This is a genomic window from Acinetobacter sp. NBRC 110496, from assembly GCF_000876115.1.
In the GTDB taxonomy this organism is placed as follows: domain Bacteria; phylum Pseudomonadota; class Gammaproteobacteria; order Pseudomonadales; family Moraxellaceae; genus Acinetobacter.
Genome location: NZ_BBTF01000013.1, coordinates 1 through 89,076 on the forward strand (window position 1 = coordinate 1; position 89,076 = coordinate 89,076).

Annotated in this window: 99 protein-coding genes, 3 tRNA genes and 3 pseudogenes; 36 read left to right on the forward strand and 69 right to left on the reverse strand. The window is 42.4% G+C overall.

What is annotated here, in order from left to right:
• Positions 1 to 421 (forward strand): annotated as a pseudogene (locus Aba26S_RS21110) (hypothetical protein); the annotation flags it as partial.
• 121 nt (positions 422 to 542) lie between these two features.
• Here Aba26S_RS21110 and Aba26S_RS08445 read toward each other — a convergent pair.
• The 3 genes from Aba26S_RS08445 to Aba26S_RS08455 all read right to left on the reverse strand — a co-directional run bounded on the left by Aba26S_RS08445 (position 543) and on the right by Aba26S_RS08455 (position 843).
• Positions 543 to 619: transfer RNA gene (locus tag Aba26S_RS08445), tRNA-Arg, on the reverse strand.
• 46 nt (positions 620 to 665) lie between these two features.
• Positions 666 to 742 (reverse strand) — tRNA-Arg (locus Aba26S_RS08450).
• 11 nt (positions 743 to 753) lie between these two features.
• A tRNA-Ser gene (locus Aba26S_RS08455) sits at positions 754 to 843 on the reverse strand.
• A gap of 260 nt (positions 844 to 1,103) precedes the next feature.
• On the opposite strand from Aba26S_RS08455, the gene rnr reads away from it, so the two are divergent.
• The 5 genes from rnr to Aba26S_RS08480 all read left to right on the forward strand — a co-directional run bounded on the left by rnr (position 1,104) and on the right by Aba26S_RS08480 (position 7,038).
• Positions 1,104 to 3,539 carry a ribonuclease R gene (rnr, locus tag Aba26S_RS08460; RefSeq protein ID WP_043971352.1) on the forward strand — a complete coding sequence of 812 codons (2,436 nt, stop codon included), beginning with the start codon at positions 1,104 to 1,106 and terminating at the stop codon, positions 3,537 to 3,539.
• An 87-nt stretch (positions 3,540 to 3,626) separates the two neighbouring features.
• Entirely contained in the window at positions 3,627 to 4,214 is a 588-nt protein-coding gene (locus Aba26S_RS08465; protein WP_043971356.1) for a hypothetical protein, read from the forward strand.
• A gap of 76 nt (positions 4,215 to 4,290) precedes the next feature.
• A complete protein-coding gene (locus Aba26S_RS08470; protein ID WP_043971463.1) occupies positions 4,291 to 6,330 on the forward strand; it encodes a M3 family metallopeptidase in 2,040 nt (679 codons plus the stop codon).
• A 38-nt stretch (positions 6,331 to 6,368) separates the two neighbouring features.
• Entirely contained in the window at positions 6,369 to 6,575 is a 207-nt protein-coding gene (locus Aba26S_RS08475; RefSeq protein ID WP_043971358.1) for a YheV family putative metal-binding protein, read from the forward strand.
• 10 nt (positions 6,576 to 6,585) lie between these two features.
• Complete coding sequence (locus Aba26S_RS08480) at positions 6,586 to 7,038, forward strand: hypothetical protein (RefSeq protein ID WP_096911390.1); 453 nt, start codon at positions 6,586 to 6,588, stop codon at positions 7,036 to 7,038.
• A gap of 48 nt (positions 7,039 to 7,086) precedes the next feature.
• Here Aba26S_RS08480 and Aba26S_RS08485 read toward each other — a convergent pair whose 3' ends face one another.
• Positions 7,087 to 8,001, reverse strand: a complete 915-nt coding sequence (locus Aba26S_RS08485) for a DMT family transporter (RefSeq protein WP_043971364.1) — start codon at positions 7,999 to 8,001, stop codon at positions 7,087 to 7,089.
• Between the two features lie 119 nt (positions 8,002 to 8,120).
• Between Aba26S_RS08485 and Aba26S_RS08490 the strand changes: the two genes are divergently transcribed.
• Complete coding sequence (locus tag Aba26S_RS08490) at positions 8,121 to 8,900, forward strand: helix-turn-helix domain-containing protein (protein ID WP_043971367.1); 780 nt, start codon at positions 8,121 to 8,123, stop codon at positions 8,898 to 8,900.
• 91 nt (positions 8,901 to 8,991) lie between these two features.
• On the forward strand, positions 8,992 to 9,873 hold the full coding sequence (locus Aba26S_RS08495; protein ID WP_043971370.1) for a DMT family transporter: 882 nt from the start codon (positions 8,992 to 8,994) through the stop codon (positions 9,871 to 9,873).
• A 2-nt stretch (positions 9,874 to 9,875) separates the two neighbouring features.
• On the opposite strand, the gene Aba26S_RS08500 is transcribed toward Aba26S_RS08495, so the two are convergent.
• From Aba26S_RS08500 to Aba26S_RS08530, 9 genes and pseudogenes are all read right to left on the reverse strand, one after another.
• Positions 9,876 to 10,184: a hypothetical protein gene (locus tag Aba26S_RS08500; protein WP_043971373.1), complete on the reverse strand. Its 309-nt coding sequence runs from the start codon at positions 10,182 to 10,184 to the stop codon at positions 9,876 to 9,878.
• Between the two features lie 64 nt (positions 10,185 to 10,248).
• Complete coding sequence (locus Aba26S_RS08505; RefSeq protein WP_005238586.1) at positions 10,249 to 12,453, reverse strand: TRAP transporter large permease subunit; 2,205 nt, start codon at positions 12,451 to 12,453, stop codon at positions 10,249 to 10,251.
• A gap of 485 nt (positions 12,454 to 12,938) precedes the next feature.
• A pseudogene (locus tag Aba26S_RS21640) lies at positions 12,939 to 13,133 on the reverse strand (hypothetical protein); the annotation flags it as partial.
• A pseudogene (locus Aba26S_RS21645) lies at positions 13,123 to 13,293 on the reverse strand (hypothetical protein); the annotation flags it as partial. The pseudogenes Aba26S_RS21640 and Aba26S_RS21645, both read right to left, overlap by 11 nt.
• 148 nt (positions 13,294 to 13,441) lie before the next feature.
• On the reverse strand, positions 13,442 to 14,017 hold the full coding sequence (gene rrtA, locus Aba26S_RS08515) for a rhombosortase (RefSeq protein ID WP_043971375.1): 576 nt from the start codon (positions 14,015 to 14,017) through the stop codon (positions 13,442 to 13,444).
• A gap of 76 nt (positions 14,018 to 14,093) precedes the next feature.
• Positions 14,094 to 15,209: a hypothetical protein gene (locus tag Aba26S_RS08520; RefSeq protein ID WP_005238578.1), complete on the reverse strand. Its 1,116-nt coding sequence runs from the start codon at positions 15,207 to 15,209 to the stop codon at positions 14,094 to 14,096.
• A 359-nt stretch (positions 15,210 to 15,568) separates the two neighbouring features.
• The gene (locus tag Aba26S_RS08525) at positions 15,569 to 15,778 is read right to left on the reverse strand and encodes a hypothetical protein (protein ID WP_005238575.1); all 210 of its coding nucleotides are present in this window, start codon (positions 15,776 to 15,778) and stop codon (positions 15,569 to 15,571) included.
• A 207-nt stretch (positions 15,779 to 15,985) separates the two neighbouring features.
• On the reverse strand, positions 15,986 to 16,375 hold the full coding sequence (locus Aba26S_RS21385) for a hypothetical protein (protein WP_005238574.1): 390 nt from the start codon (positions 16,373 to 16,375) through the stop codon (positions 15,986 to 15,988).
• Positions 16,368 to 16,625: a succinate dehydrogenase assembly factor 2 gene (locus Aba26S_RS08530; protein ID WP_005238573.1), complete on the reverse strand. Its 258-nt coding sequence runs from the start codon at positions 16,623 to 16,625 to the stop codon at positions 16,368 to 16,370. Before Aba26S_RS08530 ends, Aba26S_RS21385 begins: the two co-directional genes overlap by 8 nt.
• A 187-nt stretch (positions 16,626 to 16,812) precedes the next feature.
• Between Aba26S_RS08530 and Aba26S_RS08535 the strand changes: the two genes are divergently transcribed.
• The gene (locus tag Aba26S_RS08535) at positions 16,813 to 17,985 is read left to right on the forward strand and encodes an acyl-CoA dehydrogenase family protein (protein WP_005238572.1); all 1,173 of its coding nucleotides are present in this window, start codon (positions 16,813 to 16,815) and stop codon (positions 17,983 to 17,985) included.
• A 59-nt stretch (positions 17,986 to 18,044) separates the two neighbouring features.
• Here Aba26S_RS08535 and Aba26S_RS08540 read toward each other — a convergent pair whose 3' ends face one another.
• The 32 genes from Aba26S_RS08540 to Aba26S_RS08695 form a co-directional block, all read right to left on the reverse strand.
• Positions 18,045 to 18,545 (reverse strand): DUF2059 domain-containing protein, encoded by a 501-nt coding sequence (locus tag Aba26S_RS08540; RefSeq protein ID WP_043971380.1) that lies wholly within the window; start codon positions 18,543 to 18,545, stop codon positions 18,045 to 18,047.
• Between the two features lie 126 nt (positions 18,546 to 18,671).
• A complete protein-coding gene (locus Aba26S_RS08545) occupies positions 18,672 to 20,162 on the reverse strand; it encodes an NAD(P)/FAD-dependent oxidoreductase (RefSeq protein WP_043971382.1) in 1,491 nt (496 codons plus the stop codon).
• Between the two features lie 254 nt (positions 20,163 to 20,416).
• Entirely contained in the window at positions 20,417 to 20,914 is a 498-nt protein-coding gene (locus tag Aba26S_RS08550; RefSeq protein ID WP_043971384.1) for a GNAT family N-acetyltransferase, read from the reverse strand.
• A gap of 195 nt (positions 20,915 to 21,109) precedes the next feature.
• Positions 21,110 to 21,475 carry a 50S ribosomal protein L17 gene (gene rplQ, locus Aba26S_RS08555; protein ID WP_004641032.1) on the reverse strand — a complete coding sequence of 122 codons (366 nt, stop codon included), beginning with the start codon at positions 21,473 to 21,475 and terminating at the stop codon, positions 21,110 to 21,112.
• 18 nt (positions 21,476 to 21,493) lie between these two features.
• Positions 21,494 to 22,501, reverse strand: coding sequence for a DNA-directed RNA polymerase subunit alpha (gene rpoA, locus Aba26S_RS08560; protein WP_004657700.1), 1,008 nt, complete (start codon positions 22,499 to 22,501; stop codon positions 21,494 to 21,496).
• A gap of 18 nt (positions 22,502 to 22,519) precedes the next feature.
• Positions 22,520 to 23,146: a 30S ribosomal protein S4 gene (rpsD, locus tag Aba26S_RS08565; RefSeq protein WP_005238565.1), complete on the reverse strand. Its 627-nt coding sequence runs from the start codon at positions 23,144 to 23,146 to the stop codon at positions 22,520 to 22,522.
• A gap of 12 nt (positions 23,147 to 23,158) precedes the next feature.
• On the reverse strand, positions 23,159 to 23,545 hold the full coding sequence (gene rpsK / locus Aba26S_RS08570) for a 30S ribosomal protein S11 (RefSeq protein WP_004281491.1): 387 nt from the start codon (positions 23,543 to 23,545) through the stop codon (positions 23,159 to 23,161).
• A 19-nt stretch (positions 23,546 to 23,564) separates the two neighbouring features.
• A complete protein-coding gene (gene rpsM, locus Aba26S_RS08575; RefSeq protein ID WP_004657696.1) occupies positions 23,565 to 23,921 on the reverse strand; it encodes a 30S ribosomal protein S13 in 357 nt (118 codons plus the stop codon).
• A 107-nt stretch (positions 23,922 to 24,028) separates the two neighbouring features.
• Positions 24,029 to 24,145 (reverse strand): 50S ribosomal protein L36, encoded by a 117-nt coding sequence (rpmJ, locus tag Aba26S_RS08580; protein WP_000867907.1) that lies wholly within the window; start codon positions 24,143 to 24,145, stop codon positions 24,029 to 24,031.
• Positions 24,146 to 24,166: 21 nt separating this feature from the next.
• Positions 24,167 to 25,486, reverse strand: coding sequence for a preprotein translocase subunit SecY (gene secY / locus Aba26S_RS08585; protein ID WP_171067087.1), 1,320 nt, complete (start codon positions 25,484 to 25,486; stop codon positions 24,167 to 24,169).
• Between the two features lie 45 nt (positions 25,487 to 25,531).
• Positions 25,532 to 25,972 carry a 50S ribosomal protein L15 gene (gene rplO / locus Aba26S_RS08590; RefSeq protein WP_005238561.1) on the reverse strand — a complete coding sequence of 147 codons (441 nt, stop codon included), beginning with the start codon at positions 25,970 to 25,972 and terminating at the stop codon, positions 25,532 to 25,534.
• Positions 25,973 to 25,975: 3 nt separating this feature from the next.
• The gene (rpmD, locus tag Aba26S_RS08595) at positions 25,976 to 26,152 is read right to left on the reverse strand and encodes a 50S ribosomal protein L30 (protein WP_000849088.1); all 177 of its coding nucleotides are present in this window, start codon (positions 26,150 to 26,152) and stop codon (positions 25,976 to 25,978) included.
• 6 nt (positions 26,153 to 26,158) lie between these two features.
• Positions 26,159 to 26,656, reverse strand: coding sequence for a 30S ribosomal protein S5 (gene rpsE, locus Aba26S_RS08600; protein WP_004657688.1), 498 nt, complete (start codon positions 26,654 to 26,656; stop codon positions 26,159 to 26,161).
• Between the two features lie 2 nt (positions 26,657 to 26,658).
• Complete coding sequence (rplR, locus tag Aba26S_RS08605) at positions 26,659 to 27,009, reverse strand: 50S ribosomal protein L18 (protein ID WP_005147119.1); 351 nt, start codon at positions 27,007 to 27,009, stop codon at positions 26,659 to 26,661.
• A 14-nt stretch (positions 27,010 to 27,023) separates the two neighbouring features.
• Positions 27,024 to 27,557 (reverse strand): 50S ribosomal protein L6, encoded by a 534-nt coding sequence (rplF, locus tag Aba26S_RS08610; RefSeq protein ID WP_005238560.1) that lies wholly within the window; start codon positions 27,555 to 27,557, stop codon positions 27,024 to 27,026.
• A gap of 13 nt (positions 27,558 to 27,570) precedes the next feature.
• Positions 27,571 to 27,966, reverse strand: a complete 396-nt coding sequence (gene rpsH / locus Aba26S_RS08615) for a 30S ribosomal protein S8 (protein WP_004775883.1) — start codon at positions 27,964 to 27,966, stop codon at positions 27,571 to 27,573.
• A gap of 11 nt (positions 27,967 to 27,977) precedes the next feature.
• A complete protein-coding gene (gene rpsN, locus Aba26S_RS08620; protein ID WP_004641050.1) occupies positions 27,978 to 28,283 on the reverse strand; it encodes a 30S ribosomal protein S14 in 306 nt (101 codons plus the stop codon).
• A gap of 9 nt (positions 28,284 to 28,292) precedes the next feature.
• Complete coding sequence (gene rplE, locus Aba26S_RS08625; RefSeq protein ID WP_004657683.1) at positions 28,293 to 28,829, reverse strand: 50S ribosomal protein L5; 537 nt, start codon at positions 28,827 to 28,829, stop codon at positions 28,293 to 28,295.
• 15 nt (positions 28,830 to 28,844) lie between these two features.
• The gene (gene rplX / locus Aba26S_RS08630) at positions 28,845 to 29,162 is read right to left on the reverse strand and encodes a 50S ribosomal protein L24 (protein WP_004641054.1); all 318 of its coding nucleotides are present in this window, start codon (positions 29,160 to 29,162) and stop codon (positions 28,845 to 28,847) included.
• Between the two features lie 9 nt (positions 29,163 to 29,171).
• Positions 29,172 to 29,540: a 50S ribosomal protein L14 gene (rplN, locus tag Aba26S_RS08635; RefSeq protein ID WP_004657680.1), complete on the reverse strand. Its 369-nt coding sequence runs from the start codon at positions 29,538 to 29,540 to the stop codon at positions 29,172 to 29,174.
• Positions 29,541 to 29,632: 92 nt separating this feature from the next.
• Positions 29,633 to 29,890, reverse strand: coding sequence for a 30S ribosomal protein S17 (gene rpsQ, locus Aba26S_RS08640; RefSeq protein WP_004657679.1), 258 nt, complete (start codon positions 29,888 to 29,890; stop codon positions 29,633 to 29,635).
• Positions 29,887 to 30,084 (reverse strand): 50S ribosomal protein L29, encoded by a 198-nt coding sequence (gene rpmC / locus Aba26S_RS08645; protein WP_000849927.1) that lies wholly within the window; start codon positions 30,082 to 30,084, stop codon positions 29,887 to 29,889. The genes rpsQ and rpmC overlap by 4 nt, the downstream gene beginning before the upstream one ends.
• The gene (rplP, locus tag Aba26S_RS08650; RefSeq protein WP_004657678.1) at positions 30,084 to 30,497 is read right to left on the reverse strand and encodes a 50S ribosomal protein L16; all 414 of its coding nucleotides are present in this window, start codon (positions 30,495 to 30,497) and stop codon (positions 30,084 to 30,086) included. The genes rpmC and rplP overlap by 1 nt, the downstream gene beginning before the upstream one ends.
• A 3-nt stretch (positions 30,498 to 30,500) precedes the next feature.
• The gene (gene rpsC, locus Aba26S_RS08655) at positions 30,501 to 31,253 is read right to left on the reverse strand and encodes a 30S ribosomal protein S3 (RefSeq protein WP_004657677.1); all 753 of its coding nucleotides are present in this window, start codon (positions 31,251 to 31,253) and stop codon (positions 30,501 to 30,503) included.
• Position 31,254: 1 nt separating this feature from the next.
• Complete coding sequence (gene rplV / locus Aba26S_RS08660; protein WP_005238559.1) at positions 31,255 to 31,584, reverse strand: 50S ribosomal protein L22; 330 nt, start codon at positions 31,582 to 31,584, stop codon at positions 31,255 to 31,257.
• An 11-nt stretch (positions 31,585 to 31,595) separates the two neighbouring features.
• Complete coding sequence (rpsS, locus tag Aba26S_RS08665; protein WP_004775885.1) at positions 31,596 to 31,871, reverse strand: 30S ribosomal protein S19; 276 nt, start codon at positions 31,869 to 31,871, stop codon at positions 31,596 to 31,598.
• A 13-nt stretch (positions 31,872 to 31,884) separates the two neighbouring features.
• Positions 31,885 to 32,709, reverse strand: coding sequence for a 50S ribosomal protein L2 (gene rplB / locus Aba26S_RS08670; RefSeq protein WP_004657675.1), 825 nt, complete (start codon positions 32,707 to 32,709; stop codon positions 31,885 to 31,887).
• A gap of 11 nt (positions 32,710 to 32,720) precedes the next feature.
• Positions 32,721 to 33,041, reverse strand: coding sequence for a 50S ribosomal protein L23 (gene rplW, locus Aba26S_RS08675; RefSeq protein ID WP_004641070.1), 321 nt, complete (start codon positions 33,039 to 33,041; stop codon positions 32,721 to 32,723).
• Positions 33,038 to 33,640 carry a 50S ribosomal protein L4 gene (rplD, locus tag Aba26S_RS08680; RefSeq protein WP_004804113.1) on the reverse strand — a complete coding sequence of 201 codons (603 nt, stop codon included), beginning with the start codon at positions 33,638 to 33,640 and terminating at the stop codon, positions 33,038 to 33,040. The genes rplW and rplD overlap by 4 nt, the downstream gene beginning before the upstream one ends.
• Before the next feature lie 11 nt (positions 33,641 to 33,651).
• Positions 33,652 to 34,290 carry a 50S ribosomal protein L3 gene (gene rplC, locus Aba26S_RS08685; protein WP_004657674.1) on the reverse strand — a complete coding sequence of 213 codons (639 nt, stop codon included), beginning with the start codon at positions 34,288 to 34,290 and terminating at the stop codon, positions 33,652 to 33,654.
• A 58-nt stretch (positions 34,291 to 34,348) separates the two neighbouring features.
• Positions 34,349 to 34,660, reverse strand: a complete 312-nt coding sequence (gene rpsJ / locus Aba26S_RS08690) for a 30S ribosomal protein S10 (protein WP_000070912.1) — start codon at positions 34,658 to 34,660, stop codon at positions 34,349 to 34,351.
• A gap of 226 nt (positions 34,661 to 34,886) precedes the next feature.
• Entirely contained in the window at positions 34,887 to 35,615 is a 729-nt protein-coding gene (locus tag Aba26S_RS08695) for a type 1 glutamine amidotransferase (protein ID WP_005238558.1), read from the reverse strand.
• A gap of 167 nt (positions 35,616 to 35,782) precedes the next feature.
• Between Aba26S_RS08695 and Aba26S_RS08700 the strand changes: the two genes are divergently transcribed.
• From Aba26S_RS08700 to Aba26S_RS08725, 6 genes are all read left to right on the forward strand, one after another.
• A complete protein-coding gene (locus Aba26S_RS08700; RefSeq protein ID WP_043971397.1) occupies positions 35,783 to 36,976 on the forward strand; it encodes a PLP-dependent transferase in 1,194 nt (397 codons plus the stop codon).
• Between the two features lie 19 nt (positions 36,977 to 36,995).
• Positions 36,996 to 38,543: a helicase HerA-like domain-containing protein gene (locus tag Aba26S_RS08705; RefSeq protein WP_043971400.1), complete on the forward strand. Its 1,548-nt coding sequence runs from the start codon at positions 36,996 to 36,998 to the stop codon at positions 38,541 to 38,543.
• A 142-nt stretch (positions 38,544 to 38,685) separates the two neighbouring features.
• The gene (hmpA, locus tag Aba26S_RS08710) at positions 38,686 to 39,897 is read left to right on the forward strand and encodes an NO-inducible flavohemoprotein (protein ID WP_043971402.1); all 1,212 of its coding nucleotides are present in this window, start codon (positions 38,686 to 38,688) and stop codon (positions 39,895 to 39,897) included.
• 79 nt (positions 39,898 to 39,976) lie between these two features.
• Positions 39,977 to 40,429: an Rrf2 family transcriptional regulator gene (locus Aba26S_RS08715; protein ID WP_005238554.1), complete on the forward strand. Its 453-nt coding sequence runs from the start codon at positions 39,977 to 39,979 to the stop codon at positions 40,427 to 40,429.
• An 84-nt stretch (positions 40,430 to 40,513) separates the two neighbouring features.
• Entirely contained in the window at positions 40,514 to 41,290 is a 777-nt protein-coding gene (gene yihA, locus Aba26S_RS08720; protein ID WP_005238553.1) for a ribosome biogenesis GTP-binding protein YihA/YsxC, read from the forward strand.
• Between the two features lie 132 nt (positions 41,291 to 41,422).
• Positions 41,423 to 42,367 carry a metal-dependent hydrolase gene (locus tag Aba26S_RS08725; protein WP_005238552.1) on the forward strand — a complete coding sequence of 315 codons (945 nt, stop codon included), beginning with the start codon at positions 41,423 to 41,425 and terminating at the stop codon, positions 42,365 to 42,367.
• A gap of 55 nt (positions 42,368 to 42,422) precedes the next feature.
• On the opposite strand, the gene Aba26S_RS08730 is transcribed toward Aba26S_RS08725, so the two are convergent.
• A complete protein-coding gene (locus Aba26S_RS08730) occupies positions 42,423 to 43,664 on the reverse strand; it encodes a dicarboxylate/amino acid:cation symporter (protein WP_043971405.1) in 1,242 nt (413 codons plus the stop codon).
• A 130-nt stretch (positions 43,665 to 43,794) separates the two neighbouring features.
• On the reverse strand, positions 43,795 to 44,667 hold the full coding sequence (locus Aba26S_RS08735; RefSeq protein ID WP_005238548.1) for an acyl-CoA thioesterase II: 873 nt from the start codon (positions 44,665 to 44,667) through the stop codon (positions 43,795 to 43,797).
• Between the two features lie 299 nt (positions 44,668 to 44,966).
• Between Aba26S_RS08735 and plsB the strand changes: the two genes are divergently transcribed.
• Positions 44,967 to 47,513 carry a glycerol-3-phosphate 1-O-acyltransferase PlsB gene (gene plsB / locus Aba26S_RS08740; RefSeq protein WP_005238546.1) on the forward strand — a complete coding sequence of 849 codons (2,547 nt, stop codon included), beginning with the start codon at positions 44,967 to 44,969 and terminating at the stop codon, positions 47,511 to 47,513.
• A gap of 40 nt (positions 47,514 to 47,553) precedes the next feature.
• Here the strand turns inward: plsB and Aba26S_RS08745 are convergent, their stop codons facing one another.
• Both Aba26S_RS08745 and Aba26S_RS08750 read right to left on the reverse strand, forming a co-directional pair.
• Positions 47,554 to 48,537 (reverse strand): putative solute-binding protein, encoded by a 984-nt coding sequence (locus Aba26S_RS08745; RefSeq protein ID WP_043971408.1) that lies wholly within the window; start codon positions 48,535 to 48,537, stop codon positions 47,554 to 47,556.
• A 125-nt stretch (positions 48,538 to 48,662) separates the two neighbouring features.
• Positions 48,663 to 49,481 (reverse strand): NAD-dependent epimerase/dehydratase family protein, encoded by an 819-nt coding sequence (locus Aba26S_RS08750; protein WP_005238542.1) that lies wholly within the window; start codon positions 49,479 to 49,481, stop codon positions 48,663 to 48,665.
• An 18-nt stretch (positions 49,482 to 49,499) separates the two neighbouring features.
• On the opposite strand from Aba26S_RS08750, the gene recG reads away from it, so the two are divergent.
• The gene (gene recG / locus Aba26S_RS08755; RefSeq protein WP_043971411.1) at positions 49,500 to 51,545 is read left to right on the forward strand and encodes an ATP-dependent DNA helicase RecG; all 2,046 of its coding nucleotides are present in this window, start codon (positions 49,500 to 49,502) and stop codon (positions 51,543 to 51,545) included.
• Positions 51,538 to 52,221: a ComF family protein gene (locus tag Aba26S_RS08760; protein ID WP_005238539.1), complete on the forward strand. Its 684-nt coding sequence runs from the start codon at positions 51,538 to 51,540 to the stop codon at positions 52,219 to 52,221. Before recG ends, Aba26S_RS08760 begins: the two co-directional genes overlap by 8 nt.
• Here Aba26S_RS08760 and Aba26S_RS08765 read toward each other — a convergent pair.
• Together Aba26S_RS08765 and Aba26S_RS08770 are read right to left on the reverse strand one after the other, a co-directional pair.
• A complete protein-coding gene (locus Aba26S_RS08765) occupies positions 52,166 to 52,570 on the reverse strand; it encodes an NUDIX domain-containing protein (protein ID WP_005238538.1) in 405 nt (134 codons plus the stop codon). The two genes, Aba26S_RS08760 and Aba26S_RS08765, sit on opposite strands and share 56 nt — an antisense overlap.
• A gap of 10 nt (positions 52,571 to 52,580) precedes the next feature.
• Positions 52,581 to 53,165 carry a TIGR00730 family Rossman fold protein gene (locus tag Aba26S_RS08770; protein ID WP_043971415.1) on the reverse strand — a complete coding sequence of 195 codons (585 nt, stop codon included), beginning with the start codon at positions 53,163 to 53,165 and terminating at the stop codon, positions 52,581 to 52,583.
• Between the two features lie 167 nt (positions 53,166 to 53,332).
• On the opposite strand from Aba26S_RS08770, the gene Aba26S_RS08775 reads away from it, so the two are divergent.
• Positions 53,333 to 54,349, forward strand: a complete 1,017-nt coding sequence (locus Aba26S_RS08775) for a CorA family divalent cation transporter (protein ID WP_005238533.1) — start codon at positions 53,333 to 53,335, stop codon at positions 54,347 to 54,349.
• Between the two features lie 47 nt (positions 54,350 to 54,396).
• Here the strand turns inward: Aba26S_RS08775 and Aba26S_RS08780 are convergent, their stop codons facing one another.
• The 8 genes from Aba26S_RS08780 to dxs form a co-directional block, all read right to left on the reverse strand.
• Positions 54,397 to 54,684: a lipid asymmetry maintenance protein MlaB gene (locus Aba26S_RS08780; protein WP_005238532.1), complete on the reverse strand. Its 288-nt coding sequence runs from the start codon at positions 54,682 to 54,684 to the stop codon at positions 54,397 to 54,399.
• 11 nt (positions 54,685 to 54,695) lie between these two features.
• The gene (locus Aba26S_RS08785) at positions 54,696 to 55,328 is read right to left on the reverse strand and encodes a phospholipid-binding protein MlaC (RefSeq protein WP_005238531.1); all 633 of its coding nucleotides are present in this window, start codon (positions 55,326 to 55,328) and stop codon (positions 54,696 to 54,698) included.
• Positions 55,329 to 55,347: 19 nt separating this feature from the next.
• Positions 55,348 to 56,025 (reverse strand): outer membrane lipid asymmetry maintenance protein MlaD, encoded by a 678-nt coding sequence (locus Aba26S_RS08790; protein ID WP_005238530.1) that lies wholly within the window; start codon positions 56,023 to 56,025, stop codon positions 55,348 to 55,350.
• A complete protein-coding gene (gene mlaE, locus Aba26S_RS08795; RefSeq protein WP_005238529.1) occupies positions 56,025 to 56,804 on the reverse strand; it encodes a lipid asymmetry maintenance ABC transporter permease subunit MlaE in 780 nt (259 codons plus the stop codon). Before mlaE ends, Aba26S_RS08790 begins: the two co-directional genes overlap by 1 nt.
• The gene (locus Aba26S_RS08800; protein WP_005238527.1) at positions 56,801 to 57,619 is read right to left on the reverse strand and encodes an ABC transporter ATP-binding protein; all 819 of its coding nucleotides are present in this window, start codon (positions 57,617 to 57,619) and stop codon (positions 56,801 to 56,803) included. The genes mlaE and Aba26S_RS08800 overlap by 4 nt, the downstream gene beginning before the upstream one ends.
• A gap of 418 nt (positions 57,620 to 58,037) precedes the next feature.
• The gene (locus tag Aba26S_RS08805; protein WP_043971418.1) at positions 58,038 to 59,954 is read right to left on the reverse strand and encodes a DEAD/DEAH box helicase; all 1,917 of its coding nucleotides are present in this window, start codon (positions 59,952 to 59,954) and stop codon (positions 58,038 to 58,040) included.
• Between the two features lie 585 nt (positions 59,955 to 60,539).
• Positions 60,540 to 61,370, reverse strand: a complete 831-nt coding sequence (locus Aba26S_RS08810; protein WP_005238523.1) for an inositol monophosphatase family protein — start codon at positions 61,368 to 61,370, stop codon at positions 60,540 to 60,542.
• Between the two features lie 133 nt (positions 61,371 to 61,503).
• Positions 61,504 to 63,399, reverse strand: coding sequence for a 1-deoxy-D-xylulose-5-phosphate synthase (dxs, locus tag Aba26S_RS08815; RefSeq protein ID WP_043971422.1), 1,896 nt, complete (start codon positions 63,397 to 63,399; stop codon positions 61,504 to 61,506).
• A 304-nt stretch (positions 63,400 to 63,703) separates the two neighbouring features.
• Between dxs and ribA the strand changes: the two genes are divergently transcribed.
• From ribA to aroE, 5 genes are all read left to right on the forward strand, one after another.
• Positions 63,704 to 64,306, forward strand: a complete 603-nt coding sequence (gene ribA, locus Aba26S_RS08820) for a GTP cyclohydrolase II (protein WP_043971465.1) — start codon at positions 63,704 to 63,706, stop codon at positions 64,304 to 64,306.
• 131 nt (positions 64,307 to 64,437) lie between these two features.
• Complete coding sequence (gene hemF / locus Aba26S_RS08825; RefSeq protein ID WP_043971425.1) at positions 64,438 to 65,379, forward strand: oxygen-dependent coproporphyrinogen oxidase; 942 nt, start codon at positions 64,438 to 64,440, stop codon at positions 65,377 to 65,379.
• Between the two features lie 107 nt (positions 65,380 to 65,486).
• Positions 65,487 to 65,759, forward strand: coding sequence for a type II toxin-antitoxin system Phd/YefM family antitoxin (locus Aba26S_RS08830; protein WP_005238519.1), 273 nt, complete (start codon positions 65,487 to 65,489; stop codon positions 65,757 to 65,759).
• The gene (locus Aba26S_RS08835) at positions 65,753 to 66,190 is read left to right on the forward strand and encodes a type II toxin-antitoxin system VapC family toxin (RefSeq protein WP_043971428.1); all 438 of its coding nucleotides are present in this window, start codon (positions 65,753 to 65,755) and stop codon (positions 66,188 to 66,190) included. Before Aba26S_RS08830 ends, Aba26S_RS08835 begins: the two co-directional genes overlap by 7 nt.
• Positions 66,191 to 66,239: 49 nt before the next feature.
• Positions 66,240 to 67,028: a shikimate dehydrogenase gene (gene aroE / locus Aba26S_RS08840; RefSeq protein WP_005238517.1), complete on the forward strand. Its 789-nt coding sequence runs from the start codon at positions 66,240 to 66,242 to the stop codon at positions 67,026 to 67,028.
• Positions 67,029 to 67,092: 64 nt separating this feature from the next.
• Here aroE and Aba26S_RS08845 read toward each other — a convergent pair whose 3' ends face one another.
• Positions 67,093 to 69,399, reverse strand: a complete 2,307-nt coding sequence (locus tag Aba26S_RS08845; RefSeq protein ID WP_043971468.1) for a hypothetical protein — start codon at positions 69,397 to 69,399, stop codon at positions 67,093 to 67,095.
• Between the two features lie 239 nt (positions 69,400 to 69,638).
• On the opposite strand from Aba26S_RS08845, the gene Aba26S_RS08850 reads away from it, so the two are divergent.
• Positions 69,639 to 71,462 carry an acyl-CoA dehydrogenase C-terminal domain-containing protein gene (locus Aba26S_RS08850; RefSeq protein ID WP_043971431.1) on the forward strand — a complete coding sequence of 608 codons (1,824 nt, stop codon included), beginning with the start codon at positions 69,639 to 69,641 and terminating at the stop codon, positions 71,460 to 71,462.
• Between the two features lie 55 nt (positions 71,463 to 71,517).
• On the opposite strand, the gene Aba26S_RS08855 is transcribed toward Aba26S_RS08850, so the two are convergent.
• Complete coding sequence (locus Aba26S_RS08855) at positions 71,518 to 72,189, reverse strand: hypothetical protein (RefSeq protein WP_043971433.1); 672 nt, start codon at positions 72,187 to 72,189, stop codon at positions 71,518 to 71,520.
• Positions 72,190 to 72,532: 343 nt separating this feature from the next.
• On the opposite strand from Aba26S_RS08855, the gene Aba26S_RS08860 reads away from it, so the two are divergent.
• The gene (locus Aba26S_RS08860; protein ID WP_043971435.1) at positions 72,533 to 72,802 is read left to right on the forward strand and encodes a PspC domain-containing protein; all 270 of its coding nucleotides are present in this window, start codon (positions 72,533 to 72,535) and stop codon (positions 72,800 to 72,802) included.
• Positions 72,803 to 72,874: 72 nt separating this feature from the next.
• Here the strand turns inward: Aba26S_RS08860 and Aba26S_RS08865 are convergent, their stop codons facing one another.
• From Aba26S_RS08865 to Aba26S_RS08880, 4 genes are all read right to left on the reverse strand, one after another.
• Positions 72,875 to 73,975 carry an HPP family protein gene (locus tag Aba26S_RS08865; RefSeq protein WP_043971438.1) on the reverse strand — a complete coding sequence of 367 codons (1,101 nt, stop codon included), beginning with the start codon at positions 73,973 to 73,975 and terminating at the stop codon, positions 72,875 to 72,877.
• A 121-nt stretch (positions 73,976 to 74,096) separates the two neighbouring features.
• Positions 74,097 to 74,513, reverse strand: a complete 417-nt coding sequence (locus tag Aba26S_RS08870) for a lysozyme inhibitor LprI family protein (protein WP_043971440.1) — start codon at positions 74,511 to 74,513, stop codon at positions 74,097 to 74,099.
• 130 nt (positions 74,514 to 74,643) lie between these two features.
• Positions 74,644 to 75,435: a TIGR03915 family putative DNA repair protein gene (locus Aba26S_RS08875; RefSeq protein ID WP_043971442.1), complete on the reverse strand. Its 792-nt coding sequence runs from the start codon at positions 75,433 to 75,435 to the stop codon at positions 74,644 to 74,646.
• A gap of 2 nt (positions 75,436 to 75,437) precedes the next feature.
• Positions 75,438 to 76,700: a putative DNA modification/repair radical SAM protein gene (locus Aba26S_RS08880; RefSeq protein ID WP_005238500.1), complete on the reverse strand. Its 1,263-nt coding sequence runs from the start codon at positions 76,698 to 76,700 to the stop codon at positions 75,438 to 75,440.
• Positions 76,701 to 76,891: 191 nt separating this feature from the next.
• Between Aba26S_RS08880 and Aba26S_RS08885 the strand changes: the two genes are divergently transcribed.
• The 7 genes from Aba26S_RS08885 (at position 76,892) to Aba26S_RS08915 (ending at position 82,652) form a co-directional block, all read left to right on the forward strand.
• The gene (locus Aba26S_RS08885) at positions 76,892 to 77,302 is read left to right on the forward strand and encodes a hypothetical protein (protein ID WP_043971444.1); all 411 of its coding nucleotides are present in this window, start codon (positions 76,892 to 76,894) and stop codon (positions 77,300 to 77,302) included.
• A gap of 112 nt (positions 77,303 to 77,414) precedes the next feature.
• The gene (gene glyQ / locus Aba26S_RS08890; RefSeq protein WP_004657598.1) at positions 77,415 to 78,392 is read left to right on the forward strand and encodes a glycine--tRNA ligase subunit alpha; all 978 of its coding nucleotides are present in this window, start codon (positions 77,415 to 77,417) and stop codon (positions 78,390 to 78,392) included.
• Positions 78,393 to 78,405: 13 nt separating this feature from the next.
• Positions 78,406 to 78,882, forward strand: a complete 477-nt coding sequence (locus Aba26S_RS08895; RefSeq protein WP_005238496.1) for a DUF6678 family protein — start codon at positions 78,406 to 78,408, stop codon at positions 78,880 to 78,882.
• Positions 78,879 to 80,945 carry a glycine--tRNA ligase subunit beta gene (gene glyS, locus Aba26S_RS08900; RefSeq protein ID WP_043971446.1) on the forward strand — a complete coding sequence of 689 codons (2,067 nt, stop codon included), beginning with the start codon at positions 78,879 to 78,881 and terminating at the stop codon, positions 80,943 to 80,945. The genes Aba26S_RS08895 and glyS overlap by 4 nt, the downstream gene beginning before the upstream one ends.
• A gap of 73 nt (positions 80,946 to 81,018) precedes the next feature.
• Complete coding sequence (locus tag Aba26S_RS08905; protein ID WP_005238492.1) at positions 81,019 to 81,492, forward strand: hypothetical protein; 474 nt, start codon at positions 81,019 to 81,021, stop codon at positions 81,490 to 81,492.
• Positions 81,493 to 81,597: 105 nt separating this feature from the next.
• Positions 81,598 to 82,020, forward strand: a complete 423-nt coding sequence (locus tag Aba26S_RS08910; RefSeq protein WP_043971449.1) for a hypothetical protein — start codon at positions 81,598 to 81,600, stop codon at positions 82,018 to 82,020.
• A gap of 221 nt (positions 82,021 to 82,241) precedes the next feature.
• Positions 82,242 to 82,652, forward strand: coding sequence for a hypothetical protein (locus Aba26S_RS08915; protein ID WP_043971451.1), 411 nt, complete (start codon positions 82,242 to 82,244; stop codon positions 82,650 to 82,652).
• 88 nt (positions 82,653 to 82,740) lie between these two features.
• On the opposite strand, the gene Aba26S_RS08920 is transcribed toward Aba26S_RS08915, so the two are convergent.
• The gene (locus Aba26S_RS08920) at positions 82,741 to 84,096 is read right to left on the reverse strand and encodes a S8 family serine peptidase (RefSeq protein WP_043971454.1); all 1,356 of its coding nucleotides are present in this window, start codon (positions 84,094 to 84,096) and stop codon (positions 82,741 to 82,743) included.
• A gap of 74 nt (positions 84,097 to 84,170) precedes the next feature.
• On the reverse strand, positions 84,171 to 84,482 hold the full coding sequence (locus Aba26S_RS08925) for a hypothetical protein (protein WP_005238483.1): 312 nt from the start codon (positions 84,480 to 84,482) through the stop codon (positions 84,171 to 84,173).
• A gap of 613 nt (positions 84,483 to 85,095) precedes the next feature.
• On the opposite strand from Aba26S_RS08925, the gene Aba26S_RS08930 reads away from it, so the two are divergent.
• On the forward strand, positions 85,096 to 85,710 hold the full coding sequence (locus Aba26S_RS08930) for a hypothetical protein (protein WP_005238481.1): 615 nt from the start codon (positions 85,096 to 85,098) through the stop codon (positions 85,708 to 85,710).
• Positions 85,711 to 85,773: 63 nt separating this feature from the next.
• Here the strand turns inward: Aba26S_RS08930 and Aba26S_RS08935 are convergent, their stop codons facing one another.
• Positions 85,774 to 87,045, reverse strand: coding sequence for a hypothetical protein (locus Aba26S_RS08935; RefSeq protein WP_043971456.1), 1,272 nt, complete (start codon positions 87,043 to 87,045; stop codon positions 85,774 to 85,776).
• A gap of 121 nt (positions 87,046 to 87,166) precedes the next feature.
• Here Aba26S_RS08935 and Aba26S_RS08940 point away from each other — a divergent pair, with 121 nt between their 5' ends.
• Positions 87,167 to 87,946, forward strand: a complete 780-nt coding sequence (locus Aba26S_RS08940) for a class I SAM-dependent methyltransferase (RefSeq protein WP_043971459.1) — start codon at positions 87,167 to 87,169, stop codon at positions 87,944 to 87,946.
• Positions 87,947 to 87,965: 19 nt separating this feature from the next.
• A complete protein-coding gene (locus tag Aba26S_RS08945) occupies positions 87,966 to 88,538 on the forward strand; it encodes a hypothetical protein (protein WP_043971461.1) in 573 nt (190 codons plus the stop codon).
• A 52-nt stretch (positions 88,539 to 88,590) separates the two neighbouring features.
• Here Aba26S_RS08945 and Aba26S_RS08950 read toward each other — a convergent pair.
• Positions 88,591 to 89,076, reverse strand: a 486-nt coding sequence (locus Aba26S_RS08950) for a hypothetical protein (RefSeq protein ID WP_052500215.1), incomplete at its 5' end; no start/stop codon positions are given.

Here is an 89,076-nt window from a genome sequence, read left to right on the forward strand (position 1 = left end):
CACTGGCGGTATTACAGGTGGTGGTAGCAATCATCTTGGCTCAATTACAGATATTCTGGGTACGCTTAACCATGGTGTAAATAGCGCAGATGTGATTTCAGGTATTGCTCAACCGATCCAAACCGTCATTAGTAATGGTAATATCGCGATTGATGCGCTTCAAAATCATGTAGGCCACTTAGCCAGCGATGGATCACTAGATAGTCTCAATAATCTAATCAATATTAGTGTTGGACATGGCGATTACAATGCACATGGAAGCATAGATGGAATTTTAGATGCGTTGACAGGAACAGTGGCTTCAGGCATTGCTGTTGGCGAACCACATCCAAATGGTGGTTCTTTAACAGATCTTGTGTCACTTCAATCACCATTAAATTCACTTACAGATCATCTATTAAGTTCAGTGAATCATTTCTAAATCAATTCATAAAAAAAGCCGCTGTCATCAGCGGCTTTTTTATATTTATGCGATTACTCACATGCGGTTCACAAATATCAGGCGCAAAAAAACCGCAATTAAGCGGTTTCTTTTATTAAGTTGGTGCGCTCAGAGAGATTCGAACTCCCGACCCCTTAGTTCGTAGCCAAGTGCTCTATCCAGCTGAGCTATGAGCGCATTACTTATGTTGCCAATGAGGCATGTGTTACTTTAAATCTTTACTTGGTGCGCTCAGAGAGATTCGAACTCCCGACCCCTTAGTTCGTAGCCAAGTGCTCTATCCAGCTGAGCTATGAGCGCTTTAAGTAAAGTGGCGGTGAGAGAGGGATTCGAACCCTCGATACAGTTACCCGTATGCATCCTTAGCAGGGATGTGGTTTCAGCCACTCACCCATCTCACCGTAACACGAGCGTAATAATACAAACTAAAACCACATTACACAAGGGATGTTCCTGTTTTTTTCTTCTTTTTCAGTTCAATCAAATACTTTTTAATCAATTTTCGCATTTTTTCAGCATTTTTTAGCGCCGTGCTTGTTAATATAGGCTTATCTCCTTTATTTGGATCGGGGCAATAAACAGAATCTTGCAATCTTTGACGTGCAGTTAGAGTTTGAATGACTTATGCTAAACCGATCTGCCAGATGTGAAATGAAACGATATGACTAAAAATTGGGCCGATCCCGAAGCAAAAGCAGAAGCGCAACGTTACGATAATCCTATTCCTAGCCGAACTCTTATTTTAACTACATTAGAACAACTAAAAACTGCACAGTCTCATGCAGAGCTTGTCGACCACTTTAATATCCCCGATCAAAAAAGTATCGATGCCTTGAATCATCGTTTAAGTGCGATGGTCCGTGACGGACAATTGATGAAGGATGGATTTAAATACCAGCCTGCAACCGATTTACCAAGCCACGAAGCAACGGTCTATATTAATAGTAAAGGTTTGGGGACTGCCAACATTGCGGGACAGAATGATGTACTGCTGCCTGAACGTGAGTTACGTTTGGTCTTTAATGGCGATCGAGTTAAGGTCCGTCAGACCTCAGTTGACCGTAAAGGTAAAGCATGGGGCTTTATTACCGAAGTGGTGCAACGTCGCGTCAAACAAATTATTGGTAAAGTGTCTGAGCATGAAGGTGAATACTTTATTCAACCAAGTAATCCGAATCAGCATCAACCGATTACCCTTGAAAAAGAATTGATTCAACACGCCAATGCCAAAGTGGGTGATATGCTGCGTGTCGCGATTGATGACTACCCGACCCGTGAAGAGCTGGCGACAGGTCACATTGTTCAATCGATGTCAGATAAAGCCGATACCGAGATTATTATTCCGCAAACCATTCTAGAGTTTGGTCTACCTTATGAATTCCCGGAAGCGGTGATTAAAGAAGCAGAGAGTTTTAAAGAACCTTCGGCAAAAGATCTTAAAGGTCGTGTTGATTTACGAGATCTACCACTGGTCACCATTGATGGCGAAGATGCACGCGACTTTGACGATGCCGTTTTTGCAGAAAAACGTGCAGGTGGTGGTTACCGAGTTGTGGTTGCGATTGCAGATGTCAGTCACTATGTTCGTTTAGACTCACCTTTAAATGAAGAAGCTGAAGAACGTGGAACCTCTGTTTATTTCCCACATTTCGTGCTGCCGATGCTGCCAGAAGCATTATCCAATGGCCTCTGTTCTTTAAATCCACATGTTGACCGTTTATGTATGGTCTGCGATTTAAAACTGTCTCGTGCAGGTAAAGTCACAGGTTATGAGTTCTACCCTGCAGTAATGCATTCCAAAGCCCGTTTGACCTATACCCAAGTTGGTCAATATTTTGAAGGGGCAACAGATGCAATTCTTGAAGACAAGACCATTCATAAATCACTAAATACCTTATTCCAGCTCTATCAAACATTGAAAGAGTTACGGGCCAAACGTCATGCAATGGAATTTGAAACCGTTGAAACCTACATGACCTTTGATGAGTTAGGCGGCATCAAAGAAATCTTGCCACGTACCCGTAATGATGCGCATAAACTGATTGAAGAATGTATGTTGTTGGCCAACGTTGCTGCAGCTGAATACTCTTTAGAACATGATATTCCAATGTTATATCGTGTGCATGAGGCACCTGAATTCTCACGTATTCAAAAAGTACGTGATTTTGTCAAATTGCTCGGTTTGCCATTCCCAGAACAACCTACTCAAGCCGATTATCAAGCGGTGATTGAAGCGACCAAAGATCGTTTAGATGCGCCAAGTATCCATGCGGTGCTGTTACGTTCAATGATGCAAGCCTATTATGGTGCAAACAATGCCGGACATTACGGTCTTGCTTATGAAGCCTATACGCATTTCACTTCACCAATTCGTCGTTACCCAGATTTATTGTTACACCGTGCCATTAAAGCCTATCTCGCTAAGAAACCTTACCCATTGTCTGGTGCTGCTTTAGATGATGCGGGCGAGCATTTCTCACAAACTGAACGTCGTGCCGATGAAGCTTCACGCAGCGTGACGACTTGGTTGAAGTGCCATTATATGCAACAGCATTTAGGTGATGAGTTTGTTGGTATCATTAGTGCGGTGACAGAATTTGGTCTATTCGTAACGCTCAAAGATTTATATGTCGATGGCATGATTCATGTCAGCCAATTGGGTGAAGACTTCTTCCTGTATGATCAGGCCAGCCAAAGCTTAATCGGTCAGAATCGAGGTCAATCGTTTAGCCTCGGCGATGAAGTCAAGATTCAAGTGGCTGGTGTAAATCTGGAAGAACGTAAAATTGACTTCCAACTGGTCCAGCAGCTGACGCATTTAGGCCGTGTAATTCGCCAGAAAGCCCCTCGTACTGCGAATCCTTCTAGCTCAAATCGTACTTCAACAACTGAAGAAGTCTTTGGCAAACCGGCATCTACGAAGTCTAAAGTCAGTGAAGATGGTGAGAAGCCTGTACGTAAGAAAAAGGATAAGAACAAACCAAGCTCTTATAGCAAAAAGCCAGCTAAAAAAGCGTCTGCTAAACCAGAAATCAAAGAAAAGGCCAAAAAGAAAGTGAAAAAGAAAAAGTCGAACGCGAAAACAAAGGCTGAATAATTTTGAAAAGACAAGGGAGCTTCGGCTCTCTTATTTTTTGTTATATAATGAATAGATAGACTATTTCTAAATATAAATAAAATCCGAATGACTCACTACCGTATCACAAAATATTATTATCACCATTACTTTTCTATCCTCTTTTTCTTTCTCACAATCGGTGCTGCTATTTCTGTATTTTGGAGTGATTTTTCACCTAACTTTACGGTAGAAATTGTCGCCTTAATCATTGCTTGTTTCCTCTATGCCTTACTCCTTATTTATTTTCTCTATTTGAAAAAAAGACAGGAATGGGTGATTCCTAGACAATGGGAAAAAGTACAAAAACAACCTAAACGTTATGCTTTATTTATTTTCCCTTTATTCATTATTCCCGTACTCTGGCTCAACTTAGCCGGTACGCTTCCAATGATCTGGACGTATATCACTGGAGATTTGCAAATAATAGAGGCGTCAGCGATTGTCGAAAAAAAGCACACCAGACAGGGAACTATCTATTTTTTTAAAACAGCTTATTCCAACATACCGATCTTTAGAATGACCTCGACTGAATATCAGGTGTATAAAAACCATCAACTCAAATTGGAGTTATCGACACGTCAAAGTTATTTTGGTACCTATGTGCTATCGATTGATAAAATCCAGGTCGCAACGCAAAACCCAACGAATAAATAATCAATCAACCTTGATTTCCTCCCCACTAAGCCCTACATCTATAACTATGTTTAAAGATGAATATGGCAAAAATACAATGACACTCCAACAAGCAACGCTTCCCGTTCCTCAATTTAATCAAATTCAACTTGCCGATTTAAAACAACAGATTGAACAGACCATTCAAAACGGTCAAAACTTCTTAAACCAACTCAATGAAGTTCCGCAAAGCCCTGAAGCCCAACTGGCAACCTTGGCAGAAGTCGACCAACTTGAAAATAACATGAGTGAATCGTGGGGCATTTTGTCGCATCTGAATGCGGTCATGAACAATGCTGAAACCCGTGAAGTGTATCAAGCGCTGTTACCGAGTTTAAGTGAGTACTATACGCAGCTTGGACAACATACGGCGTTGTATCAAACCTATCAACAGATCCATGACAGCGCCGTATTTCAAACGCTGAGCGAAGCACAACAAAGCGCGATCAAACTCGCGTTACGTGACTTTAAACTGTCAGGTGTTGCACTCCAAGGTGAAGCCAAAAAGCGTTACGCTGAAATCTCGGCTCGTTTATCCCAACTGTCTTCAGACTTTTCCAATCATGTCCTCGATGCAACCCAAGCTTACTTTAAACCTTTAACGGAAGCACAACTCAAAGGCCTGCCGCAAAGCAGTGTTGAATTGTTAAAACAATACGGACAACAACGTGAGCTTGAACAAGCCGTTGCCACACTCGACTTCCCTGCTTATTTTGCAATTATGACCTATGCGGATGATCGTGAATTAAGAGAAGAGTTGTATAAGGCCTATGTCACCCGCGCCTCAGAACAATCTGATAAGACTGAATTTGACAATACCCCGGTGATGGAGGAAATCCTGAGCTTACGCCAAGAAATGGCGCAACTGCTTGGTTTCAACAACTTCGCTGAATATTCCCTTGCCAGCAAAATGGCACCTGATGTGGAAACGGTGAATCAATTCTTGGTTGATCTGGCAGAACATGCGCGTACCCCAGCGCTTGCCGAAATTGCAGAACTGAAAGCGATTGCACAACAAGATGGCATTGCAGAGTTAAAACCGTGGGATGCAACCTACTATTCTGAGAAGTTGAAACAACAACAGTTCAATCTTTCTCAAGAAGCATTGAAACCCTATTTCCCTGCACCCAAAGTGGTACAAGGTTTATTCCAGATCGTACAACGCCTTTACGGCATCCAGATCGTTGAGCGCCAAGCCCCTGTCTGGCAAGATGATGTCCGTTATTTCGAAATTGAAGATCAAGGCCAAGTGGTCGGCGGTTTCTACTTCGATTTATATGCCCGTAACGGAAAACGTGGTGGTGCATGGATGAGCGGTTTCCGTTCTCGTGTACAAACCGCCAAGGGTCTACAAAAACCGATTTGCTATATGGTGTGTAACTTCACCCCACCGATTGGCGACCAACCTGCGCTCCTCACCCACGATGAAGTGATTACTTTATTCCATGAGTTTGGTCATGGCTTACATCATATGCTCACCGAAGTGGATAATATCTCGGTAGCAGGTACTCACGGCGTGGCGTGGGATGCAGTGGAGTTACCAAGCCAGTTTATGGAATTCTGGGCATGGGACAATGAAAGTTTGGATGTACTCAGTGAGCACACCGAAACTAAACAGACTTTACCGCAAGAATTGCTATCTGCATTGTTGAATGCACGTTTCTTCCAGTCTGGTATGCAAACCTTGCGTCAGATTGAATTTGCATTGTTTGATCTCAGCATTCACCGCCAAGCACCAGCCTTAAACAGTCAGCAAATCCAAACGACATTGGACGATATCCGTGATCAATTTGCCGTGGTTCCCACGGTAGCTTATAACCGTTTCCAGCACAGCTTTAGTCATATTTTTGCAGGTGGTTATGCGGCAGGTTACTACTCTTATAAATGGGCAGAAGTTTTAGCCAGTGATGCCTTCGATCGTTTCGAAAGCGAAGGTATTTTTAATACCGAGACTGGAAAAGAGTTTAGAAAGTTTATTCTAGCAGTTGGCGGAAAAGATACAGCACTTGATGCGTTTCGCAATTTCCGAAAAAGAGAACCGAAAATAGATGCATTATTACGCCATCAAGGTTGGACGAACACCGATAAAACCGCTTAAACTACGTCATTATTGTTCACAGGGTGTAATTAACTGACATGAAAAGACAGTTCATCGCGGGCGCAAAATGCCCAAAATGTGGAGCCTTAGATCGTGTGGTTAAGATCATCACTGTGGATGACGAGTGGATTGAATGTATCGAATGTGCTTATAGCGAAAAGCGCCCGACCCACGTGGAACCGGCGCAATCCGCTGAGCCAGATGAAATTGGGGTGATACAGTTCAAACCTCGTCATTTTGACTAGAAGGTTTAAAGTGATGTCCGCATACCAAACAGAAAATTCCAAATTATTATGGATAATAATTGGTGGAATGAGTGTTGTTGTGGTGCTGTTCCTTGCTGTCCAATGGTTTCTAGCACAAAAAGACCAGCAATCAACCGTGTCCACATCTGCACAGCCTGTTGCAGAAAAAACCGTTGCTCCTGCGCAAGCAGAAGCTGCCACGTCTGATGAGGTGAGCACCGCAACAAGTGATGTTGCTGCTCCAATCCAATTGGTTGAAGAATCGATTGTGAAAGACCCCTTGCCTGTAAATGATAGTTTGGCAAAAGAAGAAATTGCCAAACTGGATGATATTCATCAACAATTGCAAGACCAGCAGCATGAATTAAAGCAGCAACATAACGATGTTGATACTCTGCTGAAATTGAAAGAAGATCAAATCAAACTGCTAGAAGCCCAAATTGCGGCACAAAGTAAATCTTGATAAATAAAAGCATTAACAGCAGTTAATGCTTTTTCATATCATCGCCCTTTAATCTAAAATTTGCTTGGTACCCTGTTTAAACTGAATTGGCTTTTGAATCGTCTGTGCAATTAGAATGCCCAGCAAAGTTAAACCACCGCCAATGTAGTGGAACATCTGTAAATGCTCCCCCAACAAGGCCACCGCAATCAACGCAGTAAATAAAGGTAAAAGGTTCATAAAAATACTGTTTCGATTTGGCCCTAAATGTCTTACTCCTTCGATCCATAAATACGACAACAGTACTGACGAAAAAATACTGGCATAGACAATTAAGGGAATAGTCTGTTGGTTCAATTGCATTTGCGAAGCAGGCAAGAAGATAAAGAAAGGCAATACATAGACAATCGCAAAACAGGATTGTACAAAATTCGATTGCCATGCAGGAATTGGCATTTTCCAACGCTTTAATAGCACCCCATATAGGGCATAACCAGCCGCAGCAATCAGCATCAAACCATCACCCAAATGCACTCCTTGCTTCCAGATATCTGTAATTGAACCATGACTCAGCAAATACAAGATGCCATAAAAAGATAAGGCACCGCCAAACAACATGCCGTAACTTAGCCGATCTTTCAGCATCACACTACTTAAAATCATGGTCAGCAAAGGAATCAATGCCGTTACAATCGCCATATTGGTCGCCGTCGTGGTCGATGCCGCCTGATAAGACAAAAACTGGAAGAGAGACACGGACAGAAAGCCACCTAATGCCAATTGTTTCCAGTACTGCTGAATGGTTTTGCGATTTCTCCAGACTGGAATCAGCACAAAGGTACTCATCACGGCGAGTGCCAGCACCAGACGATAAAACGTAATCGCCACAGGCGAAATAGCATGGCTGGCCATTTTCGACACCACCACATTGCCCGCCCAAAACAAAATGGCCAATAAGGGATAAAAATACGCTTTCTGGATCATGATCTAGATACCTATACATTGCAGTACCAGTCATGCTAAAAAATAATCAATGCACTGTTCCTCGATAATAAGACGACTACTATCGAAAAACAGACAATCTATTCAGGATATCTGCCAAGATGGGAAAAAATTTTCAACATGGATTTATGGATTATCCCGTTTATGCTTTTTCGGAAAACTATCCGCATGGGCATATCGAGGATTGGCATAGTCATGACCGAATTCAATTGATTCATACTCTTTCTGGCGTGATTCGGGTACAAACGCATGAGGGGATTTGGATTACCCCGCCTGGACGTGGGGTCTGGATTCCAGCGCATAAACCACATGCCCTACTCAGTAGCGGTGATGTCAAAGCCCGAGGGATTTTTATAGAAACCTCAGCACAAACGCATCTGAGTTCAGAATGCCGTGTGGTTGCCATTCCTGCTTTACTACGAGAGCTAATGAGTAGCGCAATGCAGATCAAAACAGCCATCCAGCCGAATAGTCGTGATGAAAGACTGCTGCAACTCATTCTGGACGAAGTGCGCTTATTACCTGCTTTGGCCTTTAACTTACCCGACCCTCAAAGCCCCAAGCTTTTGCAACTGTGCCAAAGAATTAAAGACAATTTGGCCTTGGACTGGGGGCTCGAAGAGACAGCACAGCAACTGCATATCAGCAGTAAAACTCTGGCACGGCATTTCCAGAATGAAACTGGTCTGCATTTTTCTCACTGGGTACGCCAAGCCAAACTGATGCAAGCCATGATTGATTTGTCTCTGAACAAACCCGTTTTAAATGTTGCCTTGGACTTGGGCTATGACAGTCCAAGTGCCTTTAGTGCCATGTTTAAGCGTGAAACCAGCATGACACCCAGTGATTATCTGAAACAATTTTCTGACACATTGAGTTAAGTGTCCTGAGCATAGATTGGGTGAAGAATCTCATTCCTTTCATCCTTACAGCAGCATAAAATAAGCGCAATCTTCCAATACCCGAATCGCTATGGATGCTCAACACACCAATCGCAACCTGATGATGGCGATTGGTTGCCTTACCCTTTCTGCGCTGCTTTTTTCTGTAATGGGCATTTGTATTCGTTATGCTTCACATAGCGTCGATAACTACACCATTGTATTTTTCCGCAATGTGGTTGGGTTGATCCTGTTTTTGCCTTTTATATTTAAACAAGGAACTAGTTTTGTAAAAACAGAAAAACTGTGGATGCATACTTGGCGTAGCATTGTCGGGCTTGCTGCCATGTATGGCTTTTTCTATGCGATTGCGCATTTAAAACTTTCCAATGCCATGGTGTTTACCTACTCATCTCCGATTTTTATTCCGCTGATTGCTTGGCTGTTTCTCAAAGAAAAAGTCACGACGGCGATGCTAGTTGCTGCAACACTCGGCTTTATCGGGGTGTTCTGTGTGGCCAAGCCTGATCAAGGCTTATTCAACTGGATTTCTGTTGTCGGGATCAGCTCCAGCCTGTTGGCCTCGATGGCCTTTGTCACAGTACGTGCCCTGACTCAAACCGAACCGCCTGAACGTATTGTGTTTTATTTCTGCTTGATTGGTTCTTTATTGTCTGTCATTCCGATGTTTTGGGTATGGCGCCCTTATCATTTACAAGAATTATTGTTTTTGATTGGTGCAGGTGTACTGGCCAATGTCAGCCAGATATTTATGTCACATGCCTACCGTCTGGCCCCTGCTGGGCAGATTGCGCCAGTCAACTATATTGCAATTATCTTTGCAGGACTTTGGGGCTTTTTACTGTGGAATGAAGTGCCTGACTTATATAGCGTGATTGGTTTTGGCATTATTCTCTCAGCGATTTTGTTATGTAGCCCTTTAATACAAAGGTCAAAAAAGTCAGTATTGTAAGTTCATGACTTTGGATCAGGGTGTAAATCCAGTACATAGTGACCTAGAATTTCCCGTTTCGGCTTATCAACAACGACCACAAGATAGGTATTATCTAAGGGTACTGGGATATTAATATGCTGGAATTGCCCATCTTGAGTTTCATAAATATGTTTCACATACCATTCCCAAGCCGTACAGGAATGATACCACTGTTCAATCACAAGATCAGCATAGCCCCATAAATCTACAATTTCCTCGGCACTCTCCGTAACATCTAACATGGGAGGGAAAAAGGTTGCCTGATATTCTTTCTGGCTCAATGCTTTCATAGATTAGCCTATTCAATAAAATAACAATAAAAAAGCACCCGAAGGTGCTTTTTAGGTTCAACGCTTAATGTTTATACCAACCAAACATCTGGAAGACATATGGTGCATAAGTCACCAATACCAAAGATGAGAACAATACGATAATCGGCAATAACCAACGCTCATAACGGAAGTAGAAACTGGTGTATTTTTCTTTTGCTTCCCGATCGGCGGCCGAGACCTCTTCATCCCCGACGGAGAGTCGCGTCAGCAAGTGATTCAAGGCAACAGGTGGTGTTACATAACCAAATTCGAATGCCACCAATACGATCATCCAGAAGTGGATCGGATGGATACCATTTTCGTAAGCCACTGGTGCAACCGTCGCAGCAACTAGAATCACCGCACCAAATGGATCAGTGGTCATTCCAATAATTGCAAGAAGCAGTGCAATAAAGGCAAGTGAAATATAGATATTACCCAGATGAGTTGGCAATAACTCCACCACTTCAGCCCGTTCGATTAATCCTCCCACACTCGCAGACAAGGCCATCAGCAAGATTAAAGCGCCGATATGCCCCACCGTTTCTGAAGTTGCAAAACGTAGTGCTCCACCAAAACCAAGGCTTTTGCTGCCATGTGGATCATGTGATTTCAGGAACTCAGATTTTTTCTCGTGTTCACGAACCAAGGCTTCATGCTGAACATCAACCACTGGAGCAGGTGCAAGTTTCGATGCAAATAACTTGTCAAACAAGATCATGGCAATCAACACCAATGGCAAAATCATTGGTGCGGTAAATTCATTGATTGAGGTATCTAAAGCTAGCTTGTAGAACATCACCACCGCAAAACCAATGACCACATAAGGAATCACGGGTACGCAGGCACGCAACATGCCAGGAACCGCAATTTTAGGCGAGTTCACACGGAATTTTTCTTCAGCAAGAATCAGAGAAACTCCGAGGAAGATGAATGCAGTTAACCAGAAGACATAGATACCATGATCAAATAATTCAGTCGATGTGACATGACGGCTATCCAGCATTGAAATCAGGATGACCAATAAACATGGACGAATCACCACCCCCAAAGAGCCCGACATCGCTGAGACCGCTAAGGCATATTGACGACGTGCACCCGAGTTCCACACTTCTTTATAAATGATCGCACCCGCTGCAATAACGAAAATCCCTGAAGCCCCTGTATAGGCTGTCGGAATCGCGGCTGCAATCAAGATCAACCAAGTTAAGGTCTCTGGTGCCAAGTTCCAAGGACGCAAGATGTTTAAGAATAAATCCATGACACGGGTTTGGGTCAGCAACATACCAGCCCAGATGAACAATGCCAGATTTAAGAAAATACCCGAGAACTCAACCAGAATACCTAAGTAGATCCCTTGCCCCATTGGATAATCCATGAAGAAGGTAAATACAATCCCTGTTACCAGAGACATGAAGGCATACAGCGGAACACTCAATACTGCCAAACCAAAGTTTCCATTCGGTTGGGCAGACTTTGGAATAAAAATGAACTGGAAGATACTAATGATGGTGAGAGATACAAATAAGGTGATCCACAAGCAGTACAATACCGTCGTTTTGCCTGCAACCTCTACACCCGAGTTTAATACTGAATGATATTGACTCAATACTGAATAACTGAGCAATGCATTACCCGCAACCATCAACGCAGAATAGACACGGAAATCAATCTTGGTTTTAGGTGCACGTAAACTAATATGGTGATAACGTAAAGATGCCGTAATAGAAGCAAACAACACCATAATCAATAAAATAACTGTTTGATTTTCAGTACCGTATTTAAAGATACCGAAGAAAGTCGTTTCAACCTTACGATAAGTACGAATACTTGGATGCTCTTCCAAGTGCTTCATCGCTTTATCATAGAACTGATATTTTTCTTCACATTGTTGTTGTGCCGCTAATAGCGAGGCACGAACATCAGATTCAGAGGCAGCCCCAAACATACTCGCAAACTCATCAGCAGCATTCGCTTTCATCTGCGCTTGAACTTGTGCATCAATGTTTGGATGCCGATCACAAGATGGTTTTTCAGGTTCCGCACGTAAAAACGAATATTGCATCCCCGTTGTTTGATCACCATAAAGACGCTCCCCCATACGAAGCATCTGACCGTGAATCATTTCGCCTGTACCAATAAGCAAAGTCATTAGCAACAAGGCAAGAATAATGAAGGTTGATATCCAATCATTCCAGATAGTGCCTAACCGGGCTAATCCAGACTTATTCTCTTGATCATTTTGCATGTCTATTCCAATTTATTGTTATCAACATCCATCCGAAGATGTTGAATCATGCGATGTCCATGGTTGATGGATAAATGCATTTACCCATCGAATCACCAGTCCTTTTTTAACAGCTTAAATTTGCAGCAAACTTCTAGAAAAAAGAATGACTGCAATCACTTTTTTATTGGTTGTTTTTATCAATTTATATGTACTCTCTCGACTACCCTCGCATTTCATCCTTATTTTGATTACAAATTTAACAGCCTAAATAAACTTTTACCGTTGTTCAAACGGTCAGAGCGTTTAACCCTAAAGCAAGCTATTCAATCTTTTCCGTCTATTTATAACATAACTGTATCGATCTTTAATCACATAATAATTGTCATAAGTTTCAACCTAGCTCTTATGACTCTCTGCTCCTTAATCACCCACTCTACCGATCAACAAATCGCTTGTTTGATTTTTAGCAGCGATTCGATCAATCAGGTCAAGGTTTAGGAAACGAGATTGCAGGGACGCCAGATATTGAGAAACAAATCGACAATCCGCATCTGTTTTAACAACATCCCCGCCCAGATAAACAAGGTTAGATTCAGGAAAATACTTCAAATTTCAACCAACTGGCCCAGATCGGTTGCTTGCCTCATCGGATAAACCATAAAGAAAGTAAAAGCACCTCCTATAATAATCACCATATAGAAGCTCCCCCTTCCGTAATAACTGGCCATGGATCATCTCTCCAGTACCAATAATCCAGCGAATAAGCAATAAAAAAAGGAAAATAAAAGTTGATATCCACTCGGTCCAAATATTACTCAATAGACCTAACCCAGATTTTTTCTGTTCATCATCTTGCATATCTATTCCAGTTTATTGTGATCAACATCCCTCCGAAGATGCTGAGTTTTCAATGTACATGGTCAATAGAGAATAGATTTATTCTCTTTATAACCAATCCCTCTATACACCCACTGAAATATTATTAAGTTTATTTATCAAATGATTATTACATTCTCATTTTTATATTTTTTATCAATAAATAAGCCATACCACAGAGCAGACCACCAATTGCGCCAATCAAATGTGCTTCGGTCAGCACAGGACTCCCGATCAACTGTGCTGTCCCTGTTTGTCCAAAGGTATTTTCCCAAATGAGTTTGGCAGCAATTAATGCCAGCACCAAGATTGCAAATTTTCGTTCATTCTTATATTGCAAATACACTACACCGACTGCGGTATAGAGACCATGCAAGACTCCAGAAAGTCCAGCATAAGCATCAACATAAGGTAAATAAAAATAAAAAATCAGACTAATGAATGGTGGCAAAATCAACAATAATGCACCTAGATGCCAATTGCGCACATGCGGAAAAATAAAAGGCAAACAAGCAAAGGCCATCATATTGAGCAGAAAATGAATCCAACCGACATGTACCCAGTGTGCAGTCCAGATGCGCCAAAATTCGTCAAGCAAGATGGGTCGCCAATAAATAAAATGATCAGAAAAAACTTGCAGACAAGCCGATATGGAAATACATATCGCGATCAAAATGATTTTGCTTATCCATATTTGATCTTTCATTTATCGCTCACCTTTTGAAAAAACCGACCTTCTATAAGTTTAGATGCTTCACCTATAAAAGGTCGTTTAATTCAGGTTACTCAGCTGGTGTTTCTTGTGCTGGTGCGGCTTGATCTTGTACTGGAGCGACTTGATCTTGCGCAGGAGCCCCCTCACCACCATCAAACAGCGAGTCTAATTCTGCCGAACTTTCTTGTTTATCATCCCAGAAAGTAGTTAAGCCTTCATCACCCGCTCTAACACCGGTATGCTCAGTCCAGTAACGATCTGCAATACCACGCACCATTAGACCCGCCATTCTATCAATTAAACGGAACTGTGGATTAGCAGGCTTATCATCACTTGTCGCCTTCGCATAAGAACGGAATGCATCGCGTAACTTGGCATCATCACCGCTCGCCTGGGCTGCAACAGCATATAAAGCATGTGCCAGACGTACCCCTTTTTTCTCGCCAATTTGCATCGATTGTTTCATGGTTGCATAAGGTTCAGGCTTACCATCACCCGCTCCTGGCAATAAAGTCCAGATCACTGCACGGGTCGCCATTGGCGCGCCCCAGAATTTTTCGTTGTCCAAGCAGGTCATACCACGTTCAACAATCCCGGCAATATCTTTAGGCACGTTAACTGCACCACCCGAGTTAATATCATTGGTCATAGCTTGTAAGCCACTCACCATTCCAAGTAAATACACGGTTTGATCAAGATCATTGCGCATGGTTGGACATGAGTCACCTAGTTTATATTTGTATTTAGTTTCCCAACGGTTGGCAAATAACTGATAACCCGCATATTGCCGCTCTGCCGCAATCGCAGCCCAACGTTTTTGTTCAATACGCGCATCTTGTGCCTCAGAAACCTGACCTGATTTGGATGCACGTAAATAGCGCAACTCTGCTTCCAAGGCCTGATTTTCCGCACAAACACCCGACGCGGTATAAAGTAAAACGGCCATACGGGTTGGATCAGCACCCATATCTTTGGTTGACATCACCGCTGGAGTTAAGGCATTACCTGAATTACACACCATTTCAGCATCATCCATTGCCAAAATCGGTGGAACAATATGTTTCTCACCAAAACCAAGTGCCACATTGGCGCCCGTTTTAATCACATATGAACATCCTGATAGCATTGATGTTGCCAAAACGGTAACCGCCACACCTTGTCCAATTTTATGGAGTTTAGACATACTTCCTGTCCCTCTAATAATTTGTTTTTTCCTTTTAGCTGTACATTATCAGATGCAAAACTTGAATTAAAGAGTAATTGCTCTAATTTTAACTTGGACATTTTGACACAATTCACAGACGAAAGAATTGACAATTGGGCACATCAACAGAAATTTCAGGCAAAAAAAAGTAGCATTGCGACGGTTCAGCACATGCTACTTATTAACTGGTAAAATCGTGAAACTCTTTATATTTTAGTTTTTTTGAAAATAATCCTTGAGTAATGTCCCAGCTCTTCCTACTACGATCGCCATAACGATTGCAATTACTAGAAACATCCACATTGAAATCTCCATAGAGACCTCCTACACTTGTGTATCTATTTTTGATAGATACTAGATTGGCGTTCATCATCGATATTCACGGGAGAGTGATATATTGACGACACTTTCAATCTCTTTCTCTTGATCACTGCAACATGTTGCGATTGACGTGATTCAAGATATTCCCTGAGTAAAGTTCCTGCTCTTCCTACTACAATCGCAAAAATAATTGCGATCACCAGAAACGACCATGTTGGAATTTCCATTTAGAACCTCCACCACCCTTTACGTTGGTATTTGTACTTTAACGAAAATAAATCGGGCTTGATGGTCAGATTGTCTGACAATCATTACTTTTATGATTTTTTAGAGTATTTAATCTAACAATTTAATCAAAATAGCAAAAAAAACAATTTAAGGCTTTGAAATTTATATTATTTTAAATTATGCACAGTTGTATAATTGTCAAACAATCAGCTGAGTTTTGCTCGTATTTTTAACTTTTTCCATTGTGCGTATGACAATTGATCCCACCAAACGATGCAAGGTTTATGCTTTTTATGAGAAAAATAGAGCGCAATATAGAGTTGATGATCCAATATTTTAACAATCTGTCGACGCTGAATTTTCAATGTCGGATCCGAAAATTCGAATGAACAGTCCTGATGATCCAAGTATTCAAACCGTCTGATCTGAGGCTGTCTCAAAAAAACAAACCAAGAAATCGTCATTCCTAGAAGACTAAGTAGCCACCATCCAATGCTGACTAACGCATAGAGTAAACTCAGGAGAAAGATTAACAGCAAGAGTTGCAACACAAACGCAAACCTACTGTATTGCAACTCAAAAACATGCTTAGCCATGTACATAATGTTTGAGTTTGAGAATAAAGTCTTTTAATTCTGTACGAGGTGGTTCCCCAACTTCCATAAACCAGTCCAATAAATCAGGGTCTTCTTGATCGACAAGCTCTGCAAATAAGGCTTTTTCAGCCGTATCGGCAGTTAAATAGTAGTTTTTAACATACGGGTCAAAATACACATCAATTTCTTTTAAACCACGACGTGCACGATACACGACCTTACGCTCTTCCAGTGTCATTTCATCAGACATGATGGGCTCCGCAATGTAACAATTTTTCCATAGTGTACCTGATCTCGCCAATGAAGTTCTTAGAGATTTTTCTCAAGTGACCAAATACATCAATCAAATTGAGCATTGATCACATTGTTCAGTATTTTCGATTTCTTGTATGGTGATCATGATGATTTAAATCCAACACACTAGGGAAAAATAACAAATGCAATCAGGTGCTATTCGTCCAGTTCCAAACATGCTTCCACGCAAACTGTTTACTTCAGATCATGAAGCCTTCCGCGAGACCGTGCGCAAATTCTATGAAAAAGAAGTAGTTCCAAATATTGAGAAATATGAGAAGCAACAACATGTGGACCGTGACTTATGGAATAAGGCAGGTGAACTTGGCTTGCTTTGTACGACCATGCCAGAACAATATGGTGGTTCAGGAGTCGACCGCCTTTACAGCATGATTCTGATTGAAGAACAAGCCTATGCCATGGATTCCAGTACTGGTTTCTCTTTGCATTCCGACATTGTTGCCAATTATATCAACAACTTTGGTAATGAAACACAGAAGCAATACTGGTTACCAAAGATGGCCACTGGTGAAGCAGTCACGGCCATTGCCATGACTGAGCCAGGAACAGGTTCAGACCTTCAAGCAGTACGGACGACTGCGGTACTGGATGGCGATGAATATGTCATCAATGGTTCAAAGATCTTTATTACCAATGGTTATCTCTGTGACATGGCAATCGTGGTCTGTAAGACTGGCAACAATGAAAAAGGTTCAGCTAATTTATCTTTGCTGATTGTGGAAGCAGATCGTGCGGGCTTTAGCAAAGGCAAACCATTGAATAAAATCGGCATGAAAGGCCAAGATACCTGTGAATTGTTCTTTGATAATGTCCGTGTCCCGAAAGAAAACTTGTTGGGAATGGAAGGCATGGGCTTTATCATGTTAATGAAAGAATTGGCTTGGGAGCGCATGCTGGTCGCGATTATCTGCCAAGCAGGTGCAGAAGCAGCCTTTGCGCATACCGTGCAATACACTAAAGATCGTAAAGCCTTTGGCAAAGCGATTAGTACCTTCCAGAATACCCGCTTTAAGCTGGCAGAATTACGTACTGAAATTGATTTTTGCCGTACCTATCTGGATCGATGTATGGAACTCCAACTTGAAGAAAGCTTGGGGGTTGATGCCGCTGCCGCAGCCAAATACAAGATCTCAGATATGTTCTCAAAAGTCGTGGATGATTGTTTACAACTACATGGTGGTTATGGCTATATGCTGGAATATCCAATTGCTCGCGCTTATATCGATAATCGTGCCAATCGTATCTATGCAGGTACCAATGAAATCATGAAAGAACTGATTTCACGTACGCTCTAATCAATCGATCCAATTGAATACGAAATGGGATCACGCCGAATGCATGATCCCATTTTTATTTATTTTTTAGCAGCCTTTTCTGTGGCTTGTGCTGACTGTGGATTCATGCGTGCCGAGAGCTGCTTAATGGAAGGATTATCCATATATTGCTGCATGGTGGTATTTAATGCGGTACGGGCATTCTGAGTGGTGAAATGTGCAACTTCAGCACCGACATCACTGGCCTTTTTTGCCCAAGTCTTGCCTTCAGCAGACTGATAGAAATTCAAAGCCGCCTGTAATTCCTTTTCGCTAAAACTCTCGACATAACGCTGTACAATAAATTGCTTACGCTGTTCACTATTCAGGTTCTTGCTTAAGTCCGTATAAAAGCTTTCAGGTAGATCCTTTGGCAAACGCATACGAATTTGCTCGACAATCATTTTATCGGTATTTTGCAAGCCCTGCTCTGTTCCATCTACAGATACCAACTTTTGTGCAATCAATTGCTTTTGTTTTAGATCATCTGCAAAGGCGAGTGTACTGAGTAATAATGTCCCCAAGATGAAGATGTGCTTCATTGAATTATCCTTAATCTAAATGTTTCAATCTGCTCAATATACGCGATATTGCCTAGATTTAAAGCCGCATTACAAATAAAAAACCCTATGCAGGTGCATAGGGTTTTCATGAACGAAATAAATGAGTTATGACACTAACTTTGGTTTACGCTCAACTTGCTCACCACGTTTATGGAAGTGTAAGACTTCATCACTGAATGATGCATCTTTCAATTCTTTACGGTCGGCTAGATAGTTATTGGTAATTTTCCACGGTGCCTTTTTCCCTTGTTTCGGCATCACATTGGCCGCACGTGCGATATAGCCCGAAGACATTTTGCCCATAATTGTATCGTGTTCACGTAATGCCGGATCGGCATGAGCAATCACTTCGTCATAGCCATTTTTATCCATGTGATTCAGCAAGCGACAGATATAATCCGCTGCAATATCAACTTTCAATGTCCAAGAAGCATTGATATAGCCAATAATCATTGCCATATTGGGTATATCACTGACCATCACACCTTGATAGAGCATGTGTTGAGAGGTGTCCATTGGCTTGCCATCAATCGTACCTTTTATCCCACCCAAAATCTGAATTTCCAAGCCTGTTGCAGAAATAATGATATCGGCCTCTAGGTGTTTCCCCGATTTTAACTGGATGCCATTGGTAGTGAATTTTTCAATTTGATCTGTTTCAACATCAGCATGGCCTTCACGTAATGCCTTGAATAAATCACCATCTGGTACCACACAAAGACGCTGATCCCATGGATTATAGCTCGGGGTAAAGTGTTTCATATCCACCTTACCTTTCAACTGCAATTCAATGCCTTTTAACAGTAAGCGACGAACAGTTTTCGGATATTTCTGTGCCAGGGCATAGATACCTCGTTGCATACCGATATTACGTGCACGGGTAAATTTATACGCGGTTTCTTCAGACATAAATTTACGGGTTTTTTCATAAATAAAGTCAATTGAAGGAATCGTGGCAATATACGAAGGCGAACGCTGTAACATGGTGACATGTCCTGCCCCACCTTTCACCATTGAAGGAACAAGGGTAATTGCAGTAGCACCACTACCAATGATCACCACTTTCTTACCTGTGTAATCTAGGTTCTCAGGCCAGTGTTGTGGATGAATCAATTGACCTTTGAAATCTTCTTGTTTCGGGAACTTCGGTGCATAGCCTTGATCGTAGTTATAATAACCGGTACAGCCCATTACAAAATTTGCTGACCAGGTTTGCTTTTTCTTATTGCTGTCTTCGATTTCAACCGACCATTTTTTCTTGCTTGAATCGTAGTTTGCAGACAATACACGATGGCCAAAATGAATTTTCTCTTTTAACTGATTTTCACTGATCACATCACTTAAATAGCCCTTGATCTCCGCACCACTCGCTAAAACTTTGTCTTTTGCCCAAGGTTTAAAATTAAAACCAAAAGTCGACATATCCGAATCAGAGCGAATCCCAGGATAACGGAATAAATCCCAAGTTCCACCAAAGCTATCACGACGTTCCAAGATTTCGAATTTACGTTGTGGGCAGTTCTTAGACAGATGCACAGCTAACCCGATCCCTGAGATACCTGCTCCAATAATTAATACATCAACTTGCTTTTCCATTTTTTTTATACCCTGTATAAACCATGACTTTATTAAAGCACAAATTTGACAATACGCAATGTCAAGTTTGGTCATTCATCGGTTTTTTCATATCACTTCGGGACATTTTAAAGAAATTGATGGGTGAAAAATCCTGAGTTTTTTGATCGGATCTCTTTAAACAAAGAGATGAATGAAAGGGTGAAATTTGTAGCGATGGACAAGTTAGCAATTTGAAAGAATAGATCCAAAAACTCATCAGCTGCAAATAAATGCTAGCGCAAGAAAAGCTTCATTAACAGTTCATCTGTATATTCTGCCTTATTTTTCAATGCCTTTGATTCTACACCATAAACTTGAAAGCCTCGTTTCTGATAGAAATCAATGGCTGGCTGATTATCATCGGCAACACTCAGTAAAATTTGTTCGACATCGTCTTTGCTATATTCAATGACAGCATCCAGTAATTGACTGGCGATCCCTTGTCTTTGAAATTCTGGTTCAATAACTACGCTGGATAAATAGGCTTTATGACAAAGCTTTACCCCAAGCTCTCGTGTCAAAGCTGCTAAACCGATAATACTATTGTGGTGATAAACACCAAAGATAGTTGAATTTGATAAGCAGCTTTCAAAAAACGTCAATGGTTTCAGCACTTCTACGGCATAAGTAGAACCAAACATTTCTGGGGTGTTCACTAAAGCGGAGAGTCTAATCGCCCTAAAATCATTGAGCTCATTCACAGTTAGAATTTTAATTTCAACATCGAACATATTTATCTATATTTAATTTTTTATAGTGACACGGCTTAATTTAGCACATCGGCCTGATCTACGAACGACAATTGATCAGCAAATTATGATTTAAAAGTTTTCTATTTCAAATGCTGATGAAAACCAGACAATAAAAAAGACCGGTTATTACACCGGTCTTTTTTGGAACAACTGACTGTTCTACACGTAGAAGTATTATTTTACTTCACGGTCAACGAGTTCAACGTAAGCCATCGGTGCAGCATCACCTGCACGGAAGCCCGCTTTAAGAACACGAAGATAACCGCCGTTACGTTCTTTGTAACGAGGGCCAAGAACGGTAAATAATTTACCAACAGTTGCTGCAGAACGAGTACGAGCAAACGCTAAACGACGGTTTGCTACTGTATCGTTTTTAGCTAAAGTGATTAAAGGCTCAGCAACGCGGCGAAGTTCTTTCGCTTTAGGCAAAGTTGTTTTAATTAACTCGTGCTCTACTAAAGCATTTGTTAAATTTTGGAACAACGCCTTACGATGGCTGCTTGTACGGCCTAATTTCACACCACTATTACGATGACGCATGGTGATAGTCCTACTTAATTAACGGCTACGATAGGCAAAACGGTCATCCATACGGAGACTAGCGGGTGGCCAGTTCTCTAAACGCATGCCGAGTTGTAAACCTTTCGATGCCAAAACATCTTTGATCTCTGTTAACGATTTTTTACCTAGGTTAGGAGTTTTTAACAACTCAACTTCAGTACGTTGAACAAGATCACCAATGTAGTAAATATTTTCTGCCTTCAAACAGTTAGCAGAACGAACAGTAAGCTCGAGATCATCTACTGGACGAAGCAAGATCGGGTCAACTTCTTCGCGAGGTTCTTGAGCAACAGGCGTTTGATCTTTCTGAAGATCAACAAAAATTGCAATTTGTTGTTGCAAGATTGTTGCCGCTTTGCGGATTGCTTCTTCTGGATCAACAGTTCCGTTAGTCTCAAGATCGATCACTAACTTATCAAGATCGGTACGTTGTTCAACACGAGCATTTTCTACTGTGTATGAAACACGCTTGATTGGGCTATAAGAAGCATCTAACTGTAAACGACCTACTGGACGTGTTTCACCTTCAGGGAAACGTGAGTCAGATGTTTCATAACCACGACCTTGAGCAACTTTCAGGCGCATTTTTAATGAACCTGTAGAACTCAAAGTACCGATTAAATGATCAGGGTTAACCACTTCAACATTATGAGGTAAACGAAGGTCAGCTGCAGTTACATCACCTGCCCCTTGTTTCTCTAATGTTAAATATGCTTCATTTTGATCGAACAGCTTAATAGACAATCCTTTTAGGTTCAGCAAGAGCTCGACGATGTCCTGCTGCAAGCCTTCTAAAGTACTGTACTCGTGCTCGACACCTTCTATTTCCACTTCAACCACAGCAGCGCCAGGTAAAGAAGACAATAGAATGCGACGTAAAGCATTACCTAGAGTATGACCAAAGCCACGCTCTAAAGGTTCCAGAATCACTTTTGCCGAGGTCCCGCTCACCGCTTCGACCTTGATCGCTTGCGGAGTTAGAAACTCGTTTGCAGTACGCGTCATTTATTGCTACCTCAAGGATTATTTAGAATACAATTCTACAATCAAGCTTTCGTTGATTTCAGCAGGTAAATCAGAACGATCTGGCGCAGCTTTGAATGTACCTTCTAACTTAGAATGGTCAACTTCCATCCAAGCAGGGATACCACGTTGAGCAGCTAATTCAATTGCGTTTTTAATACGTAATTGTTGTTTAGCGCCTTCATGTACTGCAATTACATCACCAGCTTTAACTTGGATAGATGCAATGTTAACACGACGACCATTCAAAGTGATGCTACGGTGAGATACTAACTGACGAGCTTCTGCACGTGTAGAACCAAAACCCATGCGATAAACAACGTTATCAAGACGGCTTTCAAGCAATTTCAACAAGTTTTCACCTGTTGCGCCTTTCACACGAGCAGCTTCTTTGTAGTAGTTACTAAATTGACGCTCTAACACACCGTACATACGACGTACTTTTTGTTTTTCACGTAATTGTAGTGAGTACTCTGATTGTTTGCTACCACGAGCCCCGCCATGTTGGCCAGGAGCTTTAGCATGTTTTTTAGTCTTAACGTCAAACGGTTTAACGCCAGATTTTAATTGCAGGTCTGTCCCTTCGCGGCGAGAGAGTTTGCATTTTGGACCAATATAACGAGCCATGAATGTTTCTCCTTACACGCGACGTTTTTTAGGTGGACGGCAACCGTTGTGCGGAATTGGAGTCACATCGGTAATGCTGTTAATTTTATAACCCACTGCACCTAATGCACGAACCGCAGATTCACGACCAGGACCAGGACCTTTTACAAGGACGTCCAAGTTTTTCAAACCGTAATCTAAAGCAGCTTTACCAGCAACTTCAGCAGCTACCTGAGCAGCAAACGGAGTTGATTTACGTGATCCACGGAAGCCTTGTCCACCTGAGGTAGCCCAAGCCAATGCATTACCTTGACGATCGGTAATCGTAACAATGGTGTTATTAAAAGAAGCGTGAATGTGTGCGACACCTTCAGAGACGGTACGAGTGACCTTCTTGCGTGCGCGAGTATCTTTAGCCATCTTTTAGCTTCCAGAAATCTTATTTCTTAATAGGTTTGCGCGGACCTTTACGGGTACGTGCGTTAGTTTTGGTGCGTTGTCCGCGAACAGGCAAGCTGCGACGATGACGAAGACCGCGGTAGCAGCCTAAATCCATTAAACGTTTAATGTTCATGGAAATTTCGCGACGTAAATCACCTTCGGTCGGAACCTTAGCAACTTCTGCACGAATCGCATCAAGCTGAGCATCATCTAATTCACGGATCTTTGTAGTTTCAGTGATACCTACAGCAGCCAAGATGTTCTTAGCAGTGTGGCGACCTACACCAAAAATATACGTGAGAGAGATAACAGCATGCTTGTTATCCGGAATGTTTACACCGGCAATACGAGCCATTCAATTTTCTCCAAAAAGGCAGTCAAGATAATCAACCGCCCCACAAAAATCTTGAGGGGCGGATAATAACCTAATTAGCCTACTGAAATCAACAGGTCTTAATTAAATTAACCTTGACGCTGCTTATGACGAGGTTCTGCGCTACAAATTACGCGAATAACCCCATTACGACGGATAACTTTACAGCTACCACAAATTTTCTTTACAGAAGCTTGTACTTTCATGATGAAACCTTCTAAGTGCGCTTATCCCTTAGGATGAGCAGTCGTTTTTCTCATTAACGTTTGATTATCATATTGATGCGAAGTAAGGTGCGCTTGGAGTTGCGCCATAAAGTCCATTACCACTACCACTACAATCAGTAACGATGTCCCACCCAAATGGAATGGAATACCGAACGAGCTTTGTAGCACCATAGGCATTAAACACACTACGGTAATGTAGATTGCACCAATGAAGGTCAAACGGTTAAGAATATGATCTAAATAACGAGCCGTTTGCTCACCTGGGCGGATACCAGGCACATATGCCCCGCTACGCTTTAAATTCTCTGATACTTCTTTCGGGCTAAATACTAGCGCAGTATAGAAATAACAGAAGAAGATAATTAATGCGCCAAAGAGCATTAGATACAACGGCTGTCCAGGCGATAACACCAATGCCAGATCTTGTAGACTACGTTTTACAATCCCTGCATTTGGATCAGCACTTCCTAACCATTGCCCCAAGCTCGCTGGAAATAATAACAATGAGCTTGCAAAAATCGCTGGAATTACACCTGCCATATTAATTTTTAATGGCAAATGTGTCTGCTGTGCAGTAAATACACGACGACCTTGTTGCTTTTGTGCGTAATTCACTGGAATACGACGTTGTGCTTTTTCAATAAACACGATCGCAGCTAAAACGGCTAATGAGAGTAAGCCGAATACCACTAATCCAATTAAACTACCCTGACCATTTTGAACAGACGTAAACGACTGAATCACAAGATTCGGCAAACCTGCCACAATACCTGCGAAAATGATCATCGAGATACCATTACCAACACCACGTTCGGTAATTTGCTCGCCCAACCACATCAAGAACATTGTTCCCGCAACTAACGAAGTTACTGCTGGAACATAGAATGCCAAACCTGATGTTAAGGTAATACCTTGACTAATCAAGCCAGCACACATCCCTACACCTTGCACCAGTGCAAGAAATAAGGTGCCATAACGTGTGTATTGATTGATTTTACGTTTGCCTTGCTCGCCTTCTTTTTTCAAAGCTTCCAGCGAAGGGACTACCGTAGACATTAACTGCACGATAATAGATGCAGAAATATACGGCATGATTCCCAACGCTAGAATCGACATGCGTTCTAATGCACCGCCAGAGAACATATTAAATAAACCTAAGAAGGTACCTTCATTAGCTTTAAAGAAATGCGCTAGCGCTACATTATCAATCCCCGGCAACGGAATATGCGCTCCTAGTCGAAAGACCAACAACGCGCCAATCAAGAACATTAATCGACGAATAATTTCACGGTATTTCACATGAAATGGTTGGCCTTTCATCATGTTGACATGACCTGAAGAACTAGGAGTCATAGACACTCGAGATTACTCCTCGACTTTACCGCCAGCAGCTTCAACAGCAGCTTTAGCGCCTTTAGTCAACACAACACCTTGAACAGTGAATGCGCGAGTGATTTCACCAGAAAGAACGATGCGAGCACGAATTTGGTCACGACGAACAACATTCGCAGCTTTTAAAGTTTCAAGGCTAACAACATCACCTTCAACTTTATTCAGCTCAGACAAACGCACTTCAGCAGTTTTCAAAGCGATTTGGCTAGTGAAGCCGAATTTTGGTAAACGACGATATAACGCTGTTTGACCGCCTTCAAAGCCTGGACGAGTACCACCACTTTTACGTGAATTTTGACCTTTGACACCACGGCCACCAGTCTTACCAACGCCAGAACCAATACCACGGCCTAAACGACGGTTATCACGCTTAGCACCTTCTGCAGGTGCAAGTTCATTTAAACGCAGAGTCATGGCTTATTCCTCTACACTAACCATATAGTAAACTTTGTTGATCATACCACGGTTAGAAGGCGTATCTTGCACTTCTACAGTATGACCAATACGACGCAGACCTAAACCTTGAAGGCAAAGTTTATGATTTTTTAAACGATGCGAAGAAGATTTAGTCTGGGTAACTTTAATCGTTTTCATGATTGATTACCCTTGAATTTGTTCTACTGAAAGACCACGTTTCGCAGCGACTTTCTCAGGAGAAGTCATATCACGCAAACCTTTGAAAGTTGCGTTTACTACGTTAGCAGCATTTGTAGAACCATAACATTTAGCAAGTACGTTATGTACACCTGCAGCTTCAAGAACAGCACGCATAGCGCCACCAGCAATTACGCCAGTACCTTCTGAAGCAGGTTGCATGTATACACGGCTTGCGCCATGACGAGCATTCACAGGGTGTTGTAAAGTCGTACCCGCGAGGTCTACAGTAATCATGTTACGACGAGCAGCTTCAAGTGCTTTAGAAATAGCAGCTGGAACTTCACGTGCTTTACCACGACCAAAACCTACACGACCATTACCATCGCCCACAACAGTTAATGCTGTGAAAGAGAAGATACGACCACCTTTAACAACCTTGGCTACACGATCAACGGCAACCAGCTTTTCAACGAGACCTTCGTTTTGTTCAACTTTCGCCATGATTAGAACTCCAAGCCGCCTTCACGAGCAGCATCAGCCAAGGCTTTGATACGACCATGATATTTAAAACCAGAACGGTCAAATGCAACTTTGGTAACACCAGCTGCTTTAGCACGTTCTGCGATCAAAGCACCAACTTTTGTAGCTGCATCTACATTACCTGTAGAACCGCTACGCAAAGATGCATCTAAAGTTGAAGCTTGCGCTAAAACTTTTCCACCATCTGCTGAAATAACTTGCGCATAGATGTGACGCGGCGTGCGGTTTACACACAAACGAGTCGCACCCAATGCACGAATGTGCAAGCGTGTGCTTTTCGCACGACGCAAACGGGTTTGTTTCTTTTCGTTCATAAGAACCTCGCGCCTTATTTCTTCTTAGCTTCTTTACGAAGAATAACTTCATCCGAATAACGAACACCTTTACCTTTATATGGTTCAGGAGCACGATATGCACGGATTTCCGCTGCCACTTGACCTAACATCTGCTTGTTTGCTGATTTCAAAATGATTTCAGTCGCAGTTGGAGTTTCCGCTGTTACCCCTTCAGGTAAAGCGTAGTCAATCGGGTGTGAGTAACCAAGGTTAAGGTTTACAACAGTACCTTTAACCGCAGCTTTATAACCAACACCAACAAGCTGTAACTTACGTTCGAAGCCTTCGCTAACACCTTTTACAAGGTTGTTCAATACAGCGCGAGCAGTACCAGCTTGCATCCAAGCGTCTTTCGACTCTTTAGCCGGAGCAAGTTGAAGTTTACCTTCTTCCTGTTTTAGCTCGACCAGCGCATGCAGGTTGAAAGACAATGTACCTTTGCTGCCTTTCACTTCGACCTGCCGGCCGTTCTGAGTAACTGTTACACCATTAGGTACAGTTACTGGGGCTTTAGCCACACGAGACATGAGGAATCACCTATTAAGAAACAAAAGCAATAACTTCACCACCGATGCCCGCAGCACGTGCAGCGCGATCAGTCATGATGCCTTTGCTTGTAGAAACAATTGCAATACCTAAACCTTGCTTAACGCTAGGAATTTTATCTTTACCGCGGTATTGGCGAAGACCTGGACGGCTTACGCGCTTAACGGTTTCGATAACTGGTTTGCCTTCGAAATATTTTAAAGTAATTGTCAGCGTAGCTTTTGTCTCTTCTTGAGCAACTGCTACATCTGAAATATAACCTTCTTGTTGAAGTACGTTTGCAATTGCAACTTTCAACTTAGAAGAAGGCATAGAAACAGTTTGTTTCTTTGCCATTTGTGCGTTACGAACACGTGTTAGCATGTCGGCAACGGTATCTTGCATACTCATTTAGTCGCTCCTTACCAGCTTGCCTTAACAACGCCTGGTACATCACCCTGCATTACTGTGTCACGTAATTTGTTACGGCTTAAACCGAACTTACGGAAGTAACCATGAGGACGACCAGTTAAACCACAACGGTTACGAAGACGTACTGGAGATGCGTTACGCGGCAGTGCCTGTAACTTTAATGTCGCTTCGAAACGTTCTTCGTCACTTGCATTTACATTTGCAATCGTTGCTTTTAATTCAGCACGTTTTGCAGCGTATTTAGCAACTGTCTTTTCGCGTTTCAATTCGCGATTAATCATACCTTTCTTAGCCATATCGACCTCTTATTTGAACGGGAAGCCGAATGCACGCATAAGCGCACGGCCTTCGTCATCGCTACGAGCAGTTGTCGTAATAGTGATGTCTAAACCACGGATACGATCAATCTTGTCAAAATCGATTTCAGGGAAAACGATTTGCTCTTTTAAACCCATAGAGTAGTTACCACGACCATCAAATGATTTCGCAGAGAAACCACGGAAGTCACGGATACGAGGGATTGCGATCGAGATCAAACGATCCAAGAATTCGTACATTTGGTCGCCGCGTAAAGTAACTTTACAACCGATCGGCCAACCGTCACGGATTTTGAAACCAGCGATTGATTTACGCGCAAGCGTCACAACTGGTTTTTGACCAGCAATGAGTTGCATATCAGCAACAGCGCCATCTAATAATTTCTTATCAGTTGCAGCTGCGCCTACACCCATGTTAAGGGTGATTTTCGTGATGCGAGGAATATCCATCACGTTCTTAACGCTAAGTTCTTCTTGTAACTTCGCTTTAAGTTCGTCGTTGTAACGTGCTTTAAGTCTGGCCATTGCCTTTTCAACCTATTACTTCGCTACCGCCACTGATTCACCATTTGATTTATAAACACGAGTTTTCGCGCCATCAATCACTTGGTAACCAATACGGTCAGCCTTTTGGGTTGTAGCATTAAAAATTGCCACGTTTGAAATATGAAGCGTAGCCTCTTGAGTAACGATGCCGCCTTCAGCGCCAGTTACACGGTTTGGCTTTTGATGCTTCTTCACTAAGTTAAGACCTTCGACCTTAACTCGATCTTCAGAAACAGACAAAACAACACCTTGTTTGCCTTTTTCTTTACCTGCGATCACAATTACTTGATCGCCTTTTTTAATCTTAGCCATGATTGCCTCTTATAGAACTTCAGGAGCCAATGAAATGATTTTCATGAACTGTTCAGTACGAAGTTCACGAGTCACTGGTCCGAAGATACGAGTAGCAATCGGAGCTTTGTTGTTGTTCAAAATAACAGCTGCGTTATCGTCGAAACGAATAACTGAACCGTCTGGACGACGGATGCCGAATTTTGTACGAACAACTACAGCATTCATCACGTCACCTTTTTTAACACGTGCGCGTGGGATTGCTTCTTTTACAGTAACTTTAATAATATCGCCAACTGAAGCATAACGACGGTGTGAACCACCAAGTACTTTAATACATTGTACGCGGCGTGCACCACTGTTGTCTGCTACGTCGAGCATACTTTCGGTTTGAATCATTGCCCTACTCCAAAACCGAGCATCACCGGTCGCAATTTCGAAAGGCTCAAAGAGTACTCGAAATTGTCCGATGATGCAACAAGAACGTCTAATTACTCAGCAGCAGCTTCAACTACTTCCACTAAAGTCCAAGCTTTAGTTTTAGAAATTGGGCGGCTTTCTTTGATGGTTACCAAGTCGCCTAATTTAGCAACATTGTTCTCATCATGAGCGTGTAATTTAGTTGAACGGCGGATTGATTTGCCATACAACGGGTGTTGAACGCGGCGTTCAATAAGCACAACAATAGACTTGTCCATTTTGTCGCTTACGACTTTGCCGGTTAACGTGCGGACTGTTTTTTCACTCATTGTCCGTTCCCCTGTTTTTCGGTAAGGAGTGTCTTGATACGAGCAATTGTCTTACGAGCAATTTGCACTTCATGCGATTTGCCTAGTTGACCAGTTGCTTTCGCCATACGAAGACGGAATTGGTTAAGCTGTTGCTCATCAAGCAAAGCTTTCAACTCTTCTACCGACTTTTCACGTAGATCTTTAGTTTTCATTACATCACCGTCCGAGTCACGATAGTGGTTTTAAACGGGAGTTTAGCAGCAGCTAAAGCAAAAGCTTCACGCGCTAACTCATCGCTAACACCTTCAATTTCGTACAGGATCTTACCTGGCTGGATCTGACAAACCCAGTATTCCACGCTACCCTTACCTTTACCCATACGAACTTCTAATGGCTTTTCGGTAATTGGTTTGTCTGGGAATACGCGGATGAAGATTTTACCACCACGTTTGATACGACGGCTAATGGTACGACGTGCAGCTTCAATCTGACGCGCAGTCATACGACCACGTTCAGTTGCTTTAATTGCAATCGAACCAAATGATACTGTACTACCACGATGCGCTAGACCAGTGTTACGGCCTTTGTGCACTTTACGGAATTTGGTACGTTTAGGTTGCAACATGGATTATTCTCCCTTGTCAGCAGCACGGTCACCGCGACGACCACGACGCTCTTGACCTTCACCACGACCACGACCGCGTTTAGCTGGACGCTCTTCAGCAGGAGCAGGGTTCATGACTTGTTTCATGCCACCTAAGATCTCGCCACGGAAAATCCAAACTTTAACACCGATCGTACCGTATGTTGTTTCTGCACGCATAGTAGCATAGTCGATGTCAGCACGAAGTGTATGCAAAGGTACACGACCTTCACGATACCATTCAGTACGAGCAATCTCTGCACCACCTAAACGGCCAGAAACTTCAACTTTGATACCTTTAGCGCCAGCACGCATCGTATTTTGAACCGCACGCTTCATAGCACGACGGAACATAACACGCTTTTCTAATTGAGAAGCAATCGCTTCAGCAACTAAACGTGCGTCCAAGTCAGGGCGATCAATTTCATTGATGCTAACTTGAGCTGGAACACCCATAATGTTGGTGAGTTCGCGCTGTAATTTCTCAATATCTTCGCCTTTTTTACCGATAACGATACCAGGACGAGCCGTGCTAATTGTTACTTTAGCAGCGCCAGTAGGACGTTCGATAAGAATGTTGCTGATCATCGCGTTTTTAAGTTTTTTGATTAAAAACTCACGAACTTGAAGATCTTTAAGCAAGTATTCAGCGTATTGTTTCGGATTCGCATACCAGTTAGCGTTATGGCGTTTCACAACACCTAGGCGGATACCGATTGGATGAACCTTCTGACCCATATCAAACCCCTACCTTAACGGTGATGTGACAAGTACGCTTAGTAATACGATCTGCACGGCCTTTAGCGCGTGGCATGATACGTTTAAGGCTCATGCCTTCATCAACGTAAATCGTACTTACTTTAAGGTCATCAACATCTAAGCTGTTGTTGTGTTCAGCATTCGCGATTGCAGATTCAAGTGCTTTTTTAACGAGCACAGCTGCTTTCTTGTTGCTGAAGTTTAAAATGTCTAGCGCTCGCGCAACCGACTTACCACGGATCAAATCAGCAACTAAACGTGCTTTTTGTGCCGAGATAGCGGCACCGCGTAATTTAGCAGTAACTTCCATCATAGCACCTATTAACGTTTAGACTTCTTATCAACACCGTGACCACGATAGGTACGAGTTGGCGCGAATTCACCCAATTTATGACCAACCATGTGTTCAGTAACAATTACTGGAACGTGGTTACGGCCATTGTGAACAGAAATTGTTAAACCAACAAAGTCTGGAAGGATCATTGAACGACGTGACCAAGTTTTGATCGGCTTACGATTGTTAGCAGCTACAGCAGCTTCAACCTTAGCGAACAAATGCGCGTCGACGAATGGACCTTTTTTTAATGAACGAGGCATTATTCAGATTCCCTTACTTGACGCGACGGTCGCGAATAATCATCTTAGTCGTACGCTTATTGGTACGTGTCTTGTACCCTTTAGCTTTTTGACCCCATGGGCTTACAGGTTGAATACCTTTACTACGCCCTTCACCACCACCATGCGGGTGATCTACTGGGTTCATCGCCATACCACGAACGGTAGGACGAACACCGCGCCAGCGCGCAGCACCAGCTTTACCCAATGAACGAAGGTTGCTTTCTTGGTTAGAAACTTCACCAATAACAGCGCGACATTCAACATGGACTTTACGCATTTCACCAGAACGTAAACGAACGATAGCGTAAGAACCATCACGACCCAACAATTGAACTGAAGTACCAGCAGAACGTGCTAATTGAGCACCTTTACCGATTTTAAGTTCAAGGTTATGAAGGGTAGAACCGATTGGCATGTTGCGAAGTGGCAAGCAGTTACCTGGACGAATTGGAGCATCGTTACCAGATTGAACTTTATCACCAGCACGTAAGCCTTTAGGTGCAATGATGTAACGACGTTCACCGTCAGCATATTTCAACAAAGCAATATGAGCTGTACGGTTAGGATCGTATTCGATGCGCTCTACAGTCGCTGGAATACCATCTTTGTTACGTTTAAAGTCAACAATACGGTAGTTTTGCTTATGACCACCACCCACGTGACGTGTAGTGATGTGACCATTGTTATTACGACCACCAGTACGTTTTTTAGCTTCTACCAACGGTGCATAAGGCGCGCCTTTGTGAAGATGGTCATGAACCACTTTCTCTACAAAGCGACGTCCTGGAGACGTTGGCTTACATTTTTGAATTGGCATAATTCTCGTCCTTATTCCGCTGCGTTTTCAGCGGTATCGCCCAAGTCAGCCATTTCTACATCTTGGCCAGCTTTCAGGGTGACGTATGCTTTTTTCACATCAGAACGACGTCCTAATGTTTTACCAAAGCGTTTTGTTTTACCTTTAGTGATCGTTGTATTGATTTTTACAACTTCAACACCAAAGAGTTGCTCAACTGCTTTTTTGATTTCAAGTTTGTTTGCATTTAATGCAACTTTGAACACTTGAACACCAGCAGTATCACCTAAAACTTGTGCTTTTTCTGAGAATACTGGTCCTAATAGGACTTGATAGATACGTTCGTTGTTCATCCGAGTTCTACCTCAATTTTCTTAGCAGCAGCTACAGACATTACAACTTTATCAAATGCGATCAAGCTAACAGGATCAATAGCAGTAGCATCAACCACATCAACGTGTGGAAGGTTGCGAGCTGCGAGATACAAGTTCTCATCTACAGCATCTGTAATGATCAATGCGCGAGTTGCATTCAAGTCTGTAAGTTTTGCAAGCAAGTCTTTAGTTTTTGGAGCTGCAACAGCAAACTCTTCAACTAATACAAGACGATCTTGGCGAACAAGTTCAGCTAAGATACATTGCATTGCACCGCGATACATCTTACGGTTTACTTTTTGAGACCAATCTTGTGGGCGAGCAGCAAAAGTTTTACCACCACCTACCCAGATCGGGCTACGAATAGAACCCGCACGAGCGCGACCAGTACCTTTTTGACGGAATGGCTTTTTACCACCGCCAGAAACATCTGCACGTGATTTGTGAGCACGAGTACCTTGACGACCACCAGCTAAGTAAGCTGTAACAACTTGGTGTACAAGAGCTTCGTTAAATTCACGTCCGAAAGCAACTTCAGACAATTCAACAGCAGAGCCGGAAACAGTTTTTAAATTCACAGTATTTCCCCTCAGGCCTTGATGGTAGGACGTACGATAACGTCACCGCCAGTTGAACCAGGAATAGCACCCTTAACAACTAAAACAGAACGTTCAGCGTCAATAGATACGATTTCAAGACCTTGAACTGTTACGCGTTCGTCACCTAAGTGACCAGCCATTTTCTTGCCTTTGAACACGCGACCAGGTGTCTGGTTTTGACCTGTAGAACCTAATACACGGTGAGATACAGAGTTACCATGAGTAGCATCTTGCGTACGGAAATTCCAACGCTTAACACCACCTTGGAAACCTTTACCTTTTGATTGACCAGTTACGTCAACAATTTGACCAACTGTGAACAAATCAACACCGATAGAAGCACCCACTTCACGGCCTTCAAGCTCAGCTTCAGTAACACGGAACTCTTTAACTAAACGACCAGCAGCAACACCCGCTTTCGCGAAGTGACCTTTCTGAGCGTTAGTTACGCGCGATTCGCGACGTTCACCAGTAGTTACTTGAATTGCTTGATAACCATCAGTTTCAAGTGTTTTGATTTGCGTAATGCGGTTTGGATCGACTTCGATAACTGTAACAGGTACAGATACACCAGCATCTGTAAAGACGCGAGTCATACCACATTTGCGACCGACTAAACCAATAGCCATGTGCATAAACCTCTAATAAAGCGGCCTAATTAACTTAAAAGTTAATCAACCGAAAGCCTTAACCCAAAGCGATCTGAACATCTACACCAGCAGCAAGATCTAACTTCATCAATGCATCAACAGTTTTATCTGTTGGTTGAACGATGTCGATCAAACGTTTATAAGTGCGGATTTCATACTGGTCACGAGCGTCTTTGTTGACGTGTGGTGAAGTAAGAACGTTGAAGCGTTCGATGCGAGTAGGCATCGGGATTGGACCACACACTTGTGCGCCAGTACGCTTAGCGGTTTCTACGATCTCTTGAGCAGATTGATCAATCAGACGATGATCAAAAGACTTCAAACGGATACGAATTCTCTGGTTAGACATACCAGTAAACTCCAAGCCAAATATATAAAGAATCACCCATGACGCACCTCACCTTTTGGTAAGTGTCAAGGGCAGTGAAAATCACTATGGTCGTGATCGATGCCACGACTGTAATGCGTTGACTACTTTCTTCGTAGTGAACGCCCTCCATTTGAGGGTCGCCCATTATAACGATTGTTTAAGTCTTATGCAATTCCTCTTTTCATTTTTTAAGCATTTTCTCCGTTCAAGCACTCACGACATAATCAATTGCCTGATTCAACAAACGATTGCCTTGCTCAAATTTATTTTTCAAAGTTCTTTTTAATTCAGACATCGGCTGCACATATGCGCCATTAAAAACAGCCATCTCTTCTTCATTTTCAATTAACAAGGCCAATGCATGGGGCGTCATTTCCGGATGAAACTGAAATCCCAATACATTCCGTCCAATTTGATACATTTGATTGCGGCATACTTTATTCTCCGCCAGACGAATTCCACCTTTCGGGATTTCAAAGGTCTCACTATGCCATTGTAAAATATTCAACCGTTCCGGAATCTGAAAATAGTCGTCTGGTACGTGTGAAGCACGTCCAACATCCATCCAGCCCAATTCCTGATGAGGGTTACGACCCACTGCCGCTCCCAACGCATTTGCGATCAACTGCGCACCCAAACACAGGCCAATCGCAGGTTTGCCTGCTGCCAAATATCGGCGCAGCCATCTCTTTTCCAATCTCAACCAAGGATAATTTACCTCATCATTCACACTCATGGTTCCCCCCATAATAATCAGTAGATCAACCTCATCTACACGTGGCAGGGCTTCCAGTTCCAATGGCAAATCAACGGGTAAGGCAAAAAATTCAGTTGCGGTAATTTTTGCTTGATGTGCTTTCAAATAGTCATAACAACTGCCAAAACCTTCGCCAGCAATGTGCTGAAAATAATGTACTCTTAAATGCGACTTCATGCGCTAAAACCTATTATCGTTAGAATGATGATTAGTCTTAGCAAAAATAAAGCCAGTTTTTAACGATTGCTTTAATCTGTAACGATTCAGCACAAAAGCAGCAAAGTACTAGTCGCCTGTCCAATTTTCTCTTAACCTAACTCATTATCTTGACTTGATTCTGCCCTATGACAACACACAATAAAGTACAAACCCAGTTGATTCATGCACCTAGACAAGCTCCTCAATACATTGAAACCATTCAACCTCCCCTATTTCGTGCATCGACGATTATTTTTAAAAGCACAGCGCACCTTTTTGATCGTCATTGGACTGATGCTTATGACTATAGTTATGGTACCCATGGCACACCAACCACCTTTACTTTAGGGGACAATATTGCCCAAATTGAAGGCGGGCGTTATTGCCTGCTTGCACCGAGTGGTTTATCCGCGATTAATCTCGTGAATAGTGCAATTTTAAATTCGGGTGATGAGGTCTGGGTGGCAGACAACATCTATGGCCCCAATCTGGAACATTTAAACAACTTGCAAGACCGTTATGGCATCACGGTTAAAATATACAACCCTGTTGACGCTGACAGTTTTCAACCGACCGAAAAAGCCAAACTGATCTGGCTCGAAGCAGCAGGATCGGTCACACTCGAATTTCCCGATTTAAAAAACTTGGTAAAAAAAGCCCAACAAGCCAAGGTGCTCACCGCACTGGACAATACCTGGGGCGCTGGGCTGGCATTTAATGCCTTTGATTTTTCAGATGAGCATCTGTCCGTAGACATCACCGTGCATGCATTGACCAAATACCCAAGTGGCGGGGGGGATATCCTGATGGGCTCAGTCGTGACCCGTGACCAAGCACTCCATCACAGACTGTTTCGCATGCATGCGATTCAAGGCATTGCAATTTCAGGGGATGATGCGGCGCAAATTCAGCGCAGTCTGGCACATATGTCTTTACGTTATGAGCAACAAGCTCAGAATGCGCAGCTCCTGCTTGATTGGCTCAAGCAACAACCTCAGTTCAGTCAGGTTTTACATCCAAGTTCACCAGATGCAGCAGGTCATTCATTCTGGAGCGAGATTTGTACCACAGGCAAAAGTGCAGGTTTGGTCAGTGTCATTTTCAAAGCTGAATATGATCTGGCCGCGACCCGAAAATTCTGTGACAACTTAAGACTCTTTAAACTTGGGTTTAGCTGGGGTGGCCCCGTCAGTCTAGTCATGCTGTATGACCTCAAACAGATACGCACATTAGAGAATACACATTTACAACAAGGTTTACTGGTTCGCTTCTGTATAGGACTAGAACATCCCGAAGATTTAATTCAAGATATCCAAAACGCACTAAAACAGCTCGAATGAAATTAGAAACAGGTGAAGAATGAGTACACCAATCGTTATTGCTAAAAAAACCACAGATACGACACAAGATATTGTTTTGCATTCTAAATTTGCAAACCGACACGGCCTGATTGCAGGTGCCACAGGAACGGGCAAAACCGTCACGCTCAAAGTCATGGCCGAAAGTTTTTCTCGCCTCGGCGTCCCTGTTTTTCTTGCTGACGCCAAAGGCGATGTCTCCAGTCTTGCCAAAGCCGGTAGCAGCAATCCAAAGTTTGATGAGCGCTTAAAAAGCCTGCAGATAGAATCCATTCCTTTTGCCGCTGCGCCTGTCATTTTTTGGGATTTATTTGGTCAGCAAGGTCATCCGATTCGCACCACCATTTCAGAAATCGGCCCTCTTCTTTTGGCACAAATGCTGAATCTGAATGACACCCAAGAAGGTGTGCTTTCAGCTGTATTTCGAATTGCCGATGATCAAGGTCTACTGCTGATTGACTTCAAAGACCTTAAATCCATGCTAAGCTACGTCAGTGAAAACGCCTCTGAGCTTAAAGCCGAATATGGCAACCTCTCTCCTGCCAGTTTGGGTGCAATCCAACGTAATTTACTGGCTTTAGGCGATCAAGGTGGTGAACAGTTCTTTGGCGAGCCAAGCCTGAATATCCTCGATTTCATTCAAACCGATAGCAATGGCCATGGCTATATCAACATTCTCGCTGCTGATAAGTTGATGAACACCCCGAAGCTGTATGCCACCTTCCTATTGTGGATGATGTCGGAACTGTTTGAGCAACTCCCTGAAGTCGGCGATATGGACAAACCGAAGTTAGTGTTCTTCTTTGATGAAGCCCATTTATTGTTTGATAATGCCAGCCCAGCCTTACAGCAAAAGATTGAACAAGTGGTCCGCCTGATCCGTTCTAAAGGTGTGGGAATTTATTTTATCACCCAGAATCCACTGGATTTGCCAGAAAGCGTTTTAGGACAATTGGGGAATCGCGTACAACATGCCTTACGCGCCTTCACCCCCAAAGATCAAAAAGCAGTCAAAACTGCAGCCGATACTTTCCGCGCCAATCCTGAGTTTAAAGTCGATCAAGCGATTACCGAACTCGCAGTCGGTGAAGCCTTGATTAGCTGCCTTGATGAACAAGGAACACCACAAATCGTGGAGCGCGGTTGGGTGATGCCCCCTTACTCTTCCTTTACCCCAATTACTCCCGAAGAACGCCAAGTGATTATTGGGCAAAGTATTGTCGCAGGCGTCTATGACCAAGCGGTGGATCGGGACAGCGCCTATGAAATGCTGCAAAAGAAAGTATTGCAACAATCCCAGCAGAAAGAAGCCGATGAGTTAGCCAAACAGCAAAGCAAAGAGCAAGATGCATTGGCCAAACAACAAGCCAAAGAACAAGAACGTTTTGCGCGCGAGCAACAAAAAGCTGCTGAAAAATCCCAACGTGATCGGGAAAAGCTCACTCAAGATATCGTCGGAACTTTTGCTAAAAGCGCTGCACGCAGCCTAGGTGGCACTACAGGACAGAAAATTGTACGTGGTTTACTGGGCTCACTATTTGGTAAATAAAAACCTTATCTTTCTAAAAATTAAGGGATATTTTAATATCCCTTAATTTTTTTATGGCTTTTATTTAAATATGCATTGCAAATACACCTTATAAGATGTATTTTAAATACACCTTATAAGCAATCGCCAAGAGAGATCAAACATGACTCCGCAGCAAATTGACCTAGTAAAAGCCACTGTTCCTGTTCTGCGTGAAAATGGTGTTGCATTGACTGGATACTTTTATAACCGTATGTTAAGCAATCATCCCGAATTAAAAGAAACCTTTAATATGGGTCATCAGCGTAGCGGTGCTCAAGCACAGGCATTGGCTGGCGCTGTGTTGGCTTATGCTGAAAATATCGAAGACCCTTCGGTACTATTGCCTGTGGTTGAAATGATTGCACATAAACATGTGAGCTTGAATATTCAAGCTCCTGATTACGGTATTGTCGGTGAAAACCTGCTGCATTCAATCAGTGAGGTACTCAGCATCTCGATGGAAGATCCATTGATCGCAGCTTGGGCTGCCGCTTATGGCCAATTGGCAGATTTATTTATCAGCACTGAAAAAGCGATTTATGATCAACACCAACAAGCGAAAGGCAGTTGGTTAGGCTGGCGTAATTTCAAGATTGCCAAAAAAGTCGTAGAAAGCAATGAAATCACCTCTTTCTATTTAGCACCTGTCGATGGCGGCGCATTACCGCACTACGAAGCAGGCCAATATATTTCAGTTCGCGTGTTTGTCCCTGAATTAAACTTAAGACAACCGCGTCAGTACACGCTATCAACCAGCCCACAAGCGGATTATTTACGTATCTCGGTGAAACGTGAAGATGAAAAAGGTGAGCTTGCAGGGGGCTGGGTATCTAGCACTTTACACAGTTTGGCTGAAGGTTCAGAGATTGAAGTGTCTGCACCCACAGGTCATTTCTATCTGATTGACAGTACTAAACGCAATGTCTTTATCAGTGGTGGTGTGGGCCTTACTCCAATGATTGCCATGCTGAATCAGTTGGTGACTCTGGATCTACCACAACCCGTTAACTTCATTCACGCCTGTCGTAGCAGCCAAGTGCATGCCATGAAGAAACACATTGAAGAGGTTAAAGCCAAATACCCTCGTTTAATTACCTTCACGGCCTATGAATTCCCACATGCAGAAGATGTATTGGGTCAAGATTATGATGCTGCTGGCCGGCTTGATTTAAGCACGATGGATGCAGCCTTATTACCAAGCAATGCCGACTATTATTTATGTGGCCCAATGCCATTTATGGCAGCACAACATCAGGCACTGGTTGCACGAGGTATTCCTGCGGCCAATATTCACAGTGAAGCCTTTGGTACCGGTGGTGTGAAGCTCAGCTAATTCGCGCGACGTTTTGCAGAGGGCCCGTCTATGTTAGACTGGCCCTTTCTATTTTAAGCAATCAATTGAGTGAAATCCCATGCAACTCAATAAATTTACTGATTATGCACTCAGAATTCTGATGTATGTCGCTCGCCCGAGTGATGTACCGTACACGATTGCAGATATTGCTGAAGATTTGCATGTGTCGCAAAATCACTTGGTGAAAGTGGTGCACTTCATGGGGAAACAACACTGGATTGTCACCATCCGTGGTAAAGGCGGTGGTTTAAGGTTAAATCCAGAAGCCAAGAATTTGAAACTCGGTGAAATTGTCCGAACCTTACAAGGTAACCATCAAATTGTTGAGTGCAATACCCCTCCCTGTGTCCTTCGAGCCAACTGTGGACTGAAAGGTATTTTAGATCAGGCACTCGAATGTTTTTATCAGAGTCTGGATCAATATACGCTCGGCGAAGTGGTACAACACGGTATTCTACCCTCTTCAACTCGCTCAAATATCGACTTTTTAGAACTGATTCAAAAAGCTTAAACCATCTATGCAGATGAGGGTTCGCACGAATGCCCCACATCCTTTATAATGGTCGTTGCTATTTCTATTCAAAAGTAAGCTTCTATGCGTCGCAGTGAAAAATCGAAAGACACCAAAGCCAAACTCGCACCTAAACAAAAAATCAGTTATGAAAAAAAGGCTGATCCTGCGTTAACTGAATATGCAGTTCAGTCTTTAACGTGGTTACGCCAAGCTGAATTTTTGATGAGTGCGCCGAAACTGGCTTTATGCGTAGAAGATACAGGTTATGAAATCGCCTTCGCTGGTCGTTCCAATGCAGGTAAATCAAGTGCGATCAATACTTTAACCAATCAAAAGCAATTGGCACGTGCCTCTAAAAAACCTGGTCGTACCCAAATGATCAACTTTTTTAGTTTAGGCAATCCTGATCAGCGCTTGGTCGACTTACCGGGTTATGGCTATGCCGCAGTTCCTGAGGCCATGAAAATTGTTTGGCAGAAAGAGCTGGAAAATTATTTAATTCATCGTAAGAGCTTACAGGGCTTGGTGTTATTAATGGATATCCGTCATCCATTACAGCACTTTGACTTGATGATGCTGGAATGGGCACATTCACGTCATTTATTTGTGCATATCCTGCTCACCAAAGCGGATAAGCTGAACCGTGGCCCAGCCAATAAAGTCTTGTTAGAAGTGAAACAGCAGTTGAAAAAGATGAAACTTGATTTCTCTATTCAACTGTTCTCTTCGCTCAATCGTATCGGGCTAGAAGAGTTGGCAAGTGTGATGGCTGGTCGCTTGAACTTCACTCTTGATCAACCGGCCGAATTTAACCTTGATCAGATTGCTGAAGCTTCAGAAACTGATCTAGAAGAGTAAAAAATGCATTTTATGCAACTTGATGCACAAAATAATTTTTAATTGTCCCGAATTGCTAAACACAAACACTAGGTAGTTTTCATATACTGCTTAGTGTTGGTTTATTGCACTATCGATTAGGACTAAATAACAATGAAATTACTATCATTTGTGAAGAACAAAGTTCTTGGTTCTTCGATTGACTATAAAATCCTCCCACGCAAAGTAAAATTTGACTGGGAAAATACACCAGTGGATTGGATTCCTCACCAACCTTTTGCCAGCTATTTTATTAATGAAATTAACAATATCTTACCTGCTGGTGAATTTTGGTTTTGTCGTTTATATAACAAAGTCCTGCCTGAAATTACTGATGAAAAATTAAAGCAAGATGTCCAAGCCTTTATTCGTCAGGAAGCGATGCATGCGGTTGCACATACTTCAGCCAATAAAGAATATCTCAGTAAACGTAATATCGATATTCAGCGTAATCTCGACATCATGGACTTTCTGTTTACCAAAGTATTAGCTGACAAGCCCTTTGATAAAGAGATTCCAAAAGCATTAGAGCATCAATGGGATTTATTCCGCCTAGGTGTGATTGCAACCGTTGAGCATATGACCTGTGTACTGGGTAAATATGCGCTGTACAACAAACGCTGGCAAGAACTAGGGGCTGACCCTGAAATGCTTGATCTAATCAAGTGGCATGGTTCTGAAGAGATCGAACACCGTACCGTTGCATTTGACCTTTACCGTCATTTAGGTGGTGGTTATATCGCCCGTTATTACCTGAGTGTTGCTGTGATTATTGGTGTACTTGGCCTCTGGGTCGATGGTGCAGCACATATCATGAGCCAAGATCCACGCTTTGCAGCGAAAAAGCCAAGCGTGTTTAAACCTTGGATCTGGATTGAGTGGTCAAAGATTGCGTTACAAGACGCCAAGATTTTACCTGGCCCAGCATGGTTGGTGGCACAACAGTTAGACTACCTCATGCCATGGTATGACCCTGTCAAAGAAGGCAATACGCAGGATGCCGTGAATTATCTCAATAATTCACCTGCTGCAAAACGCGCTTTACAGCAAGCCGCTTAAATCTTACATATAAAAAAAAGCAGGAATGATTTCCTGCTTTTTTTATTTCATCCAATCAACTGGATTCTGCTTCAGCTTTCTTGGCATAACGATCAACCACAACACTAATCATCATATCGCCTTGTACATTGACCACTGTACGCACGGTATCAAGCACACGGTCAATCGGCAGTAAAATTGCGATCGCTTCGGCAGGTAGACCCACTGACTGTAGCACCATGATCATGGTCACCATCCCCGCACTTGGAATCCCCGGTGCGCCTAAGGATGCAATCATGGCGGTTAAACAAACAATCAGCTGTTGGGTCAGGCTTAGATCCAACCCCATTAAATTGGCAATAAATAATGCTGCTGCTGCCTCATAAAGCGCAGTTCCATCCATATTTAACTGCGTGCCCAATGGAATGACAAAGCCTGCGGTTTGTGGACGCACGCCCAAATTTTCCTGCGCGCACTTCATACTCAACGGCATGGTGGCAGAACTGGAACTGGTGGCAAAAGCCGTGACCAAGGCGGCTCTCGCCCCTCTAAAAAAAGTAAGGGGATTCATGCGCCCAAAAATCCACAACAAGGCTGGCAACACCACGACGCCATGAAAAATGGTTGTACCTGTCACCACCGCAGCAAATTCAACCAAGCGGCTCAACACCGACAAATCTTCAGTGGCAATCAACTTTGCCAGTAAAGCAAAAATACCAATCGGCGCAAGTTTCATCACCCAGCCGACCAGCATCATCATGATGTCAAAGAATTGTTGGCTGATGTTACGTATCAGAACAAAACGCTCGCCGCCTTTGACCAAAGCTACACCCACAAACAAGGCAAATACTACCACCGCCAGCACATTGCCATCACTAAAGGCCTTAAACGGATTAATTAAGGTATTCTGGATAAAGGTGGTGAAGAAACTCGACGGTGTTAGCGTGTCAGGGGTTTGATGACTGTCCATCGCGGCTTGGAATAATTGAATATCCACACCCTTGCCCACCTCAAACAGATGCGCACAACTAATTCCCAGAATTAAAGCCAAGGTCGTGGTGGTAAAACAACTTAATGCGGTAATCTTCCAGACTCGGCCGAATTGCCCACCCGCCTGTAAGTTGGAAACGCCAACCACAATCGAGCTAAAAATCAGGGGAACCAGCAGCATTTTCAACAAGCCAATGAAAATGCTACTTAAAATACCCAAGCCATAGAGACTGTGATCAACAAATGCAGTCTGGGGATAGGCCAACAATAGAAAACCAAAGGCCACGCCAAGTATAGCTGCAATTAAAATTTGCGTATTTAAATTCATTTTATGCGATAAAGCGTTGTAACTTAGCCGTACTATGGCATGCCCATGTTGAAGAATCGAGCAATTTTTTGTCACATCCTTATGATAAAAAAAGCCATCAGAATGATGGCTTTAGTGTTGATTCATTTTTTCACTGGGTTTCGATTTCTCTGAGCCGAATCAAACCTTCTTGCACGGTACTACACACCAACTGCCCATTTTGCCACATCCGCCCAAAGTTCAAGCCACGGGAACTGGCACTGATGGTTGCTTCCATATCGTAAAGCATCCATTCATCGGCACGTAGTGGACGATGGAAGTAAATGGTGTGATCAATGCTGGCACATTGTAAATTCGGTGAAATCCAAGACAATCCATGTGGACGCAATGCCGTGGTCATCAAGGTAAAATCCGAGTAGAAAGCAACAATAGCTTGATGCAGAGAGATCTCATCCAGATCCTGCGGAATCGCGTCATGAGTCCGAATGTAATGCGCATAAAACGGTGCTTCAGGCTGTGGCTGAAACGGATTAATCAACTGCGTCGGCCTAATTTCTACATGACGTTCACGCATAAAACTGGCACGCACATTTTCAGGCACGAAATTGATCAGACTTTCTTTCAGCTCTTTTTCAGACTTCAATGCTTCAGGTGCAGGATATTCTGGCTCTTTATGCTGGTAGTTCAGCCCTTCTTCCTGATTGGCAAAAGATACCATTGCAGAAAAAATGGTTCGGCCATGTTGAATCGCACGAACTTGTCGACTGGCAAAACTCTTTCCATCACGAAGCGGATCAACTTCATAAATAATCGGTGCATTGACATCGCCGCCATACAAAAAATAGGCATGTAAAGAGTGTGCAGGACGATCTGTAGTATATGACGCTGCTCTCAAGGCCTGTCCAAGCACCTGTCCACCGAATACTCGCTTGCCTACCAAATTGCGGCTATTGCCTCGAAAAATATGCTCTTCCAGCTTTTCCAGAGTCAACAGTTCTACCAATTCTTGAGTTAACGCATTCATGTAATAGTCTTCCAACATCAATGAGGAGAGATCAACCAATTCCTTTCAGGGTTGATAATTTTGATTGTGCCACAAATTCAAAGCACAATGATCAGGATAAAATGATTGATGCGTCACGTTAATGATGCATTCACAATCCCAATCTTTATTTATAACCGCTAAAAATACGATTTTTAACGATAAAATCTACCAAATACGCTATATTTTGTCAGAAAATAACATACCGTTTCATGTAAGAATATCGCAGAATGTCGTGTTCATCATGACTTGCTGTCAGGATTATTATTTAGGAGTTTGTAATGTCCAAGACTGGATTTGGTCAAATGTATCGCCAACTTTCGAGTAAGTTACTTGACCTTGTGGTAACCCCACATGTTCTTGGTGAAGTTCCTGCAGAATCCACCTCAACAGAGCAAAACACAACCGATTCAAATAAACTCGTTTGCTATGTTTTACAAAATTATTCACGCAGTAATGCCTTGGTGGTGGATGGTGAAACCCGTCGGCTGCATTTAAAACCTGCGCTAGACCCCTTAAGTTTTGGCAGCTATCAGGAAAAAAACTCAGTTCTTTTTTTACATCATAACGAAAATAATTTTTTTAATACCCAAACCTTTCCTCCCCGTTTATTGCAACTGGTTGAAGCACTTGAGCAAAACCCTGAGATTGATATTGAACTGGTTCCCGTCACCGTACTGTGGGGACGCTCTCCAGATAAGGAAGATTCTTGGTTCAAATTACTTTTCTCCGATACTTGGGCAACACCAGGCACAGTCAAACAACTCATGAACATCGGCCTGCATGGTCGCCAGTCTTATTTAGAGTTTCATGAAGCACAATCTTTACGTGAGTTGGTAGATTATGCCAAGACCAATCATCCAAATGTTTCACCAGCAACCTACATTGCAAGCTCTTTAGACACCTATCTGGATCAGCAACGTGAAGTCGTGCTTGGTCCAGACTTGTCAGACCGCCGTAATGTGATGCAATCGGTAGTGAAGTCACCCGAGGTACAAGATGCCATTCGCCGTGAAAGCATTCAGCATAAAATTAGCATGCTTGAAGCTGAACGCCGTGCTATTGGTTATGTCAATGAAATTGTATCGGACTACTCTGCGTCCGCTGTCCGTTTTGCCGATATGGCCTTAACCCGTTTATGGACGCAACTCTATGACGGCGTTGAAGTACATAACTTCAGTACCATTCGTGAATTAGCCAAAGACTACGAAATTGTCTACACCCCTTGCCATCGTAGCCATATCGACTATTTATTATTGTCCTATGTTATTTATAAACGCGGTTTGATGATTCCATACATTGCTGCGGGTGATAACCTGAATCTACCCTTTGTAGGTCAGTTATTGCGTGGTGGCGGTGCCTTCTTTATTCGCCGTTCTTTCCGTGGCAATGCACTTTATACTTCTGTATTCAAAGAATATTTATACAGCATTTTATCTCGCAACACCCCTATTGAGTACTTTATTGAAGGGGGACGTTCACGTACAGGTCGCTTATTGCCACCCAAAACAGGCATGTTGGCCATGACCATCCAAGGTCATTTACGTGGCCCAGCCAAACCAATCGTATTTGTCCCAACTTATATTGGTTACGAGCGTCTCATGGAAGGGTCGACTTATGTCGGTGAAATGCAAGGTAAACCGAAAGAAGCCGAATCGATTTTTGGTATCGTGAAAACCTTACGTAAAATTGAGCGTATCTTTGGTAAAGTCCATGTCAACTTTGGTGAGCCCGTCTTCCTGAATGACATCTTAAAGCAGAATAATGCTGAACATCTTGTCAATGAGACGCCAAGCACAACAGAAATTTCCAATGTTGTAGCAAATTCAGCCAACCTGATTTTAGAAAATATTAACCGTGCTGTGGTAATTAATCCGGTGTCATTGTTGTCTCTCATTTTATTGGCAACACCAAAACACACCCTTGATGAAGAGATTTGTGCCAAGCAACTGGATATCTATCGCGATTTAGCCACTCAACAACCCTACGATGAACGGACTCAAGTCACTTCATTATCGGGCAAAGAAATCGTGGCCTATGGTCTAAAACTCAAGCTGATTAAACGTGTTCAACACGTGCTCGGCGATATTATTGCGATTGAAGATAATCAGGCAGTTCTGCTCACCTATTTCCGTAATAATATTTTACATGCCTTTGTCTTGCCGTCATTGGTGGCTTCTCTGGTTGAACATAACGGTAAAATCCACAAGAACGATTTAAGTAACGTGATTCGTACCTTATATCCGTTCTTAAAAGCTGAATTGTTCATGAAATGGCAAGCGAGCGAGTTACAGCAGCAAATTGATAGCTATATCGATGCGTTAGTTAAAATCGGTCTGATTTTCCAAGATCATGAAGACAATTTATTTAGCCCAACGCCAAATAGTGAAGAACATCAAAAACTCGTGACCTTGGCGATGCCAGTGAAGCAGAGTTTAGAGCGTTACTACATGACTTTGGCACTGATCACACAACGTGGTTCGGGCAATATTTCCACCAAGCAAGTGGAAGAGCTGAGTCATTTATTGGGTCAACGTCTATCTGTACTGTATGAGTTCAACTCACCTGAATTCTTCGATAAAGCCTTATTCCAAAGCTTTATTAAAGTCCTCACACAACAAAATTATATTCGCAACAATGAACAAGGCTTTATTGAGTACGAAGATAACTTCAGTGAGATGGCCGCTGGTGCTCAACTGGTGTTGGATGAAACCACCTTACAAATGTTGCAGCACATCACTACTTTCAGCGATGAAGAACTGGCAGAAGCCTTAGAAGCCATGGCGTCACAACAAGCCAAACGTCGTTTAAAACGCAAAAAATCTTAAACATAAAAAAGGCAACTTCGGTTGCCTTTTTCTTTAATGACTATTTATTGCGGCATTCCAGATATTTGGGATCATCCAAACAACGCAATCGTCTAATCAGTTCGACAAAATAGGCATCGTAATAGCCCGAATCGACATAACGCTTGCTAATCTTGACCACCATGGCATCATAGCCCTGCTTTTCATAGCTTGAAATATCAGCCCAATAATAAGCAGGTAAATGGTTTTCCCATTGAATGGCTTGCGCAGCCAGTATACTGCTATTGCGTACAAACCAGGACCGTACCAGTCGACCAAAGCCCTTTGGGTAGGCTTGTGGTCGAATCACGATATTCATCGCAAAGTAAGCGACTGGGAAGTTGACCACTTGAGTTGATTCACCGAATTCTTTTTTCAAGTTATACGGCAATATCCCATACGCAGGTGCAGCCAAAATATCAATTTTTTTCTGCTTAAAGGAATCTACCGCATTAGAAAAATCAACATAGACAGGTTTGGCGCCAACACTCTGTACCAGTGCCTGCTGTGGTGGATTATTCTCCAGAATCCCAATGGTTTTATTCTTTAACTGAGACACTTTATTAATCTGTTGCGTATTCATGATCATATAAGCTGTACCAATCGGGATCATGCCAAGCACTTCATAGTTCGTGCCCACCATACGCTTTTCAACATTTTTATTATTTAATAACTGCAGGAATACACGAGCAACACGATTATTCGGAATCAGTCCAATCCCCCCGGTTGTCCCCATAAACGGATTATAGCGATAGGTATTAAAGTTCGACGCGACCAGACCTGAACATTTACCCTGATCAAAGGCCTGTATCGCCTCTTTTTCATCCTTAAAGGTTTGAAATTTCAGTTGAACTTGATTTTGGAGTGCATACAGACGAATATCTTGTAAGCGACGACTAATATCACCCTGTGTATTTAAAGGATCAAAGACACACCATGACTGCTCTGTCGCCCAACTACTGGTTGTGATCCATCCAAATAGGATCATGCAAATTATTTTTCTCATGTATTACCTCTACGCCTCGCCGCAAACCATGTGCTCAATTCAGGCAGTTCCTTTACGGAATGTGTTAGTATTTAATATTCAAAATACATCGTAACTCTTTAAATGTTCTTTACAGTCTAATCGAATTATTCTTCATTACTATGTGCCAATAACGCCGCTGCATAGTCATTAAAGCAAATCAAATGGTCAAATCGGAATCCTGTTTCAACTAATCGGGTTGCATAAATCCGTTTGCCTGTAGGTTGTTGTGACAAGAGTTTTAAAGCAGGTAAATTTAACTGTTGCTGAAACCATAACAGAATTTCATGCATGGCTAATGGCTGATTGTTACTGACAATATAGCTCTTTTCAACTTTAGACAAATTAATCAATAAAGCTAAGAACTTGGCCAAATCATCAATATGAATTCGATTACTAAAATGCACAGCTGGGTAGGTCTGGCTCTGTTCAGCCATTTTTTTTAATCGGACAATTGAACTGCCATAAATTCCAGTGGGGCGAACAATAATGCTTTGCTGTGGATAATGCGCTTGCCACAGTAACTCCATCTTACGAAGCACATGCCCTTGTGCATCCGCAGGTCGAATCTCGGATTCATCATCTATCCGCTCCCCCGCATTTTCGCCATAGACCCGAGTTGAGGAGACAATCACAATACGCTGTACAGGATGGGTTTTGAGCGCTTCAACCATCGGTACGATAGTCTCAACATAAGTCTGCTGATAAGCCTCAATCCCACTTTGTGCAGGTGCAAGCAGTACATAGACCACATCAATAGGCGGTAGCCTGGTTAAATCAAGTTGGTGAATATCCTGAAGATAATGCGTCGCGTAACAATCTGTTTTTTCACTGCGACTAATTGTGCTAATGTGGTGACCTTGCTCAAATAAGTGTTTAGCAACACGCTGAGATGTTTTACCATAACCAATAAATAAAATATGCATACACACCTTTGACCAGAGATGACATCAGTTCAGCAATTACAAGGCGTTGGTGCTGCCGCAGCGACCCTCTTAGAAAAGCTTCATATTTTTAGCACGGATGATCTATTGTTTCATCTGCCCCGTGACTATGAAGATCGTAGCACTATTATTCCAATGAATCAGCTGGTCGTTGGGCGCAGCTATTTGCTTGAAGGTGAAGTTCGCTCGGTCGATTTCCCACCAGGGAAAAAGAAATCCCTCGCCGCATTGTTACAGGATGATTTTGGCAAGGTCACCTTACGCTTTTATCATATTTATAAAGGTCTCACTGATCGTATCCAGATGGGACAACGGTTACGAATTTTTGGTGAAGTCCGTGTTGGTGCACGGGGTTTAGAGTTATATCATCCTGAAATTCAGGTGATCCAGCAGCATAGCGCTTTACCGAAGACCCAACTGACCGCAATTTATCCTAGTACTGAAGGACTCACACAACCCAAACTGCGTGAATATGTGCGCCAAGCGCTCAAACATCATAGTGATCACCTGCCAGAATTATTGCCAAGTCAATACAGCAACGGCTATGAACTGAAACAGGCCTTACACTATATTCATGAACCACCGATTGATGCCAATATGCTGCAACTCAATCAAGGTTCACATCCAGCACAGCAGCGTCTGATTTTTGAAGAACTGGTTGCCCATCAAATCAGCCTACTGACACGGCGTGCCTATATTCGCCAGATTGCAGCGCCACGCTTTAGTAGCAGCAAAATACTCGCCAAGAAGTTATTGGAAGCACTCCCCTTTCAAATGACCAATGCGCAAAAGCGAGTGTCAAAGGAAATCTTGCAGGACCTAAAACAGGATCAACCAATGTTGCGTCTGGTCCAAGGCGATGTTGGTGCAGGTAAAACACTGGTCGCAGCTGTTGCAGCCTGTCATGCGCTCGAAGCCGATTGGCAAGTGGCTTTAATGGCACCCACCGAAATTTTAGCTGAACAACATTATTTAAACTTCAAGCGCTGGTTTGAACCTTTGGGTATTCAAGTCGCCTGGCTATCAGGCAAACAAAAAGGTAAAGCCCGCACCCTCGCTGAACAACAAATTAAAGAAGGTCACGCCCAACTGATTGTCGGAACCCATGCCTTGTTCCAAGATACGGTTGGATTCTCCAAACTTGGCTTGGTGATTATTGACGAACAACATCGTTTTGGTGTTGACCAACGGCTTGCTTTACGCAATAAAGGTGCTGACCAGTTTACACCACATCAACTGGTGATGACTGCAACTCCAATCCCTCGGACACTGGCCATGAGTGCCTATGGTGACCTCGACACCTCGATTATTGATGAACTGCCACCCGGCCGCACCCCGATCCAAACCGTAACCATTCCATTAGAACGTCGTGAACAGGTATTACAGCGCATCGCGACAAATTGTCGTGAAGGTAAACAGGCCTATTGGGTCTGTACCTTGGTCGAACAATCCGAAACGCTCGATGCTCAAGCCGCGGAAGCAACATACCAAGAGATTAAAGAACGTTTTCCTGACATCAATATTGGACTGGTACACGGCAAAATGAAAGCCGATGAAAAGCAAACGGTGATGCAAGCCTTTAAGGAAAACCAATTACAACTATTAATTGCCACCACAGTGATTGAAGTGGGTGTCGATGTGCCGAATGCTTCAATTATGGTGATTGAGAATGCAGAACGTTTAGGCCTTTCGCAACTGCATCAATTAAGAGGTCGAGTAGGACGTGGTGCCACGGCTAGCTTCTGCGCGCTGCTCTATAAAACCCCCTTATCTCAGAATGGTCAGGAACGGCTTTCAATATTACGTGAAAGTAATGATGGCTTTGTGATTGCAGAAAAAGATTTGGAGATTCGAGGTCCGGGGGAATTACTCGGTACCAAACAAACCGGAGATATGGGCTTTCGGGTCGCCCGCTTAGAACGGGACGACCACTTACTCACACAAGCACATTATGTGGCTGAACAGGTCCTGAAAGACTACCCACAACATGCCGATGGCCTGCTCAAACGCTGGCTGCCTGAAGCACCAAGATATGCTTATGTTTAAACGCCTCAGGACATCCACCCAACAGTTGTTGGATTATTTCACCCCATGCAGTTTGTGTGATATTGGAATAAAACGGCACTTTGGCGTTTGTCAAAGCTGTTGGCAACAGCTACCGTGGTTAAAACAATCAATTGAACGGCATCAGCAACAGGTCTTCGTTGCCTGTCATTATGGCTATCCAATTGACAGGATGATTCAACAATTCAAATACGAGCAGAAACTACAGCATCAACGCTTATTGAGCGGGTTATTGCTGCAACTGCAACTGCCCAAGATTCATGCCATTGTGCCGATGCCCATTTCAACCGATCGCTTAGCAGAGCGCGGCTTTAATCAAGCCCTTTTACTCGCCCAAGCCATAAGCAAACACTTGAATGTACCAATCTGGCAACCCGTACAACGCTTAGCCCAACACTCACAAAAAGGCTTGTCACGGTTAGAGCGACTGGAAAACATCGAACAGCAATTTCTTGCAGCAGCATCGAATCAGATTCGTTATCGTCGCGTCCTGATTGTCGATGACGTCGTCACGACAGGTAGTTCAATCAGTGCGTTATCTGATGTTTTAAAACAACTCGGCTGCCAACACATTTACAGTGCCTGCGTAGCAGCCGCCCAAATCAAACATACACATTCATTTGTTGCTGCAAACACCACGGAATCACAACTTCTTTAGTCAGTGGCGCCAACACGGTAGATCGGTCACTCAACTCAATCCATTTCATTTCTGCAATTTCAGCGGCAATTTTTGGTGTCTGTTTTAATTCAACCGCATATACATAACTCACCAATACATGATCAGGTTCATTAGCCGCAGCGGTTTCAAACTTTCCAATAAACTGCTGGATCTCAGATTCGCAACCAATTTCTTCCAGAATCTCACGTTGCAGCGTGATCTCCGGTGCTTCATCCGCTTCAAGCTTTCCGCCGACTTGCATAAAAGCATAGGTATTTCGTTTACGGACCAAGAGCAATTGATTTTGTTCATTCAAAATAACGGCTGCTGCCACAGTTATGATTTTCACAAATTGCTCCTTAGGCCTGAATTTCAGTCGTTGACATCCATTTGGGGGTCACAGGCTGGTAATTCGAAAATGCAGCAAGAATCGCTTCAATCTGCTCCGCCACAATCAAGCTATCCACAAAACGGGCCTGACTAAAACCACGAGCTACAGAGCCTTGGATCATTTTGATCAAGTCGTCGTAAAAGCCATCAACATTTAAAAATGCACAAGGTTTTTGATGAATTCCCAACTGACTCCACGTCCATTGTTCAAAAATTTCTTCCAATGTTCCTGCGCCTCCAGGCAATGCGACGAAGGCATCAGACAATTCAGCCATTTTGGTTTTACGCTCATGCATATTATTGACGATATGCAACTCGGTTAAACCTTGGTGAGCTAGCTCACGGTCAACCAGTGCATCGGGAATTACACCAATGACGCGACCACCAGCCTGCAAAGCGCTATCGGCCACCACACCCATCAGACCAGAACGAGCACCACCATAAACCAAGGTTTTTCCTTGTGCTGCAATAGCCTGACCCGTTGCTTGCGCCATGTGTTGATAAATTGGATCATTACCAAGAGAAGAACCACAGAAAATACAGATTGAATTCATACCATTAAAACCGTTTTATATAACTGTCATGCTGATAAAGTAGGCTATGTAACAAAATTTTTGTGAAATTAACGTTTAGGCAAGTGTTTTTCATCTCATCCTTGTCTAAAATACATGCTTTCGGTAACAGACTGAAACTTTACCTGGACTGCGCAAGGAAAAAAGACATGCTTGAAGCCTTTTATGCCACAGAGCGCGGTAGTCTTGAGGACGCAACCATCAACGGAAGTTTCGACCTCCACCCTGATTTGGTTTGGATCGATCTTATTGCTCCATCACAAGAAGAACAACAATGGATCTTTGATGCTTATGAGCGGAACCTCCCCACATTAAAGTCACTAGAAGACATCTCCTCATCCGCACGATTTTACCGTGATGATGATGGAATTTTGCATATCAGCACATATTTTTTAACAAAGAATAAAAATTTACAATCTGACCGTGAACAGGATGATCTGGAGAATACTCTCGCAGCAACTGTGCACACCGTCGCTTTTTTACTCGACAAAAAACAACTCATCACCTTGCGTGGTGAAAAACTCGTGGCCTTTCGCGCCTTTCGAGCTAGAGCAAGGCGCAACGACTACAGTATCGATTATAAAGAACCGGTCTGGATTTTATTAGGCCTACTTGAGTCCAAACTCGATGAGCTTTCAGATATTCTGGAAGATACGCATAAATATCTAGAAGAATATTCTGCCGAAGTTCTAAACGATCATCATCGTGAACAAATTCTAGATTTAGACGATATGATTACACGACTGGCGCATCAAGAAGATATGTTAGGGAAAGCACAGCTCTGCCTTACCGATCTGCGCCGTGTCTTATCTTTCTTATCCCGGCCACGTGCTTTAGGCAGTCATATTTACGATGCTGATATCCGAGAAATGAGTGAGGATGTTCGTTCCCTGCTAGAGCACAACACCTTCTTGTTTCAAAAACTCAAATTCTTACTGGATATTACCACTGGTTTTGCCAATACCGAGATGAATGAAACTTTTAAACGTTTCTCGATCTTACCCAGTATGCTTGCACCGCCCATGCTGATCGCCAGTATCTATGGTATGAACACTGAAGTATTACCTTTTGCCCATGGAGCTACCAGTTTTGGAATTGTTATTACTTTAGTACTGACTTTCCTAATTGGGCCCACCATTTATTTCCGTTGGAAAAAGTGGATTTAATAAAAAAAGCACCGAATGGTGCTTTTTTTAGATCTACAAAATTGTGATTAAATAAGCTTCAAATCATCTTGTAAATGGCAAGCCTGAATGATATTCAGCATTTTCTCAGACACATTTTTAAAATGCAGCCCTTTATTGTCTGGTGTTTGACGCAACCATTGCACCAATACCGCCAAAGATAAAGTATTACCCTGTTCTAACTGAGACAAATCAACCACTAAAGGAAAATTCTTATGTTGTTGAATATGCTTTAAGCCAGCCTGATAAATCTGTTCTGCATTGGCAAAATTAATCGTTTTCGAAACGATAAGTTGCTGATCAATATACTGAATCACCCGTCACCTACTTACTTTTTGCTAACCGCAGCATCTGCATCTGGTTTAAATGTTGCAATCGCTTTATTGATATCACCGCCACTACGTTGCACTGTTGCAGCAAACTGGTTGCGGAATTGCAAACCTAAATCAATACCAGACACATTGATATTGCGTACTTTCCACTGACTACCGTTGTCGGTTAACTGGAACGATACAGGAATTTTCTCGCCGTTATGCAAGAAGTCTAAAGTTACCACAGGATTCTTACTGTTGGTCGATTTAAACGGACGCATGGTGTAGCTTTCATTGGTATATTTCGCAAAAGCACCGCCATAGTTTTCGATAATTACTTCACGGAAATTCTTCTCAAACTGTGCACGTTGTGCCGCAGTTGTATATTGGTTATTCGCATATGTACCCAATACAATACGTGTAAACGCTTGTGAATCTACATACGGATCAAGATTTTGACGGATAATCGATCTTACCAACGTCGGGTTGTTCTGTAATTTGGCATTATCTGCTTTTAGACGTGTAATCAAGCCATCAGCCACACGCTTCACGAAATCAGGTGGGGTCTCTGTTGGTGCTGCAAATGCTGCACTTGCAAGCATAGTAGATAATACGCTTGCTGTTAGCGTTTGTTTCAATAATGTTTTCACTTCAATCTCCTAACCTGAATTACTCAACGAAAGATGGTTCTGTACCAACAGCAGCTGGTTGTGAAGCGGAACCTTCGGGAGCTGTTGAGCTAGATGTGGCTTTACCAACGCCACCAGTAATAAATTTACTGATTAAATCTTCTAAATCCATTGTACCTTGGGTATTTGAAACCACATCACCACGTTTCAAGTAATGCACACCACCACCTGGGACAACTTTCAAATATTTTTCACCTAAAAGACCATTGGTTGCAATCATTATATAAGCATCTTCATCCAAACTGGTGATGGAGGTCATGTTGCTGATAAGTTGCTGTTCCATTTCTTTTTGTTTCGCCGCATCAGCTTGTTGATAATCAGAGCTGTAATGCAATTCTTCAAGTGCATTTTTCTGAACTTCTTTCAACTGTTCCGGGTTAAAGCTGGTCAACTTGCCATCCAGATCAAATTTCACTGTTGCCAAACGTGTTACAGGATCCAATGTAATCGATTCAACGCGACCAATGGTCACACCGCTCATCGTCACTTTTGCACGTGGTTTTAAACCATTTACGTTATCAAACTGTGCTGTCATGCTATAGCTATCACGTAAATTAGTACCCACTAAGCCACTGACTTTCATCGCAAGAAAAAAAAGAGCGATACCGAAGATAATGACAAAAATACCTACGGCCAGCTCACTAGTACGTGATTTCATTAAATCCCTCCGAACATGACCGCAGTCAACACGAAATCAAAACCTAATACACAAAGAGAAGAATAGACCACCGTTCTCGTCATCGCAGTCGCAATCCCTTCTGGCGTCGGGTCACAAGCATAACCTTGATAGACCGCTACCCATGTACAAATTAAAGCAAAGACAATGCTTTTGATGATGGTACCATTGAAAATGTCATGCCAGAATTGCACACTGTTTTGCATTCCACTCCAAAACGACCCTTCATCCGCACCTAAAAAATCAACACCCACCAGCTTGCCACCAACAATACCAATGGTTGCAAAAATCACGGTGAGCATCGGTAAACTGATGATCCCCGCCCATAATCGTGGTGATACGATTTGTCGAAGTGGATCAACCCCAATCATTTCCATACTGGCAAGTTGTTCACTCTGTTTCATGGAACCAATTTCAGCTGTTAAAGCAGAGCCTGCCCGACCCGCAAACAATAAGGCCGCAACAACCGAAGCCAATTCACGCAAAAGTGTTAATGAAATTGCAGTACCGAGCATTGCCTCACTACCAAATGTAACAAGAATGCTATACATCTGTAAGCCAAGAACAGCGCCGATAAATAAGCCTGAAACAGCAATAATCAGCAGCGACATGACCCCAACACGATACATCTGATAGATAAAACGCTGAAAACCACCTTTCGATGGCATAGAAAATAAAACTTGCAGGAGCATCAATGCCGCAGCACCAATCCCCTTTATCCGCTCAATAACGAGTCTACCTAACCAGGCAATCGCATTCATGGACGAACCTCGTTATCTAAATATGCTTGGTGAGTAAATTGATATTCAACAGGACCCTCAGCCGAACCTGTCAAAAATTGCCGAACAAAAGGTGAGGCATGATTTTTTAATTGTTCAGGCGAACCTTCTCCCTGAATTTTCCCTTCTGCAACCACATAAATATAGTCGGCAATCGAAAGCGTCTCTGCAACATCATGTGAAACAATAATCGTCGTCAAATCCAGAGCTTCGCGCAAAGAGCGAATTAAACGCGTTAAAACCCCCATGACTATTGGGTCTTGTCCAGCAAATGGCTCATCATACATAATCAATTCAGGATCAAGTGCGATTGCACGCGCCAATGCGACACGACGATTCATACCGCCTGATAGCTCCGATGGCATCAATTGCTCAGCCCCTCGCAAGCCAACAGACTCCAGTTTTAAGCCAACCAGCTCAGCTATCAGATGTTCAGGCAATTGGGTATGTGCACGAATCGGAAAAGCGACATTTTCGTAAGCGGACATATCGGTAAATAATGCCCCACTCTGAAATAGCATCCCCATACGCGCACGGGCAGCAAATAACTCATGACGAGACATGGTGGCAATATTTTTACCATCAAGCAGAATTTCACCTTGGTCAGGACTGAGCTGCCCACCAATTAAACGTAATAAAGTTGTCTTGCCTGTACCTGATGGGCCCATAATGGCAGTAATTTGACCACGTCTAATTTTAAGGCTGATATCGTCATAAATGACGCGTTCTCCTCGATTAAAGCTCAAGTTTTTAACTTCAATTAAGGCTTCGCTATCGAGAGGAGATTTGTTATTCATAATGGCATTCTTTCCTGCACTTTTTATGCACGCATACTATACACTGAAACATTAAACGCTTGTTTTTATTTTGATAAACGATGTATCAAGATTATTTAATTTATGTAGTTATTCTTTGAATCAGTTTGCTTCATCGTATGTTGAGAACTCACCTTATACGTGTCTGAATGATTGCTATCAAAAAGCGCATAAGCGAAAAATAAACCATTACAGAGCATCAAGATCACAAATAGACATGGTAATCCTTCACTACACATGAAAGACCACAATTGACTCAAAAGACTGTTATTTTGCTCAATCTTATTCATTTCTTATATAAAGTTTGAATTAGTACACATTTTTTAGATTTTACATGACTAAGACAAAATAAAAAAGCCAGTTTTTCAACTGGCTTCTTGTTTTTATCGGTTTTTAACGATTAAAAATCGTTTTTGCGACGACGGTCGCCACCGAAAGTTTCTTCACGTGAACCACGTGCTGGGCGGTCATCGCTACCAAACTTACGTTTTGGACGATCATCACCACCGAAACTACGTTTTGGACGGTCATCACCAAAGCTACGCTTTGGACGGTCGCCAAAGCCACCTTCACGTTGTGGACGATCACCAAAATCACGTTTTGGACGGTCACCGAAGCTACCTTCACGACGTGGTTTGTAGTCTACACGGTTGCCACGGTTGTCATCATTCGAATCAAAACGTGGTTTATCATTGAAGCCACCTTCACGACGTGGACGGTCAGAGTTGAACTCGCGACGTGGACGGTCTTCACCACCGAAGCTACGCTTTGGACGATCATCAAAACCACCTTCACGACGTGGGCGATCTGAATTGAACTCACGGCGTGGACGGTCTTCAAAACCACCTTCACGGCGTGGACGATCAGAGTTGAACTCGCGACGTGGACGGTCTTCGAAACCACCTTCACGGCGTGGACGATCTGAATTAAATTCGCGACGTGGACGATCTTCACCACCAAATGATGGACGTTCGCCACGAGGTTTGTCATCGAAGCTACGACGTGGACGATCATCACCGCCTTCACGACGTTTGAAGTTACCTTCACCTTCAAAACGACGACCACCGCCGAAACCACCGCGACCACGACCGCCGCCATCACGACCACCGCGACCACGACCACCGCCATCACGGCCTGAACGTGCAGGAGGTGGAGATGGCTCTAAACCTTCGATTTCAGATACATTTAAACGTGCATCTAAGTAATCTTCTAAAGCACGGATTTTACCACGCTCACGATAGGTTGCTAAAGTTACCGCCTGACCTGTACGACCCGCACGACCTGTACGACCAATACGGTGTACATAGTCTTCGTTTTTCATCGGTAAACCGAAGTTAATGACGTGTGAAATTGTTGGTACGTCTAAACCACGTGCTGCTACGTCAGTTGCAACCAAGATTTTTGCACGACCTTCACGGATGCTGCGTAAACGACGGTTACGCACTGTTTGTGGCATCGCACCATGCAACGCAACAACAGAATGACCTGCTTCAGCCAACTCTTCAGCCAGCATATCAGTATCTTCTTGGGTACTTGCAAACACAACAGCTTGGTCTACTGACTCATCAGACAACCAATGTGTTAATAATTTTTTCTTGTGTTCAAAACCATCCGTCCAATGTAATGTTTGCGTTACATCAGTGTTGGTGCTGTGACCCGTTTCAATCGCAATACGTTGTGGATCATTCATCATGCGTTCAGCAAGACGGATAATACGATCTGCAAAAGTTGCAGAGAACATCAACGTTTGGTTACGGTTAGCAGCTAATTCACCAATCGCTTCTAAATCTTCAGCAAAGCCAAGATCAAGCATACGGTCAGCTTCGTCAACGATTAAAGATTCAACTTTATCAAGCTTTAATTGACGACGGTTTACAAGGTCAAGTAAACGACCTGGAGTCGCAACAACTACTTGTGCACCTTTAAGCTGTTGGATTTGTTTACCAAAAGGCATACCCCCCATAATTGCAGCAATACGAACACCTTTCATGTGACGTACAAATGCAATCGCGTCTTGGCTAACTTGTTGAGCCAATTCACGTGTAGGAGAGATAACTAAAATTGTCGGCTGGGTGACAGCTTTCATGCGCTCTTTAAATGGCACGAAAGTTTCCTGACCCGCTAACGCGTTTAATGTAGGAAGTAAGAATGCTGCTGTTTTACCAGAACCAGTCTGGCTTGAAACCAATAAATCTTTTCCTTCTAACGCAGTTGGAATCGCTTGTTCTTGCACAGGAGTTGGCGTAGTAAAACCCAAACCTTCTAGGGCTTGTTGTAAAGTTTCGTGCAAAGAAAATTCGGCAAAAGTTTTGCTCATAGAGAGTTTCACCCTAAAGGGTGCTCCATTTTAATAAATACAAAAAATAGACATCGGCAACAAGCGGCAAAGCGACTCAAGCTGAAAATAGATGAAATTCAGCGGCGATCCGAATAACGACGATGTGGACTAAACGCACGCTTGATTACTGCCTCAACCTGAAGAATCGCTAAGCGATTTGGGCGCAAGATGTGGTCCTCTCTATGGACAGCGTGCGCTAATATGAATAGAACTGAATGTTCAGGTAATGAACTGGAATTTAAGTGCGTTGGCGGATTATAGCAGAATAATTTTAAAAGTCACGTTTTTTAGTTGGTTTTTCTATGCGGTAAGTTTTTTATTGGCCTTCCAACTTCGATCACACCAATAAATACACCCACATTCTTCAATAGGTTTTTAACTCTTTAATTCAAAATATCAGTAAGTTAAAACTCAAAGACCCATCCATTAGATCTTGTTTTCGTTCTCAAATAATTTTCAGAATTTTAACCACAATTCATGTCAATAAAGCTCACTCTGAATCTGCAAAAATTTCTCCAAAATAAAAAGCCCTCAAATATTGAGAGCTTTTTTGACATCTACAAATTATTTTGCAGCATCACCCCAAGCTGGGACAACGGCTTGCATCAATGGTTTTAACATTTTAAGCGAACATGCAAGCACTTGACCATTGTCAAATGATTCACTACCGCCACGCGCATCAACCACAACACCACCTGCTTCTTTCACAATTAACTCACCCGCAGCGATATCCCACGGTTTTAAGCCTAATTCAAAGAAACCATCAAAACGACCAGCAGCAACATAAGCCAAATCTAATGCAGCAGAACCACCGCGACGGATTTGTGCGCCTGCTTTAGTTACAGCCAATAATGAAGCGAAATGCTGTTCTGCATAAGAAACGATTTCACCATTGCGCTTTGCACGGTACGGATGACCGACAGCAAGGAAAGTATTTTCCAAGCTATCTTTTACATTGACACGAATACGGCGTTGATTCATGACTGCACCGCGACCACGGCTAGCAGAGAATAATTCATCACGGACTGGATCATAAATCACACCGTGTTGAGTCACACCTTTATGTTGTACAGCAATCGAAATACAGAAATGCGGAAAGCCGTTGATAAAGTTTTGCGTACCATCTAAAGGATCAATCACCCAGCACCAATCTGCATCGTGACCTTTACCTTCTTGCATACCAAACTCTTCACCAAGGAAGCTGTGGTTTTTATAACTTTTACGAAGCGTTTCAATTGTCAATTCTTCCAGGTAACGATCAACACGCGTTACTGGACCATCAATGCCTTTTTCTTCAACTTGTAAATCGAGTTTATGACGATTCTGATGTGCCTTTAAAAGCTCTTGACCAACTGTTTGAGCCGCACGCGCAGCCATAACCACCATAGGTTCCATTGAACACCCACTACAAATTTGAAGATTTTGACAAAGAATAATGCATAAAAGCGCGTATATTCTAGCAAATATAAGCGCTTTTAGGGGAAAAATGTTGCGAAAAATTATTTTCGCTTTTACATGAACTTATAAATTAAAACCAAGCGTGTTCAATTGAAGCCAGAATTCCTTGTCCATCTAAGCCACAATCATGCAACATTTGTTGATGCGTCGCTTGATGTAAGAAGCTATCTGGTAAACCCAGGTTCAAAATCGGCTTAAGAATACGTGCTTGTGCCAGAAACTCATTCACTGCACTGCCCGCACCAGCCATCACCGCATGCTCTTCAACCGTCACAAACAATTGGGTACTTTCAGCAAGATCACGAATAATTTGCTCGTCTAGTGGCTTTACAAAACGCATATTTACCACACGCACACCGATCGCATGTTTATGAGCAAACTGTTCAGCAGCATCAATAGACGCTGCAACACGGCTACCAAAGGCAAGGACACTAATCTGTTGTTCAGCATCTGGATTGAATTCAGCCACGATTTCAGCTTTACCAATGTCTAAAGCAGTCATCTGCTGTTGAATTTCAACACCTGTACCTGCACCACGCGGATAACGTACCGCCGTTGGACCTTTATACAGATACGCGGTATGTAGCATTTGACGACATTCATTTTCATCTTTCGGTGCCATAATGACCATGTTTGGTACAGTACGCATATACGCATAGTCATATGCCCCTGCATGGGTTGGGCCATCTTCACCCACCAAACCTGCACGATCAATACCAAAAGTGACATCAAGATTCTGCAAGGCAACATCGTGAATCAACTGATCGTAACCACGTTGCAAGAAGGTTGAATAAATCGCAACAACCGGTTTTAACCCTTCACACGCCATACCCGCCGCTAAAGTCACTGCATGTTGTTCAGCAATCGCAACATCAAAGAAACGTTCAGGATATTGCTGTGCAAATTTAACCATGCCTGAGCCTTCGCACATCGCCGGTGTAATCGCAAGCAGACGTTCATCTTGAGCAGCCTCATCACATAGCCATTGCCCAAATACATCTGAGTATTTAGGTGGTGATTTTTTTACGGGTGCTGCTGAAGCGGGTGCAATTTTAGTAATGGCATGATAGGTAATCGGATCTGCTTCCGCAGGCGCGAAACCTTTACCTTTTTTGGTATAAATATGAACTAGGCGTGGACCTTTACGTTTTTTAAGTGCATGGAAAACCTGTGCCAGTTGTTCCACATCATGTCCGTCAAATGGGCCGAAATAATCAAAACCGATTGCTTTAAATAAATTATCAGCGGCATCTGTCGCAGATTGATGCAAACGTGAATTATAGGTCCACTTTGGATGAGGTTGAACATAGGCTTCACCCTGTTCATTCACATTGACCAATTGACCTGTTTCCCAAATGGCTGCCAGATGTTTGGCAAAACCACCAGTACTACAAGAGATCGACATATCATTGTCATTCAGCACGACGATGAGATCGGCATTATGGGCAACTGCATCATTCATGGCTTCAAAGGCCATTCCCGCAGTCATTGCACCATCTCCCACAATCGCCACTACATCACATGGATCTTTTTGATAACGACGTGCCAATGCCATGCCCAGACCTGCTGAGATAGCAGTCGATGAGTGACCGACACCAAACGTATCAAACTCAGATTCATCACGTGCAGGGAATGCAGCCAAGCCATTCTTGCTGCGAATGGTGCTAATACGTTCACGGCGTCCTGTCAGTACTTTATGTGGATAAGCTTGATGGCCCACATCCCACACCAAACGATCATCAGGCGTGTTAAAACAATAATGCAAGGCAACCGTCAGTTCGATCACCCCTAAATTAGCACCAAAGTGTCCACCACTTTGTCCTGCTGCATACAAAATATATTGACGTAACTCATCCGCCACCTGTTCGAGCTGACTTTGTTCGAGCTGACGTAATTGTTGTGGATGATCAATTCCATCTAACAATGGCGTAACAGGACGTTGAGTTGGAATTTCGGTATACAACATAATGTGGCAAAGCCTTTTTAAGCCTGGCAAATCCGAAGCTGGGTTAAATGGGGGCAATCATACAATTAAATATGATCTACCTTCAATCAGCCACATGTGCAAATGACGCAGTGCTGAACATTTGCATGTCAATCTTAATGACTGGCTCGCAGATTATCCTGAATTATGTCACTGTTTATCAACCATTATTGTGTGCTTTATATGAAAAAGAAAAACTTATGTGAAAAATCAGAAATTCCAATTCACGCAATCTTCATACATTGAGCTATACTCAGACTGTTTTTATTATCATAGTGAGTTCTCTGTGCCGATTGAATTTATTGCAACATCAAAGCTACCAACCGCTTTTGGTGACTTCAATATTTCCGTGTTTCAAGACCCTGAAACGGGTGAAGAACATGTGGCGCTTTCTAAAGGTTTAGAAACTGCTCCAGATAAGCCCGTACTGGTGCGTATCCACTCTGAATGTTTGACGGGTGATGCCTTTGCTTCGCTTAAATGCGATTGCGGACCACAATTACAGGCGACTCAACGTTTGATTAATGACACAGGTCAAGGCGTGATTTTATATTTACGTCAGGAAGGTCGAGGCATTGGCTTAACCAATAAAATCCGTGCCTATGCCTTGCAAGATCAAGGTCATGACACCGTTGATGCCAACCTGCTATTGAACTTGCCTGCTGATGCACGTCGCTATGATATGTGCAGCATTATGCTCGATCATCTGCAAGTAAAAGAAGTGAAATTAATCACCAATAATCCTTTGAAATTAAAGGCTCTGACTGATTTAGGCATCAATGTAGTTGATCGAGTTCCTTTAACTGTGGGCCGCAATCCATTCAATGAACAATATTTAAAAACCAAACGTGAGCGTATGGATCATCTTTATAAAAAAGATGACTTCTAATTCACTTTATAGAACGTTTAAAAATAAGTCAGTTAAGGGATTTTTATTGTAAAAAACAAAAATCCCTTACTTTTTTTATGGGTTTTATGTTTTGATATAGCCTATTCCTAGATCACTTTACGAGGATCATCATGCAGCACCCAACTTCAGCTGATATTCAACGTGTTCGTGAGTTTTTACTCGATCTACAGGCACGGATTTGTGCAGGACTAGAGCAACAGGAACGTGCAAGCGGCGGTACCGCTGAGTTTATCATTGATGATTGGCAACGAACCGAAGGTGGCGGTGGCCGCTCTCGTGTTTTGCAAAATGGTGAAGTGATTGAAAAAGGTGGGGTGATGTTTTCCCACATCAACATCAGTAAACTGCCCGCTTCTGCGACGGAACGTCATCCACAAATTGCGGGCGCAAAGGCACAAGCGTTGGGCGTATCGCTGGTGATTCACCCGAAAAATCCACATATCCCAACTTCGCATGCCAATGTTCGCTTATTTGTCGCTGAGCCTGAAGGTCAAGATCCAGTGTGGTGGTTTGGTGGTGGTTTTGATTTAACCCCTTTCTATCCTGACGAGCAAGATGTTCTTAACTGGCACCAAACTGCGTATGACCTGTGTCAGCCCTTTGGCGACACGGTTTATGCGGAACATAAGCAATGGTGTGATGACTATTTCTATCTAAAGCATCGTGATGAACAGCGTGGCGTGGGTGGTCTATTCTTTGATGATTTAAATCAATGGGATTTCGAAACCTGCTTTAAATACATTCAAGCCGTGGGTAATGGTTATTTAGCAGCGATCTTGCCAATTTTTGAAAAGCACCGTGAGCAGCCGTATACCGAAGCACAACGTGAGTTCCAGCTGTATCGTCGTGGTCGTTATGTCGAATACAACTTGGTTTATGACCGCGGTACTTTGTTTGGCTTACAAACAGGTGGGCGTATTGAATCAATTTTGGTCAGCTTACCTAATCTGGCAGGTTGGTCGTATCGCCCTGAGTGGGATGCTGACTCAGCAGAAAAACGTCTTACCGATTATTATCTAAAACCAAGAGATTGGTTGAGTTTGCAGAAGTAAAAAGCGGCAATCCCTAATATTTCTATTAGGGATTTTTTTGATTATTGAAATAGACATTTCCACCCTTAAAAATGTACAATAAAAATGTACAATAAAAAGGATTAAAAATGTCTAATATCTCATTTACACATGCCCGAGCGAATCTCGCTAAATTAATTCAGCAAAGCCAACAGGGTCAAAGAACCTTTATTGCCCAACATGGGCATACTTCGGCTGTTCTTATTTCTTATTCTGAATATAAAAAATTACAAGGTGAGCCAGAAAACTTCATGCAGGCTTGGGAAAACTGGCATCAACAAGCACTTCAAGAATTAAATACTGAGAATACTGACTTTCAAACTGAACGAGACACTAGCCAAGGACGTGAGTTTTCATGGTAAGCCAAATCAGTTATTTACTTGATACCAATATCATTTCTGAATTGGCTAAACCTCAACCGAACTCAGCCGTTTTACAACAATTTTATGTCGCGCAACATGAAATTTCGATTTCAAGTATCGTCTGGCATGAATTACGCTTTGGCTGGTTGAGAATGCCTGATGGACAACGCAAGCAGCTCATCACAAAATTTTTACATGATGTGGTGAGTCTGATTCCGATTTTGGATTATGATGCGCAAGCTGCAAAAATCCATGCAGAAATTAGAATACAAACTCAGAAAATGGGAAATAATATTCCTTTTGTTGATGGACAGATTGCAGCTATTGCGATGGCTCAGGGCTTAATTCTAGTCACTCGGAATACCACAGATTTTCAAGCCATAGAAGGATTACGGCAAATCAATTGGTTTACCGACACTACAGATCGCTAAACAACTCAACATATTCCTTGATCATTCTCATGATATTGGTGAATCACTCATGACCAAACAATTTGCTGTTATTGGAAATCCGATTGAACAATCCCGCTCACCTGAGCTTCATCATGCGTTTGCAGCAAAAACTGGGATCGATCTACACTATAAAAAAATTCTTGCAGCCTTAGATGGTTTCGAAAGTGCTGTAAAAGATTTCTTTGCACACAACGGCATCGGCATGAATGTCACCGTACCTTTTAAAGAACAAGCCTTTTCCCTTTGCGACCAACTGACTGAACGTGCCAAGATTGCCAAAGCCGTCAATACCTTATGGATGCAAGATGGCAAACTGTATGGTGATAATACTGATGGTCAAGGCTTGGTTGCAGCGATTCAGGCTTTAAGTTGGGAACTTAAAGAGAGTCGTATTTTAATTTTAGGTGCAGGTGGTGCAACCCGTGGTGTCATTTATCCGCTGGTGCAGGCAGGTGCAAAACAGATTGTGATTGCCAACCGTACCCTCGCCCGTGCTGAACAACTGGTTGACGATTTAAAAGATGCTGTTCCACAAACTCAGCTTAAAGCGATTGGCTTAGATCAGTTAACGGGCGAGTTTGATTTTGTCATTAATGCAACCTCTGCAAGTTTAACTGGTGATCCGCTTCAACTCCCTGAAAATTTAGTATTTCATCATGCTTATGAAATGGCTTATGGCAAACCCTCGAGCTTTCTAGATCAGGCCAAACAACGCCAAGTCCCCTCTACTGATGGTTTTGGGATGCTGGTGGGGCAAGCGATTGAAGCATTTTCGATCTGGAACGGAGTAAAACCAGAGTTAAATGACTTTTTATAATCATCAAAATACAAAAATAAAAAAACCTGCACTTTGCAGGTTTTTTATTGGGGGGATAAAGAAATTATTTCACGGTCAGCATCTTCTGATATACCTGTTTAAAAATCTCATAATCAATAAATTCGTTATGTTCGATTTTTAAAGACTGTATTGATTTTTCAGACAGTTTATTCTTACGTGCATCCACGTACACTTGTCCCAAGATGTTAGCCGTTTGTCCAAGCAAGACTTTTTCCTCATTTGAAGCACCATTTTGCTGTTCGAACTGGATTTGATATTGCTTAGCAAATAACTGTTGCGGCTGTTTATATTGCGACTGAAGTTTTTTCCACGCCTGACGGTCTTTATCGCCATGCATCGCATCCACTACAATACGATTCACCGCTTGACCTAATTTGTCATCGAACTGGCCTTCATTTTCAAGATGATGCTTCTTCTGTAAAGCCTCTATATTTTGCAGGGCCTTACCTTCTGGATTATAGTCGTCTTCACTGGCATACCAATATGCGTACACGCTGGCAATTTCTTGCAGCTCTTGGCTTGAATAACGCTGTACAAGTTGTGGTGTGCTTTCCGTTAATTTCGCAATGAATACGGCTTTATAAGTTGCTTCGTAGGCGTGCGTTGCATCATAACGTTGCTCAGCAATCACTTTGAGTTGATCTTCCAAAGACAGGCTATACGGCTCTGCTGAACGCTCTTGGACACCCGTCTGACCTAATTTCTCAGAGAAGCTATTTACAGCTTGTTCCAGCATTGATCCCTTGCTTGTTTCAGCCCAAGTCTTCGCACGTTTCAATTGCACCTGATCAATTGGTGTCGCTTTGCCATAATTTGAAATCAACATATCAGCTTTGACACTAAAACGTGACTTCAATTCAGATAAGCCATAGTTCAAATCATAGTCTAATTTAACCGCGCGGCCTTGAGCATCCAAGCCAACATCCATAATAAATGGATTTCGTTTTTCAACTGGTGGTAAGGCTTTGACAATATCCGCTTGATGCTTAACCCAAAGTGCCTTAAATGCCTGATCATCAATAAATTGATTTTGATCATATGCAGCAAACTGTTTTTCTACCGTTTGCAGTTTGGCAATATAATCCAAGAAACCTGATTCTGCTTTCTGCCCACCAAAAACATCAATGTCATACACACTTTGGCAATACTGTGCATCGCCATAGGTCGCTTTTGTTACGCTTTGCAATGCTGTACATTGCTCTTTGCTTAAACCCACTTCCTCATCATCCGCCATTGCAACTGAAGCCTCAGCATCAGTCACCTGCGCTGCTTGTGTTGCATCTTCCGCCGCATCTGTACTCCCATCAACCGTATCCTCTTCGGTATCCTCCACACCAAAATGTTGATTCACCAGACGATACAGTTCCTGACTCACGACACTGGCATCATCAACAGCATCTTTCTTACTCAATAATGAAGCTGTTTTTGCTGATTTAGATGGGCTCGCAGCATCCACCTCACTGGCAATCAACTTTTCCAGGTTTTCTTCTTTGATATTGAGAACACTTTGCATAAAGTATTTTTCATTGATTTTACTATACAAGTTCGCTTGTAAAATCAGCTCTTCAATCGAACTTTTTAAACGGATTTTCTCTACGATTCCTGCGGCCTGTTCAGCAGAAGAGACTGGTAAAGCCTGAATATTATGTGGATCTGCAAGACGATAATACACGGCACTGGAAGCTTTCACGTAGTCAGCAAATTTTTTGTAATCCACTTGCTTGAACAAATGCTGGTATTTAGAAAAATCCAAATAGGCAAGATTATTTTGATTTTCTTTATTGACCAAATATGGCATCAAAGCAAAGTAATTAATGTAAAACTTATAATTGTTCAAATCAAGCACCATCGGTACTTTCGCCTGAACTAACAGGGTTGGCTTCTCATAACGTGCGGTTAAATTAAATGATCCAACTTTCTGACGATAATGTACTGAACCATCATATTCAAACTGCATATCATTCAGCACATTGGCCATAATTTCGGTGAATTTATCAGCTTTAGATCGGCCATAACCTTTTTGCTCTTGTGCCAACGCCACATACAAAGCCTGTTTCTGCCGGTTGTTTAAATTGACCTTCTGATCTCTTAAGTATTGATCTATTTTTTGCTTCACTGCTGCATCTAAAGCTGAATTGTCTTCTTTTGCCTTACTTTTAGTCTGGTCAGACTCTATCTGGATTTTAAATTTTCCACGATAATCATAACTCGGATATTCATATATCGCATTGATGCTATTGATGACCTTTTGTTCCAGACCTGCCGAAGCTGTATTGGTTTTAATGACATGTTGAGAACATGCTGAGAGACTCAGCCCCATTAAACATAAAGTTAAATATTTTAGACGCATAGCTTTACCAAACACCTTTATATCATTATATTTTCAATTCTAAAATTGAGTAATTTTCACATTTCATTTCAGTTTTCACCGCAACAGAAATGTGGTTTTTCTAAGAACTTGCCTTCAAGGAAATTCGCTTTTCTGACATTCTTTTCCCTAGTGATTATCAATGTATTTTTATCAGCATTGTGAATAATCAAAGTATCGAAACAGATAATCCAAAATGATTCAAATACAGGATTAAGATTATGCCAGCTTATAAAGCCCCGCTCCGTGATATTCGTTTCTTAATGAACGAAATGTTAGATTATCCAGCACATTACCAAACTTTGACAAGTGGTCAAAATGCGGATGCTGAAACAGTGGATATGATTCTTGAAGGTGCGGCAGATTATTGCGAAAACGTACTTTCTCCACTCAATCAATCAGGTGATGAAGAAGGCTGTACCTTTAACAATGGCGAAGTGACAACACCAAAAGGTTTTAAAGAAGCGTATGACCAATTCGTCATGGGTGGGTGGCAAGGTCTTTCTTATCCAGAAGAGTTTGGTGGTCAAGGCTTGCCGATGTCTTTAAACCTGATCAAATCTGAAATGATGGGAACGGCTAACTGGTCATTCACCATGTATCCAGGTTTGAGCACAGGCTGTATGAATACCATCATGCAGTTCGGTACAGACGAGCAAAAAAATACCTATATGCCTAAACTGGTTGAAGGGACTTGGTCAGGCACCATGTGCTTAACTGAACCACAATGTGGTACAGACTTAGGCCAAGTAAAAACCAAAGCAGAACCTGCTGCTGATGGTACATACAAAATCTCTGGGACTAAAATCTTCATCTCTGCTGGTGAGCATGATTTAACTGAGAACATCATTCACATCGTATTGGCTCGTCTTCCAGATGCACCAGCAGGCACACGTGGTATTTCTCTATTCATCGTGCCTAAATTCATCCCGACTGCGGATGGCGGTGTAGGTGAACGCAATACCGTTTCTTGTGGTTCAATCGAACACAAGATGGGGATCAAAGCATCTGCAACAGCCGTGCTGAACTTTGACAATGCTACAGGTTATCTGATCGGTGAAATCAACAAAGGTTTACACGCGATGTTTACCTTTATGAACACTGCACGTATCGGTACCGCAGTTCAAGGGATTGCGCACGCTGAACTTTCATTCCAAGGCGCTTTACCGTATGCGAAAGACCGTATGTCTATGCGTGCCCTTTCTGGCAAGAAAGAACCTGAGCGTGTAGGTGATGCAATCATTCACCATGCTGACGTTCGTCGTATGTTATTGACGCAAAAAGCGATTGCTGAAGGTGGTCGTTCAATGATCTATCATGCAGCAAAACTTACAGACAAAATGACAGATGCTCTGGTGAGTGGTGATCAAGCAGCGTATGAAGCTTATGATGACAAACTCGGTTTCTACACCCCAATCTTAAAAGGTTTCTTGACTGAGCTTGGCTTAGAAGCAGCCAACCACGGTATGCAAGTATACGGCGGTCATGGCTATATCCGTGAATGGGGCATGGAACAAATCGCACGTGATGCACGTATCTCTACTTTGTATGAAGGGACGACGGGGATTCAGGCACTGGACTTGATTGGCCGTAAAGTGCTACTCAGCTCGAAAGGTAAAGTGGTTCGTGACTACACTGCTGAAATCTTGAAGTTCTGTGCAACGCACGCACGTAATAAGTACCTTCGCCGTTTTGCTTGGGACTTAACTAAGCTTTGCGCACAATGGAATACTTTAACCGTTCGTATCATGCTTGCTGCACGTAAAGACCGTGACATCGTTTCTTCAGCTTCGGTTGATTTCTTGATGTTCTCTGGCTATGTGATGATGGCTTACTTCTGGGCACAACAAGCAGTGGTTGCTTCAGAGAAATTAGAAGCAGGTAACGGCAGCGAAACCCCTGAATTCTATAAAGCAAAAATCAAAGTCGCCGATTTCTACTTTGACCGTTTATTGCCACGTGCACAAGGTCATGCAGAAGCAATGGTGACGACATCTCGTACTTTGACATCGCTTGCACCTGAACACTTCAGCTTCGATTACTAATTGCAGCTGCAATAAAAAAAGAGCGCTTAATGCGCTCTTTTTTATTGGGGAAATATTATTCCGCTTTCTTAAAAACATAAGCCTGCTGTGGAAATGGGTAGTCTTTAAAGAACTTACGGTTACGCCCGTTGTCGCCATTCCAGATTTTATCCAGATCTAAAACCAGATCCTGATTCGGATTAATCTGATAATACAAATTAACATCCGCAGCATCACAACGAATCATAATTTCATTCAATTCTTTATGCACATGCCACTGTACCTGCTTACAGGTCTGCTCGATCTTGGCAGTGTTGCGTGACGGATCTGAACCTAGACGGCTAAAACTGGTATTGGTCCAGAATACAGAGCCATCATCCATTAAATTCAGAATATATTCTGCTTCTTTCTCATTATTCACACAACCCGCAAAAGCATCACTACATGGAATACGTGCATGATAACGCCCCGCATAAATGAGGTCTGCTTCAGAAGGTTGACTCAAGTTATGTTTACGATCGGCAGAATACGGTAATGTCGCTTGTCCTGCCACTTGAGTGAGTGACACGCCCTGCGCATCAGATTCACTTTGTTCCTGTTCATCTGCAAGCACTTCACTTGCATTACGACTTGGTTGCGTCTGGGCTTGTTGCTTTACTGGATCTGGATGACGACTATCACACGCAATCAAGCCAAAACTCAATAAAACTCCTACACTAACAAGCTGTAAGAATAACCTGAACTGCATATCCTAAATCTCTAACATCAACATCATTATCGCGTTCATTTCACAAACATCTTCCAGACTGTGGAAAATATAAGGATCATTCAAATATTCGTCTATTCCCCAAAAGGGGAATAACAAATTCGATAAGACTGAAATAGCAAATTGAAAAAGCAGTATGCTTTAATTCGGTGCATTTTAGGTGATGCTGTTGATTTTTCCATCACAGATTTACACAACTTAACCAATCTCCCATCTGTTTAAACTTTAAAAAAAACTGTTCGCCCTTATCTCTTAATTAACAGCAACTCATATTGAAACAATTTATTTTTTGCTGCTGTTTCATAAATTTAAGGAGAAGAACTCGATGGCCAATTCTGGTTTATATCGCTCAAACCAACAAAGCATGATCGCTGGTGTAATGGGCGGTATTGCGGAACGATTTGGTTGGAACGCAAATTTATTACGCCTGATCTTTGTTGTGATCTCACTCATGAGCGCAGCTTTTCCAGGTATTTTAGTCTATTTGATTTTATGGTTGGTGATTCCAAAACAGCAGCAAGCGCGTGTTGATCATGTACAAGGCTATCAGCAACCAGTGAAAACCATTTATGAAGACCAAAGCATAAAACGTTAATTTTCTGTTCCCTTTTTGGTCGCTACGGTTGAAATTCCCCCTTATCCAGCCGTAGCTTTTTTTATCTAAAATTCAGGCTTGACGACTAAGCTGCTGTTGTAAGGCAGCAATCATATCCGCTCGACTCACAATTCCAATCAAGCGTTGTTCGTCTACGACAGGAATGTAGTTAAACGACTTTTCTACAAAGTAAGGGACTAGAGCCTGGATCGGCTGCATAGGGCTTACCGTCACGACTTTATGGCTCATGATTTGTCGAACGTAATGCTGCCATGAATTTCGTGGATCTGTCGCGCCTTTAAACCATTCCACCACTTCATATAAAGCCAAAGTTCCAACCAAATGATCTTCGGCATTGACCACAGGCAAACTCATTAAATTCACTGCCTTAAACTTGTCTAGCGCATGATGAATATCATCCTGCTCATGCAGTTTAATGACATCACGACTCATAATGTCCTGACAGACAAATGCGTTCACCAGACGTTCATTGGCATGCGTCTGTGCTTCCAGAATAATTTTTTCCAAGTCGTACTGACTAATATCCAACAGTTCTGTGTGACGCTCTAAGGCGTATTCAATATCTTTGGGCTGAATCGAAACTTTCTGGGTCGGTGTCGGATCTTTAGAACGCTCATTCACATGCGCTGTCACTGGATAATGGCGTCCAATCAAGCGATTAAAAAACACCGCAAACAGTAATAATAAAATTGAGTTCAGCAATACGGGGTACAAGATGAAGTGAAAACCCAACCGATGGACAGCTTCTCCGCCAAGCACTGCGGTAATTGCGACAGCCCCACTCGGTGGATGCAGAGAATCAGTTGTCATCATCACAAAAATCGCCAAGCCCACAGCCACACTAAAGGCACTGGTGAGATCGGGTAAATATTGCGTACAGGCAACACCGATGAATCCAGCAAGGGTATTTCCGACGATCACATTCCAAGGCTGCGCCAAAGGACTGTTGGGTAGTGCAAATAACAACACAGAAGAAGCGCCCATCGGCGCGATATACCATGCATTCATACCGCCCAAGACATACCAACTAATCAGTGATGAAATTGCCAATCCACATAAAGCACCAACACCTGAGAGCACCCTCTCTTTTAAGGGCATAACCTTATAATTGGGTTTGAGAAAATTTAGCCAGTCTGATTGGATCAAGCTCACAATGCACCTTGCTGGAATCGTGTTGTTTTATTCGATGCAGCAGTATACGCCTACTCAAGCTTAAGGTGTATTTAAATTACAGTTTTAAGTCATGACTAAAACGATTAAATAAGAAAGCTGATCAATTTAAATATTCTTTTAGCTGTTCCAATCGCTCAGCATATTTTTGCATTGGGCAAAATTCATACATCGGCGAACCAATATAAGCACCTGCATTTCGGCATTCCTGATCCACAAAATTTTTCCAGAGTTGCTGCGATTTCATAATGTCATTATAACGTTCAGGCTGCTTGTATTCCTGACTCTGTTTCTTAATTTGATCCAATAACTGTACGATCTGTTTGGCATATAAGGTTTTAGTTCTGGTACTGCAGATTTCCACCACTGCATTGTTGATGTTACCCAACTTTAATTCTTGAATGGTGTCATCAACACATTGGCTATAGGGATCTGTTACTTTATCCTGCGCTTTAGCCAATACATTACCACTCAAACAGGTCATGATCAGTAATGCGACTTTAAACATTAATTTTGTCATTGATTGGCTCTTTTATTTTTTGTCATCTATTCAAATCATAATCAAAAATTATGCCGATGCTGATTTTTATTCTTCCACATACGGCTGGTCATGGTTGTGATGCAATCTATTTTGCAAGGATCCAACTAGGCTAAACATATTTTTCATTCAGATAACGCCAATAACGTTTCGGCAGATATTGCACATGCAATTTAATATTCTGCCGTTCTTTAATATTGATACTCTGAAAATAATCCTTCCAAAGCTGATCATATAAGATCTCTTGTTCATCCAACTCTAACTGAAAACTTTGGCTACCGCCTTTTTGCAGATTGCGATCAATCTGATCAGCATCCATAACGACCTCATGAATCTGCTTGAGGTCGTAATAAAGACCATAGTTACGTTGTTCATCATAAATCAGCCAGCGCTGATCCTGATAGCGCCGTTTAAAATGTGGCTGAATCAAAGGCAACACATTAAAATCGGGACGGACTAAACTCAAAAATAACCCATCTGTGCTTTTCTTAAAACGCACAAAAGCCTCCATCCTATGCTTTTCGCGCCCAACTTTTTTGGTCCACTGTGAAATCGCCAACACACTGGGATGTAAATAGTCTTTTTCAACCGAATAGGACTGCTGAAATACATAGATGCAATAATTAAAGAGATGCTGATAGGCCTCTAGTGACTCAGACAAGGAGGCAAAATAAATCTGCTTTAGCGCAGCTGGGGAAAGCTTTTGCTGTAAGGCAGACCACACCCGTTGGGCATGTTGCTCATGATTGGACACATCAATAACCTCGGAAAATAAGCCATGTTGTGTCTCACCCAGTAAACAAAGTTGCACATCAAACTCTTTGAACTGAAATGCGCGAAATACACAACTCAGCAACCCCAGCATTGAGCCATCAAAACAATAATTGAGTTTCTGAGTCAACATTACTAAAACCCCAAACTCAGCTGTGGAGACAGTGGCTTGATATATTTAGATGAACCTTGGGTCAAAATTTGCTGACGGATAAAACCAGAAGAAAGTTCCTTCTGGAAACGTGGACTGTCTTCACAACGAATAAAATATTGCGCACGGGAATAAGCTACACCTAATTGCTTTAACAAGTCGATATGGATTTTGCCAAAACGACGGGCATGCACAATTTTCTTGGCAGATTTCACCCCGATGCCGGGCACGCGCAAAATCATAAAGTAATCAGCACGATTTAAATCCACCGGAAACTGCTCAGGATGACGTAAGGCCCAACTCAGTTTCGGGTCAACATCTAAGTCCAGATGCGGGAAGCGCTCATTCACGATTTCATTGACCTGAAAACCATAAAAACGCATCAACCAATCACTCTGATACAGTCGATTTTCTCGTAGCAACGGCGGTGCAGAACCCACCGCAGGTAGATAATTATTCTCGGTATTAATCGGGATATAGCCTGAGAAATAGACCCGTTTTAACTTAAATTCTTTGTAGTGCCGATCTGCCATAAACAGTACATCCTGATCGGTTTCCTGATGTGCACCTACCACCATCTGCGTAGTTTGCCCTGCTGGGACATATTTCGGCACATGCTTGATAATTTGACGCTCATCTTTAAGCTGAATTAAGCGATCCCGAACCAGCCCCAAATCTTTTTGTACTTCTTGATGTGATTTTTCAGGTGCAAAGGCTTTTAAACCGACCTCGGTAGGCATTTCTAAATTAATACTCATCCGATCTGCATATAGACCTGCTTCATGAATCAATTCAGGGGAAGCACCTGGAATGGTTTTAAGATGAATATAGCCATTAAAGTTTTCTTCTAGGCGTAGTTTCTTAACCACTTGCAGCATCCGTTCCATGGTATGGTCGGCGGATTTAAAAATACCTGAACTGAGAAATAATCCTTCAATATAATTTCGTCGATAGAAATTAATAGTCAAGTCAACCACTTCCTGCACCGTAAATGCGGCCCGTTTCACATCATTGGAACGGCGTGACACACAATAGGCACAGTCAAAAATACAGACATTGCTGAACAGGATTTTTAGCAGAGAAACACAGCGTCCATCTTCAGTATAGCTGTGACAAATCCCTGCCCGACTGGCGTCACCCAGACCTTTATCTTTATTTTTACGGTCACTGCCGCTGGATGAACAGGACACATCATATTTGGCAGCGTCCGCTAAAATTTGTAGCTTTTCACGAATGCGATCAGACATTTCAAACGACCTGAGGAGAACAGAGGATATCGTTTAAAAATTAACATTTCAAAGTTGTGAAATTAAGAGCATGTGAGATGCTACACGTCATGAGCTGACGTGAGGATTTTCCTCTTCAGTACAGATTGTTGATTTCAAGGGAATATAATCTATCTATAATAAAATGAAGAAAACTTTATTTCTTCCATCTCATGTACAATTTTTTATCTTTATTGCCGAGCTTATTTTTAACCTTCCTACTAGCCGCCTGTAGCTCTAAAAATGAGCCCGAATTCATCGAAGTAAAGACTTTTCAATCCACTCAAAGCCCATATTTTATAAAAGCATTTACTTTAATTAAATATAACAGAACATGTTTTTTACAGACATCAGCAATTCTTGAAGATGGAAATGAAATCAATAAAAACTGGGGGTTCATGGAGGGTAAGGCATTTTTAGTCGATGATAATACACCGAGAAATCCATCCATAACCCCCTCTCAAAGTTCAACTGCCGATCAACAGATAGAAGAATACATTCAACAAATGAAAATTAACCAAGAAATTACCTATATGAAAGGTTTGCTCTCTGCCAAAAGTAGAAATGAATGCGGAATAAAATAACTTTTTTTATTTCTGATCAGAACTTGCTGGCGAAGTGCTAGAAGCCTTTGCCACTCCTCTACAAAATCCTTATACTTAAGCACAATTTTTGTTTGATTCCAGTGGATGCACCATGAGTCGTGCTATATCGCATATTGATACCTTTCAGGGCTTAATTCTTGCCCTACAAAACTATTGGGCGGAGCAAGGCTGCGTCGTATTACAACCATATGATATGGAAATGGGCGCAGGTACTTTCCACACTGCAACCTTCTTACGTGCATTGGGGCCAGAAACCTGGAACGCGGCTTATGTTCAACCATCACGTCGTCCGAAAGACGGTCGTTATGGCGAGAACCCGAACCGTTTACAACACTACTATCAGTTCCAAGTGGTACTTAAGCCAAACCCAGACAATATCCAGCAGCTTTATCTTGATTCATTAAAAGCCATCGGAATTGATACCCTCACTCACGATATTCGTTTCGTTGAAGACAACTGGGAATCTCCAACCCTTGGCGCATGGGGCTTAGGTTGGGAAGTTTGGTTAAATGGTATGGAAGTGACACAGTTCACTTACTTCCAGCAAGTTGGTGGTATTGAATGTTACCCAGTTACGGGTGAAATCACTTACGGCCTAGAACGTCTGGCGATGTACCTGCAAGGTGTAGACTCAGTTTACGATCTGGTTTGGACCAAAGGTCAATTCGGTACCGTAACTTATGGTGATGTATTCCATCAAAACGAAGTTGAGCAATCAACCTATAACTTCGAATACGCGCCAGTCGATAAAATGTTTGAATTGTTTGACTTCTATGAAGCTGAAGCGTCTCGTTTAATCGAAGCTGAATTGCCACTTCCTGCTTACGAGCAAGTGATCAAAGCATCGCATTGCTTTAACTTGTTGGATGCCCGTGGTGCGATTTCGGTAACTGAACGTCAACGTTATATTTTACGTGTCCGTACTTTGGCGCGTTCAATTGCTCAAAGTTATGTGGCGGCCCGCGCGAAACTTGGTTTCCCAATGGCAGAACCACATTTGCGCGATGAAGTATTGGCTCAACTTAAAGCACAAGTTGAAGCAGAAGCTTCATTAAAAGCAAAAGACTAAAGTTGTTTTTCTGATGCAAAATCCTCACTCTATTGTCCATTATGGTATTGACGATCAGCAGCAAAGTATTGCCAATGCCGTTAAAAATGGTCAATGGGTGAGTGCTGCCAACAATACCAAGTGGTCTGAGCTGATCACATTTATGCAAAATGACGACTGGAGTCCTAGTTATCGTTATTGCTGGATCAGTAATAAATTTATCAGCAATTGGGATGTTGAGTGGTTTGGTCATTTACCCTATCCATTCGCAGGGGTGTTATGGCTAGACTTAAGTACATTAGAGCATCAGATTGAAAAGCCTTGGGGACATAAAAAAATCATTGACCACTCGGCTCGATTTAAAAATTTATTGGTAAAGATTGGTTTAGAGTTTGAACAACGTGAAGATGTCATTCGGATTTGGGGATACCTACCCAAAGATGAAACGGATTTTCCACCCCAAACCAACTTTGTACAGCCACACCATATTTTTTCGGATACATGGAAATGACACATACCGTACTATTTGAATTGGGTTGTGAAGAACTTCCACCCAAAAGCTTAAAGACTTTGCGTGACGCACTTAAAGCAGAAACTGAAAAAGGCTTAAAAGAGGCAGGCTTAAACTTTGCCTCTATCGAAGCCTATGCTGCACCACGTCGTTTAGCATTGAAAATTGTTGATATCGATGCAGCTCAGGCAGATACACAAAAACGTTTTGATGGCCCTGCGGTACAAGCGGCTTATGATGCTGAAGGCAAACCGACCAAAGCACTTGAAGGCTTTATGCGCGGTCAAGGCATTAGCGTTGACCAGCTTTCGACGTTCCAAGCTGGTAAAGTTGAAAAAGTGTGCTTCTTGAAAGATGTCAAAGGTCAAAGCCTTGATGTTTTACTGCCACAAATTTTACAGACTGCATTGGATAACTTACCTATCGCAAAACGTATGCGTTCAGCAGCAAGCCGCACTGAATTCGTTCGTCCAGTAAAATGGGTGGTATTGCTCAAAGATGATCAAGTGGTTGAAGCAACCATTCAAGATCACAAAGCAGGTAATGTGACTTATGGTCATCGTTTCCATGCACCTGAAGCCGTGACTTTGGCACATGCAAATGACTACTTGGTGACTTTAGAACAAGCATATGTAGTTGCAAACTTTGAAAAGCGTCAAGCGACGATTCAAGCACAAGTCAAAACATTGGCAGATGAAGTCAATGCGACTGCTATTGTGCCAGCAGACTTGCTTGATGAAGTCACCAGTCTGGTTGAATGGCCTGTAGCTTTACGTGCAACTTTCGAAGAACGTTATTTAGCGGTTCCACAAGAAGCCTTGATTACCACCATGCAGGATAACCAAAAGTATTTCTGCTTAATCAACGCCGAAGGTAAATTACAGCCTTACTTCATTACCATTTCAAATATTGAGTCTAAAGATCCGACTCAAATCATTGAAGGCAATGAGAAAGTTGTACGCCCTCGTTTGTCTGATGCGGAATTCTTCTTCTTGCAAGATCAAAAGCAACCGCTTGCCTCTCGTAAAGAAAAATTAGCCAACATGGTCTTTCAGGCGCAATTGGGTACGCTGTGGGACAAATCACAACGTATTGCGAAATTGGCTGTGGCATTGTCTCCAATTACCAGCGCTAATGTGGCTGATGCTGAGAAAGCAGCATTACTGGCGAAATGTGACTTAACCTCTGAACTTGTCGGTGAATTCCCAGAACTTCAAGGGATTGCAGGCACCTACTATGCACGCCTTGAAGGTGAAAATGTTGAGGTCGCCGAAGCTTTAGGTGAGCAGTATTTACCGAAATTTGCGGGCGATGTATTGCCGCAAACCAAGACAGGTACCACCATTGCCCTTGCGGATCGTTTAGATACATTGGTCGGTATTTTCGGTATCGGTCAAGCACCAACAGGTTCGAAAGATCCATTTGCATTACGTCGTTCTGCAATCGGTATCTTGCGTTTAATCATCGAAAATGAACTCGATGTGACGATTGAAGAGTTAGTGAACTTTGCCTTGCAAGGTTATGGCGATGTGGTTAAAGATCATGATAAAACCCGTGCGGATGCCGTGGCATTCCTGGAAGGTCGTTACCGTGCCAAGTATGAAGATCAAGGCGTTGCGGTTGATGTGATTCAAGCGGTTCAAGCGCTTGCACCAAAATCTCCTCTTGATTTTGACAAGCGTGTCACTGCAGTCAACCATTTCCGTACTTTGCCAGAAGCGGCGGCATTGGCTGCGGCAAACAAACGTGTTGCCAATATTCTTGCTAAAGAAGCGACACCAGAAGGTGCTGTGGTTGAAGCCAATCTAGTTGAAGCTGCTGAAAAAGCACTTTATGCAGAGTTGTCTACCCTCACACCTGTGGTTCAGCCATTGCTTGCTGCACGTAACTACACTGAAGCGTTGTCTAAGCTGGCTGCGCTTCGTGCGCCAATCGATGCTTTCTTTGAAGGTGTAATGGTGATGGCAGATGATGCAGAATTAAAAGCCAACCGTTTACGTTTATTGGCTCAGTTGCGTGATTTATTCACGGCAATTGCAGATGTAAGTGTATTGCAGGGTTAAGCCTGTATTTATTTGAATGCTTAAAGAAACCTGCTAGTAATAGCAGGTTTTTTATGAACTTTGATTAATAAAAATGATTCAATCTAAAAATTACTATCGTATCGATCTCATTCTTACCGTTATACATGCCGCTTTACTCTTAATCAGTTGGGCAGCCTACCAACACTATCCATTCATTCGAACCAAACCCGATATGAGTGGCCTGTTTTTTATGATCATTTCGATTTTGGGTGGAATGATTGCACTGATTATTTTGGCAGTTGTCTTACCCCGTTTAGATCAATCTGTCAGTCAATTAGCGCTCAAGAAATTTTTATTTTCCTCGCTCTACTGGATCAGCAGCAGCATCATTTTTATTTTATTTGGCAATACAGTATTGCTCTTTAATCAGCCACTCCCTTGTATCCTGACTTTCTCATCTATCTTTTTAGGCTCAATCTACTTATCCGTTATACGATTTGCAAATATACGTAAACAAGATTACTTCATTTTTTTAGGCATTTTTGGCGTTTTATTTCTCTTCTTTTTCTGCATAAGTTTTAGTTAAAGGTTACGTACCGTATCAATTTCATATCATCCCCACTCTTTTCTTCGCTCCAACGATAAGATATAAAATCTCGATTGCGACCCTATCGCGGAAAGGACAGAAAAGATGATGAATAAAGTACAACTATTATGTTTAACCACTGCATTGGCGGCATCGTCTTCTCTATGGGCAGCAGACACAACCAACACCACAAGCACTGCTTCTAATGCTGTGCCTGAAAAAGCCATGCCCTATGGCGACAACCCAAGTCTAGGGCGCATCCTGCTCTATAAAACAGGTAAAGGCATGCAGAATTTGGGCGATTCAATCCAAGGTGCATCGGATAACACCTCGCAAAAGATGAGTGAAAAATGGAAAAGCACCAAAGAATACTCAGCTGAACAAGCTGAAATCGTGCAAGAGCAAACCAAGAAAGCGACACAATACACGGCTAAGAAATGGCAAGACACCAAAGATGCTGTCGTGGGGACCAATGAGGGTAATGTCCCGATTGAACGTGCTGAACTTAGTCAGTCCTCAAAAAACTAAATGCCAAGGCCTCGATAACGTAGAGGCTTTTTTATTTCTTCAAATTTAATCCAACCTCAACAAACTTGAGCCCTGCCGAATACCACTACATAAAAACGGCACAATATGGATTTTAAAAATAAGCCTTAAATTTACAGTGCTTACTCAAAACATTCATTGAATTTCACCGACTTTGCCGACACACTCAAACGCATAAATTCATAGGATCGGAATTTTTGCATATGACCCAACACCCTCTCAAAACCAGTCTACTTTGCTGCGTCAGTGCAATCAGTTTTACTGCTTGTTCGACACTTTCCACCCAGAGCAACATCACCCAGCCCTTACAACAAGTGAAAAATATTGGTGCGACACCCTCAACGCAAGGTAATATTGCAAAATTAATCAAACATGATCATCACTGCCTGATTGAGTTTACTGGCTATTTCGAGGGTGGTCAGGCAGTTGAACGTTGGGTCTTTAATCAACATGGGTTAATTTCAGCAAACTCTACAACGCAATACTATAAAGATAAAATTCTTGGCCAACCGGCAATCGCAACCACCTTTGATGTACAAGATGCGACTACTCAAGCCAATTTCCAAAAACTACAAAGTAATTTTAGCGCCAGTAACCTAGCACAGTGCCATTAACTAAAAAAACGCGTTGCATCTATCTCTAGCTGCAACGCGTTATGGCTTTTAAACTATTTTAGATCAATCTTTTAACTACACAATCATCTTAATTTGAACTAAGCCCACTGGTTGCAGCAAGTAAGTCAATACGTGGGAACACTAAACCCGTGCGTGTATCGGTAATGGGTTTACCCGTCACTCTTAAACGATTCACCGTTTGATCAATAGTTTCGGATGGCGTCACACCATTGGCACGTAATAATGCAATTGCGCCTGCCACGTGCGGTGCCGCTTGTGAAGTACCGCCTTGAGTTTCACCGCCTGCAGTAATCATCGCGCCTGGTGCCAATAAAGTCACTAATGAGCCGCCATTACTAAAGCAGGTAATTTTATCAGCTGCTGTGGTTGGATCAGAACACTTCAACGGATTGCCCCACGATACGCCGCCAATATTGCTATCGTAGACTGCACCTACGCGAACTGCACCTGCCACACACGCAGGAGAAGAAATCCCATCAGCAAAGGCGTCATTGCCCGAAGCCACCACAGGCACGACACCTGCTGCTCGTGCATTGGCAAATGCAGTGCCATAACTACTGTTACTACATTCAGAGGTATATTTCACCCCAGGCGTCCCCAAACTTAAATTAATCGCTTTAATATTATAAGTTTGTGCATTATTCACGGCCCAATTAATACCCGCCAGAATATCACTGTCATAAGCCGTACTCACTAATTGTCCCTGTGATCTCACCTTTCTAAAAGCATCAATTCCGATAATTTTGGTTTTACTTGCAACTTTGGCAACAATGGCTGAAACGTTACTACCATGTCCATCATCATCTAAGCTGTTATCGTCAGGCGCACTATCAAAAGCATAGACCACGCGACAGCTTGAAGCTGGGGTATTAACTGCGGTACAGCCAAAATCAGCATGTTTATAATTTACCCCTGTATCAATCACCACCACACTGGTGCCTTCTCCAGTAAAGCCATTACTCACCGCTTGTGGCTGATTAATTAAAGGCAAACTTTGCATGGTCGTTGGCACATTTTTACGATTTGGATAAACACCTTTGACATTCGGATCATTTAAAACCTGTGCCAGCGTTTCCCGATTCTGAATACGATATAAGCCCAAAGGTAAACCATTAAACTCTCTTAAGGTTTGAAAGCCGGCTGCTTTATCAAATTTATTTTTAAACTGGTTTTTACCCTCTGCAATCAGGCTACGTTTTTCTCGCCCCAAAGCAGTGCGGGTTGCACTGTTCTCATATTCGATCAATAAATCATTTGAATCATTATCGAGCAAGGCAGCAAGATTAATTTTACCTTTCTCGACCTTGTTTAATGCTGCCAAGCTGAGACTTTGTTTGAGTTGCACCGCATTCAGTGTCGCGGCGGAAGTGGTCGTGGTGATAAAAGTACATAAGCTTAAAAGTAATAAAGTTTTATTGTTCACTATTCATCTCCATCGTTCTTGGATAAAGAACTGTTTTATTGCCTGTTTTTCTTGGGTAAAGAAATCCAGATCATTTAAAGTGTTTTAATTTCATTTGCTGGATCAGTTTCAGGATCAATCGGTTGTATCGAAGGATCGCTTTTGGTGTCATAAAATTGGTCATCTTTTTGAGTTTTATCCAATTTATTTAACATGGTTGAGGTGGTATGTTCTGTGGCTTTGTTCTCCTGTGGATGTAAAACGGTTGCACTTACCCCTGTTTGTTCAGGGTGAATTTGATAAATCGCAGCATCAGCTGCTGAACTGTTCGATTCTGCTGGTTCAAAATAAAAAACCACCACACCGAGCCCGATTAAGACAAGTAGGAATGCTGCAATCTGTTTCATTTATATTCTCCAGCGCTCTTTATTGGCCATGACTTGGTTTTCAGTTTTTTCTATGCACAATGCGAATAAATTTTAATATTCACTTTATATTTCACCTATATCTTCAAATAAAATACGATTTAAATCGTCGTGTTATCTAAAAATACCGCAAGCTTCTGCTTTAGTTTTATACGTTTAAAAGTACAATTAACACCCTAAAGATCGATCTTATGACAAAAAATATTAGCTAAAAAAGCCAAATCATGAGTTCACATCGATATACCAAGCAATAAAAATGCCATTTTTTTAATCAATTTGAAATGAGTTTAAATCAATTTAGATATTCTTAATTTTCATATTCATTTAGCTAAAAAATAAGAAATAAAGTTAATAATAATTGTCTTAAAAACAATCTAAAATTTATTTTTTACAGCAACTTATATTTATTAAAAAACATTACTTTTCACGTGCTTAACACAAAAACATATCTCCACAATTTCTCGCCAGATTGTTTTCAAGCTGTAATCTGGTTGTAACGTTTGATGAAAATCACACATTTCTGTTTTTTTGCTCGCTATGATGCAATGGCGTTGATGAAGTACCTCAATACGGTACATCGCTTAAGGAAATCGCAATGAAAAAAATGATCAAAACAGCTATCGTCACAACTAGTATCCTCACCTCTGTTTCCGTTTTTGCACAGAATGTTGATGCAAATGCCAGTGGCTCAGCTCAAGTCAATGTACAATCTGGTGGACTGCTTAAAGGCGTCACAGGTGCAGTCAAAGGTACAGCACAAGGCGTTGGTCAAGTCGCACAAGGCGTTGGCCAAACTGCACATAATGTGGGACATGCTGCGGTAAATACAGGTGTTTCAGCCACACAAAAAACTGTGAGCGCAGCAAGCAATGTTGGCTCAACCGTTGTCAATAAAACTGGTGAAGCAGTAAAAACCACGACAAACTATGCAGTAGATAAAGCTGTAGATGGCAAAGAGTTGGCCGCAGATACTACTGCAAATGTAAAACAACGTATTGCAGAGAAGAAGAATGCAACTCAATCTAAATCGCTCAATGTTGGCGCTCAAACCAACGCGCAAGCACAAGTCAATGGTAAAACCTCATCTGTAAATGCCCAAACAGGCTTGAATGCAGATAAGAAGAACCTACAAACTGGTGCGAATGTCGGTGTAAAAGTGCTTGGTGTTAATGCGAACGTCAATACCAATGCCAAAATTGGCAGAAACTAATTAAAATCTAATCTAAAAAGCCCTTTGCTGCGTCAAAGGGCTTTTTTATACACATGATTTCACTCAGCAAAGTTGCAGCTTGCTTTGCTCATCCGTGTTATTTTCAATAAAATGAGTTAGACCGTGTGCATCACAACATAGGCTCAGCTGTTTATAGCTCAGACTATAGAAATCTGCGTAGTGTTTAAACACCAACGGCGATTGATCCAGCGCAAAAGGTTCACCCTCTTTGACCAATTTATGAATACCTCGATCATTCATCGTGAGGAAATAATATTCATCATTCAATCTCAGTTTGACCAAGCTATTGGCCGTCAGGTTTAAAGGCAAGAGATAGGCTGGATTGGCTGCAATGATGTCAGCGCTGTAGCTCTCTAATTTCAAGCTTGCCAGATTAAACACCAGAAACTGATTCTGCGCATTGATCACATTGGCGGGTAATGTCTCGCTGTGTTGTACAAAATGCAGATGAACTCCTAGCTTATGCAGATTCTGTTCTGTCCCCTGTTTCAAATTAAACAGCTGTTGTACCAGTTTTTGTTTAAGGATCGCATCAAAATAACGCTCATCTAAAGCCATTTCATTCTGCTCTAGAATTTTTAATAAGGCATGATGATGGCGTGGCAATAAGGCATCGAGTACGTGACGATAATAGAACTTGCTCTGCTTCTTAACCTCCCGAACGCGTTGATAGAAATACGTGATTTCAAATGGTTTAACCACAAAATCATTCAACAGCTGGGAACTTGCCAACACGGAAAGTGCTTCATGACCTGTAAAAGGTAGATGAATCACATGCATTTTAGGCAATAAAGGCTGAATCTTTAAGAAATGCTCTTTATCTTCTGCAAAGTACGGATCATAGACGATGATGTATTCACGCGATGCATCCACTTCATCGGCCTGAATCTGCATATCTTGATGGATAGAAGTATCAAAGAACTCAGCATAACGGCGATCCTGTACCACATCAGGATCAATCGAAAATTGTGGTACAAAAGCCACGATCTTTTGCATATTCAATAAGTTTGAATACTTGATTGCAGCATAGCCACCCATTGAGCCGCCATAACCCACAATATCCTTGAATTGCTGCAAAATCGGCTGGATCTGTTGCTGCATCTGCAACATGCTCGTTTTCGGAAACCATGATTTTTGCTTCGGCATAATACCGATCACATTGTACTGATATTTGATTAAGGATTTTTCAGCATTAATTGACATGCCTTTCGCGCGACTAATCAAATCACCAAACGAAATCACTAAAGTGTCACTTGCACCTTTTAAAAAAATAACGCGAATATGCTCATCTTCAAATATTATTTGCTTATCCATGCTCACACTGAAAAATTGATCCTAGGCTTGTAGCAAAAAGTCACCAAATGATCGCTTTGCCAAACCATAATTGCGGAGTATCTTATTTTATAGAGTTAAGACAGATTAAAAAGCGCAAAAAATGACACAATCCTTACATCCTGCTGCTGAAAAAGGCTTTAGTTTAGGGGCCGAACTATACCAACAGGTGCGCCCTAGTTACCCGCAAGAAATAGTAGTTTGGCTGCAAGATCGGCTCCAAATAGGTAAAAGCTCCACGGTTGTTGACCTCGGTGCTGGGACTGGCAAATTCTTACCCTCCCTGATTCAGACACAGGCCAAAGTGATTGCCGTCGAGCCTGTCACGGAAATGTTACAGCAGCTTCAACAGACCTATCCAACTGTCGACTGCCTGCAAGCATTCAGTAGCGAGCTACCATTCGTCAATGCGTCAATTGATGCCATTCTGTGTGCTCAATCGTTCCACTGGTTTGCCAATATTGAAACTTTAACTGAAATCCATCGGGTCCTCACCGCATCTGGACACTTGGGGCTGATCTGGAATCAGCGTGATACCCGTGTCGATTGGGTCAAAGCCTTGGCCGATGCAATTGCCCCCTTGGAAGGTAACACCCCTCGTTATCATAGTGAATTATGGAAACAGGTCTTTGAGAACCAAACGCTATTTAAATTAGATGGATTACAGACCTTCCAGCAGTCACATCAGGGGACTGTCGAACAAGTGGTCAGTAAACGCTTGCTATCCACCAGTTTTATCGCAGCAATGCCGACCGTTGAACAGCAACAACTCAAAGCAAAGTTTGAACAAATTGTATTTGATTTTACAGGTTTAACTGCACAAGATCAGATTAGTTTCCCCTATACCACCTTTGCCTACCATTTTCAGAAAATATCAAATTAATTATTGAACGAGTTGAACTATGTCTAAGCTTAAAACCACCTTTGCCATCACCTGCCTACTCAGTTCAGTGCTGCTGCTCAACGCTTGTAATAAGGACAAAGAACCAGCGGCAAATAAGGAGCAGCAAAGCAGCTCGGCCAAAGATGCGATTGGTCAACTCAATCAAACCCCGATTAAACATTTCCCAGCCACAGCAGATGATGGGCATGATATTGCCATCTTGGATGACTATGACCGTCGCTTTACCGATATGAGTGATAGCATGGAAATGGAACTGGCCAAGATGAAAGAGGCCAATAGCTTAACTCCAGAATTCGAGCAGCAACGCCAAAAAGATAACGTGAACTCCGCATTGAAGATGCTCAAAGAACTGGAACTCAAAACTGAGCAAGGACGTTATATTCAGGGTTTACTCTATGATTATTGGGATCATCAGGCCAAGGTTCTAGAACAGGCAAATCGCAGTACTAGCCCTCAAAAGACAGATACCAGCCAACAGGTCAATCATCTCAATGAATATCTACATGCACAAAGCCAGTTACACTACTGGAGAAATGCGCAACCAGCTGAAACCAAAATGCAAGCTGAGTAACTGAAATAAATAAAAAAGGGACTAATGCCCCTTTTTTATTGCAAATTCATTATTAAATATTCTGTTTCTCAATCCAGTGAATTGAGCTCACACGGAACAGTTCACACGCACCATCGCCGACACCACCTGGAGTTAATGACGATTTCCACACCAAGTCCTTATCTCGGATCTCGACCAACTCGCCCTTTAACTGCACCAAGTCACCTCGTTTCACTTGTTTGATTTGTTTCGCAATCTCTGGATTGGCCGGAATAATATGCATATTAGACACCATTTTGATCGCTTGATCTGGTGGTACGGGTAATTTTGTCATTTTCCAGTTTAGATAACGGTCATACTGACGCACATCGATGGTTCTTGCAATTGCTGGATCAGCAAAAAGTCCCAGACTCACCGCATAGTCAATCGGAGAAAATTTGGCTTGCTCGTCATCCTGATAGACTTTTGAACCGAGAATACGGAAATTTCCATCAAAAGGTTTGAGGACTGAAATCGATTGATAGGCCACCGTAGGCGCTAAGCCATTGGCAATATTATA

Excerpts from the sequence above, each read along its gene's own strand:
- Aba26S_RS08490 (WP_043971367.1), top strand. The coding sequence starts at position 8,121 with ATGGGAAAAAATTTTCAACATGGATTTATGGATTATCCCGTTTATGCT.
- Aba26S_RS08535 (WP_005238572.1), top strand. The coding sequence starts at position 16,813 with ATGCAATCAGGTGCTATTCGTCCAGTTCCAAACATGCTTCCACGCAAA.
- glyQ (WP_004657598.1), top strand. The coding sequence starts at position 77,415 with ATGAGTCGTGCTATATCGCATATTGATACCTTTCAGGGCTTAATTCTT.
- rpsC (WP_004657677.1), bottom strand. The coding sequence starts at position 31,253 with ATGGGTCAGAAGGTTCATCCAATCGGTATCCGCCTAGGTGTTGTGAAA.
- Aba26S_RS08485 (WP_043971364.1), bottom strand. The coding sequence starts at position 8,001 with ATGATCCAGAAAGCGTATTTTTATCCCTTATTGGCCATTTTGTTTTGG.
- yihA (WP_005238553.1), top strand. The coding sequence starts at position 40,514 with ATGCGTCGCAGTGAAAAATCGAAAGACACCAAAGCCAAACTCGCACCT.
- rpsQ (WP_004657679.1), bottom strand. The coding sequence starts at position 29,890 with ATGAGTGAAAAAACAGTCCGCACGTTAACCGGCAAAGTCGTAAGCGAC.
- Aba26S_RS08545 (WP_043971382.1), bottom strand. The coding sequence starts at position 20,162 with ATGGAAAAGCAAGTTGATGTATTAATTATTGGAGCAGGTATCTCAGGG.
- rpsS (WP_004775885.1), bottom strand. The coding sequence starts at position 31,871 with ATGCCTCGTTCATTAAAAAAAGGTCCATTCGTCGACGCGCATTTGTTC.
- Aba26S_RS08750 (WP_005238542.1), bottom strand. The coding sequence starts at position 49,481 with ATGCATATTTTATTTATTGGTTATGGTAAAACATCTCAGCGTGTTGCT.
- Aba26S_RS08725 (WP_005238552.1), top strand. The coding sequence starts at position 41,423 with ATGAAATTACTATCATTTGTGAAGAACAAAGTTCTTGGTTCTTCGATT.
- rrtA (WP_043971375.1), bottom strand. The coding sequence starts at position 14,017 with ATGAAAGATCAAATATGGATAAGCAAAATCATTTTGATCGCGATATGT.
- rnr (WP_043971352.1), top strand. The coding sequence starts at position 1,104 with ATGACTAAAAATTGGGCCGATCCCGAAGCAAAAGCAGAAGCGCAACGT.
- Aba26S_RS08790 (WP_005238530.1), bottom strand. The coding sequence starts at position 56,025 with ATGAAATCACGTACTAGTGAGCTGGCCGTAGGTATTTTTGTCATTATC.
- Aba26S_RS08505 (WP_005238586.1), bottom strand. The coding sequence starts at position 12,453 with ATGCAAAATGATCAAGAGAATAAGTCTGGATTAGCCCGGTTAGGCACT.
- rplQ (WP_004641032.1), bottom strand. The coding sequence starts at position 21,475 with ATGCGTCATCGTAATAGTGGTGTGAAATTAGGCCGTACAAGCAGCCAT.
- Aba26S_RS08940 (WP_043971459.1), top strand. The coding sequence starts at position 87,167 with ATGACACAATCCTTACATCCTGCTGCTGAAAAAGGCTTTAGTTTAGGG.
- Aba26S_RS08715 (WP_005238554.1), top strand. The coding sequence starts at position 39,977 with ATGCAACTCAATAAATTTACTGATTATGCACTCAGAATTCTGATGTAT.
- Aba26S_RS08875 (WP_043971442.1), bottom strand. The coding sequence starts at position 75,435 with ATGTTGACTCAGAAACTCAATTATTGTTTTGATGGCTCAATGCTGGGG.
- glyS (WP_043971446.1), top strand. The coding sequence starts at position 78,879 with ATGACACATACCGTACTATTTGAATTGGGTTGTGAAGAACTTCCACCC.
- rpsK (WP_004281491.1), bottom strand. The coding sequence starts at position 23,545 with ATGGCTAAAGATACTCGCGCACGCAAGAAGGTCACTCGTACCGTCTCT.
- Aba26S_RS08700 (WP_043971397.1), top strand. The coding sequence starts at position 35,783 with ATGACAACACACAATAAAGTACAAACCCAGTTGATTCATGCACCTAGA.
- dxs (WP_043971422.1), bottom strand. The coding sequence starts at position 63,399 with ATGTTGTATACCGAAATTCCAACTCAACGTCCTGTTACGCCATTGTTA.
- Aba26S_RS08495 (WP_043971370.1), top strand. The coding sequence starts at position 8,992 with ATGGATGCTCAACACACCAATCGCAACCTGATGATGGCGATTGGTTGC.
- rplC (WP_004657674.1), bottom strand. The coding sequence starts at position 34,290 with ATGGCTATTGGTTTAGTCGGTCGCAAATGTGGTATGACTCGCGTCTTT.
- rpoA (WP_004657700.1), bottom strand. The coding sequence starts at position 22,501 with ATGACGCGTACTGCAAACGAGTTTCTAACTCCGCAAGCGATCAAGGTC.
- Aba26S_RS08905 (WP_005238492.1), top strand. The coding sequence starts at position 81,019 with ATGATTCAATCTAAAAATTACTATCGTATCGATCTCATTCTTACCGTT.
- rpmJ (WP_000867907.1), bottom strand. The coding sequence starts at position 24,145 with ATGAAAGTACAAGCTTCTGTAAAGAAAATTTGTGGTAGCTGTAAAGTT.
- Aba26S_RS08775 (WP_005238533.1), top strand. The coding sequence starts at position 53,333 with ATGCTTGAAGCCTTTTATGCCACAGAGCGCGGTAGTCTTGAGGACGCA.
- Aba26S_RS08705 (WP_043971400.1), top strand. The coding sequence starts at position 36,996 with ATGAGTACACCAATCGTTATTGCTAAAAAAACCACAGATACGACACAA.
- Aba26S_RS08930 (WP_005238481.1), top strand. The coding sequence starts at position 85,096 with ATGAAAAAAATGATCAAAACAGCTATCGTCACAACTAGTATCCTCACC.
- Aba26S_RS08520 (WP_005238578.1), bottom strand. The coding sequence starts at position 15,209 with ATGTCTAAACTCCATAAAATTGGACAAGGTGTGGCGGTTACCGTTTTG.
- rplN (WP_004657680.1), bottom strand. The coding sequence starts at position 29,540 with ATGATTCAAACCGAAAGTATGCTCGACGTAGCAGACAACAGTGGTGCA.
- plsB (WP_005238546.1), top strand. The coding sequence starts at position 44,967 with ATGTCCAAGACTGGATTTGGTCAAATGTATCGCCAACTTTCGAGTAAG.
- rpmC (WP_000849927.1), bottom strand. The coding sequence starts at position 30,084 with ATGAAAACTAAAGATCTACGTGAAAAGTCGGTAGAAGAGTTGAAAGCT.
- rplV (WP_005238559.1), bottom strand. The coding sequence starts at position 31,584 with ATGGAAGTTACTGCTAAATTACGCGGTGCCGCTATCTCGGCACAAAAA.
- Aba26S_RS08925 (WP_005238483.1), bottom strand. The coding sequence starts at position 84,482 with ATGAAACAGATTGCAGCATTCCTACTTGTCTTAATCGGGCTCGGTGTG.
- rpsM (WP_004657696.1), bottom strand. The coding sequence starts at position 23,921 with ATGGCTCGTATTGCCGGTGTAAACATTCCGGATAACAAGCATGCTGTT.
- Aba26S_RS08860 (WP_043971435.1), top strand. The coding sequence starts at position 72,533 with ATGGCCAATTCTGGTTTATATCGCTCAAACCAACAAAGCATGATCGCT.
- Aba26S_RS08695 (WP_005238558.1), bottom strand. The coding sequence starts at position 35,615 with ATGAAGTCGCATTTAAGAGTACATTATTTTCAGCACATTGCTGGCGAA.
- Aba26S_RS08730 (WP_043971405.1), bottom strand. The coding sequence starts at position 43,664 with ATGAATTTAAATACGCAAATTTTAATTGCAGCTATACTTGGCGTGGCC.
- Aba26S_RS08845 (WP_043971468.1), bottom strand. The coding sequence starts at position 69,399 with ATGCGTCTAAAATATTTAACTTTATGTTTAATGGGGCTGAGTCTCTCA.
- Aba26S_RS08810 (WP_005238523.1), bottom strand. The coding sequence starts at position 61,370 with ATGGAACCTATGGTGGTTATGGCTGCGCGTGCGGCTCAAACAGTTGGT.
- Aba26S_RS08910 (WP_043971449.1), top strand. The coding sequence starts at position 81,598 with ATGATGAATAAAGTACAACTATTATGTTTAACCACTGCATTGGCGGCA.
- Aba26S_RS08835 (WP_043971428.1), top strand. The coding sequence starts at position 65,753 with ATGGTAAGCCAAATCAGTTATTTACTTGATACCAATATCATTTCTGAA.
- rplR (WP_005147119.1), bottom strand. The coding sequence starts at position 27,009 with ATGAACGAAAAGAAACAAACCCGTTTGCGTCGTGCGAAAAGCACACGC.
- Aba26S_RS08855 (WP_043971433.1), bottom strand. The coding sequence starts at position 72,189 with ATGCAGTTCAGGTTATTCTTACAGCTTGTTAGTGTAGGAGTTTTATTG.
- Aba26S_RS08540 (WP_043971380.1), bottom strand. The coding sequence starts at position 18,545 with ATGAAGCACATCTTCATCTTGGGGACATTATTACTCAGTACACTCGCC.
- rplX (WP_004641054.1), bottom strand. The coding sequence starts at position 29,162 with ATGGCTAAGATTAAAAAAGGCGATCAAGTAATTGTGATCGCAGGTAAA.
- Aba26S_RS08735 (WP_005238548.1), bottom strand. The coding sequence starts at position 44,667 with ATGAATGCGTTAACTCAAGAATTGGTAGAACTGTTGACTCTGGAAAAG.
- hemF (WP_043971425.1), top strand. The coding sequence starts at position 64,438 with ATGCAGCACCCAACTTCAGCTGATATTCAACGTGTTCGTGAGTTTTTA.
- rplE (WP_004657683.1), bottom strand. The coding sequence starts at position 28,829 with ATGGCCAGACTTAAAGCACGTTACAACGACGAACTTAAAGCGAAGTTA.
- rplO (WP_005238561.1), bottom strand. The coding sequence starts at position 25,972 with ATGACTCTGCGTTTAAATGAACTTGCACCTGCAGAAGGTGCTAAGCGT.
- rplW (WP_004641070.1), bottom strand. The coding sequence starts at position 33,041 with ATGAACAACGAACGTATCTATCAAGTCCTATTAGGACCAGTATTCTCA.
- Aba26S_RS08935 (WP_043971456.1), bottom strand. The coding sequence starts at position 87,045 with ATGGATAAGCAAATAATATTTGAAGATGAGCATATTCGCGTTATTTTT.
- hmpA (WP_043971402.1), top strand. The coding sequence starts at position 38,686 with ATGACTCCGCAGCAAATTGACCTAGTAAAAGCCACTGTTCCTGTTCTG.
- rpsE (WP_004657688.1), bottom strand. The coding sequence starts at position 26,656 with ATGGCGAAAGTTGAACAAAACGAAGGTCTCGTTGAAAAGCTGGTTGCC.
- Aba26S_RS08880 (WP_005238500.1), bottom strand. The coding sequence starts at position 76,700 with ATGTCTGATCGCATTCGTGAAAAGCTACAAATTTTAGCGGACGCTGCC.
- Aba26S_RS08760 (WP_005238539.1), top strand. The coding sequence starts at position 51,538 with ATGTTTAAACGCCTCAGGACATCCACCCAACAGTTGTTGGATTATTTC.
- rpsD (WP_005238565.1), bottom strand. The coding sequence starts at position 23,146 with ATGGCTCGTTATATTGGTCCAAAATGCAAACTCTCTCGCCGCGAAGGG.
- rplF (WP_005238560.1), bottom strand. The coding sequence starts at position 27,557 with ATGTCTCGTGTGGCTAAAGCCCCAGTAACTGTACCTAATGGTGTAACA.
- Aba26S_RS08895 (WP_005238496.1), top strand. The coding sequence starts at position 78,406 with ATGCAAAATCCTCACTCTATTGTCCATTATGGTATTGACGATCAGCAG.
- aroE (WP_005238517.1), top strand. The coding sequence starts at position 66,240 with ATGACCAAACAATTTGCTGTTATTGGAAATCCGATTGAACAATCCCGC.
- recG (WP_043971411.1), top strand. The coding sequence starts at position 49,500 with ATGACATCAGTTCAGCAATTACAAGGCGTTGGTGCTGCCGCAGCGACC.
- rpsN (WP_004641050.1), bottom strand. The coding sequence starts at position 28,283 with ATGGCTAAGAAAGGTATGATTAATCGCGAATTGAAACGCGAAAAGACA.
- rpsH (WP_004775883.1), bottom strand. The coding sequence starts at position 27,966 with ATGAGTATGCAAGATACCGTTGCCGACATGCTAACACGTGTTCGTAAC.
- Aba26S_RS08470 (WP_043971463.1), top strand. The coding sequence starts at position 4,291 with ATGACACTCCAACAAGCAACGCTTCCCGTTCCTCAATTTAATCAAATT.
- Aba26S_RS08915 (WP_043971451.1), top strand. The coding sequence starts at position 82,242 with ATGACCCAACACCCTCTCAAAACCAGTCTACTTTGCTGCGTCAGTGCA.
- Aba26S_RS08475 (WP_043971358.1), top strand. The coding sequence starts at position 6,369 with ATGAAAAGACAGTTCATCGCGGGCGCAAAATGCCCAAAATGTGGAGCC.
- Aba26S_RS21385 (WP_005238574.1), bottom strand. The coding sequence starts at position 16,375 with ATGGCTAAGCATGTTTTTGAGTTGCAATACAGTAGGTTTGCGTTTGTG.
- Aba26S_RS08830 (WP_005238519.1), top strand. The coding sequence starts at position 65,487 with ATGTCTAATATCTCATTTACACATGCCCGAGCGAATCTCGCTAAATTA.
- Aba26S_RS08805 (WP_043971418.1), bottom strand. The coding sequence starts at position 59,954 with ATGAGCAAAACTTTTGCCGAATTTTCTTTGCACGAAACTTTACAACAA.
- Aba26S_RS08465 (WP_043971356.1), top strand. The coding sequence starts at position 3,627 with ATGACTCACTACCGTATCACAAAATATTATTATCACCATTACTTTTCT.
- Aba26S_RS08870 (WP_043971440.1), bottom strand. The coding sequence starts at position 74,513 with ATGACAAAATTAATGTTTAAAGTCGCATTACTGATCATGACCTGTTTG.
- Aba26S_RS08745 (WP_043971408.1), bottom strand. The coding sequence starts at position 48,537 with ATGAGAAAAATAATTTGCATGATCCTATTTGGATGGATCACAACCAGT.
- rpmD (WP_000849088.1), bottom strand. The coding sequence starts at position 26,152 with ATGAAAACGATTAAAGTTACCCAGACTAAATCTTCTTCGCATCGTTTA.
- mlaE (WP_005238529.1), bottom strand. The coding sequence starts at position 56,804 with ATGAATGCGATTGCCTGGTTAGGTAGACTCGTTATTGAGCGGATAAAG.
- rplB (WP_004657675.1), bottom strand. The coding sequence starts at position 32,709 with ATGCCAATTCAAAAATGTAAGCCAACGTCTCCAGGACGTCGCTTTGTA.
- rplP (WP_004657678.1), bottom strand. The coding sequence starts at position 30,497 with ATGTTGCAACCTAAACGTACCAAATTCCGTAAAGTGCACAAAGGCCGT.
- Aba26S_RS08885 (WP_043971444.1), top strand. The coding sequence starts at position 76,892 with ATGTACAATTTTTTATCTTTATTGCCGAGCTTATTTTTAACCTTCCTA.
- Aba26S_RS08800 (WP_005238527.1), bottom strand. The coding sequence starts at position 57,619 with ATGAATAACAAATCTCCTCTCGATAGCGAAGCCTTAATTGAAGTTAAA.
- rpsJ (WP_000070912.1), bottom strand. The coding sequence starts at position 34,660 with ATGTCTAACCAGAGAATTCGTATCCGTTTGAAGTCTTTTGATCATCGT.
- Aba26S_RS08770 (WP_043971415.1), bottom strand. The coding sequence starts at position 53,165 with ATGAATTCAATCTGTATTTTCTGTGGTTCTTCTCTTGGTAATGATCCA.
- Aba26S_RS08530 (WP_005238573.1), bottom strand. The coding sequence starts at position 16,625 with ATGTCTGATGAAATGACACTGGAAGAGCGTAAGGTCGTGTATCGTGCA.
- Aba26S_RS08500 (WP_043971373.1), bottom strand. The coding sequence starts at position 10,184 with ATGAAAGCATTGAGCCAGAAAGAATATCAGGCAACCTTTTTCCCTCCC.
- Aba26S_RS08850 (WP_043971431.1), top strand. The coding sequence starts at position 69,639 with ATGCCAGCTTATAAAGCCCCGCTCCGTGATATTCGTTTCTTAATGAAC.
- Aba26S_RS08945 (WP_043971461.1), top strand. The coding sequence starts at position 87,966 with ATGTCTAAGCTTAAAACCACCTTTGCCATCACCTGCCTACTCAGTTCA.
- Aba26S_RS08525 (WP_005238575.1), bottom strand. The coding sequence starts at position 15,778 with ATGGAAATTCCAACATGGTCGTTTCTGGTGATCGCAATTATTTTTGCG.
- Aba26S_RS08550 (WP_043971384.1), bottom strand. The coding sequence starts at position 20,914 with ATGTTCGATGTTGAAATTAAAATTCTAACTGTGAATGAGCTCAATGAT.
- secY (WP_171067087.1), bottom strand. The coding sequence starts at position 25,486 with ATGAAAGGCCAACCATTTCATGTGAAATACCGTGAAATTATTCGTCGA.